This is a genomic window from Photobacterium sp. SKA34 (genome assembly GCF_000153325.1).
Taxonomy (GTDB): Bacteria; Pseudomonadota; Gammaproteobacteria; order Enterobacterales; family Vibrionaceae; genus Photobacterium.
Map to the genome: position 1 here is coordinate 157,836 of NZ_CH724146.1, position 90,833 is coordinate 248,668.

The 90,833-nt window shown below is 42.5% G+C and carries 84 protein-coding genes and 3 pseudogenes; 57 read left to right on the forward strand and 30 right to left on the reverse strand.

Annotation, left to right across the window (positions count from 1 at the left end):
- Nucleotides 1-190 precede the first annotated feature (190 nt).
- The 3 genes from hemG to SKA34_RS21570 are packed head-to-tail and all read right to left on the reverse strand — an operon-like array spanning nt 191 to nt 2,856.
- Nucleotides 191-727, reverse strand: coding sequence for a menaquinone-dependent protoporphyrinogen IX dehydrogenase (gene hemG / locus SKA34_RS21560; RefSeq protein ID WP_006647532.1), 537 nt, complete (start codon nt 725-727; stop codon nt 191-193).
- Between the two features lie 10 nt (nt 728-737).
- Nucleotides 738-2,195: a TrkH family potassium uptake protein gene (locus tag SKA34_RS21565; protein ID WP_006647533.1), complete on the reverse strand. Its 1,458-nt coding sequence runs from the start codon at nt 2,193-2,195 to the stop codon at nt 738-740.
- Nucleotides 2,196-2,229: 34 nt separating this feature from the next.
- Nucleotides 2,230-2,856, reverse strand: a complete 627-nt coding sequence (locus tag SKA34_RS21570) for a YigZ family protein (protein ID WP_006647534.1) — start codon at nt 2,854-2,856, stop codon at nt 2,230-2,232.
- Nucleotides 2,857-3,122: 266 nt separating this feature from the next.
- Here SKA34_RS21570 and fadB point away from each other — a divergent pair, with 266 nt between their 5' ends.
- The 3 genes from fadB to SKA34_RS21585 all read left to right on the forward strand — a co-directional run bounded on the left by fadB (nt 3,123) and on the right by SKA34_RS21585 (nt 7,697).
- On the forward strand, nt 3,123-5,291 hold the full coding sequence (fadB, locus tag SKA34_RS21575; protein ID WP_006647535.1) for a fatty acid oxidation complex subunit alpha FadB: 2,169 nt from the start codon (nt 3,123-3,125) through the stop codon (nt 5,289-5,291).
- A gap of 16 nt (nt 5,292-5,307) precedes the next feature.
- Nucleotides 5,308-6,474, forward strand: a complete 1,167-nt coding sequence (gene fadA / locus SKA34_RS21580) for an acetyl-CoA C-acyltransferase FadA (protein ID WP_006647536.1) — start codon at nt 5,308-5,310, stop codon at nt 6,472-6,474.
- Nucleotides 6,475-6,716: 242 nt separating this feature from the next.
- On the forward strand, nt 6,717-7,697 hold the full coding sequence (locus SKA34_RS21585; protein ID WP_006647537.1) for an MDR family oxidoreductase: 981 nt from the start codon (nt 6,717-6,719) through the stop codon (nt 7,695-7,697).
- A 56-nt stretch (nt 7,698-7,753) separates the two neighbouring features.
- On the opposite strand, the gene SKA34_RS21590 is transcribed toward SKA34_RS21585, so the two are convergent.
- Together SKA34_RS21590 and SKA34_RS21595 are read right to left on the reverse strand one after the other, a co-directional pair.
- On the reverse strand, nt 7,754-8,698 hold the full coding sequence (locus SKA34_RS21590) for a LysR family transcriptional regulator (protein WP_006647538.1): 945 nt from the start codon (nt 8,696-8,698) through the stop codon (nt 7,754-7,756).
- 117 nt (nt 8,699-8,815) lie between these two features.
- A complete protein-coding gene (locus SKA34_RS21595) occupies nt 8,816-8,995 on the reverse strand; it encodes a hypothetical protein (RefSeq protein WP_006647539.1) in 180 nt (59 codons plus the stop codon).
- A gap of 141 nt (nt 8,996-9,136) precedes the next feature.
- On the opposite strand from SKA34_RS21595, the gene tusA reads away from it, so the two are divergent.
- Entirely contained in the window at nt 9,137-9,385 is a 249-nt protein-coding gene (gene tusA / locus SKA34_RS21600; protein WP_005372237.1) for a sulfurtransferase TusA, read from the forward strand.
- Between the two features lie 96 nt (nt 9,386-9,481).
- Here tusA and SKA34_RS21605 read toward each other — a convergent pair whose 3' ends face one another.
- From SKA34_RS21605 to SKA34_RS21615, 3 genes are all read right to left on the reverse strand, one after another.
- Nucleotides 9,482-9,727, reverse strand: a complete 246-nt coding sequence (locus SKA34_RS21605; RefSeq protein WP_039861064.1) for a hypothetical protein — start codon at nt 9,725-9,727, stop codon at nt 9,482-9,484.
- Nucleotides 9,728-9,894: 167 nt separating this feature from the next.
- Nucleotides 9,895-10,452, reverse strand: coding sequence for a TMEM165/GDT1 family protein (locus SKA34_RS21610; RefSeq protein ID WP_006647541.1), 558 nt, complete (start codon nt 10,450-10,452; stop codon nt 9,895-9,897).
- Nucleotides 10,453-10,746: 294 nt separating this feature from the next.
- Complete coding sequence (locus SKA34_RS21615) at nt 10,747-11,436, reverse strand: OmpA family protein (RefSeq protein ID WP_006647542.1); 690 nt, start codon at nt 11,434-11,436, stop codon at nt 10,747-10,749.
- Between the two features lie 291 nt (nt 11,437-11,727).
- Here SKA34_RS21615 and glyQ point away from each other — a divergent pair, with 291 nt between their 5' ends.
- From glyQ to SKA34_RS21630, 3 genes are all read left to right on the forward strand, one after another.
- Nucleotides 11,728-12,639 (forward strand): glycine--tRNA ligase subunit alpha, encoded by a 912-nt coding sequence (glyQ, locus tag SKA34_RS21620; protein WP_006647543.1) that lies wholly within the window; start codon nt 11,728-11,730, stop codon nt 12,637-12,639.
- A 9-nt stretch (nt 12,640-12,648) separates the two neighbouring features.
- Complete coding sequence (gene glyS, locus SKA34_RS21625; RefSeq protein WP_006647544.1) at nt 12,649-14,718, forward strand: glycine--tRNA ligase subunit beta; 2,070 nt, start codon at nt 12,649-12,651, stop codon at nt 14,716-14,718.
- A 280-nt stretch (nt 14,719-14,998) separates the two neighbouring features.
- Complete coding sequence (locus SKA34_RS21630; protein ID WP_006647545.1) at nt 14,999-16,246, forward strand: valine--pyruvate transaminase; 1,248 nt, start codon at nt 14,999-15,001, stop codon at nt 16,244-16,246.
- Between the two features lie 89 nt (nt 16,247-16,335).
- Here SKA34_RS21630 and gyrB read toward each other — a convergent pair whose 3' ends face one another.
- Genes gyrB through dnaA form a run of 4 tightly spaced genes read right to left on the reverse strand, consistent with a single transcriptional unit; the run spans nt 16,336 to nt 22,360 of the window.
- Entirely contained in the window at nt 16,336-18,753 is a 2,418-nt protein-coding gene (gyrB, locus tag SKA34_RS21635; protein ID WP_006647546.1) for a DNA topoisomerase (ATP-hydrolyzing) subunit B, read from the reverse strand.
- A gap of 19 nt (nt 18,754-18,772) precedes the next feature.
- Nucleotides 18,773-19,855 carry a DNA replication/repair protein RecF gene (gene recF, locus SKA34_RS21640; protein ID WP_006647547.1) on the reverse strand — a complete coding sequence of 361 codons (1,083 nt, stop codon included), beginning with the start codon at nt 19,853-19,855 and terminating at the stop codon, nt 18,773-18,775.
- Between the two features lie 2 nt (nt 19,856-19,857).
- Nucleotides 19,858-20,958 carry a DNA polymerase III subunit beta gene (gene dnaN, locus SKA34_RS21645; protein WP_006647548.1) on the reverse strand — a complete coding sequence of 367 codons (1,101 nt, stop codon included), beginning with the start codon at nt 20,956-20,958 and terminating at the stop codon, nt 19,858-19,860.
- Between the two features lies 1 nt (nt 20,959).
- A complete protein-coding gene (gene dnaA / locus SKA34_RS21650; protein ID WP_006647549.1) occupies nt 20,960-22,360 on the reverse strand; it encodes a chromosomal replication initiator protein DnaA in 1,401 nt (466 codons plus the stop codon).
- A gap of 475 nt (nt 22,361-22,835) precedes the next feature.
- On the opposite strand from dnaA, the gene SKA34_RS21655 reads away from it, so the two are divergent.
- From SKA34_RS21655 to mnmE, 9 genes and pseudogenes are all read left to right on the forward strand, one after another.
- Complete coding sequence (locus SKA34_RS21655; protein ID WP_006647550.1) at nt 22,836-23,591, forward strand: amino acid ABC transporter substrate-binding protein; 756 nt, start codon at nt 22,836-22,838, stop codon at nt 23,589-23,591.
- 81 nt (nt 23,592-23,672) lie between these two features.
- Nucleotides 23,673-24,343: pseudogene (locus SKA34_RS21660) on the forward strand (amino acid ABC transporter permease).
- A pseudogene (locus SKA34_RS21665) lies at nt 24,340-25,076 on the forward strand (amino acid ABC transporter ATP-binding protein). The pseudogenes SKA34_RS21660 and SKA34_RS21665 overlap by 4 nt, the downstream one beginning before the upstream one ends.
- A 183-nt stretch (nt 25,077-25,259) precedes the next feature.
- Nucleotides 25,260-25,397 carry a 50S ribosomal protein L34 gene (rpmH, locus tag SKA34_RS21670; RefSeq protein WP_005372258.1) on the forward strand — a complete coding sequence of 46 codons (138 nt, stop codon included), beginning with the start codon at nt 25,260-25,262 and terminating at the stop codon, nt 25,395-25,397.
- A 15-nt stretch (nt 25,398-25,412) separates the two neighbouring features.
- A complete protein-coding gene (gene rnpA / locus SKA34_RS21675) occupies nt 25,413-25,769 on the forward strand; it encodes a ribonuclease P protein component (RefSeq protein WP_005372259.1) in 357 nt (118 codons plus the stop codon).
- Nucleotides 25,736-25,993: a membrane protein insertion efficiency factor YidD gene (gene yidD, locus SKA34_RS23050; protein ID WP_083784444.1), complete on the forward strand. Its 258-nt coding sequence runs from the start codon at nt 25,736-25,738 to the stop codon at nt 25,991-25,993. The genes rnpA and yidD overlap by 34 nt, the downstream gene beginning before the upstream one ends.
- 2 nt (nt 25,994-25,995) lie before the next feature.
- Complete coding sequence (gene yidC, locus SKA34_RS21680) at nt 25,996-27,630, forward strand: membrane protein insertase YidC (RefSeq protein ID WP_006647554.1); 1,635 nt, start codon at nt 25,996-25,998, stop codon at nt 27,628-27,630.
- A gap of 154 nt (nt 27,631-27,784) precedes the next feature.
- Nucleotides 27,785-28,444 (forward strand): annotated as a pseudogene (yidC, locus tag SKA34_RS21685) (membrane protein insertase YidC); the annotation flags it as partial.
- A 113-nt stretch (nt 28,445-28,557) separates the two neighbouring features.
- Nucleotides 28,558-29,925 carry a tRNA uridine-5-carboxymethylaminomethyl(34) synthesis GTPase MnmE gene (gene mnmE, locus SKA34_RS21690; RefSeq protein WP_006647556.1) on the forward strand — a complete coding sequence of 456 codons (1,368 nt, stop codon included), beginning with the start codon at nt 28,558-28,560 and terminating at the stop codon, nt 29,923-29,925.
- A gap of 75 nt (nt 29,926-30,000) precedes the next feature.
- Here mnmE and SKA34_RS21695 read toward each other — a convergent pair whose 3' ends face one another.
- A complete protein-coding gene (locus SKA34_RS21695) occupies nt 30,001-30,540 on the reverse strand; it encodes an adenosyltransferase (protein WP_006647557.1) in 540 nt (179 codons plus the stop codon).
- A 155-nt stretch (nt 30,541-30,695) separates the two neighbouring features.
- Between SKA34_RS21695 and SKA34_RS21700 the strand changes: the two genes are divergently transcribed.
- The 30 genes from SKA34_RS21700 to SKA34_RS21850 all read left to right on the forward strand — a co-directional run bounded on the left by SKA34_RS21700 (nt 30,696) and on the right by SKA34_RS21850 (nt 63,456).
- The gene (locus tag SKA34_RS21700) at nt 30,696-31,625 is read left to right on the forward strand and encodes an ABC transporter substrate-binding protein (RefSeq protein ID WP_069358476.1); all 930 of its coding nucleotides are present in this window, start codon (nt 30,696-30,698) and stop codon (nt 31,623-31,625) included.
- Complete coding sequence (locus tag SKA34_RS21705; RefSeq protein WP_006647559.1) at nt 31,618-32,652, forward strand: iron ABC transporter permease; 1,035 nt, start codon at nt 31,618-31,620, stop codon at nt 32,650-32,652. Before SKA34_RS21700 ends, SKA34_RS21705 begins: the two co-directional genes overlap by 8 nt.
- Nucleotides 32,649-33,410, forward strand: a complete 762-nt coding sequence (locus tag SKA34_RS21710; protein WP_006647560.1) for an ABC transporter ATP-binding protein — start codon at nt 32,649-32,651, stop codon at nt 33,408-33,410. Before SKA34_RS21705 ends, SKA34_RS21710 begins: the two co-directional genes overlap by 4 nt.
- A 373-nt stretch (nt 33,411-33,783) precedes the next feature.
- A complete protein-coding gene (gene mioC, locus SKA34_RS21715; RefSeq protein ID WP_006647561.1) occupies nt 33,784-34,230 on the forward strand; it encodes an FMN-binding protein MioC in 447 nt (148 codons plus the stop codon).
- Between the two features lie 426 nt (nt 34,231-34,656).
- Nucleotides 34,657-36,546 (forward strand): tRNA uridine-5-carboxymethylaminomethyl(34) synthesis enzyme MnmG, encoded by a 1,890-nt coding sequence (gene mnmG, locus SKA34_RS21720; protein ID WP_006647562.1) that lies wholly within the window; start codon nt 34,657-34,659, stop codon nt 36,544-36,546.
- Between the two features lie 10 nt (nt 36,547-36,556).
- Nucleotides 36,557-37,177: a 16S rRNA (guanine(527)-N(7))-methyltransferase RsmG gene (gene rsmG / locus SKA34_RS21725; RefSeq protein WP_006647563.1), complete on the forward strand. Its 621-nt coding sequence runs from the start codon at nt 36,557-36,559 to the stop codon at nt 37,175-37,177.
- Between the two features lie 16 nt (nt 37,178-37,193).
- Complete coding sequence (locus SKA34_RS21730) at nt 37,194-37,991, forward strand: ParA family protein (RefSeq protein WP_006647564.1); 798 nt, start codon at nt 37,194-37,196, stop codon at nt 37,989-37,991.
- Nucleotides 37,992-37,999: 8 nt separating this feature from the next.
- Nucleotides 38,000-38,899, forward strand: coding sequence for a ParB/RepB/Spo0J family partition protein (locus tag SKA34_RS21735; protein ID WP_006647565.1), 900 nt, complete (start codon nt 38,000-38,002; stop codon nt 38,897-38,899).
- Nucleotides 38,900-39,074: 175 nt separating this feature from the next.
- Nucleotides 39,075-39,464, forward strand: a complete 390-nt coding sequence (locus tag SKA34_RS21740; RefSeq protein ID WP_006647566.1) for a F0F1 ATP synthase subunit I — start codon at nt 39,075-39,077, stop codon at nt 39,462-39,464.
- A gap of 8 nt (nt 39,465-39,472) precedes the next feature.
- Nucleotides 39,473-40,276, forward strand: a complete 804-nt coding sequence (atpB, locus tag SKA34_RS21745) for a F0F1 ATP synthase subunit A (protein WP_006647567.1) — start codon at nt 39,473-39,475, stop codon at nt 40,274-40,276.
- Nucleotides 40,277-40,340: 64 nt separating this feature from the next.
- Complete coding sequence (atpE, locus tag SKA34_RS21750) at nt 40,341-40,598, forward strand: F0F1 ATP synthase subunit C (protein ID WP_005372317.1); 258 nt, start codon at nt 40,341-40,343, stop codon at nt 40,596-40,598.
- A gap of 79 nt (nt 40,599-40,677) precedes the next feature.
- Nucleotides 40,678-41,148 carry a F0F1 ATP synthase subunit B gene (gene atpF / locus SKA34_RS21755; protein WP_006647569.1) on the forward strand — a complete coding sequence of 157 codons (471 nt, stop codon included), beginning with the start codon at nt 40,678-40,680 and terminating at the stop codon, nt 41,146-41,148.
- Between the two features lie 16 nt (nt 41,149-41,164).
- Entirely contained in the window at nt 41,165-41,698 is a 534-nt protein-coding gene (atpH, locus tag SKA34_RS21760; RefSeq protein WP_006647570.1) for a F0F1 ATP synthase subunit delta, read from the forward strand.
- A gap of 16 nt (nt 41,699-41,714) precedes the next feature.
- Nucleotides 41,715-43,256: a F0F1 ATP synthase subunit alpha gene (gene atpA, locus SKA34_RS21765; protein ID WP_006647571.1), complete on the forward strand. Its 1,542-nt coding sequence runs from the start codon at nt 41,715-41,717 to the stop codon at nt 43,254-43,256.
- A gap of 44 nt (nt 43,257-43,300) precedes the next feature.
- Complete coding sequence (atpG, locus tag SKA34_RS21770; protein ID WP_006647573.1) at nt 43,301-44,167, forward strand: F0F1 ATP synthase subunit gamma; 867 nt, start codon at nt 43,301-43,303, stop codon at nt 44,165-44,167.
- A gap of 32 nt (nt 44,168-44,199) precedes the next feature.
- A complete protein-coding gene (gene atpD, locus SKA34_RS21775) occupies nt 44,200-45,606 on the forward strand; it encodes a F0F1 ATP synthase subunit beta (RefSeq protein WP_006647574.1) in 1,407 nt (468 codons plus the stop codon).
- 17 nt (nt 45,607-45,623) lie between these two features.
- Nucleotides 45,624-46,046, forward strand: coding sequence for a F0F1 ATP synthase subunit epsilon (locus SKA34_RS21780; protein WP_005372333.1), 423 nt, complete (start codon nt 45,624-45,626; stop codon nt 46,044-46,046).
- Between the two features lie 240 nt (nt 46,047-46,286).
- Nucleotides 46,287-47,645 carry a bifunctional UDP-N-acetylglucosamine diphosphorylase/glucosamine-1-phosphate N-acetyltransferase GlmU gene (glmU, locus tag SKA34_RS21785; RefSeq protein WP_006647575.1) on the forward strand — a complete coding sequence of 453 codons (1,359 nt, stop codon included), beginning with the start codon at nt 46,287-46,289 and terminating at the stop codon, nt 47,643-47,645.
- A 216-nt stretch (nt 47,646-47,861) separates the two neighbouring features.
- Nucleotides 47,862-48,644 (forward strand): DeoR/GlpR family DNA-binding transcription regulator, encoded by a 783-nt coding sequence (locus tag SKA34_RS21790; protein WP_006647576.1) that lies wholly within the window; start codon nt 47,862-47,864, stop codon nt 48,642-48,644.
- A gap of 12 nt (nt 48,645-48,656) precedes the next feature.
- On the forward strand, nt 48,657-50,492 hold the full coding sequence (gene glmS, locus SKA34_RS21795) for a glutamine--fructose-6-phosphate transaminase (isomerizing) (RefSeq protein ID WP_006647577.1): 1,836 nt from the start codon (nt 48,657-48,659) through the stop codon (nt 50,490-50,492).
- 138 nt (nt 50,493-50,630) lie between these two features.
- Nucleotides 50,631-51,461 carry a heteromeric transposase endonuclease subunit TnsA gene (locus tag SKA34_RS21800; protein ID WP_006647578.1) on the forward strand — a complete coding sequence of 277 codons (831 nt, stop codon included), beginning with the start codon at nt 50,631-50,633 and terminating at the stop codon, nt 51,459-51,461.
- Nucleotides 51,448-53,532 (forward strand): DDE-type integrase/transposase/recombinase, encoded by a 2,085-nt coding sequence (locus SKA34_RS21805; protein WP_006647579.1) that lies wholly within the window; start codon nt 51,448-51,450, stop codon nt 53,530-53,532. Before SKA34_RS21800 ends, SKA34_RS21805 begins: the two co-directional genes overlap by 14 nt.
- Nucleotides 53,532-55,190: an AAA family ATPase gene (locus SKA34_RS21810; RefSeq protein ID WP_006647580.1), complete on the forward strand. Its 1,659-nt coding sequence runs from the start codon at nt 53,532-53,534 to the stop codon at nt 55,188-55,190. The genes SKA34_RS21805 and SKA34_RS21810 overlap by 1 nt, the downstream gene beginning before the upstream one ends.
- 2 nt (nt 55,191-55,192) lie before the next feature.
- Nucleotides 55,193-56,326, forward strand: a complete 1,134-nt coding sequence (locus SKA34_RS21815) for a TniQ family protein (protein ID WP_006647581.1) — start codon at nt 55,193-55,195, stop codon at nt 56,324-56,326.
- Nucleotides 56,327-56,393: 67 nt separating this feature from the next.
- Nucleotides 56,394-57,571 (forward strand): IS3 family transposase gene (locus SKA34_RS21825; protein WP_086004105.1). Its coding sequence is split into 2 segments (ribosomal slippage): nt 56,394-56,652 and nt 56,652-57,571, totalling 1,179 coding nucleotides; the frame shifts between segments, so codons are not numbered across the junction.
- A complete protein-coding gene (locus SKA34_RS21830) occupies nt 57,561-58,916 on the forward strand; it encodes a type IIL restriction-modification enzyme MmeI (protein ID WP_369750696.1) in 1,356 nt (451 codons plus the stop codon). The genes SKA34_RS21825 and SKA34_RS21830 overlap by 11 nt, the downstream gene beginning before the upstream one ends.
- A complete protein-coding gene (locus SKA34_RS21835; protein WP_006647583.1) occupies nt 58,909-60,837 on the forward strand; it encodes a DEAD/DEAH box helicase in 1,929 nt (642 codons plus the stop codon). Before SKA34_RS21830 ends, SKA34_RS21835 begins: the two co-directional genes overlap by 8 nt.
- Nucleotides 60,837-62,111: a GIY-YIG nuclease family protein gene (locus SKA34_RS21840; RefSeq protein WP_006647584.1), complete on the forward strand. Its 1,275-nt coding sequence runs from the start codon at nt 60,837-60,839 to the stop codon at nt 62,109-62,111. The genes SKA34_RS21835 and SKA34_RS21840 overlap by 1 nt, the downstream gene beginning before the upstream one ends.
- Before the next feature lie 406 nt (nt 62,112-62,517).
- Nucleotides 62,518-62,895 carry a helix-turn-helix transcriptional regulator gene (locus SKA34_RS21845; protein ID WP_006647585.1) on the forward strand — a complete coding sequence of 126 codons (378 nt, stop codon included), beginning with the start codon at nt 62,518-62,520 and terminating at the stop codon, nt 62,893-62,895.
- Nucleotides 62,896-63,063: 168 nt separating this feature from the next.
- Nucleotides 63,064-63,456, forward strand: coding sequence for a helix-turn-helix transcriptional regulator (locus tag SKA34_RS21850; RefSeq protein ID WP_006647586.1), 393 nt, complete (start codon nt 63,064-63,066; stop codon nt 63,454-63,456).
- 59 nt (nt 63,457-63,515) lie between these two features.
- Here SKA34_RS21850 and ilvA read toward each other — a convergent pair whose 3' ends face one another.
- The 5 genes from ilvA to ilvG all read right to left on the reverse strand — a co-directional run bounded on the left by ilvA (nt 63,516) and on the right by ilvG (nt 69,845).
- A complete protein-coding gene (ilvA, locus tag SKA34_RS21855; protein ID WP_006647587.1) occupies nt 63,516-65,069 on the reverse strand; it encodes a threonine ammonia-lyase, biosynthetic in 1,554 nt (517 codons plus the stop codon).
- 5 nt (nt 65,070-65,074) lie between these two features.
- Nucleotides 65,075-66,916: a dihydroxy-acid dehydratase gene (gene ilvD, locus SKA34_RS21860; protein ID WP_006647588.1), complete on the reverse strand. Its 1,842-nt coding sequence runs from the start codon at nt 66,914-66,916 to the stop codon at nt 65,075-65,077.
- An 81-nt stretch (nt 66,917-66,997) separates the two neighbouring features.
- Entirely contained in the window at nt 66,998-67,930 is a 933-nt protein-coding gene (gene ilvE, locus SKA34_RS21865; RefSeq protein ID WP_006647589.1) for a branched-chain-amino-acid transaminase, read from the reverse strand.
- 20 nt (nt 67,931-67,950) lie between these two features.
- Nucleotides 67,951-68,199: an acetolactate synthase 2 small subunit gene (ilvM, locus tag SKA34_RS21870; protein WP_005372349.1), complete on the reverse strand. Its 249-nt coding sequence runs from the start codon at nt 68,197-68,199 to the stop codon at nt 67,951-67,953.
- Nucleotides 68,199-69,845 carry an acetolactate synthase 2 catalytic subunit gene (gene ilvG / locus SKA34_RS21875; protein WP_006647590.1) on the reverse strand — a complete coding sequence of 549 codons (1,647 nt, stop codon included), beginning with the start codon at nt 69,843-69,845 and terminating at the stop codon, nt 68,199-68,201. The genes ilvM and ilvG overlap by 1 nt, the downstream gene beginning before the upstream one ends.
- Nucleotides 69,846-70,236: 391 nt before the next feature.
- On the opposite strand from ilvG, the gene SKA34_RS21880 reads away from it, so the two are divergent.
- Entirely contained in the window at nt 70,237-71,763 is a 1,527-nt protein-coding gene (locus SKA34_RS21880) for a YifB family Mg chelatase-like AAA ATPase (RefSeq protein WP_006647591.1), read from the forward strand.
- A 65-nt stretch (nt 71,764-71,828) separates the two neighbouring features.
- On the opposite strand, the gene SKA34_RS21885 is transcribed toward SKA34_RS21880, so the two are convergent.
- The 4 genes from SKA34_RS21885 to SKA34_RS21900 form a co-directional block, all read right to left on the reverse strand.
- Nucleotides 71,829-72,431, reverse strand: coding sequence for a thiol:disulfide interchange protein DsbA/DsbL (locus SKA34_RS21885; protein ID WP_006647592.1), 603 nt, complete (start codon nt 72,429-72,431; stop codon nt 71,829-71,831).
- 74 nt (nt 72,432-72,505) lie between these two features.
- Entirely contained in the window at nt 72,506-73,492 is a 987-nt protein-coding gene (locus SKA34_RS21890) for a serine/threonine protein kinase (protein ID WP_006647593.1), read from the reverse strand.
- A 296-nt stretch (nt 73,493-73,788) separates the two neighbouring features.
- Nucleotides 73,789-74,055, reverse strand: coding sequence for a YihD family protein (locus tag SKA34_RS21895; protein WP_006647594.1), 267 nt, complete (start codon nt 74,053-74,055; stop codon nt 73,789-73,791).
- Between the two features lie 174 nt (nt 74,056-74,229).
- A complete protein-coding gene (locus SKA34_RS21900; RefSeq protein WP_006647595.1) occupies nt 74,230-74,430 on the reverse strand; it encodes a hypothetical protein in 201 nt (66 codons plus the stop codon).
- 348 nt (nt 74,431-74,778) lie between these two features.
- On the opposite strand from SKA34_RS21900, the gene SKA34_RS21905 reads away from it, so the two are divergent.
- Entirely contained in the window at nt 74,779-75,459 is a 681-nt protein-coding gene (locus tag SKA34_RS21905) for a FadR/GntR family transcriptional regulator (RefSeq protein WP_006647596.1), read from the forward strand.
- Between the two features lie 174 nt (nt 75,460-75,633).
- The gene (locus SKA34_RS21910) at nt 75,634-76,293 is read left to right on the forward strand and encodes a hemolysin III family protein (protein WP_006647597.1); all 660 of its coding nucleotides are present in this window, start codon (nt 75,634-75,636) and stop codon (nt 76,291-76,293) included.
- Between the two features lie 63 nt (nt 76,294-76,356).
- On the opposite strand, the gene SKA34_RS21915 is transcribed toward SKA34_RS21910, so the two are convergent.
- From SKA34_RS21915 to def, 5 genes are all read right to left on the reverse strand, one after another.
- On the reverse strand, nt 76,357-77,802 hold the full coding sequence (locus tag SKA34_RS21915) for a TrkH family potassium uptake protein (protein WP_006647598.1): 1,446 nt from the start codon (nt 77,800-77,802) through the stop codon (nt 76,357-76,359).
- Nucleotides 77,803-77,808: 6 nt separating this feature from the next.
- A complete protein-coding gene (gene trkA / locus SKA34_RS21920) occupies nt 77,809-79,185 on the reverse strand; it encodes a Trk system potassium transporter TrkA (protein WP_005372370.1) in 1,377 nt (458 codons plus the stop codon).
- 120 nt (nt 79,186-79,305) lie between these two features.
- Nucleotides 79,306-80,586, reverse strand: a complete 1,281-nt coding sequence (gene rsmB / locus SKA34_RS21925; protein ID WP_006647599.1) for a 16S rRNA (cytosine(967)-C(5))-methyltransferase RsmB — start codon at nt 80,584-80,586, stop codon at nt 79,306-79,308.
- An 88-nt stretch (nt 80,587-80,674) separates the two neighbouring features.
- The gene (fmt, locus tag SKA34_RS21930) at nt 80,675-81,619 is read right to left on the reverse strand and encodes a methionyl-tRNA formyltransferase (RefSeq protein ID WP_006647600.1); all 945 of its coding nucleotides are present in this window, start codon (nt 81,617-81,619) and stop codon (nt 80,675-80,677) included.
- 16 nt (nt 81,620-81,635) lie between these two features.
- Nucleotides 81,636-82,145, reverse strand: a complete 510-nt coding sequence (gene def / locus SKA34_RS21935) for a peptide deformylase (protein WP_006647601.1) — start codon at nt 82,143-82,145, stop codon at nt 81,636-81,638.
- Between the two features lie 356 nt (nt 82,146-82,501).
- Between def and SKA34_RS21940 the strand changes: the two genes are divergently transcribed.
- From SKA34_RS21940 to SKA34_RS21955, 4 genes are all read left to right on the forward strand, one after another.
- On the forward strand, nt 82,502-83,563 hold the full coding sequence (locus tag SKA34_RS21940; protein ID WP_006647602.1) for a LysM peptidoglycan-binding domain-containing protein: 1,062 nt from the start codon (nt 82,502-82,504) through the stop codon (nt 83,561-83,563).
- Between the two features lie 7 nt (nt 83,564-83,570).
- Nucleotides 83,571-84,668, forward strand: coding sequence for a DNA-processing protein DprA (gene dprA / locus SKA34_RS21945; protein WP_006647603.1), 1,098 nt, complete (start codon nt 83,571-83,573; stop codon nt 84,666-84,668).
- 2 nt (nt 84,669-84,670) lie between these two features.
- The gene (locus tag SKA34_RS21950) at nt 84,671-85,144 is read left to right on the forward strand and encodes a DUF494 family protein (protein WP_005372379.1); all 474 of its coding nucleotides are present in this window, start codon (nt 84,671-84,673) and stop codon (nt 85,142-85,144) included.
- 92 nt (nt 85,145-85,236) lie between these two features.
- Nucleotides 85,237-85,812 (forward strand): topoisomerase DNA-binding C4 zinc finger domain-containing protein, encoded by a 576-nt coding sequence (locus SKA34_RS21955; protein ID WP_006647604.1) that lies wholly within the window; start codon nt 85,237-85,239, stop codon nt 85,810-85,812.
- Between the two features lie 43 nt (nt 85,813-85,855).
- On the opposite strand, the gene SKA34_RS21960 is transcribed toward SKA34_RS21955, so the two are convergent.
- Together SKA34_RS21960 and purE are read right to left on the reverse strand one after the other, a co-directional pair.
- Nucleotides 85,856-86,974: a 5-(carboxyamino)imidazole ribonucleotide synthase gene (locus SKA34_RS21960; protein WP_006647605.1), complete on the reverse strand. Its 1,119-nt coding sequence runs from the start codon at nt 86,972-86,974 to the stop codon at nt 85,856-85,858.
- The gene (purE, locus tag SKA34_RS21965; RefSeq protein ID WP_006647606.1) at nt 86,974-87,462 is read right to left on the reverse strand and encodes a 5-(carboxyamino)imidazole ribonucleotide mutase; all 489 of its coding nucleotides are present in this window, start codon (nt 87,460-87,462) and stop codon (nt 86,974-86,976) included. The genes SKA34_RS21960 and purE overlap by 1 nt, the downstream gene beginning before the upstream one ends.
- A gap of 194 nt (nt 87,463-87,656) precedes the next feature.
- Between purE and SKA34_RS21970 the strand changes: the two genes are divergently transcribed.
- From SKA34_RS21970 to SKA34_RS21985, 4 genes are all read left to right on the forward strand, one after another.
- Nucleotides 87,657-88,214 carry an L-threonylcarbamoyladenylate synthase gene (locus SKA34_RS21970; RefSeq protein WP_006647607.1) on the forward strand — a complete coding sequence of 186 codons (558 nt, stop codon included), beginning with the start codon at nt 87,657-87,659 and terminating at the stop codon, nt 88,212-88,214.
- A 12-nt stretch (nt 88,215-88,226) separates the two neighbouring features.
- On the forward strand, nt 88,227-89,135 hold the full coding sequence (gene hemF / locus SKA34_RS21975) for an oxygen-dependent coproporphyrinogen oxidase (RefSeq protein ID WP_006647608.1): 909 nt from the start codon (nt 88,227-88,229) through the stop codon (nt 89,133-89,135).
- 63 nt (nt 89,136-89,198) lie between these two features.
- Nucleotides 89,199-90,020 (forward strand): shikimate dehydrogenase, encoded by an 822-nt coding sequence (aroE, locus tag SKA34_RS21980; RefSeq protein WP_006647609.1) that lies wholly within the window; start codon nt 89,199-89,201, stop codon nt 90,018-90,020.
- 5 nt (nt 90,021-90,025) lie between these two features.
- A complete protein-coding gene (locus SKA34_RS21985) occupies nt 90,026-90,289 on the forward strand; it encodes a DUF1488 domain-containing protein (RefSeq protein WP_006647610.1) in 264 nt (87 codons plus the stop codon).
- Between the two features lie 59 nt (nt 90,290-90,348).
- On the opposite strand, the gene SKA34_RS21990 is transcribed toward SKA34_RS21985, so the two are convergent.
- A partial coding sequence (locus SKA34_RS21990) for a gamma carbonic anhydrase family protein (protein WP_006647611.1) occupies nt 90,349-90,833 on the reverse strand: 485 nt, incomplete at its 5' end.

A 90,833-nucleotide genomic window follows, 5' to 3' on the forward strand; every position in this document is an offset into this window, starting at 1 on the left:
CTGTCGTGTCAAACACTTTTTTCAACTTATTTTATTAAATCTTTCATCCTATCGTCACTTCCCGAAATCCTTACTGGAAGCCGTTATCGTGTCGATGTGGCGGCATTATAGAGACAAAATGAGGCTTAGCAAGTAACAATTAACTTTTCTTTTAAAAAATAGCACTTTAGATCAAAAAGCAACCAACTCTCTATTTTTCATTCCTTTGCTGCTTAAATTGCGCAGCAAAATCGCTCACTTTATTCCAATCCGTGTACTCCACTTCTTTCGTCGTATCCGTTTCTCCACCTGTGATTTTCATAATCAACTTAATCATTGTGCGATCAAAGAAGTTATAACGAGGATATCTAAGTGCGCCAGCAAAAACGCCGATTAACACAGGGTGCCATGGTGACTTAATTAAGAACTTCTTAATATAAGCACTGCCCTCTGGCGTATCTTTACCTTCTTTACGCGCAGTGAGATTTACGCAGAAGAAAGCAACATTATGTTGTGACAGTTCTTGTTGGTATTTATTGATAAAGCGATACAGTTTCTTATTGAAGTGGCCATAACGAATAGAAGCACCAATAAGTACACGATCATACAAACTAAAATCAATATTAAGCTCACTATGAATGTCTACATAGTCGCAGTGATATTGCTCACCTAATTGTTGCTCAATATGATTTAAGATTTTCTTGGTTTGCCCTTCACAACTCGAATGCAGCAACAATACCTTTTCCATAAGTACTCCTTTAGTTACGCCAGAATGTCGGCGTAAATAAAACTAATAATGTAAAGACTTCTAATCGACCAAATAACATCGCAATTATTAATATCCATTTTGCGGAATCATTAACTTCACCAAAGTGGACTGCGACTTCTCCTAAACCGGGACCTAAATTATTAAGTGTGGCTGCAACAGCTGAGAATGCAGTCAGCTCATCAAGCCCTGTCGCAATTAATGCCAACATGCAAACCACAAACACTAAGGCGTAAGCCGAGAAGAAACCCCAAACAGCATCAACGACTCGCTGGGGTAATGCTTTATTACCCAACTTAATCGTATAAACCGCACGCGGGTGAACAAGGCGTTTTAATTCACGTACACCTTGCAAAGAAAGCAGCAAAATTCGGATTACTTTCATACCGCCCCCCGTTGATCCTGCACACCCACCAATAAATGAAGAGAATAAAAGTAGCACAGGTAAGAAAAGCGGCCAGTCAGAAAACCCTGTGGTAGTAAATCCTGCGGTAGTTGAGATAGATACGGTTTGAAATAACGCCTGATCAAATGCCGTAAAATAGGAATCGTAAGGACTATGTTTGAGTAACAAACCAAAACAGATACCAAATAAAATCACCTGCGCTCCAAGAAATGCTCGAAATTCAGGATCACGCCAGTAGGTTCTTAAATGCACGCCACCATTTCCGAAGGCAGCAAAGTGCAAAGAAAAATTGCACGCCGAAATTAAAAGAAACACAACTGTGATCATATTAATCGTGGGACTATTAAAATACCCGATACTGGCATCATGGGTAGAAAAACCACCAATCGCGATAGTTGAGAAGCTATGTGAGATAGCATCAAAACCTGACATCCCTGCTAACCAAAATGCGAGTGCGCAAGCCATGGTTAAAGCAAGATAGATATACCACAAAGTTTTTGCTGTCTCAGCAATACGCGGCGTCATCTTACTGTCTTTTACTGGTCCTGGAATTTCTGCTCGATACAGCTGCATACCACCGATACCAAGTACGGGTAAAATGGCGACGGCAAGTACGATAATCCCCATACCACCAAACCACTGTAATAACTGGCGATAAAACAAAATCGCTTTAGGCAGGTAGTCAAGACCGACAATAACGGTTGCTCCCGTGGTTGTCAGCGCGGAAAAAGATTCAAAAAAGGAGTCAGCAACAGACAGATCAGCCGTTTTAGATAATAAAAATGGGATTGCACCCGCACTACCAATAACCACCCAAAATAAGACAACAATAAGAAAACCGTCTCGAGCTTTGAGTTCATGGCGATGTCGTCGGTTTGGTAACCACAATAAGCCACCACCCGTAATAAGAATAAAGAACGTCACGACAAACGGGAAACCCGCACCATCACGATAGATCAATGCCACCAATGCTGGGATAAGCATGGTGACACTAAATAACGCGAGCAATAGCCCGACGATTCGAATAATTGAACGAAATTGCATGGCCTAAGCGGCTCTCACCTTTATATGAAAATGATTATATCTCTGAAGCCGAAGCTGCAATAATGCGCCCGCCACTACGATTGGTTAACTTGGCACAGAACTCTTCCACTATACGATTATCTAGCTCTATCTGCATAGTGACTTGATTACCATAATCAGCATGTAACTGAGTGCCATTGTATTCACTTAATAATGCTTCAACTAAAGACACTTGATTATATTCACAACTCAAATGCAATGTTGATGTGATCACTTTTTCTTTCGTTTCGAGTAATGTCAGGGCTTGCTGTACCCCGCCACCATAAGCTTTTACTAACCCACCGGTACCTAAACGAACACCACCATAGTAACGTGTTACAACAGCGGTGATTTCACCGACACCAGAGCCTGTTAGCTGAGCCAATATCGGCTTTCCAGCAGTGCCTGATGGTTCGCCATCATCACTAAAACCCCATTTCATTGAGTCACTAGAACGACCTGCGACAAATGCCCAGCAATTATGGCGCGCATCATGATGACGCTCTTTAATTTGCTGTACGAAATATTTCGCAGCCTCAATATTAGGGGTATGCGCTAAATAAGTAATAAAACGACTTTTCTTGATCTCTTCTTCAAATATCACTTCTGCAGTAGGAACAAGATAAGGTTCAGAATTCGACATTATTTACGCCTTAATGATAAAGGGGAGGCAGGATACCAGATTCCTCTCTATCTCAAAGTGCTGTCGTTAACACCCCGTTATTACGCTATGCGTAAACTCACACCTTGTCTTGAAGTTGAGTCATTCATCATAATTGTTAAACAAATGTTTAAATTAATGTTTGAATTTGTTTGTTTCAGGGTTCACACTAGATATATACCTACAACAGGTCAAACCAGTTAAATCAAACCTAATCCAGCGTAGACTGGAACATATGGAGATAGAACATGATTTACCAAGGTGAAACCCTATCCGTTAGCTATCTGGAAGATGGTATTGCGGAGATCAACCTTAATGCTCAAGGCCCAGTGAATAAATTCAATATTTCGACACTGGAAAGCTTCAACCAAGCACTTAATGCGTTGTATCAACAACCTGATTTAAAAGGGGTAATTATTACCTCTGCAAAAGACGCCTTTATAGTAGGTGCGGATATTACTGAGTTTCTCGGTTTATTTGCCAAGCCTGAACAAGAACTCTCACAATGGCTATCTCATGCCAATGAGATCTTTAATAAGCTTGAAGATCTCCCCGTACCGACGCTTTCAGCCATTAATGGTTATGCGTTAGGCGGCGGTTGTGAGTGTGTACTCGCTACAGATTTTCGTGTTGCTGATACCAAAGCGCGTATTGGTCTGCCTGAAACTAAATTGGGGATCATGCCGGGCTTTGGTGGCACAGTAAGACTGCCTCGTTTAATTGGTGCTGATTCAGCAATGGAAATCATTACCGCAGGTAAAGATAAAAAAGCACAAGACGCTTTAAAGTTGGGATTGGTTGATGCTGTTGTTGAAACTGACAACTTAAAATGTGCCGCACTGGCAATGATAAAAAGTGCGATTGCAGGAAAATTAGATTGGCAACAACGTCGAAAACAAAAACAAGCACCGCTATCGCTTAATAAAATAGAAGCCACTATGAGCTTCTCGACAGCCAAAGGTATGGTCGCCAAAGTTGCAGGTAAACATTACCCTGCACCTATGGCTGCAGTGACAACTATCGAACAAGCCGCACGATGTTCTCGAGATGAAGCATTAGTGATAGAAAACCAGCATTTTGTTCAATTAGCCAAAACCGATGTTGCTCAAGCATTAGTCAGCATTTTCTTAAACGATCAATATATTAAAAGCCAAGCCAAAAAAGCGGCAAAATCAGCAAAACCGACAGAACACGCCATGGTATTAGGCGCAGGTATTATGGGTGGTGGTATCGCCTATCAATCAGCACTAAAAGGCACGCCTGTTTTAATGAAAGACATTGCTGAAGCCTCGTTGAGTTTAGGCATGAATGAAGCGGCTAAACTGTTAAATAAACAACTTGAGCGTAAACGTATTGATGGTTTAAAAATGGCTTCCGTTTTGTCATCCATTACTCCGAGTTTGCATTACGCTGGCGCAGACAGTGTCAACATAGTAGTAGAAGCTGTCGTTGAAAATCCAAAAGTAAAAGCGGCGGTATTAGCTGATGTTGAAAACCAAGTTACCGACGATACCGTAATCGCTTCAAATACCTCAACGATTCCAATTAACCTTCTAGCCCAGTCACTAAAACGTCCTGAAAATTTCTGTGGTATGCACTTTTTCAACCCCGTTCATCGCATGCCATTAGTTGAGATCATTCGTGGTGAAAAAACATCGCAAGAGACCATTGATCGCGTTGTCGCTTATGCTGCGAAAATGGGTAAATCGCCAATTGTTGTTAATGACTGCCCTGGGTTCTTTGTGAACCGCGTGCTCTTCCCTTACTTTGCAGGCTTTAGTTTATTACTTAAAGATGGTGCTGATTACATTCAAATCGATAAAGTCATGGAAAAAGAGTTTGGTTGGCCAATGGGTCCTGCTTATCTGCTCGATGTTGTCGGCATTGATACAGCGCATCACGCGCAAGCAGTCATGGCCGAAGGTTTCCCTGAACGTATGGGGAAAAACGGCAAAGATGCCATCGATGTGATGTTTGAGGCACAGCGTTTCGGTCAGAAAAATGGCCATGGTTTCTTTAGCTACTCTATCGATCGTAAAGGTAAACCGAAAAAAGCAGTATCAGATAAGACAGAGGCACTTCTTGCCCCTGTTTGCCAACCAAATACAGCGTTTACTAGCGATGCCATTATCGCTCGCATGATGATCCCTATGATTAATGAAGTGGTACGTTGTTTAGAAGAAAACATTATCGCCACGCCAGCCGAAGCTGATATGGCGTTGGTGTACGGTTTAGGCTTCCCACCATTTAGAGGTGGTGTATTCCGTTACCTTGATAGCTTAGGGCTTGCCAATTATGTTGCTCTGGCCGATCAATATGCCAAATTAGGTGCATTGTACGAGGTGCCTAAAGGGCTAAGAGAAAAAGCCACTAAAGGCGAAACGTACTATAACCATACCACTAACCTGAACGCTTAAGGATGAGGACATCATTATGAATAACGTTGTAATTGTTGATTGTATCCGCACCCCGATGGGACGTTCAAAAGCTGGGGCTTATAGAAACGTTCGCGCCGAAGATCTTTCAGCCCACTTAATGAAAGGCTTGCTTGAGCGCAACCCACAACTTAATCCAAACAATATTGAAGATATTTACTGGGGCTGTGTGCAGCAAACCTTAGAGCAAGGTTTTAATGTCGCACGTAATGCCGCACTTTTAGCAGGCATTCCCCACTCTGTTGGTGCAACAACTGTTAATCGCTTATGTGGTTCATCAATGCAGGCGATACATGATGCAACCCGCGCAATCATGGTTGGTGACGCGAAAACATGCATTATAGGTGGCGTTGAGCACATGGGACATGTACCAATGAACCATGGTGTTGATTTCCATCCAGGGTTATCAAAATCCGTTGCAAAAGCGGCAGGTATGATGGGACTAACCGCTGAAATGTTAGGTCGAATGCATGGTATCAGTCGAGAAATGCAAGATGCCTTTGCTGCACGATCTCATCAGCGAGCTTACGCTGCCACAGTTGAAGGACGATTTAATAACGAGATATTCGCTACTGAAGGTCACGATAGCGATGGGATTTTAAAGCGCTTTGAAACCGATGAAGTTATTCGTCCTGAAACAACCGTCGAAACATTGAGTCAGCTTCGCCCTGTATTCGATCCCGTCAATGGCACCGTTACCGCAGGCACCTCTTCAGCCTTATCTGATGGCGCATCCGCTATGCTACTAATGGATGAGCAACACGCCCGTGATTTAGGGCTACGTATTCGTGCACGCGTAAAATCAATGGCTGTTGCAGGCTGCGATCCATCTATTATGGGATATGGCCCAGTACCTGCCACTCAAAAAGCACTCAAACGATCGGGCTTAACCATCGATGACATCGGAATGATAGAACTAAATGAAGCCTTTGCAGCGCAATCACTCCCTTGCGCTAAGGACTTAGGTCTACTCGATAAAATGGATGAAAAAGTCAATCTAAATGGTGGTGCGATTGCACTTGGGCATCCTCTTGGATGTTCTGGCTCACGTATTTCAACCACTTTAATAAATTTAATGGAAAGTCATGACGTTGAGTTTGGTTTAGCCACCATGTGTATTGGTTTAGGCCAAGGTATTGCTACCATTTTTGAACGCGTAGAATAATAGACACGCCATTGACACAAAAAGCTTACCCTCAAGGTAAGCTTTTTTTATTCTCGTTATTTATTTTTTATATTAGAGATATACTCAATGAGGCTATCTACCTAAAAGATAAAGACGATTTCAACGAATATATGCTAAGTGTACATACATGCCATGATTAAGTTTCATTTTATTCATAACCTAAAGTCGATATACACTTACCTTACATTCACTGTCGAACATGAATTTACCGGAGCATTGCTATGTTTAAAGCACTCGTACTAGAACAAGAAGATAAAAAAACAATTGCAGGTATTCGTCAGCTAGAGACATCTGAGCTTCCTGAAGGTGATGTATTAATTAATGTTGATTACTCTTCACTGAATTACAAAGATGGTTTAGCGATCACCGGTAAAGGTCGCATTGTTCGTCAATTCCCAATGGTGCCAGGTGTCGATTTAACGGGTACTGTCGCTGAATCGTCAGATGACCGTTACAAAGCAGGTGATAAAGTTGTCTTAACTGGCTGGGGTGTTGGTGAAGGCCACTGGGGTGGCATGGCAGAAAAAGCACGACTAAAAGCAGATTGGTTAGTACCGCTACCTACAAAATTCGATGGTAAACAAGCCATGATGATTGGTACTGCAGGCTTAACAGCAATGCTTTGTGTGCAAGCGCTTATTGATGCTGATGTAAAACCAGAAGACGGTGAAATTTTAGTTACAGGTGCAAGTGGCGGTGTTGGCTCTGTTGCTGTGACTTTACTTTCTCAACTAGGCTATAAAGTAGCAGCAGTGACAGGTCGTGCAGAAGTTAATGGCGACCTACTGAAAAAGCTTGGCGCAACGACAATTATTGAGCGTAGCGTATTTGAAGAGCCTGCTCGCCCATTAGATAAACAACTATGGGCTGGTGCTATTGATACTGTTGGTAGCAAAGTGTTGGCAAAAGTATTAAGCCAAATTAACTACAATGGTGCGGTTGCTATTTGTGGTCTTGCTGGCGGTTTCGATTTACCAACAACAGTAATGCCATTTATTCTTCGTAACGTTCGCCTACAAGGTGTAGATTCTGTAATGTGTCCGTTCGAGAAACGTCAACAAGCATGGCAACGTCTGTCTGAAATTCTACCAGCAAGCTACTTTGAACAAGCTTGTCGCGAAGTAGAGCTTGAAGAAGTTGCAGAATGTGCTGAAGCGATCACTAATGGCCAAATCACAGGTCGTGTCGTTATCAAGCTTTAATCGATAACCCTCACACCAACTAAGGTCAGCCATTGTGCTGGCCTTTTTGTTATCCGCTACTTTATTAAGCCCATATCAAGAATCCGCGAATCAATCAGTCGACTACACTCTTCTTTTATAATATTACGTAGCCATATTTGCGATGCTGAATGCTCACACCGCGAGTGCCAAATAAGAGAGTAATCAAACGGTTTAAACTGAAATGGCAGCGGTTTAACCACTAAGTCGTAACGTTCTGCGACTAAATACGCGAGATCGGCAGGTACGGTGATAATCAATGGCATGATCTTGAGAACCGCTAATGCAGCTTCTAAGTGGTAAGCCCGTAGCACCAATTTAAGTTCAGGGTGCCCGCGCAACTCATCATCAATTAAAGACTTTACCCCATCACTAATAGCGATCATGGCATGAGGGTACGCCAAGTAATCATCAAACGTTAATGGCTCATTGGCTAATGGATGATCGGACGCTATTAAGCAAAACACACTCACTAAGCCAAGTTGCTGATGGCACAGTGAATCAATATTTCCAACAGGGCGACAAATTGCCATATCACAACCGTCACTGGTTAATTGCTCCAATAAGTGATCATGTTGTAGTGGTGCAAATTCTAATGATATATGTGGCGCTTCTTTATAAATTCGCGGCAAAGCAAAAGGTAAAATGGTTTGCATCGCATAGTCTGTTGTTGCAATTTTAAACTGCTGATCACACAGGCTAGGTTGAAAGTCATTAGGCGTTAATAAAAGACGTAGCGACTCCAAAGGTTCATTTAACTGCTCATTGATCTCTAATGCACGTTGAGTCGGAATTAATGCCTGGCCCTGTCGGGTAAATAAGGGATCATGTAATAAATCACGTAATCGACCTAACACGCGACTCATGGCTGATTGACTTAAATTCAAACGAACAGCAGCACGACTAACGCTTCCTTCATCCAAAAGAACTTTCAATGCTACCAACAAATTTAAGTCACGACGATAAACTTCTTCTAGTTCCATCAGGCTCTCAAGGACTCGGAATTAATCAAATGTGGCAATATTATGAGGGGATAGATAAAAAAAATCCCGCTTTAATCGCGGGAAAACCCAAGATGATGGGTGTTAGTTATGAATAAATTAGTTTTCTTCTTCCAATTCAGCATCGCTAGCCAGTTCAAACCATAATCCAAGAGCCGCTGAAAACAGGCCGCCGATAGCAAAAATACCCATATCATTTGAACTGGATAACACGATGGTACAGAACGAGATAAAACACAGCACAGCATAAATTGTCAGTCTATCCATTGATGTCAGCATACTACTTCCCCCTAATCCTTCAGAAAGAAAAGTTAACAACTTGTTAATTAAGTTACACAGTATATCTTGATTTGCCAAGTGTTATTGATTAATTCTTGTCCATAAGTATGATCTAACACTTATTAATAAGATGTGTATGTTATGACTGCTATTTTTGATAATCCGACCCACAGCCTAGAAGCACAAGGACTACGCTGCCCTGAGCCTGTTATGATGGTTCGTAAAACGGTAAGGAAAATGGCCGAAGGTGAAACCCTATTGGTATTAGCTGACGATCCGTCAACTACCCGCGATATTCCTAGTTTTTGCCGCTTTATGGATCACACACTGCTTGCCGCAGAAACAGAAAGCGTTCCTTATCGCTTCTTGATCCAAAAAGGCACTAATTAAGCGGCGTTAAAAATACTAAGAAAAACAACAAAAAAGGCAGCTTTAATGAGGCTGCCTTTTTAATCACTTTTACATTCCTTCTAATGTGAAAGAACACTACACATCATTCATTTTCTGACGTAATACTGCCAACTCATGATGTAAATCACGTATTTCTTTTTTAAGCGGTAAGACATATCGCAATCGGACTAATGAATCCAACGCCAGATATAACGTAACAAGCGCCCCTACTACCATGGGAAGCCACATATCCGTTAAAACCATACCAAAGATATTCAGCACCAATGCCAAGTGAAATAACCAACATTGGCTTTTCAGCGATATCCCTAAAAACTGAGCCATACTCCCTCCTGCAATTGCAGCAAAACGAACAAATGACATAACTTCATTTACTCTAGCATGAGAAAATTAACGCTTCTTATAGAGCTATCACACTTCATCATAATGAAATAAAACACTTATTCTTGCAGGGTAATAAGTCATGTTTCACATGAAACGTTCAGTGATATCTACATACCAAACGCGGCACCAACAGCTAAGAAAACAAATAGCGCAGCAGTAATTTTGCGGATCAGTCCCAGCGGCATTTTTTCAGCTGATAACTTACCAATAAGAACCACGGGTACATTAGCCAACAACATCCCAATCGTCGTACCAAGCACAACCCACATTAGCGCATCATGGTATTTCGCCCCTAACATCGTGGTAGCGATTTGCGTTTTATCACCGATTTCCGCAATAAAGAACGCAATAAAACTGGCAATGAAAGGGCCTCGATTTGATAACTTTTCTTCATCATCGAGTTTATCGGGAATTAAGATCCAACCAGCCATTAAAATAAAACTCACCACTAACACCCACTTTAAAATATTCGGCGTTAAATAATCAGCAATAGCGACACCAAGCCATGCAGCTAATGCATGATTAACAATGGTCGCAAGAAAAATAGCACAGATAATAGGAATCGGTTTGCGGTATCGGCTGGCAAGCAGCAAAGATAAAAGTTGGGTCTTATCACCAATTTCAGCTAAGGCAACAGACGTAATAGAAACAGCTAAAACACTCACAACATACTCTCAGGGGCGGGAGTTATTGATACCAATAGCAAACATACACTCCCACCCCGGTTTGTGTTGTTTGCCGTTGGTCTTGCCAAATTTATCACGTTGGATAAATCATAATCACCACGAAGATTTTGCTTCGATTATGTTGATAATTATCTCGCAAGGCGCGAGAGGCTACTCCCCAAAGGAAAGATAAGTGTAACAAAGAAAAGCGGGGATTTTAACTATTAGTTATCATTCTATAGATACAAAAACGGTGAGCCAACGCTCACCGTTTAATTACACTAAATGTAATAATTAACCCAGTGGAGAAAGAATAATTTCTACACGACGGTTTTGCGCACGACCGTTCGAAGTACTGTTAGAGGCAATTGGGTTAGATTCACCACGACCTTGAGATACAACACGATTAGCATTCACACCTTGACGGATTAAGTAGTTAGCAACCGCATCAGCACGAACTTGAGATAGACGAAGATTGTATGATTCAGCACCTTTGCTATCAGTGAAACCTAATACATTTAATTGTGTTTTTTCGTATTCTTTAGCCACAATTGCAACGTTATGCAGAGCATTCATCGCACGGTCATTTAAGTTTGCCTGATCAAAACCAAACGTAATTTCGTTAGGCATATTCAATACAATGTTATCACCGTTACGAGTTACGGTAATACCTGATGAAGATAACTGCTTACGAAGTTTAGCTTCTTGTACATCCATGTAGTAACCAATACCACCGCCAAGCGCAGCACCAGAAGCAGCACCAATTAAGGCACCTTTACCGCGGTCATGCTTGCTTGATGACGCAACACCAATTGCAGCACCAGCAAGTGCACCAATGATAGAACCACTCGTACCTTTAGCCGTTTGAGATTCACCCGTGTAAGGATTTACAGTTGAACAGCCAGCCATAGTTACAGAAGCTACCACTGAAAGTACAGCAGCGCGCACCCACTTTTCAGATGCCATTGCTTGAATTTGAGTCATCTTTTTAATATCCGTATTCTTGATATAAAATCGAAAAGTTTAAAAATTAATACTACTGGATAATAAAACTCAGCAATACGTTCCACTTATTGTAATCAACAACAGTATATGAGGCATCAAAAGAATGTAAAAATTCCCTTTATACAAAATAAAAAAGGATAAAGCTGAAAGAATTTTGGTAAATCCCCCCACAGATGTGTAAAAAACACGCAATGCCCCTACTCGGCTCAGAGTTGGCGAGGTATACTGGATTATTACTCTTTTTAATCCACTAATCTCGCGAAGCTGACAATGCAGAAATACGATATTAAAACCTTTCAGGGCATGATCCTCGCGCTGCAGGATTACTGGGGCCAACAAGGTTGTACTATTGTGCAACCACTAGACATGGAAGTGGGCGCAGGTACTTCTCACCCAATGACATGTTTACGTGCTCTAGGTCCAGAACCAATTGCAGCAGCGTATGTACAACCATCTCGTCGACCAACTGACGGTCGTTACGGCGAAAACCCTAACCGCCTACAGCACTACTACCAGTTCCAAGTGATGTTAAAACCATCGCCAGACAATATTCAAGAACTGTACTTAGGCTCATTAGAAGTACTAGGTGTTGATACTAAAGTACACGACATCCGTTTTGTTGAAGACAACTGGGAAAACCCAACACTGGGTGCTTGGGGTCTAGGCTGGGAAGTTTGGCTAAACGGCATGGAAGTAACACAGTTTACTTACTTCCAGCAGGTTGGTGGCCTTGAGTGTAAACCTGTAACCGGTGAAATCACTTACGGTATCGAGCGTCTTGCGATGTACATTCAGAACGTTGATTCTGTGTACGACCTAGTATGGACAGACGGTCCTTTAGGCAAAGTAACGTATGGTGATATTTTCCACCAGAACGAAGTTGAGCAATCAACGTACAACTTTGAGCACGCTGATGTCGACTTCCTATTCACATTCTTCGATCAATGTGAAAAAGAATCAATCGAACTGCTAGAGCTAGAGCAACCGCTACCGTTGCCAGCTTACGAGCGTATTCTAAAAGCCGCTCATGCATTTAACCTATTAGATGCACGTAAAGCGATCTCTGTAACTGAACGTCAACGTTACATTTTGCGTATCCGCAACGTAACTAAACAAGTTGCTGAAGCTTACTACGCATCTCGTGAAGCACTTGGCTTCCCAATGTGTAAAAAAGACAAGTAAGGGATCGCCATGACACAGAAAAATTTCTTAATCGAACTCGGTACGGAAGACCTACCACCAACAGCACTACGTACTCTAGCAGAAGCTTTTGCTACTAACTTTGAAGCTGAATTAAAAGCCGCTGATCTACCTCATGATGGTATCAAGTGGTATGCCGCTCCTCGTCGCTTAGCCCTTAAGGTAACTGGTCTTGCTGAAAACCAGCCTGATAAAGTGGTTGAAAAACGTGGACCTGCAGTATCAGCAGCATTCGATGCTGACGGTAACCCAACGAAAGCTGCTCAAGGTTGGGCTCGCGGTAATGGTATTACGGTTGATCAAGCAGAACGCATGGTTACCGATAAAGGCGAATGGTTACTGTTCAAGCAAGAAGTCAAAGGCCAACCAGCCCAAGCACTACTGCCTGAACTGGCTGCTGCTGCACTGGCTAAACTACCCATCCCACGTCCAATGCGTTGGGGTGATAAAGAAACTCAGTTTATCCGTCCAGTGAAAACACTGACCATGCTATTGGGTGACGAGCTAATCGAAGGCACTATCTTAGGTGTTGCTTCTGCACGTACTATCCGTGGTCACCGTTTCATGGGTGAAGCAGAGTTCACTATCGACAATGCGGATCAATACCCTGCTATTTTAGAAGAGCGCGGTAAAGTAATGGCTGATTATGATGCGCGTAAAGCGATCATTTTGGCTGATGCGAAAAAAGCGGCTGAAGCCGTTGGCGGTATTGCAGATCTTGAAGATGATCTTGTTGAAGAAGTGACCTCTCTTGTTGAGTGGCCCGTTGTACTAACAGCATCATTTGAAGAGGAATTCTTAAAGGTTCCTTCTGAAGCGCTAGTTTACACCATGAAAGGTGATCAGAAGTACTTCCCTGTCTACGATGCGGAAGGCAAACTTGTACCTAAGTTTATCTTCGTATCAAACATCATCTCTAACGATCCAAGCCAAATCATCTCGGGTAACGAGAAAGTGGTTCGCCCTCGTCTAGCGGATGCTGAGTTCTTCTTTAATACTGACCTTAAGAGCAAATTGGTTGATCGTCTACCTCAACTAGAGACAGCTATCTTCCAAAAGCAATTAGGTACAATTAAAGACAAGACAGATCGTATTACTGAGCTTGCTGGCTACATTGCTGACAAGATCGGTGCAGACGTTGATAACGCGAAGCGTGCTGGTTTACTTGCTAAATGTGACCTAATGACATCTATGGTATTTGAGTTTACAGATACGCAAGGTGTAATGGGTATGCACTACGCACGTCACGACGGTGAACAAGAAGATGTAGCACTAGCCCTAAACGAGCAATACATGCCTCGTTTTGCGGGTGACCAACTACCAAGCACACCGGTATCATCAGCAGTAGCTATGGCTGATAAGCTAGATACGATTGTCGGTATCTTCGGTATCGGTCAAGCTCCAAAAGGTAGTGATCCATTCGCACTTCGTCGCGCATCTCTAGGTGTGTTACGTATCATCGTTGAAAATGGTTACGATCTAGACCTTGTTGATCTAATCGCGAAAGCGCACTCACTATTTGGCGACAAGCTAACAAACGACAACGTTGATTCAGATGTCATTGAATTCATGCTTGGCCGTTTCCGTGCATGGTACCAAGATGCAGGCTTTAGCATTGATGTTATCCAAGCCGTGCTTGCGATGCACCCTACTCAACCAGCTGACTTTGATAAGCGTGTTAAAGCGGTAAGCCACTTCCGTGAGCTTGATGCTGCGGAATCACTAGCAGCAGCGAACAAGCGTGTGGGTAACATCCTTGCGAAATTCGACGGTGAGCTACCAACTACGGTTGATAACAGCTTACTTGTAGAAGCGGCTGAAAAAGAACTAGCAGAGAAAGTAACCGCTGTTGTTGCTGCGCTTGAGTCAGTATTTGCTGCAGGTGACTACCAAACAGCACTATCAGAGCTTGCTTCATTACGTGAGCCTGTTGATGCTTTCTTTGATAACGTAATGGTAATGGCTGATGACGAGAAACTAAAAGTTAACCGTCTTGCACTGCTTAGCCTACTACGCAACCAATTCTTGAAAGTAGCAGATATCTCTCTACTGCAAAAATAAGGTTTGTTAACGTTATCTAAAACCACGCTCCGGCGTGGTTTTTTTTCGCCTGTCTTCTGTTGTGTCTTACGTATTGTTTCATGTGAAACACCTTTTCACTTTAAATAAATACACGTACAGCATCTTTGCCACACGAGGGAGTCCACAGCACCGACCACCACCAATCGATAATATTTCAACTTTCTCTGAACCTGACAATACGTTATGTTACGCTCAATAAGCCATCATATTGATAGCACTTACATCAAGACTAAATATCGACACTGAGGTTGTAAACGTAATGGACTTTTCGCGCTTTGGTAATAAGTTTGCAGGCGATTCTGGGATCACCTTATTAATGCAAGATCTCAATGATGGACTCACCAATCCCAATGCCATCATGCTCGGTGGTGGAAATCCAGCGCAAATCCCAGCCATGAACCACTACTTTACCGAGCTATTAAAAGACATGGCTACTAGTGGTGAACTTACCGCGTCGATGACTAACTATGATGGCCCACAAGGTAAAAATCGCTTTCTAGATTCGCTTGCGACACTGTTACAGCAACAATACGGTTGGGAAATTAGTGCTAAAAATATTGTCTTAACCAATGGCAGCCAAAGTGCGTTCTTTAGCTTATTTAACTTGTTAGCTGGAGAATTTGAAAATGGTAAAAAGAAGAAAATATTACTGCCGTTATCGCCAGAATATATTGGTTACGCTGATGCTGGTTTAAGCTCTGATATGTTTATCTCGTACCAACCTACAATCAGTATGTTGGAAGATGGCTTTTTTAAATACCATGTCGATTTTAGCAAATTAGTCATCGATGACAGCATCGCAGCAATTTGCGCCTCTCGCCCGACAAACCCGACAGGCAATATACTTACAGATAAAGAAATTGAACATTTAGCAGCGCTGGCTAAAGAACACCAGATACCATTAATTATTGATAATGCTTACGGCTTACCCTTCCCTGATATTATTTTTGAAGAGGTAACACCGTTTTGGGATGACAACACTATTCTGTGTATGAGTTTATCCAAGCTTGGGCTACCCGGTGTCCGCTGCGGTATCGTGATTGCAAATGAAGCGATGGTTACTGCTTTGTCTAACATCAATGGTATCGTCAATTTAGCGCCTGGTAGTATTGGCCCCGCGGTAGCAACGAAAATGATCCACCAGCAAGAACTATTACCACTTAGCCAAAACGTGATTAAGCCGTTTTATCACCAGAAGGTACAACGCGCTGTTGAATTATTGCGTCAAGCTATCCCAGATCCTCGATTTAAAATTCACAAACCTGAAGGTGCTATCTTCTTATGGCTATGGTTTGAAGATTTACCGATCACCACGAAGGTACTGTATCAACGCTTAAAACAACGTGGCGTAATGATAGTGCCTGGTGAATATTTCTTTATCGGATTACAAGATGAGTGGGCACATAGCCATGAATGCTTACGCATGAACTATGTCCAAGGTGATGAAGCAATGCAGCGAGGTATTGCTATTATTGCAGAAGAAGTCACTAAAGCTTATGCAGAATAACTGCCTTTATAGCAAATATGGATAAATAAAAAACGCCACTATCACTAGCGGCGTTTTTTTGAGCTTGAGAGACAAACTATTCGTTTGTGCTATACGTCAAGGTTAGCAACTTTCAATGCGTTATCTTCGATAAAGTTACGACGAGGTTCAACCTGATCACCCATTAGACAGGTAAACAGCTCATCCGCCGCAACGGCATCATTGATAGTTACTTGCATCATGCGACGGGATTCTGGATCCATCGTTGTTTCCCAAAGTTGCTCTGGGTTCATCTCGCCTAGACCTTTGTAACGCTGTAGAGAAAGACCACGACGTGATTCTTTGTTCAGCCACTCCAATGCAACTTTAAAGCTTGAAACCGCCTGCTTGCGCTCACCACGTTGAACAAACGCAGTATCATCAAGTAAACCGTTTAATGCTTCAGAAAGGTCTGCGATCTTCGCGTACTCTTTTGAGTTTAGTAAATCAAAGCTTAGTAAGTATTCGTGATCAACACCGTGAGTACGAACCACAACTTTAGGTAAGTACACATTGTTTTCTTCATCACGGATAATTTCAAAGCTGTACTGACTTTCACCTGATTGTTTAGCATTAAGTGCAGCAATCAATGGTGTTAACCATGCTTCTACTTGTGCTTCTTCAGCCATCATCTCTGTGCTTAAACGAGGTTGGTATACAAACTCATTTAACATCAATGATGGGTAGCGACGACTCATACGCTCAATTAACTTCATGCCCGCATTGTATTGAGTAACAAGACTTTCTAATGCTGTACCTGTCATTGCTGGTGCGCCATCATTGGCAAACAATGATGCGTTATCCAGTGCCAAAGTTGTTTGGTACTGGTTCATATCTTCATCATCTTTGATGTATTGCTCTTGCTTACCTTTCTTCACTTTGTAAAGTGGTGGCTGGGCAATATAAATGTGACCACGTTCGATAAGCTCTGGCATTTGACGGTAGAAGAAGGTCAATAGTAGCGTACGAATGTGCGAACCATCGACGTCGGCATCGGTCATGATGATGATGTTGTGGTAACGCAGTTTATCTGGGTTGTACTCGTCACGACCGATACCACAGCCCATTGCCGTGATAAGTGTTGCCACTTCTTGTGAAGACAGCATCTTGTCGAAACGGGCTTTTTCTACGTTAAGGATCTTACCTTTAAGCGGTAGGATTGCCTGATTTTTACGGTTACGCCCCTGCTTGGCTGAACCGCCAGCAGAGTCCCCTTCCACTATGTAAAGTTCAGATACAGCAGGATCTTTTTCCTGACAATCTGCAAGTTTACCAGGAAGACCTGCTAAATCTAATGCGCCTTTACGACGTGTCATTTCACGGGCTTTACGTGCTGCTTCACGCGCGCGTGATGCATCAATGATTTTGCTACATACGGTTTTCGCATCACTTGGGTTTTCTAATAAGAATTCCGCCAGCTTTTCATTCATTGCAGATTCAACAGCCGCTTTGACTTCACTTGAAACAAGCTTATCTTTGGTCTGGCTAGAGAATTTAGGATCCGGTACTTTAACAGAAACAACGGCTGTTAAACCTTCACGCGCGTCATCACCCGATGTCGCCGCTTTAGCTTTCTTCGAGTAGCCTTCTTTATCCATGAATGAGTTCAATGTACGTGTTAACGCACCACGGAAACCAGCTAAGTGCGTACCACCATCACGTTGAGGAATGTTGTTAGTAAAGCAGTAAATGTTTTCTTGGAAACCGTCGTTCCACTGCATTGCAACTTCAACCGAAATACCGTCATCACGCTCACTATCAAAGTGGAAAACCTTCGGGTGAATTGGCGTTTTGTTACGGTTTAAGTGCTCTACGAATGCACGAATACCACCTTCATACATGAAGTGATCTTCTTTACCTTCTTCACGCTCATCACTTAAATTGATTGATACGCCAGAGTTTAGGAATGAAAGCTCACGTAAACGCTTGGCTAAAATCTCATAATGGAATTCGATATTGGTAAAGGTGTCTTCACTTGGCCAAAAACGGATACGAGTACCGGTTTTTTCAGTATCACCGATCACAGCTAATGGCGCATCAGGTACACCGTGACGGTACACTTGTTGGTAAGTGTGGCCAGCACGTTGAATAGTTAGCTCTACTTTTTCAGATAAGGCGTTTACAACTGACACACCTACACCGTGTAGACCACCTGATACTTTGTAAGAGTTATCATCGAACTTACCACCAGCGTGAAGTACCGTCATGATAACTTCTGCTGCTGATACACCTTCTTCTTCGTGTATCTCGGTTGGAATACCACGACCGTCATCGCTTACCGATACCGAACCATCTTCATGGATAGTAACAATGATATCTTCACAGTGACCAGCAAGAGCTTCATCGATAGAGTTATCGACAACCTCAAAAACCATGTGGTGCAAGCCAGTACCATCATCGGTATCACCGATGTACATTCCTGGGCGCTTACGTACCGCATCGAGGCCTTTAAGCACCTTAATGCTTGATGAATCGTAATTATTGGACATTGAGTTACTCTCGCTTTAATTATCCTGCGGTTATTTTACCGTGTTCCACATGGAACAACTTGCCATTTTCATCAAGCATATCGGCAACTTGATCGTCACTAATAGCACTGATGAAGACTTGGGCGTTCGTTTCCTTTAATCGTTGCGCTAGCAACGCTCGCCTTTGGCTATCCAATTCGGAAGCAAAATCATCAATAAGGTAAATACATTGTTTGCCAGTCGCTTCTGTAAGATGTAAACCTTGCGCTAAGCGCAAAGCACACACCATCAATTTCAGTTGTCCACGAGACAACACGTCCTCAACAGGCGTACCGGCAACCTTTATCCGTAAATCAGCTTTATGTGGCCCACTTACGGTATAGCCAAGTTGGCAATCACGTTCAAAATTGCGCTGCAACAACTCAGCATAAGGTGTTTCTTTTTCCCAGCCTCGGTAAAAGCCGAGTTGAATATCAAATTCAGGGAGAAAAACCTGAAATATCTCTGCGGCTTTTTCTTTTACCGCAGAAATGTAATCTTTACGCCATACGCTTATTTCTTCTGCCAATAAGGCAAGTTCTTGATCCCAATAACTGAGCTCTCGATAACTGCGGGCAGTTTTTAATAAGGCATTACGTTGTTTGGTTAATCGCTTTAAGCGCGCCCATGCATGATAGAACTTAGGTTCAACATGAAACACACCCCAATCGATAAACGCTCGGCGATATTTAGGACCGCCGATTAATAAATCAAATCCTTCAGGGGTTATCAACTGTAATGGCAAAATCTGAGCAAGTTGTGCCAACTTTTGATTGGACTCCCCAGCTATTTTAACGTCAGTTGTCCCATCACGTTTTTTGTTGATCCCTATCGGTAGCATTAACTGAGTTTGGTTATCAACCACTCGACCATGAATAAACAGCTCGGCCTGTTCATGGCGGATCACTCTGCTTGTTAAGTGGCTACGGAACGAACGCCCATGACCTAAGTAATGGATCGCTTCCAATACACTGGTTTTGCCACTGCCGTTAGGGCCCACTAAAAAGTTAAAGCCAGCAGCTAATGCTAAATCACACGATGCAATATTACGAAAGTCGTGCACCATCAAACGAGTAAGTGCCATACCTATAGTCTGATAGGCATCACCACATACATGGCTTCATCGTTAGTGGCATCTTCAATTAACGACGGCGCATTTGCATCAGATAATGATAAACGGACTTGATCGCATTTAAGGGTATTTAATACATCCAACACATAGCTCACGTTAAAACCAATTTCTAAGCTATCGCCTTGGTAATCAACATCAAGAAACTCTTCCGCTTCTTCTTGCTCTGGGTTGTTCGCCGTAATACGCATTTCACCATTAGATAAGTTAACACGCACACCACGGAATTTTTCGTTTGATAAAATCGCCGCTCGAGCAAATGCATTACGCATCTCTTCACAGCCCGCTTCAACAAACTTAGTACTGTTTTGTGGCATAACACGACGATAATCAGGGAAGCGTCCATCAACTAATTTAGATGTGAAAACAAAGTTGTTCACTGTCGCGCGAATATTTGAATTACCAATTTGAATGTTAACTAACGATTCAGGGTTATCAAATAGACGAACCAACTCTAATACCCCTTTACGCGGTACGATAACTTGCTTCGTTGGTAATTCATGACCCGTATCAATCGCACACACCGCCATACGGTGGCCATCAGTTGCAACCGATCGTAAATGCTGGCCATCAGTTTCAAACAACATACCATTTAAGTAGTAACGAACATCTTGGTTAGCCATTGAAAACTGCGTGCTATCAATCAACTGACGCATACGACCTTGTTCAAGCGTAAATGCAACTTCACTTTGCCAATCTTCAATATTCGGGAAATCAGCAGCAGGCAGTGTGGTTAATGTATAACGGCTACGACTTGAACGAATAAGTACGCGATCACCTTCGTAACTCACCGAAATAGTGGCATTACTCGGTAAACCACGACAAATATCGAGGAACTTACGAGAAGGTACAGTAACCGTACCGGATTCATAATCCCCTTCAAGGACAACCTTGGCGATAAGTTCAACTTCAAGATCGGTACCTGTCATCGACAAGCAACCATCTTCTACTTTCAACAAGATATTGCCTAAAATCGGCAATGATGGGCGACCACCAAGAGCTGCTGCAACTTGTTGTAAAGGCTTTAATAAATATTCGCGTTCGACGGTAAATTTCATATCAAGACGACAATGTTCTAATTAGGTTTGAATAATCTTCTTTAATATCGTGGCTCTCTTCACGCAGTTGCTCGATCTTACGGCAAGCGTGAAGCACGGTAGTATGATCGCGACCACCAAAAGCATCGCCGATCTCAGGAAGACTGTGGTTGGTCAATTCTTTTGCCAGTGCCATTGCCATCTGACGAGGACGTGCAACACTGCGAGAACGACGTTTAGACAACATATCTGCCATCTTTATTTTATAGTATTCAGCAACAGTCTTCTGAATATTATCTATCGTAACCAGCTTTTCTTGAAGTGCTAATAAATCACGCAATGCTTCACGAACAAAATCAATCGTGATCGCACGACCAGTGAAGTTTGCATTGGCAATAACACGGTTCAATGCCCCTTCTAACTCACGAACATTTGAACGAAGACGCTTGGCAATAAAGAACGCCACTTCATCAGCAAGACGAATATTATGATCTTCCGCCTTCTTCATTAAAATAGCAACGCGTGTTTCAAGCTCCGGCGGCTCAATTGCCACCGTTAAGCCCCAACCAAAACGTGATTTTAATCGATCCTCAACCCCATTAATTTCACGAGGGTAACGATCTGAAGTCAGAATGATTTGCTGATTACCTTCTAATAACGCATTAAAGGTATGGAAGAACTCTTCTTGAGAACGCTCTTTATTAGCAAAAAATTGAATATCATCAATCAATAATGCATCAACGCTACGGTAATAACGTTTAAACTCTTCAATCGCATTATTTTGTAAGGCTTTGACCATATCCTGCACAAAACGTTCTGAATGCATGTAAACCACTTTGGCATTCGGTTTACGATTGGCTATCGCATTACCTACCGCATGCAATAGGTGCGTTTTACCTAACCCAGTACCGCCATATAAAAACAATGGATTATACGCCGCTCCCGGATTATCAGATACCTGACGACACGCCGCTAAACCTAACTGGTTCGATTTACCTTCAACAAAATTATTGAAATTATGTTTTGGGTTGACGTTAGAACGGTAACCACCAGGCGATTCATTTTGCACCGGAGAAGGCGCAGGCTCATGATGGACTGCTGGTTGAGGTTCTACCGCAGGTTTTGACTTTGGCAAAGTAAAGACGGGTGGCGCAACTGGCTGCGGCGGTGCTGCAACGGGTTTGCTCCCCACTTCAAAATGCAGGCTCGGTGCATCAGCACCACAAAACTCATTAAGTAGACGATTGATGTTATTAAGATATTTATCGCGAACCCAATCTAATACAAATCGATTAGGAGCAAATAATGTCAAAGTATGATCATTTAATTCAGCCTGAAGCGGACGAAGCCACATACTGAATTCTGTCGCAGGGAGTTCTTCTTGAAGGCGTTGAAGGCACTGCAACCATAGCGAAGATGACAAGGTAGACTCCACACTGAATAAACAAAACATAAAAGGAGGATAATTTTATACTCGCTGAACAAGGATCACCAGTAAAGAGATCGCAGATCCAGTGAATAAGATCGAACTTATGCACATAGATCGCACAACAACATGTAAGATCAGCACAAATTAACCCATCATTACCCACAGCTATATTAACACAGCTATCACAAAGATAAGTCTTTCATTCCCCGTTTAATACTATTTTTACTTAAGAATGACCATTTTATCATCGCCAATTATCATCCACAGGGAAAAGTTTTCATTGTGGGTAACCTTCTCTATCAATTTCCTCGCTCATACCATGCAGAAAAGACATGATGAAACACAGTAATATGCTCGTAATTAAACAAATAGTTATTTCAAATAACTGTAAATTATTATCTTTATCATTTAATGCCAAGGTAGGATTAATTACACACATAAAACACTACTAATAAAAGGTAAATGCCAAATGAAAAACTGGATAAAACCCGCAGTTGTTGCCACAACACTGCTTGCATGTTCTACCACCAGCGTTATGGCAGAAACTACGGTAAAAGTCGGCATGTCAGGACGTTATTTCCCTTTTACATTTGTTAGTAACGACAAACTACAGGGTTTTGAAGTCGACCTTTGGCATGAGATAGGTAAACGTAATGACTATAACGTTGAATTTGTCACCGCAAGTTTCTCTGGATTGTTTGGACAATTAGAGACAGGACGTATTGATACCATTTCAAACCAAATTACCATTACTCCAGAACGTAAAGCCAAATTCTTATTTAGCCAACCTTATGTCATTGATGGTGCGCAATTAGTAGTAAGAAAAGGCAATAATACGATCCACTCGACAGCTGATTTAAATAATAAAACCGTTGGCGTTAATCTCGGTTCAAACTACGAGCAATTATTACGAGATCTACCTAACGCTAAACAAATCAACATCAAGACATATGACAGTGGTATTGAACAAGATGTCGCACTAGGACGAACAGATGCCTTTGTTATGGATCGTTTATCTTCCGTTGCAATTATCAAAGATAAACCCCTACCGCTTCAGTTAGCAGGTCAGCCGTTTGCAACCATTGAGAATGCGTGGCCGTTTTTAAATACCGCCCACGGTAAATTGCTTCAACAGCAAGTTAATACGACATTAGCAGCAATGCGCAAAGACGGCACTTTAACGACTATCTCAACCAAATGGTTCGATAACGATATCACCCAATAACAATCACGATTCCACCATTGACCGTTTAGCCCAATGGTGGCCTCTCTAACTTTTATTCAATCAGTACAACGGATCATCATTATGGGTTTTGATTTTGATTACATGCTATCGTTGATGCCTATATTGTTGAAATACCTACCAACAACATTATTAATGGCAACCATTGGCGCAATATTTTCCCTCATAGTCGGCCTTATTCTCGCGTTAATACGGATTTACCAATTACCACTACTCAATATACTGACTCAGCTTTATATAAGTTTCTTTCGCGGTACCCCATTACTGGTACAGCTCTTTTTACTTTATTACGGCTTACCACAGATCATACCAAGCTTGGTCGGGCTAGATGCATTTAGCGCAGCCGTGATTGGTCTTAGTCTGCATTTTGCCGCTTACATGGCTGAAAGTATTCGTGCTGCAATTACAGGGGTTGATCGAAGCCAGCGTGAAGCTAGCTTGACGATAGGTATGACAGAATGGCAAACAATGCGGCGTATTATTTTACCGCAAGCCACCCGTATCGCCTTACCGTCATTGATGAATTATTTTATCGATATGATCAAATCCACGTCACTCGCGTTTACGCTTGGCGTACCAGAGATTATGGCGAAAGCACAAATGGAAGCCTCATCAAGCTTTAAATTTTTTGAAGCATTCCTTGCCGTTGCAATGATTTATTGGGCTGTTGTAGTAGTGCTTACTCGCTACAACAACTGGCAGAAACCCGTTTAGACAGGGCATATGTACGATGATAAAGATCAAACAACTTACCAAACAGTTTGGTGAACATACCGTCTTTAGTAACCTTGACTTGAACATAAAAAAGGCGAAATCGTAGCAATTATTGGCCCGTCAGGTACCGGGAAATCGACATTTTTACGCTGCCTTAATTACCTTGATAGCGCTAATAGCGGTTCGATCACTATCAATGCAACCACAATTGACTGCAGACAGCCGAAAAAAAGTGAGATTTTAGCCCTTCGCCGCCAAACCGGATTTGTGTTTCAAAACTATGCCTTATTTAATCATCTCACAGCGCAACAAAATATCAGTGAAGGATTAGAAGTCGTTAAAGGTCAGAATAAACAACAAGCGAAAGCGCGTGCTTTAGGCATTTTGAGCGATATTGGTTTATCTGATAAAGCCAACGCTTATCCAGCAGCTCTCTCAGGTGGTCAACAACAGCGCATTGGTATTGGTCGAGCAATGGCATTAGATGCTGAATTATTGTTGCTTGATGAGCCAACATCAGCCTTGGATCCCCTATGGGTAAATGAGGTATTAAGCTTGATCAAACAATTAGCGCAACAACAGCAAACTATGTTGATCGTTACTCATGAATTGCAGTTTGCCCGCGAAGTCGCCGATAGAGTGATCTTCATGGCTGACGGCGAGTTTGTCGAGCAAGGACCACCACAACAGATCTTCACTCAACCCAAGGATCCACGGTTACAGGCATTCTTAACGCAAATAGAGATCCAATAAGGATCCTTGAACTTCGTCTAATAAAAAGTATAATGCAGCGCCCGTTACCAGTTACACGTATATTTATTGACTCTTTGTTAGTCAGTGATTACAATTCCGCCTCTTTGTTAGAGGTATTTGACTAATTTAAGTCAAAGACTGGTAACAAACTTAAAAACTGATCAGTTAATTTAAGGTAACAAAATGTCTAAACGTACTTTCCAACCAACTGTTCTTAAGCGTAAGCGTACTCACGGTTTCCGTGCTCGCATGGCTACTAAGAACGGTCGTGCAACAATCAATGCACGTCGCGCTAAAGGCCGTAAGCGTCTTTCTAAGTAATCATCGACGATTATTTTGAAGAACTACGCTTTTTCTCGGGAGTTACGCTTGTTAACTCCCGAACATTATAAAACTGTCTTCCAGCAAGCTCATCGTGCTGGCTCTCCTCACTTAACTATTCTTGCCCGTTCTAACGAACTAAACTGCCCCCGTCTTGGTCTGGCTGTTCCCAAAAAACAGATTAAAACTGCTGTAGATAGAAATCGCTTTAAACGTATTGTGCGTGAAAGTTTTCGTCTAAAACAACATCAGCTTCCAGCAAAAGACTTCGTAGTGATTGCAAAGAAATCAGCTAACGAGTTGAGCAACGAAGAACTCTTCAAATTGTTAGATAAGTTATGGCATCGCCTGTCTCGCCCTTCGCGTGGCTAGTCGTAGGACTAGTCCGCTTTTACCAAATGGCAATCAGTCCTCTCCTTGGGCCACGATGTCGTTTCACTCCAACCTGCTCCCAATATGCGATCGAAGCTGTAAAAACGCATGGAGCGTTAAAAGGTTGTTGGTTAGCGGCGAAACGTCTATTAAAATGTCACCCTTTAAATGACGGTGGTTACGACCCCGTTCCGCCAACTAAGCATAACGACAGAGAACATTAACTATGGGTTCCCAACGTAATATTCTGTTAATTGCCCTACTTTTTGTCTCATTCTTATTATTTCAACAATGGAATGCTGACAAAACTCCTAAGCCTCAAAGCCAAGGTGTAGCGCAACAATCGACACAAAGCAGTGATATCCCGTCACATTCAGCTGAAGGTCAGCCTCTAACTGATCAAACTAGCTCACAAAACTTAATTACCATTAAAACGGATGTACTGGAATTAACAGTCGATACGCTTGGTGGTGATGTAGTTGATGCTAAGCTGCTAAAATACAACAACACACTAGATTCAAAAGACCCTTTTGTACTACTTAACGATACAGATGGTCATGACTACATTGCACAATCAGGTTTAATCGGCCCGAATGGTGCTGATTCTCAACAAGGTGGCCGTGCGCAATACAGCGTAACAGCAAAAGACTTTGTAATGGGTCCTGAGCAAAATGAATTACGTGTACCGATGACATTCACTAAAGATGGCATCAATTACACCAAAACATTTGTTCTTAAGCGTAATGATTACGCTGTTAACGTTGATTACACCGTTGCGAACAACACTGATAAAGCAGCAAGCGTGCAAATGTATGCTCAGCTTCGCCATAAGTTAAGTGATTCAGGCGGTAGCCTAACAATGCCTACTTACCTAGGTGGCGCATACTCAGCGAACGATACTAAGTACAAGAAATACAGCTTCGACGACATGAAGGATAAGAACCTTGATGTTGCTGCGAACGAAGGTTGGGTTGCTATCATGCAACACTACTTTGTTTCTGCTTGGATCCCACGTGATGGCGCAGATCAAACATCTCAAGTTTACTCGACCACAAGTAATGGTAACGGCTTCATTGGTGTTCGTATGCCAATCGAAACGGTAGCACCGGGTCAAAGTAAAGCAATCAAAGCAACGCTTTGGGTTGGTCCTAAACTTCAGAACGAAATGGCTGCAACGGCGAAGAACCTTAACCTAACAGTTGATTACGGTTGGCTATGGTTTATCGCAAACCCACTACACAAGCTATTGTCATTTATCCATGGCCTTGTGGGTAACTGGGGTATTGCAATCATCATCCTAACGTTCATTGTTCGTGGTGCAATGTACCCACTAACAAAAGCGCAATACACGTCAATGGCTAAAATGCGTATGCTACAGCCAAAGATCCAAGCGATGCGTGAGCGTTTAGGTGACGACCGTCAACGCCAAAGCCAAGAGATGATGGAACTGTACAAGAAAGAGAAAGTTAACCCACTGGGTGGCTGTCTTCCTATCTTGCTACAGATGCCAATCTTCATTGCACTATACTGGGCATTAATGGAATCAGTTGAATTGCGTCACGCGCCATTCTTCGGCTGGATCCATGACTTGTCAGCACAAGACCCGTACTACGTGCTACCTATCTTAATGGGTATCACTATGTTCTTTATCCAGAAGATGAGTCCGTCAACAGTGACAGACCCTATGCAGCAGAAGATCATGACCTTTATGCCGGTTATGTTTACTTTCTTCTTCCTGTTCTTCCCTTCAGGCCTAGTGCTTTACTGGTTAGTGTCAAACATCGTGACGTTAATCCAGCAGACTATTATTTTCCGTGCCCTTGAGAAAAAAGGCTTACACAGCAGTAAAAAAGCGAAGTAATCTTCTCTAGCACTAAAAAGGCGACCCTCGGGTCGCCTTTTTTATTTGCATTACTCGGACTTTAATACGATTATTGATGGTTAAAATTTAATCTTTATATGGTAGAGCTCGGCACAACATTATGAATCCAGATTTAAATACAGCAGCAATCCCTGATTACGGTTGGTCATCCTTTATCGCCAGTCCTTTACATGAGCTTCTTGCCTTTATTCATGGCATTGTAGGTAACTGGGGCATCGCTATCATTATTCTAACGTTGATTGTCCGTGGCTTAATGTATCCGCTGACTAAAGCGCAATACACATCAATGGCTAAGATGCGTATGCTCCAACCGAAAATCCAAGCGATGCGTGAGCGTTTCGGCGACGACCGTCAACGTCAAAGCCAAGAGATGATGGAGCTGTACAAAACAGAGAAAGTTAACCCATTGGGTGGTTGCTTGCCTTTGCTAATACAAATGCCCATTTTTATTGCGCTTTATACCGTATTGAATCTATCAACAGAACTACGTAATGCGCCCTTTTTTGGTTGGATCCAAAACTTATCAGCGCAAGACCCATACTACGTGCTACCGATTTTAATGGGGATCTCAATGTTCTTTATCCAGAAGAATAGCCCCTCTGCCGTCACCGATCCCATGCAACAGAAAATCATGACTTTCATGCCTGTAATATTCACGGTTTTCTTCTTGTACTTCCCTGCCGGACTTGTGTTGTATTGGTTAACCTCCAATATTGTCACCTTGATCCAGCAAACCATTATTTTCCGTAAATTAGAACAACAAGGCTTACATAGTAGAAAAAATACGAAGTAAGAGAATATTTGCACTGAGGTGGCTTTTTAGTCACCTTTTTTATTTGCCTAATTAGGTGTTACACGCAACACTAGTTTACAATTCTCCTGTTTTTATCAAGCAAAGCCAAGGTTATGAATCAACACATCGATACTATTGTCGCTCAAGCGACACCGCCGGGTCGTGGTGGCGTCGGCATCATCCGCGTTTCAGGCCCTAAAGCCAAAGAAGTTGCGCTTGCTGTTGCAGGTCGCGAACTAAAAACGCGTTACGCTGAATACCTTCCTTTTAAAAATGAAGATGGCACCGCACTGGATCAGGGCATCGCCCTCTTTTTTAAAGGCCCTAACTCATTTACTGGCGAAGATGTGTTGGAACTCCAAGGTCATGGTGGCCCAGTACTGATGGATATGATGATCCGTCGTATCTTAAAAATTGACGGGATCCGTGCAGCACGTCCTGGTGAGTTCTCTGAACGCGCCTTTATGAACGACAAGCTCGATTTAGCGCAAGCAGAAGCGATTGCCGACTTAATTGATGCAAGCTCTGAAGAAGCAGCCAAAAGTGCGTTTAAATCACTGCAAGGTGCATTCTCAACCAAAGTAAATGAACTGGTTGAAGCCTTGATTCATTTACGTATCTTTGTAGAAGCAGCAATTGACTTCCCTGAAGAAGAAATTGATTTTCTTTCTGACGGTAAAGTAGGTGGTGATTTAAATGGCATTATCGATCGCTTAAATGCGGTACGTAAAGAAGCCAACCAAGGCGCGATTATGCGTGAAGGTATGAAAGTAGTCATTGCTGGTCGCCCTAATGCAGGTAAATCTAGCCTGTTAAATGCTCTATCAGGTAAAGATAGCGCGATTGTGACAGATATTGCGGGTACGACTCGTGACGTACTACGTGAGCATATCCACATTGATGGCATGCCACTGCACATTATTGATACCGCAGGTTTGCGTGAAGCCTCTGACGAAGTAGAGCGCATTGGTATTGAGCGTGCGTGGGATGAAATTGCGCATGCTGATCGCGTTCTGTTTATGGTTGATGGCACCACGACAGATGCGACCGATCCCAAAGAGATCTGGCCTGACTTCATTGAGCGTCTGCCGGCTGATATGGGCTTAACCGTGATTCGTAACAAAGCAGAGCTTACCGGTGAACAAACTGGTATCTGTCATGCCAATAATCCAACCTTAATTCGATTATCAGCACGTACGGGTGATGGTGTAGATGCACTACGTGAACACCTAAAACAATGTATGGGGTTCTCTGGTACCACTGAAGGCGGCTTTATGGCACGCCGTCGTCACTTAGATGCACTAGAGCGTGCCGCTGAGCACCTTGCTATAGGCAAAGAGCAACTTGAAGGCTTTATGGCTGGTGAAATTCTTGCCGAAGAGTTACGTCTTGCTCAACAACACTTAAGTGAGATCACAGGTGAATTTACATCGGATGATTTACTCGGTCGTATCTTTACCTCGTTCTGTATTGGTAAGTAAATACTAACCATTGATAGCAGAAACAAGAAAGCGTCATATATATTTGATATATGACGCTTTTTATTATTTTTTATATTAACTTTTCGGCGATTTAGGATAATTAATACTGATATATTCTGGCTCTTCTATTCCCGCTTCTTGGTTCAAGACCCGCGTTAAGGCAAAGTAGTAGTTCACTAACAAATTAGCAAAGCGTGGTAAGGTTTCAGGTACCTTTTTCCCCGAAGCATCCACTAACACTAATTGACGTACCACTTTCTTCGCTAAACTTCGACACTGATGTAACAGCACAACCGAACCAACACCACGAGGTAAAACAAAGCGTTTATTGTTATCCGTCACCTGCGCTCGGAAATGGTGGTAATCAGATTTTAGTTTCTCGATATCAGTTTCAAAAATCCCACATTTTCCCCGAATAGAGCCATTGAGATGGAACAGGTGTGGCTGTAGCCATGCTAATGATTGGCGGATCTCCCCCTCTTCAAGTTGAGATAATGCCAGCCCTGTATAAGTGCATAACTCATCGGTTAGGATTTCAAAATCACACAAAGGGGAGTCTTCAAAGATAAAGGGATAAGCCAGCTCATCAATATTGCCTGAGAACTTTAATGTCATTGGTACCACCTAAAGATAACGAATACGGCGATATTAACAGAGTGATACACGACTGTAATTGACAGCATAATCAAAATCGCTAACTATGAGCGCCACCTTTTGTTTGCCCAAGGAAGAGCGACAAGCAGCCTTTATTATGCTTTTCGATGACTATTATGCGCCAATTTTTTCATGCTTTTTCACTGTGCACAGCTTTACTAGCCAGCAACCTAAGTTACGCTGAACAAGCAACAACCTATCCGCTTACAGTAATGGATGCGACCCAAAAAATGGTCTCTCTCGACCATCCGCCATTGCGCGTATCATCAAAAAGTATGTTCAGTGATCAGGTATTAATTGAACTATTGCCACCAGATCAAATAAGCAGCTTAAGTCGGTTAAGTAAAGATCCCACCTATTCCTTGATCGCCAATAAATTACCGACAACGATCCCACTGCTAGATCTCAATATTGAAAGTACTATTGCCAACCAACCAGATTTACTGATTGCAGCCAATTGGAGCGACCAACAAAAAGTGAATATCCTGCGTCAAGCAGGTATTCATGTTTTTGTATTTAATACCGTATATACATTAGCCGATATTAAAAATAACATTCTCATGTTAGGTAAATTGGTAAATCAAAACCAACGCGCTCAACAGTTAGTCGATACGATGGATCGTAAACTAAAACAACACGTCGTCATTTCCAAACATCGACTTACCGCCGTTGAATACACCCCATGGGGCGCATCAAGCAACCGCCAATCAACCATTAATACCATTTTTGAGCAGGCAGGATTAATCAATGCCATTGCAGCAACTCAAGGGGATAAATACGGTCAAGTACCACTGGCAAAAGAGCAGTTACTACTCCTCAACCCTGATGTCATTATTGTTCCTGGAACCTGTGGTAAAGATATCAATGATAGCAGTAACGCCTTTCGTCAGGAGCTATTAAACGATCCTTCACTGCAACAATTAAGCGCAATTAAACACCACAAAGTGATCTGTTTACCTCAAGCATTACGTTCAACGGATAGCCAATATATTGTTGATGCCATTATCTATTTAAACCATCATGTTTATGGCAAACCTCATGCATAAATTAGCAACGCCCTATCAGTGGCTACTGACGAGCGGTATCTTTATTGTTACCGTCATAGCGTATCTCAGCTTAGGCTCTGTCTCTATCCCAATAACAGATATCACAGGTCTACTACATACTTATCTCGTCCAAGGTAGCCACGCTGCAGTGGAGCAATATCCACTCGCCAATGCTATCGTGCTCCATATTCGCCTCCCTCGCGCTTGTGCCGCTATATTAGCTGGTGGTGCATTAGCCCTTGCTGGCGCTTGTAGCCAAGGATTATTTAAAAACCCCTTGGCCAGTCCTGATATTTTAGGGATCAGTGCCGGTAGCAGCTTTGCTGCTGTTATCGCCATCGTCACAGGGATCAGTGCCACAGCTATAGGTTGGCTACCTCTTTTCACTACCATTGGCGCACTTACTAGCGCTTTATTGGTGTATATGCTCGCGGCTAAATCTCAACAACAAGGGCTATTTATTATATTGGCAGGTCTCGCAGTATCAAGCTTGCTAGGAGGCTTGACCATGGGCGTATTGTTGACTGCGCAACAATATGAGATCAGCGAGTTTGTTTTCTGGACGATGGGAGGACTAGACTCTCGCATCTGGCAACAGTTGCTATGGCCCACGCCGATCATAGTTATTACAGCAATCGTGCTGTTACGCCACGGCCAAGTGTTAAATTTGCTGGCTCTAGGTGAACAAAATGCCCATGGTATGGGCGTTAATGTTAGGCGCAGCCGATTCACATTACTCGTATTAACCACCGTACTCACCGCAATGGCTATTGCTGTAGCAGGCCCAATTGGCTTTATCGGCTTAATCGTACCGCATTTAATCCGCCTTATTTTAGGGCCAGATAATCGACGTTTATTGCCTTTTTCAGCTATTTTCGGCGCCTTATTTTTATTACTGTGCGATCTTCTGGCGCGAACCGTGATCGCTCCCAATGAATTAAAAACAGGGATCATTACTGCCGTTATTGGTGGCATTTATTTTATTGCCCTATTGATCCGTAGTCAGTACAAAGGGATAGCCCAATGAATACGATCATTCAAGCCAAACACCTTTCTTTTCAGCAAGGAAACAAGCCGTTATTAACGGATATTAATTTCACAATTGGCGCAGGTGAACTGGTTGGGATTATTGGTCCAAATGGTGCAGGGAAAAGTACATTATTAAAGTGTTTAGCAGGCTATTTGACGCCATCATCTGGCGAGATATTTCTCAAAGAAAAACGACTTTCCAGTTATCGTCACCAACAACGTGCACAGCACATGAGTTATCTCCCCCAACATACAGAGCCAGCATTCGCTTTTTTAGTCAAAGATGTAATTGGTTACGGCCGCTATAGTCACAGCAACCCAATAAGTAACAAAGAATTTAATAGAATTATCCATCACTTAAACATTGAAAAACTATCAAATCAACCACTTAACCAACTATCGGGAGGAGAACAACAACGAGTACACTTTGCTCGTCTATTACTTCAAAACGCTGATTGTATGTTACTGGACGAACCCACAGCCAGCCTAGATATCGGCCATGAATCTGAGTTAATGAATATCCTCGCAGCTCAATGCCAACAAGGAAAGACGGCGCTAGTGGCAATTCATAACCTCAATACTGCACTTGAGTTCTGCGATCAGTTATTACTTTTACAGCAAGGTGAATTAATTGCCTTTGATACACCAGATAACGTATTGACCCCTTCTCGATTACATCAACTATACCAAGATAACATCACTATTTATCGCCATCCGGAATCAGATAAACTTTATCTAACGCCACGAAGAAAATAGATCCTTTTCTTTTATAACAAAACGACAGGATCAGCTTTTTTTATGATCATAAGCCTGTGGTTAAAATACCAAGATCATGTGAGTAAGATCATCAGTGCTATATTATCCACAACAACACGATCCCTAACCTAAGATCTTCTATCTACTTTATAACGCGACTTTTTCTTATAAAGTACCCACATATTTTCCTCTTAATTAAGAGTTAATTTGCTGGTGGATATCAGTTAGCCATAGATAAGTGAATAAAATGGCGATAACCTACAACAAAGAATATCTAATTGATGATAAAAATCATCGAAATTAGCGATCAACACTCGCTAGATCTTTACTAATTCAAAGGTTCTAGCTTTTTCTATCTATATAAAGGATAACTATGAGCTCACTTAGCCTTATTACCGGTAGTACTTTAGGTGGCGCAGAATATGTCGCCGATCATTTAGCAGAATTGCTCGAAGATAATGGCCACCAAGCTGAAGTCATCAATCAAGCAGAGTTTTCAGAGCTCGATCAAGACACTATCTGGCTAATCATTTGCTCAACTCACGGTGCAGGCGACTATCCTGATAACTTTTTGCCATTTGTAGAACAACTCACTCAACAACAACCCACACTTAGCGGTGTTAAATTTGCTGTCATAGGGCTTGGTGATAGTAATTACGATACCTTCTGCGCGGCAGGTAAGAAAATAGAAGGATTGTTACTTTCTTTAGGTGCAAACCAGCTCGGTGAACGTCTTGATATTGATGTTTCAGAGACACCAGTACCTGAAGAACCTGCTGAAGCATGGTTTAATAGCTGGAAAAACTTGATCGCTGATTAAAAAACAGTCAATAGTTACTCAATTCCCAGCTTATTTCGATCTTTTTTCTGTGGATAACTATAGATCTAAACGGTGATCAACCCATAGTTATCCATTTAATAACTTATATGGTCTCCTCCCCCTGTGTATAAGTGGCTTTTTTGATCCCAGCCTATCCCCGATCAGATCCAAGCTCCTGCACAAGAAATGATCCTCCTTAAACGCATGATCACTATGATCATTTATCGGTTATCCACACGATCATGCGATCTTAATAGTAGATCTAATAGAAGATCTCTTTAAAAAGATCTTATATATATTTAAAGAGCATCATTAAACAGATCAAATGATCTTGATGAAAGATTCTCTCTTGCACAGAAAAAGGATAGAATGTCCGCCCTTTGCTCGAGTTAACTCACTGGCTATTTAAATACCTGAGGAAGTTCCATGTTTTACCAGGAAAAATTTGATGTCATCGTTGTGGGTGGTGGTCATGCAGGCACAGAAGCCGCATTGGCAGCAGCCCGAATGGGACAAAAAACCTTACTGTTGACCCATAATATTGATACGTTGGGCCAAATGTCGTGCAACCCAGCTATTGGCGGGATCGGGAAAGGACACCTGGTTAAAGAAGTTGATGCCCTTGGTGGATTAATGGCGCAAGCCATTGATAAAGGTGGTATTCAATTCCGTACACTGAACTCATCGAAAGGTCCTGCAGTACGTGCGACTCGCGCCCAAGCTGATCGCGTATTATATAAAGCGGCTGTTCGTAACGTATTAGAAAACCAAGAAAATCTAATGATTTTCCAACAAGCAGTTACTGATTTAATTGTTGAAAATCACCGCGCAGTTGGTGTGGTAACGGAAATGGGCTTAAAGTTCCATGCCAAAGCCGTTGTGTTAACTGTTGGTACTTTCCTTGGTGGGAAGATCCACATTGGTATGGAAAACTACAGTGGCGGTCGTACTGGTGATCCAGCATCAAATGCGCTAGCGGATCGTCTTCGTGAATTACCATTACGTGTTGATCGTTTAAAAACGGGTACTCCGCCACGTATTGATGCGCGCAGTGTTGATTTTAGTGTGCTTGAAGAGCAACACGGTGATAACCCAACTCCAACATTTTCATTTATGGGTAAGTCGTCGGATCATCCACGTCAAATCCCATGTTTTATTACTTACACCAATGAACGCACACATGAAGTGATTCGTAATAATTTGGATCGTAGCCCAATGTATGCTGGTGTTATTGAAGGTATTGGTCCACGTTATTGCCCTTCAATTGAAGATAAAGTGATGCGTTTTGCGGATAAAAATAGCCACCAGATCTTCATTGAGCCAGAAGGCTTAACCACGAATGAATTATATCCAAACGGGATCTCCACCAGCTTACCGTTTGATGTGCAAATGCAAATTGTTCGTTCAATGCAAGGCTTTGAGAACGCAAGCATTATGCGTCCAGGCTATGCGATTGAATATGATTTCTTTGACCCTCGCGATCTAAAACAAACCTTCGAAAACAAATATATCGATGGTTTGTTTTTTGCTGGACAAATTAACGGTACGACAGGTTACGAAGAAGCGGCAGCACAAGGCCTAATGGCGGGTATGAACGCAGCGCTTCAAGTTCAGGATAAAGACGGCTGGAGTCCACGTCGTGATCAAGCGTACATGGGCGTATTGATTGATGACTTATCTACGATTGGTACTAAAGAACCATACCGTATGTTTACTTCTCGTGCGGAATACCGCTTATTGCTTCGTGAAGACAATGCTGATTTACGCTTAACCCCAATGGGTCGTGAGTTTGGCTTAGTTGATGATGCTCGCTGGTCTCGTTTCAATCAAAAAATTGAAAACATGGAACTTGAACGTCAACGTTTGAAAGATATTTGGATCAATCCGAAGTCGGATCATGTTGATGAATTAAACAAAATTCTTAAAGCACCGATCGCTCGTGAAGCCAGTGGTGAAGATCTTCTTCGTCGTCCTGAAGTGACTTATGAGCAACTGACAAGCATCGAAACATTTGCGCCTGCGCTTGATGATAGAGAAGCGCGTGAGCAAGTTGAGATCCAGGTGAAATACCAAGGTTATATTGATCGCCAGCGTGATGAAGTTGAAAAATCATTACGTCATGAAACCACTAAACTGCCATTTGATATTGATTACAGCAATGTAAAAGGGTTATCTAATGAAGTGGTCGCAAAGCTCAATGATGCAAAACCAGAATCTATAGGCATGGCATCACGAATCTCTGGTATTACCCCCGCAGCGATTTCACTGTTATTGGTTTACTTGAAAAAACACGGCTTATTAAAAAAAGGCGAATAAGGACTAAACAATGAAACAACGATTGGTACAACTTATCGCCCAAACTGAACTACAGGTCACAGAACAGCAACTTGACCAGTTGATCGGTTATGTAGAACTGCTGCACAAGTGGAATAAAGCGTATAATTTGACTTCAGTCCGTGATCCTAACGAAATGTTAGTTAAACATATTATGGATAGTATTGTCGTCAGCCAGTATTTAGATGGCGATAGTTATATTGATGTTGGTACGGGACCGGGACTGCCAGGTATTCCGTTGGCTATCATGTGCCCTGATAAATCATTTACCTTGTTAGATAGCTTAGGTAAACGCATACGTTTTATTCGCCAAGTGATCCATGAGCTAAAAATTACCAATGTGACACCGGTACAAAGTCGCGTTGAAGAATTTGAAGCTGGGGATGGCTTTGATGCAGTGTTAAGTCGTGCGTTTGCTTCAATGGCTGATATGGTTAACTGGTGTCACCATCTACCAAAATCAGGTGGTCAGTTCCTCGCATTGAAAGGCCAATATAACGAGCAAGAAGCGGTAGATCTGCCAGAATGGTGCTCAGTTATAGAAGTGAAATCTTTACAGGTTCCTGATTTAGAAGGTGAGCGTCATTTAGTAGTCTTGACGGCAAAGGATTAATTGTTGAGGTTTTCTTGTGGGAAGAATCATAGCGGTAGCAAATCAGAAAGGTGGTGTGGGTAAAACCACCACCTGTGTAAATTTAGCAGCATCCTTGGCAGCAACCCAACGTAAAGTGTTAGTGGTTGATCTTGATCCGCAAGGTAATGCAACCATGGCCAGTGGGGTTGATAAATACCAAGTTGATGCCACCGCTTATGATCTTTTGGTCGAGGAGACGCCATTTAATGACGTTGTTATAAAAGAAACGACGGGGGACTATCATTTGATAGCCGCCAATGGTGACGTAACCGCTGCTGAAATAAAATTAATGGAAGTGTTTGCACGTGAAGTACGTCTACGTACTGCACTTGCAAAGGTTCGTGATGACTACGACTATATTTTTATCGATTGTCCCCCTTCGCTAAACTTACTCACCATTAATGCGATGACAGCAGCTGATTCCGTATTAGTTCCGATGCAGTGTGAGTATTTTGCTCTTGAAGGCTTAACGGCATTAATGGACACCATTAGCAAGTTAACTGCGGTGGTGAATAGTGAACTGAAAATTGAGGGTTTACTGCGCACCATGTTCGATCCTCGCAACAGATTAGCTAACGAAGTCTCTCAACAGCTGAAAAAACACTTTGGCGACAAAGTGTATCGTACAGTTATTCCACGTAATGTCCGTTTAGCAGAAGCGCCAAGCCATGGTCGTCCTGCGATGTATTACGATAAGTATTCTAGTGGTGCGAAAGCCTATTTAGCGCTGGCGGGTGAAATGATCCGTCGTGATGAATTAGCATTACAAACGGTGACTTCTGAGGACACATAAGGCTTTTCATGAATTTTAATAAACGTGGTCTAGGCAAAGGTCTTGATGCTTTGCTTTCTACCAGTGCTGTTGCACAAGCCAAGCAACAAACCCAACAACAAACATCACTTTCGACTTCAAACATCGACAGTGAATTACGTGAACTTGAGATCGAACTGCTGCAATCGGGTCAGTTCCAGCCGCGCAAATCGATGACTGATGATACTCTTGCGGAGCTTGCAGAATCGATTCTAGCCCAAGGGATCATCCAACCTATTGTTGTTCGTCGTTTAGCCGATAAAAGTTTTGAAATTATTGCCGGTGAGCGTCGTTGGCAAGCAGCTAAAATCGCAGGATTAACGACGGTGCCTTGTTTGATTAAAAGCGTTGATGATCGCGCGACAATTGCCATTGCATTGATTGAAAATATTCAACGTGAAGATCTCAATGTAATAGAAGAGGCGGTTGCTTTAGCACGATTACAGCAAGAGTTTTCGCTCACTCATCAGCAAATTGCTGAAGCTGTGGGTAAATCACGTGCTGCAGTCTCTAACTTATTGCGATTAAACCAGTTAAGCGATCCGATTAAACAATTAGTTGAACAAAAAAAGCTCGAAATGGGTCATGCAAGGGCTTTATTATCCTTGGATGAATCGCAACAGTTAGCTGCAGCACAAAAAATTATCACTAATTTGTTAACTGTACGCGAAGCTGAAAAACTGGTTAAAACACTCTTAAATCCAACAGAACCTAAAAAGCCTGCACCACAAAGTGAGCAAGTTACTCAGCTACAAAATAGGCTTACTGAGCAATTGGGCACTAAAGTGGCGATTAATCAAACTAAAAGTGGCAAAGGAAAAATTGTTATAAGTTTCGAACAGCAAGATAAGTTAGATCAAATACTCCAAATGTTGGAGCAAAAACTGTGATTCTAACGATGTAAACGATGAAAAAATACAATATCTGAGTGATCAAGTTAGAGTGTTGTAAAATCTGCAGACTTTTTTACTTTTATTTGATTGCAATCAATTTTATGAGCCGTATAATTTTCGCTGTTTTCCCAAGCACGGATCGTGTAAAGGAATGGACTCGAGGAACGAATACATGGTATCGACGCTAGCTAAACCGGGACGCCAATTGGCAAAACGGTTGTTGTTACTACAATCTGGCGTCGTGATAGCAACGGCATTAACGGCAGTTTTTGCTGTCAATGTTGACTGGGGGATCTCTGCATTAATTGGTGGCGGTATCTTTGTGATAGCCAATACCGTCTTTGCAATATTTGCCTTCATGTTTAGCGGTGCGAGGAATGCACGGCTAGTCATGGCGTCATTTTATGGCGGAGAAGTGCTTAAAATTCTAATCACAGTCATCCTTTTTGCCATTGCTTACCTGTATATGGGAGTGGAACTTGTTCCCCTCAAACTAACCTATTTGCTGGCCCTTGGTATTAATATTTTTGGACCGGTTTTATTCATTAACAACAACAAATAGGATGAGTTATGGCTGCGCCAGGTGAAGCGCTAACGTCTGCAAGTTATATCACTCACCACTTGACCAACTTATCGACTGATAAATTGGGCTTGGCGAGTGAAGGTAGCTTCTGGGCGGTAAACATAGATAGCCTTATATTCTCTGTTTTGACCGGTTTAGCTTTTCTATGGCTATTTCGTTCAGTAGCGAAAAAGGCATCATCAGGAGTTCCAAGTAAAGTTCAATGTTTTGTTGAAATGGTGGTTGAATTCGTTGATACCAACGTAAAAGATACTTTCCATGGACGCAATCCACTTGTAGCTCCATTAGCACTAACTATTTTCTGCTGGATTTTACTGATGAATATCATGGACCTTGTGCCAATTGATTTCATTCCGTATGCCGCACAAAGCGTGGGTATCCCTTATATGAAAGTGGTACCAAGTGCTGACGTTAACATCACCATGGCAATGGCGCTGGGCGTATTCGCATTAATGATTTACTACAGCATTAAAGTGAAAGGTCTTGGCGGTTTTGCGAAAGAACTGGCTCTTCACCCGTTCAATCATCCGATCATGATTCCGTTTAACCTACTTCTTGAAGTGGTATCGCTACTAGCGAAGCCTATCTCACTAGGTATGCGTCTATTCGGTAACATGTTTGCAGGTGAGGTGGTGTTTATCCTAATCGCGGCGTTAATGCCGTGGTGGGCTCAATGGCTAGGCTCGGTACCGTGGGCAATTTTCCACATCCTAGTCATTACAATTCAAGCATTCGTATTCATGATGTTAACTATCGTGTACCTATCTCAGGCACATGAAGACAATCATTAACGATTATTTGTAACATTTTTATTATTTTGGCACTTTAGCCGACAACTATAAACTGGAGATAGTGATGGAAACTTTACTAAGCTTTTCTGCAATTGCCGTGGGCATTATTGTAGGTCTTGCTTCCCTTGGTACAGCGATCGGCTTCGCACTTCTAGGTGGTAAGTTCCTTGAAGGTGCTGCACGTCAACCTGAAATGGCTCCAATGCTTCAAGTTAAGATGTTCATCATCGCTGGTCTACTTGATGCGGTACCAATGATCGGTATCGTAATCGCGCTGCTATTCACATTCGCAAACCCATTTGTTGGTCAGCTAGCTGGTTAATAAATCGTAATGTCAGCTTGTTTCAAGCTGACATTAAGTAGCAAATGGACTCTAGCAACCCTTTTAAAGGAGATGCGTTGTGAATATGAATGCAACTTTGCTGGGTCAAGCTATCGCTTTTTTCTTCTTCGTGATGTTCTGCATGAAATATGTATGGCCACCGATTATGGAAGCGATTGAAGAACGTCAGAAAAAAATTGCTGACGGCTTGGCTGCCGCAGATCGCGCAGCTAAAGACCTTGACCTTGCACAAGCGAATGCTTCTGATCAACTAAAAGAAGCGAAACGCGCTGCAAGCGAATTGATCGAGCAAGCAAACAAGCGTAAAGCTCAAATTATCGATGAAGCGAAAACGGAAGCACAAACTGAGCGTGAGAAAATCCTTTCGCAAGGTATGGCTGAAATTGAAGCGGAACGTAATCGTGCTCGTGATGAGTTAAGAAAACAAGTTGCAACTCTAGCTGTGATTGGTGCTGAGAAGATCATTGAGCGCTCCATTGATGTGGATGCTCAAACCGATATTCTTAACAAAGTCACTGCAGAACTGTAATTAAAGGGGCAAGCATATGTCACAAATGACTACAATCGCACGCCCCTACGCTAAAGCAGCTTTTGACTTTGCGGTCGAGACGAACCAACTAGCGCAGTGGGCAGAAATGCTGAACTTTGCTAGTGAAGTAGCAAAAAATGACACTATGCAGGATGTACTGGATAGCGGATTTGCTGCGGATAAGCTAACTGAAATTTTTGTTTCAGTATGTGGTGAGCAACTCGATGAATTCGGTCAAAACCTTCTTAAGGTGATGGCTGAAAATGGACGCCTTAAGGCGCTACCTGATGTCTGTATTGAATTCATGATTATGAAAAATGAACATGAGCACACGATTGAAGCAACAGTGATTTCTGCTACTGCTTTAGATAAGGTGCAATTAGATGCCATCAGCGAGAAACTTAAGCAGCGTTTAGATCGTAAAGTGATGCTGACTTGCAGTGTAGACGAGACCCTGATTGCCGGGGTTGTAATTAGAGCTGGAGACCTTGTTATCGATAACTCTGTACGGGGCAAATTGAACCGTCTGAGCGATACTTTGCAGTCTTGATTTGGGGAATTGGAGCATGCAACTTAATTCCACGGAAATTAGCGCACTGATCAAACAACGTATTGAAAACTTCAACGTTGTAAGTGAAGCGCGTAACGAAGGTACTATCGTTTCTGTAAGCGACGGTATTATTCGTATCCATGGCCTTGCTGACGTAATGCAAGGTGAAATGATTGAACTACCAGGCGGACTATTCGCACTAGCACTTAACCTTGAGCGTGACTCGGTAGGTGCAGTTGTAATGGGCCCTTATGCTTCTCTACAGGAAGGCATGAAGGTAACCGGTACTGGTCGTATTCTTGAAGTACCTGTAGGTCCTGCGCTACTTGGTCGTGTTGTGAACACACTAGGTCAGCCTATCGATGGTAAAGGTCCAATTGAAACAGAGACATTCTCTCCTGTTGAAGTAATTGCACCGGGTGTAATCGATCGTAAATCTGTTGATCAACCAGTACAAACTGGTTACAAAGCAGTTGACTCAATGATCCCTATCGGCCGTGGTCAGCGTGAGCTTATCATCGGTGACCGTCAGACTGGTAAAACAGCGATGGCTATCGATGCCATCATCAACCAGAAAAACTCTGGTATCTACTCTGTGTATGTGGCTATTGGCCAGAAAGCTTCAACGATCGCTAACGTAGTTCGTAAGCTTGAAGAGCACGGCGCACTGGAAAACACTATCGTAGTTGTAGCATCAGCATCAGAAGCTGCTGCGCTACAATACCTCGCACCATACTCTGGTTGTGCGATGGGCGAATACTTCCGTGACCGCGGCGAAGATGCACTGATCGTATACGATGACCTGTCTAAGCAGGCTGTTGCTTACCGTCAAATCTCACTATTGCTTAAGCGTCCACCTGGCCGTGAAGCATTCCCTGGTGATGTTTTCTACCTTCACTCACGTCTTCTAGAGCGTGCTTCTCGTGTAAGCGAGCACTACGTTGAGAAATTCACTAATGGTGAAGTGAAAGGTCAAACAGGATCGCTAACGGCACTACCGATTATCGAAACCCAAGCGGGTGACGTATCGGCATTCGTACCGACTAACGTTATCTCTATCACCGATGGTCAGATCTTCCTACAAACAGAGCTATTCAATGCTGGTATTCGTCCTGCTGTTGACCCAGGTATCTCTGTATCGCGTGTAGGTGGTGCTGCCCAAACTAAGATCATCAAGAAACTGTCGGGTGGTATTCGTACCGCACTTGCACAGTACCGTGAACTTGCAGCGTTTGCACAGTTCTCGTCTGACCTTGATGACGCAACGAAGAAGCAGCTTGATCATGGTCAGAAAGTAACTGAACTGATGAAGCAGAAACAATACGCGCCAATGTCTGTATTTGAGCAAGCGATTGTTATCTTTGCCGCTGAAAAAGGTTACCTAAACGATGTTGAAATCGTTAAGTTAGCTGATTTTGAAGCTGCGTTGCTTTCTTACGCGAAAGGTCAGTTTGCTGAGCTTGTAGCTCAGATAGATGAAACGGGTGCTTACAACGATGAAATCGCTGCGCAGCTTGCAAAACTGCTAGAAGATTTTAAAGCTACCCAGACTTGGTAATTGGTTGGTGATCGCTTGCGATCACCTTCTAACGGAGAGTAACGATGGCCGGCGCAAAAGAGATTCGTAACAAGATCGGTAGTGTTAAAAACACTCAGAAGATCACTAAAGCGATGGAAATGGTGGCTGCTTCTAAAATGCGTAAAACGCAGGAAGCAATGGAGTCATCACGTCCATACGCACAAACTATGCGCAAAGTGATCGGTCATATCGCCCTTGGTAGCCTCGAGTATAAGCATCCTTATCTTGAAGAGCGTGAAGCCAAGCGCGTTGGTTACATCATTGTTTCAACTGACCGTGGTTTGTGTGGTGGCTTGAACATTAACTTGTTCAAAAAAGCGATCACCGATATTCAAACATGGTCAGATAAAGGTGCCGACGTTGATTTAGCGCTAATTGGCGCTAAAGCAACGGCATTTTTTAATAGCTACGGCGGTAACGTAGCAGCTCAAGTATCAGGCCTTGGTGACACACCAAGTGTTGATGAGCTGATCGGTACTGTTGGCGTAATGCTGAAGAAATATGATGAAGGCCAACTGGATCGTCTGTATGTGGTTTACAACCAGTTTGTAAATACCATGGTACAGCAACCAGTGATTGATCAATTGTTGCCTTTGCCTAAGTCAGAAGACGAAGAAATGCAGCGCAACCATTCTTGGGATTATATTTATGAGCCTGAGCCTAAACCACTACTAGATACTCTACTGGTTCGCTATGCCGAATCACAAGTATACCAAGGTGTGGTTGAGAACCTTGCAAGTGAGCAAGCGGCACGAATGGTAGCGATGAAAGCTGCAACAGATAATGCAGGGGATCTGATTGATGAACTGCAACTTGTGTACAACAAAGCCCGTCAGGCTGCGATCACGCAAGAACTGTCAGAAATCGTTTCTGGCGCATCTGCTGTTTAAGGCAAAGAATTAATAAGTTTAGAGGATTAACGATGGCTACAGGTAAGATCGTACAGATCATCGGTGCGGTAGTCGACGTAGAGTTTCCACAGGACTCTGTACCACAGGTATACGATGCCCTTCATGTTGATGTGAAAGAGAACGGTACATTAGTACTGGAAGTTCAGCAGCAACTTGGTGGTGGCGTTGTTCGTGGTATCGCTATGGGTACTTCTGATGGCTTACGTCGTGGTTTGTCTGTTGAGAATACAGGCCGCCCAATTGAAGTACCAGTAGGTACAGCGACTCTAGGACGTATCATGAACGTTCTTGGTCAACCTATTGATGAGTGTGGTGAGATCGGTGAGCAAGAGCGTTATGCTATTCACCGTGAAGCACCAAGCTATGAAGATCAGTCAAATGTAACTGAACTCCTAGAAACAGGTGTTAAGGTTATCGACCTAATCTGTCCATTCGCTAAGGGTGGTAAGATCGGTCTGTTTGGTGGTGCTGGTGTTGGTAAAACCGTTAACATGATGGAACTTATCAACAACATCGCCCTAAAACACTCAGGTTTATCTGTGTTTGCAGGTGTTGGTGAGCGTACTCGTGAAGGTAACGATTTCTACTACGAGATGCAGGAAGCAGGTGTTGTTAACATCGAAAATCCTGAAGAGTCTAAAGTAGCAATGGTTTACGGCCAGATGAACGAGCCACCAGGTAACCGTCTACGTGTTGCTCTAACTGGCCTTACAATGGCTGAGCGCTTCCGTGACGAAGGTCGTGACGTACTGTTATTTATCGATAACATCTACCGTTATACCCTTGCAGGTACTGAAGTATCAGCACTGCTTGGTCGTATGCCTTCTGCGGTAGGTTACCAGCCTACGCTTGCAGAAGAAATGGGTGTCCTTCAGGAACGTATCACGTCAACGAAGTCTGGCTCTATCACGTCTGTTCAGGCGGTATACGTACCTGCCGATGACTTGACTGACCCATCACCAGCAACAACCTTTGCTCACTTAGATGCAACGGTTGTACTTTCGCGTCAGATCGCATCGCTAGGTCTATACCCTGCGATCGACCCATTGGATTCAACATCACGTATGCTTGATCCATTGGTAGTAGGTCAAGAGCACTACGACATTGCACGTGGCGTTCAGAGTCTACTTCAACGTTATAAAGAACTAAAAGACATCATCGCTATTCTTGGTATGGATGAGCTATCTGAAGAAGATAAGCAAGCTGTATCACGTGCACGTAAGATTGAACGTTTCCTAACTCAACCTTACCACGTAGCAGAAGTCTTTACTGGTGACCCAGGTATCTACGTAACGTTGAAAGACACACTACGTAGCTTCAAAGGCTTATTAGCGGGTGAATACGACGATATCCCTGAGCAGGCATTTATGTACTGTGGTGCGGTTGAAGACGTATTAGAAAACGCGAAGAAGCTGTAAGCTAATTAGGAGGCGACATGGCAGCGATAACTTTCCATTTGGAAGTAGTCAGTGCTGAGAAACGTCTGTTCTCTGGTCGTGCTGAAAACATTCAGGTTACGGGTAGTGAAGGTGAGCTAGGTATTCATGCCGGTCACACGCCACTACTCACAGCTATCACTCCTGGCATGGTACGCATTACCAAGCAAGGTGGTGAGGAAGATGTAATTTATCTTTCTGGCGGTATGCTTGAAGTTCAGCCTTCTGCAGTGACGGTATTAGCCGATACAGCTATTCGTGGTGTTGATTTAGACGCCGCGAAAGCAGAAGAAGCTAAACGTCAAGCTGAGGAGCGTATCCATAATCAGCATGGCGATATTGACTTCGCACAGGCAGCCAGTGATTTAGCGAAAGCTATTGCTCAGCTTCGAGTGATTGAACTAACTAAACGCGCACGCTAGTCTGACGTTAAAGAAATATAAAAAGCGACCATTAAGGTCGCTTTTTTATTGCTAAAAATTTTACTGATTGATGTTGTTAGGGGATATTTATTTTTACAACATGATTTTCTCTTAATACTTTTGCGAGGTATACCTGTTATTTCTTGGTGAGAATTAAATAATTATGCTTAAATCCAGTAAAACTTGACGGTACAATACCAATCAAATAACAAATTTATGCATCAAGAGGGACATCCCATCATGAGCTTCAGTGCTGTGATTTTAGCTGCGGGAAAAGGCACCCGCATGTATTCAAACTTGCCAAAAGTGCTTCATACTTTAGCAGGTAAGCCGATGGTCAAACATGTGATCGACACATGTAATGATCTTGGTGCGAAAAATATTAATTTAGTTTATGGCCATGGTGGTGACACCATGCAACAAGTATTGGCTCAAGAATCAGTCAACTGGGTACTACAAGCCGAGCAATTAGGAACTGGACACGCGGTTAATCAAGCGACTCCGAACCTTGCTGATGATGAAAAAGCATTGATTTTATACGGTGATGTGCCACTGATAAGTGCGCAAACATTAGAAAATCTGCTTGATGCTCAGCCTGATGGTGGCATTGCCCTACTGACTGTTGTTCTTGATGACCCAAGTGGTTACGGTCGTATTGTACGTCGTAATGGGCCCGTTGTTGCGATCGTAGAGCAAAAAGATGCCACTGAAGAGCAAAAGCTCATTAAAGAAATTAACACTGGTGTAATGGTTGCTAATGGTGGCGATCTTAAGCGTTGGCTAGCGTCGCTTAAAAACGATAATGCGCAAGGTGAATATTACCTGACTGATATTATTGAGATTGCCCATGATGAGGGCCGTGCGGTTGAAGCGGTGCACCCGGTTAGTCCAATTGAAGTTGAAGGGGTGAATAACCGTATTCAACTTGCTCGTCTGGAGCGTGCATTCCAAGCTATGCAGGCGGAGCGTTTATTAGAGCAAGGCGTAATGCTGCGCGATCCTGCTCGCTTCGATTTACGTGGTTCACTACAGTGTGGCACCGATGTTGAAATTGATGTTAACGTGGTGATTGAAGGTAGCGTGAGCATTGGTGATAACGTCGTGATTGGTGCAGGTTGTGTGCTTAAAGACTGTGAGATTGATGATAATTCTATTATCAGTCCATACAGTGTGATTGATGGCGCTACGGTTGGTGAAGCTTGTACGGTCGGTCCATTTGCTCGTTTACGTCCAGGTACGGAGCTTCAAACTCAAGCGCATGTGGGTAACTTTGTTGAAATCAAGCAAACGCGTTTAGGTGAAGGCTCTAAAGCGGGTCATTTGACTTACCTTGGTGATGCTGAGATTGGTGCTAACGTCAATATCGGTGCAGGTACTATTACTTGTAACTACGATGGCGCGAACAAATTTAAAACTGAAATTGGCGATGATGTGTTTGTTGGCTCTGATACTCAACTTATCGCTCCTGTTAAAGTAGCAAGTGGTGCAACCATTGGTGCTGGTGCAACGATAAATCGTAATGTCGGTGAAGGTGAGTTAGTGATCACTCGCGCACCCGCACGAACGATCCAAGGCTGGAAACGCCCAACCAAGAAGTAATTTTCAATTACGTTATCATTTTTAAAGCAGGATTTTCTCCTGCTTTTTTATTTTTCATCTTCTAACCCCACCGCGATATTCCTCTAGCTTTTTCCATTCCAGTAGTTATTTCGAGATAAAAATTATACCGAATCTGCATATTTGTTATTGATCGATTAATTTTTAAAACGCTATAATAAGTTTCAAATCGAAACTTAATCTGTCATTTCAAAACTTATGTCTAAACGTAATACGCAACAACGACGCCATGCTATTGCTGCTATGGTTGGTATTGAAGGCGAAGTTAGTGTGGATACACTTGCTAATCACTTCTCGACCTCTGAGGTCACAATTCGTAAAGATCTCGCAGCGTTAGAAAGTTCTGGTTTATTACTGCGCAGATATGGTGGCGCTATTGCTATGCCGAGTGAAATAGTTGCAACTGACTTAGAAGAAAAGGTTTCAGAACGAAAGTTAGCGATTGCGATTGCTGCAGCTGATCAGATCCGCGATCACAATCGCATTATCGTTGATTGTGGCAGTACAACTGCTGCATTAATTAACCTACTCAGTACCAAGCAAGGCTTAGTCGTAATGACTAATTCCTTGCAAGTCGCGAATGTACTGAATGCGCTTGAGAATGAACCGACCTTATTAATGACTGGCGGTACATGGGATCCGCATTCGGAATCCTTCCAAGGCAAAGTTGCAGAATCCGTATTGCGTTCATACGACTTTGATCAGTTATTTATTGGTGCTGATGGTATTGATATCACGCGTGGCACAACCACCTTTAATGAGCTGACTGGGTTAAGTCGAGTGATGGCGGAAGTCTCTCGTGAAGTGGTGGTAATGATTGAGTCTTGTAAGGTTGGACGAAAAATTCCGAATTTAGAGTTAGCGTGGCAAGGGATCGATACTTTAATTACCGATGATGGCATGAGTGATGCTGATACTGTCGCGATAGAACAACAGGGTGTGCGAGTGATTCGTGCCTTAGTGAACAATAATAAGTTGTAAAGGATAGCAGTTATGTGTGGGATTGTAGGTGCGGTAGCACAACGTGATGTAGCAGAAATCTTAGTAGAAGGCTTACGTCGATTAGAATATCGAGGGTATGACTCAGCAGGTCTTGCGGTTGTTGATGAACAATTTCAATTACAGCGCTTACGACGTATGGGCAAAGTTCAAACCTTAGCTGATGCCGTTAATGAAACGCAAGTTATTGGCGGAACGGGGATCGCGCATACACGTTGGGCAACACATGGCGAGCCCTCAGAAGCTAACGCCCACCCTCATGTTTCTGGTGAACATATTGCGATTGTTCACAACGGCATTATCGAGAATCACCAAGCATTACGTGAGCTATTACAACAACGAGGTTATATTTTTCATTCTCAAACTGATACTGAAGTGATCGCACATTTAGTTGAGTGGGAGCTGCGAACTACCGATTCTTTATTAGCAGCAGTGAAGCAAGCTGTTGCTCAACTTGAAGGTGCTTATGGTACCGTAGTGATGGATAGTCGTGATCCTGAACGTTTGGTTGTTGCGCGCTCTGGTAGCCCGTTGGTGATCGGGTTAGGTGTAGGTGAAAACTTTATTGCGTCTGATCAATTGGCTTTGCTGAATGTGACTCGTCGCTTTATGTTTTTAGAGGAAGGTGATGTTGCCGAAGTCACCCGTCGTAATATTCGGGTATTTAGTCATCAAGGTGAGTTGGTTGAACGTGAAGTCACCGAATCAAATATTCAACATGATGATACAGATAAAGGTCATTATCGTCACTATATGCAAAAAGAGATCTTTGAGCAGCCAAGTGCTTTGATTAATACTATGGAAGGTAGGATCCGCAATAATAGTGTGATCTTGGAAAGTTTTGGTAATGAGGCGAAAACGATCTTTGATCATGTTGAGCATATTCAAATTATTGCTTGTGGGACCTCCTATAATGCAGGCATGGTAGCACGTTACTGGTTTGAATCTATTGCTGGAATTAGCTGTGATGTTGAAATCGCCTCTGAGTTTCGCTACCGCAAATTTGTTACCCGACCAAATAGCTTATTGATCACCCTCTCTCAATCAGGTGAAACGGCAGATACCTTAGCAGCGCTGCGTTTAGCAAAAGAAAAAGGCTATATGGCTGCGATGACAATTTGTAATGTTGCTGGTTCATCTTTGGTACGTGAATCAGATTTAGCTTTTATGACCCGCGCGGGTGCTGAAATTGGGGTTGCATCAACTAAAGCGTTTACTACACAGTTAGTCGCGTTATTAATGCTTGTAACGGCGTTAGGTAAGCAGCAAGGTACGATTGATAATGAGCAAGAAGAAAAGATCGTTCATTCACTACTACAATTACCTAGCTTTATAGAGAAAGCATTAACACTTGATAAGCCAATTGAGTTATTGGCTGAAGAATTCAGCGATAAACAGCACGCATTATTTTTAGGTCGTGGTGAGTTCTACCCTATTGCAGTTGAAGCTTCACTTAAATTAAAAGAGATCTCGTATATTCATGCTGAAGCTTATGCGGCGGGTGAATTAAAACATGGCCCACTTGCATTAGTTGATGCTGAGATGCCAGTGATCGTGGTGGCACCTACTAATGATTTATTAGAAAAACTCAAATCCAATATTGAAGAAGTACGTGCTCGCGGCGGCTTATTGTATGTTTTTGCCGATAGTGAAGCAGGGTTTGAAGAAACAGACGGCATGAAAATTATGACCATGCCGAGTGTGGATGAAATCATTGCACCTATTTTTTATACCATTCCGATGCAGTTGTTGTCGTATCACGTGGCTTTAATTAAAGGAACTGATGTTGATCAGCCTCGTAATCTAGCCAAAGCCGTGACTGTTGAGTAATGTTAAATGAGAAAAGACGCAACTTGTCGGTAGACATTAAAGTCTGAAACTGTGACACTAAAGTTTGAAACTGTACCATTAAAGTTGAAAACTTTTTAAACCCGGTTAAACTGATTAAAAGTTGACCGGGTTTTTGTTATGGCAAAATCAAAGTACGTTTTAACTGAAAAGCAAATCATCAAGCGGATAAATGAAGGTCGAGGTGCAGGAAGACTTTCTGACTATAAGCCGTGGCTGTATGTTAATGAGGTCCCTTCGGAAGGCCGATCTCAGAGAGTCTACTCCCACCTAACGGGCCGGATTCATCATGTACTATCGGACCTTGAGTTCGCAGTCTTTCTCCTTCTAGACCATAACCCTGCCGTAACAGACATTCGTGAGCAGTTTCCACTCAACAGAGATGACACTCTCAATATTTCCAAGGAAGGTCAACTTTGGCACCCTTCGCAAGGAGGGGTAAATCTTGTCATATCCTCTGACTTTTTGGTTAACACCGCTTCTAAAAATCAGCCCAAGTTCGCTATTCAAGCAAAATATTCCAAAGACTTAAAAGATCCGAGAACTATTGAGAAGCTAGAAATAGAACGCCGTTATTGGCAGCTAAAAAGAATCCCCTGGTTCCTCGTAACAGATAAAGAGATAGACAAAACAGTCGTATCGAATATTGAGTGGTTATACGGGGTTAAGGGGTACTTTGATGAAGTAATAACGGATGAGCTATCGCTTACTTTTGAGCATATCAGTGCTTATTTTGTTCAACACCCAGAAAGAAAAGTCGTTGATCTGTGTAAAGAGTATGACATGGCATACCAGCAAGATCTTGGTCAGTCGCTTTATGATATTCGTTTAATGTGTGCAGCAAGGCTTATAACGTTCGATATTCGTTTACCATTTCATAGATTGAAAGCGAAAGAAATTGCGTTTAGAAGCGTTTCTTTGTTCGGGGGGCATCGTAATGTGGCCAGTTAACGAAACTCTAGCGTTTGACGGTAAGGCTTACCGCGTGCTTTTTACCGAGACAAATTACTTCTATTGGATTGTTATTGATGAGGATAAAGGTTTACCGGAAAGAGTCTATTTTGATGAATGCCGTAACTGGGTTGATGAAGGGCGTATAGAAAAAATTCCGGACCCTTATTCATATCTTCAAGGAGAGTCTTGGACCAAAGAGTCAAATGCATATCAGAAAAGGCAGAACGACTTTGATTTGATTAAGCCTATCGTAGATGGTGAAGGAGCATTTGACAAAAGGGTTCGAGCAAAAAGGGTTACTCATGCGGTTGCCAATTCAAATAAAACCAAATCGACCATCTATCGTTTAGTTCGGAGATATTGGCAGCGTGGACAAATAAAAAATGCCCTAATACCAGACTACAAAAACTCAGGCGCTGCCGGAAAGAGAAGAAACTTCACAACAAATAAAGCTGGTAAGTCTAGGGTTTACGGTGTCGGTGATGGCAAACAAGTCACTGAAGAAATCAGAAAACAGTTCCGAATTATTTGTGATAAATATTTGATGAATGATAAAGGGAACTCCGTTGCTTATGCACATAGAAAGTTTTCAAAAGCATATAAGTTAAAGAACCCAGGTGTTGAAGAGCATGAAATCCCAACACTCCGCCAATTTAGATACTTCTACAAAACCGAGTATAACAAGGTCGAAAAGATTACCGTTCAAACGCCTAAAGGTAATTACAATAAAGATGTTAGGCCACTCCATGGAACAGCTACAGAACAAGCGTTAGGCCCAGGCAGTCGATATGAGATTGATGCCACCATTGCCGATATTTACTTAGTAGATGATGCAGATGCAGACAAGGTTATCGGTAGACCGACGATTTATATGGTGATTGATGTCTTTAGCCGTATGGTTGCAGGGTTTTATATTGGTTTCGATAACCCATCTTTCCCCGTTGCAATGAAAGCACTGATATGCAGCTTTAGCAGCAAAGTAGAAACTTGCGCAAAGTATGGTATCGATATTTCAGAAGAACAGTGGCCATGTATAGGTATTCCCGATGTGTTGCTGGCTGATCGCGGTGAATTGATGAGCCACCAAGCAAATTATTTGGTTGATGCTATTGGTGTTCGTCTTGAAAGCGCTCCACCTAGAAGGGGCGATGCTAAAGGCATTGTTGAGAGATCATTTGGCACGTTACAAGCTAAGTTTAAGCCCTATATGCCAGGTGTCGTAACTGGTAACAAGGTCAAGAAGCACGGTGAAAAAGATTATAGAGTTGAAGCTGCTGTGGCGAGATCTGACTTTGTTGAGATATTGCTATATTCAATACTTGCTCACAACTTGAATAAGCCTTTAGAGAAGTACGATCGTGCTCCTGATATGCCAGAAAGCCTTCCATCGCTCCCTATTGAGCTTTGGAGGTGGGGCCTACAGAATCGTACTGGGCGTTTACGAGCTATTGATACGGATATTGCAAAAATACTGCTGTTACCTCGTCAAAAAGTCACTGTGTCTGAATTGGGCATAAAGTTATGGGGATTAACCTACACAGGAAAAGAAATTATTCAGACCGGTTGGATGCACCGTTCTTCAGAAGTATCTAGACCTAAAAAACTATTTGCAGCCTATGAGCTTGGTTCTGCTAATCACATATATCTGTTTCCTGAAGAAGGAAAAAATACATTTTGGGTTTGTGATCTTTCTAGTCGAAGTAGAGAGTTCCGTGATCTAACTTGGTATCAAGTATGGGAACGTCAAGCAGCTCAAAAGCAGATTTTAGCTGAAGCTAAGTATGAATTTGCACCCGTAGAACGAGATTTTGATGATCTTCTTGAAAAGAAACTGAAGAAAGCTACAAAGAATCGTAAAACCAGTGCATTGAGTAATGCACAAAAGATAAACGAGATTAAAGACAACAAACGGAATGTTCGAGAGCAAGAAAGAAAAGAGTTAGCAATACAGCCCCCCAGGACTAAACAAGAAGAAGTCGCGTCGGTGATACCAATAAAGGGAGAGGAGGAAAGTTATCAACTGCCTGACTTCATACCGGAGCTATTTGATGATGAGGATGATAACTGATGAAGAAAAGCCAAGATCATCGTGTAGTAGCCGTCTATCAAAGTGCTACGCTCTCAGCTTATCGAAATAACCCGCTGATAGAGGCATTACCACCGATAAATAGTTTCCTAGACGACTCGATTGCTCTGAAGGGCTCGTTAAGGTGTACCGCAGAAGATATCCATCGAAATGGCATCGAAAGAGCGCATAGTATCTGTCGTGTTATTGATGATTTTTTCCAGCCCCTCAGTCAGCACATACAGTTGCATGAACGACTTTCATTGATGATACGGCGTGGCTATGTTGGAAGAAATCCCGAAACAGGTGATTGGGCAAGACATATACAAAATGGTTACGAGCGTGTTTTATCTGGTGATTTGAAGGCGATAAAGTTCACGGAAGTTAGTTCTACAGCCCAAAGCATGACATTGATTGGATGTAGCGGAAATGGCAAAACAACGGCGATCAAGCAGCTTTTGTCGTTATACCCTCAAGTTATTTACCACCCTGACAGAAATCTTGAGCAAGTCGTTTATCTAAAAATTGACTGCTCCCATGATGGATCACTGAAAGAGCTGTGCTTGAACTTTTTTCGTGCGATGGATAGAGCATTAGGGACATCCAACTACGAAAGACAATACTCGATGAGCAAAAGACCGAGTATTGAAACACTTTTAGCTGCAATGGCTCAGGTTGCAAACGCTCATGCAGTTGGTGTTCTTATTATTGATGAAATACAGCACCTTAGCCGTTCTCGCTCTGGTGGCTCTGAGAAAATGCTTAATTTCTTTGTGACATTAGTAAATACCATTGGCCTTCCTGTTATTTTGGTTGGAACACCACGAGCCCGCGAGATATTTGAGGCTGATATGAGATCTGCAAGGCGAGGCTCTGGTCTTGGAGCGATTTTTTGGGATCCAATGGAAGAAGGAAGAGAATGGAAAGCGCTCACGGATAAGTTATGGACTCTTCAATGGCTACAAAAACGTGATGAGGTGTTGTCGGATGACATTCGTTCTCTATGGTATGACCTAAGCCAAGGTGTCTTGGATATTGTGGTTAAGCTATATGTCTTGTGTCAGCTGAGAGCAATCGCGACAAAAGTAGAAAGGATCACACCTAAATTAATGCAACAGGTTTACGAGGATGAATTAAAACCTGTTCACCCAATGCTAGCTGCTCTTCGCTCGGGTGATGTCGAAGAAATGATTAAGTTTTCAGACCTTAAACTAAGCAACACTGATAAACGGTTACTTGAGTTGCAAAAACAGGTAGCAACAACTGTTCAGCAGACACCAGAGGAGTTTGCATATCAACAGCTCAGAACCGATGAAGAGCGACGTGTATATATGGCCATAAAAGATGAGTTTGACTCAACGCTTTTAGCTCCTGTAATACGACAGCTATTTGATCAACATCCTGATTTGACATGGATAAGCTTACTCCCATTGGTACATGAGCAACTTGCCAATCCTGAGCTGTTAAAATCTAAAAAAGAGGCTAAGCCAAGTAAGGGCAAGAGGGCATCCGCAATCAAACAGACTCAGTGGCATACCCTTGATAGTGAGGATTTGAGGTTTGTTCACTCTCAATCTGATTCTGATAATGAAATGTACACAGCAATGTCAAAGTCGGGTTTGATTCTAGACATTCAGTCACTGTTAGAAAAGGCGGTTTAATATTGCACTGCTTCCCTGTCCCTTATCCAGATGAATTAATCTATAGCTTGGTGGCTAGAGCTGGAATTCGCAGTGCGATTACAAGTTCTAAACAGCTACTAGATGAAGTGTATGGTGACAGAAAAGTGATTGCGACAATTGACCTGCCTAGTCATTTGTCTTCGATATCAGAGCAGCTAGTTAACACGGGACGATTTGACGTCCAACAGCTTATTTATGAACATACAATGTTCCCGATTTACGCTCCTTTTGTTGATGAAAGCATTAGGATTAGAGCGATGGAGCGAATGGAATATTGTGCTAAGGGCTCTGTTCATCTAATGCTAGGAGCCCCAGCCTCTATTGTAAAAACGTCGGATAACTTTTGTGTTTGCCCAGCTTGTGTCGCGGAACAAAAGCAAAAATATGGGGAAAGTTATTGGTCTAGATTGTGGTTTTTGCCATCTTTACCTTACTGCCCTAAGCATGGACTTCTTAGTCAATCGAGAACCTCTTACCATGATAGTAGGCACACGTACCATGCATGTGGCCAAATACAATGTCAGCCCTTTCTAAGTAATACCACGGATAAAGCGGAGCAGCAGGTTGCTTATTTGGCCAACAAAGCTAAAGAGGTAATGTGCTTACCAGCCCAAGACTCTCCGACTCAGCGTCAATGGAGTCTTTTCTACAATCATCTGGCGCATGACTTTGGCTGTGGAAAAGGCACTAAACAGATTGCACACGATAAGATAGCTGACTTAGTTGTAAGTAAAATCGTTACCCCTGAGTTAACTATCAATTCTGATAGAGATACTAACTGGCTTCGAACGATATTTCGCCGCCATCGTAAAGCTTTTAGCTATCTACAGCACTTAACGGTTTGGTCTGCTTTTATTCCTGAAATGTCGGCTAGTGAAATCATTAAAGAAGTTAAATCAAAAGATAAAGTGACGATATCCTTCTCTAAGGACAATGCTCACCTTATGCCAAATTCAAATGAGAAAAAACGTAAGCAGTGGCGTTACTTAATAGACAAGACTCCGATTAAGAAAGCACGCAAACTTCAGGGCGGTGGTGCACTGTATGCTTGGCTGTACCGAAATGATAGAGATTGGCTATTAGATTTCAATCGAGTCCATCAATCCCAATTGTAGTGGCATAGTGAATTTGGTCACTTAGTTAGAGGTGATATCATCACTTCATACGTTAACAGGTGACACTATGACAAATCGTACAAGACGACTATTCAGCGCAGAATTCAAGCTCGAGGCTTCACAGTTAGTGATTGATCAAAATTACTCAGTGGCAGAAGCCGCCCAAGCCATGAATGTGGGTAAATCCACGATGGATAAATGGGTTCGTCAGCTTAAACAAGAACGACAAGGCAAAACGCCAAAAGCTTCGCCTATGACCCCTGAGCAAATAGAAATTCGGGAATTAAAAAAGAAGTTAGCTCGTCTTGAAGAGCATAATGAAATATTAAAAAAAGCCACGGCTCTGTTGATGTCGGACTCACTGAACAATTCTTGATGATCAAGAAACTCAAGCAGAGCTATAGCGTAAAAACATTATGCGAAGTCTTCAATGTTCATCGAAGTAGTTATAACTATTGGCTAAAGCGTCCAACAGCGATTAGGGCGGAAACAGTCAAACTTCGCAGCTTAGTTAGTGAGGCCCACGCAGCAAGCAACGCCTCTGCGGGAGCGAGGACTATTGCAGATATAGTCACAAATCAGGGTTTAAAACTGAGCCGATACCGAGCAACAAAACTCATGAGAGAGCTTGGTTTAGTCAGTTGCCAACAGCCAAAGCATCGATACAGAAAGGCTTCTCAAGAACATGTTGAGGTTCCAAATCACTTGGGCCGACAGTTTGCTGTTACCGCCCCAAATGAAGTTTGGGTTGGTGATGTTACGTATATTTGGACAGGAAATCGCTGGATGTATTTAGCCGTTGTTATTGATCTTTTTGCCCGCAAAGTGATTGGTTGGTCGATGTCTTTATCACCTGATTCCAGTCTGACAGGCAAAGCTCTTTCAATGGCTTATGAGTCGCGTGGTAAGCCGAAAGGCGTCATGTTCCACAGCGATCAAGGTAGCCACTATACAAGTCGAAAGTACCGTCAATTACTGTGGCGTTTTAAGATAAAACAGAGTTTATCTCGCCGAGGAAATTGCTGGGATAATGCACCAATGGAGCGTTTCTTTAGAAGCTTAAAGACCGAATGGGTGCCAACAGTGGGTTATCGTAGTTTTGCTGAAGCTCAACAAGAGATCATCCGCTACATTATCGGGTATTACTGTCAACTCAGGCCGCATCAATATAATGGCGGCCTAACTCCCAACGAATCAGAACGATTATATTGGGAAAACTCTAAAACCGTGGCCAATTTTAGTTGACCACTACAACGATAATGCAGTTACATGTGATTGGAATAAGATATGTAACCCTAAATCAGGTGAAACATACTTAATTGGAAACCCACCATATCTAGGCTCTAAAGTACAAAATAAAGAGCAAAAAGGTGAAGTTGTAGACTTATTTACTTTTGATAAAAAATGCAAAACTTATGACTATATTCTTTGTTGGTTTTACAAAGCAGGAATATTCATTCAGAAAAATAATGGAAAGTATTCTTTTGTTTCGACTAATTCAATTACGCAGGGTGAGCAAGTTAGTTTTTGGAAAAATTTATATCAAAAAGGACTAGAGATTAATTTCGCACACACCACATTTTTATGGAAAAACAATGCAAAATCTAATGCTGCTGTAATGTGTGTGATTATAGGAGTTAGGAATATAAGTGCACAAGCTAAGTACCTATATAGCAATAATATTCGCACTAAAGTTAATAATATTAATTCTTATCTCATAGATGCGGCAGAATCGAACCTAGAGAGAAGACCTTCTCCAATATCTAATATACCTTTGATGTTGTTTGGGAGTATTGCATACGATGGTGGTCATTTATTTCTTGACGATGATGAGAGACAACAACTAATCGGTAGTTACCCAGATGTATTAAATTATATTAGACCTGCAATTGGAGCTGTTGAAATGCTTCGAGGATTAAAAAGGTGGTGTATTTGGGTCGAAGATGATGAATATAAAAAGGCATCTCAAATACCTCCTTTACTTGAAAGGTTTAAACAGGTTAGTAACTTCAGAATTTCTAGTAAAACAAAATCGACGCAGGACTTTGCTGATCGCCCCTATCGATTTAAACAAAACACATATAAAAGTGGCGCTGAGAATATAATTATAATACCGAGAGTTTCTTCAGAAAGGCGAGAATATATACCTGTAGGTATATTTTCAGGTGAAACAATTACTGTGGATGCTCAAGTTGTATATGACGCATCTTTATTCTTATTTGGTCTCCTATCTTCTAGAATTCACGTAGCTTGGGTAAAACTAACATCAGGAAGAATGAAAAGCGATATTAGGTACTCATCCGCAGTGTCATATAATAACTTTCCTATTCCTGAGTATACAGAAGAAGAATATCAGGCTATTGAAAGCGCAGCTCTAAGTATTCTTGAAGCTAGAGAGCTTTATCCAAATTTAACACTTAGTAAGTTATATGACCCGTTAAAAATGCCAATAGAGTTAAGAACAGCTCATGAAAATCTAGATAAATCAGTTGAATCCTTATATGAAACAAAACCACTGCTTGATGAGCAGCAGCTTTTGAAAACTTTGTTCTCAACTTATAACAAAATGACAGGAGGCAACGATGCGTAATTTAATGGAATTCCAATATGCTCAAAGTGGCGCTAGTTCCAATACTAATGATATGGGTATGCGTGCTATGCAATCTCGAGCGTATGAAGGGAGAAGCAGTCAATATCTGCTATTAAAAGCCCCCCCTGCTTCAGGTAAGTCTCGTGCATTAATGTTTTTAGCACTAGACAAGTTGCACAATCAAAGTATTAAAAAAGCGATTGTTGCTGTGCCAGAGCGTTCTATCGGTGGCTCATTTGATACGACTGAATTAAGTAAATATGGTTTCTTCTGTGATTGGGAAGTCGATAACGATAACAACCTTTGTACGCCTGGTGGTGAAACCAGCAAAACTAAAGCCTTTAAACGCTTTATGGCAGGTAACGATAAAGTGCTTATTTGTACGCACGCTACGCTGCGTTTTGCCTTTCAAGAAATAGAAGATACTGCTTTTAATGATTGCTTAATCGCGATTGATGAGTTCCACCACGTTTCGGCTGATGGTGAAAATGTATTAGGTGATGTTTTACGTTCAATAATGGCAAACAGTAATGCACATATTGTTGCAATGACAGGCTCATACTTCCGTGGTTATAGCGTTCCTGTTTTAACGCCTGAGCTTGAAGCACAATTTGATAAAATCTCATTTAATTATTACGAGCAGCTTAACGGTTACAATTACTTGAAGTCACTCGGTATCGGTTATCACTTCTATCAAGGTAGATACACTGACGTTATTCATGAGGTGCTTAATTCCGAAGAAAACTACGGAAAAAAAACCATTATTCATATCCCTAATGTTAACTCAGGTGAATCAACCAAAGAAAAATACGATGAAGTTGATGCCATTTTGGAAGTATTAGGTGAAGCAGGTAAACGTGACCCTGACACTGGTGTTATTCCTGTAACACGACCTGATGGTACAGTAATTAAGGTAGCTGATTTGGTTGAAGAAAATGACCGTGATGTTATTCAAAACTATCTACGTAACATTAAAAATGTAGATGATATGGACGTGATCATCGCATTAGGTATGGCAAAAGAAGGCTTTGACTGGGAGTACTGCGAACATGCATTGACTGTGGGTTACAGAAGTTCGCTGACAGAAATCATTCAGATTATTGGTCGCTGTACTCGTGATAGTTCAAACAAAACACATGCGCAATTCACTAACCTCATCGCCCAACCTGATGCGGAAAATGATCAAGTAACGATTGCCGTGAATAACATGCTTAAAGCAATTACTTGTTCATTGCTAATGGAGCAAGTATTGGCACCAAACTTTAAGTTTAAAGCCAAAAAAGACGATGATTTTGAGCCAACACCACCGGGGACGATGAAAATTGGCGGCTTTAAAGAGCCAAGTACTAAGCGTACTAAAGACATTATTGAATCAGATTTAGCTGATTTAAAAGCGGCTATATTGCAAGATGACAAGGTGATTGCTGCATCAGCGGGTAAAGTTGATCCAGAAGTAGTTAATAAAATACTTATCCCTAAGATAATCCAACGCAAATATCCTGATTTAACTGAAGCAGAAGTTGAAGAAGTTCGTCAGCAAGTAGTTGTTGATTCAGCGGTAAGTACAGCGGAAGTAAGTGAACAAGGCGGGAAAAAGTTTGTTCGCTTAGCCGATAAGTTTATCAATATTGATGAACTGAGTATCGATTTAATTGACGAGATTAACCCGTTCCAAAAAGCATTTGAGATACTGTCGAAATCAGTAACAACTGACGTACTCAAGCTTATTCAAGAGTCGATTGAAACGACACGTATTCAAATGGACTTTGATGAAGCTAAATTGCTATGGCCTAAAGTTAAACAGTTTGTTCATGAGCAAGGCCGAGAACCTGACTTAAATGCCTCTGATTTTACCGAAAAGCGTTTGGCTGAGTGCTTAATTTACATCAAACAAGAAAAGCGCAAAAGGATGCAAGCGTAATGAAAAATGAAGAATGGCAAAAATTAAAGTCGATGGAGATGGATGACTGGTTAAGCTTCATTAATGATGATGACGAATTAGGGCTTACTGCGGTTAAAGTAAAGTCAAAAGCGCCAACGGCAGATGAGCACTTGGTTGCTAAGTTTCAGGAGATAAATGACTTCTATAAAGCGAATGGTCGGTTGCCTGAAAACAATATGGCGAACATTAGTGAACTAATGCTATTTAAACGTTTAGATTCAATAAGAAGTAATGACACCCAGTGCCAGGCGTTGGTTGATTTTGATGAATTCAATTTGTTGCCATTAACGCATGAAGTGGCAGAACCAGCGGCAGAATATAAAGCAGAACCGAAACCAGAACCAAAGCCTGTGGTAAAAGAAATTAACTCAGTTGAAGACATATTCGCTGATGATGACTTTGGTTTACTGGGTGATTCTGACGATAGTATTTTTAACATCAAGCACGTAAAAACCGACAAACGAGCTGAAAGCGATTTTGTGGCAAGGCGTAAGGCGTGTAAAGATTTTGCTAAATATAAAGACCTTTTTCCTGTTGTTCAGCAAGAGCTAAATAGTGGTCAGCGTAAAATTATTGAGTTTGATGATAAAGGTGAAAAACTTCAAGCAGGTGAATATTATGTGTTAAGTGGGGTGCTGATGTACCTTGAACATATAGATATCACTAGTGAAGCAAAAACTGTGGATGGAAAGCGTTTCAGAAAGGATGGGAGAACTCGGTGTATTTTTGAGAATGGTACAGAGTCGAACATGCTTTATCGCTCTATTGCTAAGTCACTATATGCTGATGGAAAAATGGTTTCACCAAAAGGCGAACACTTCTCTGATATTAAAAATGTTGGTGAAGATGATGAGTCGGCAGGCTTTATTTATATATTATCAAGCCAAAGCGAAGATCCTCGAATTAATTCAATTTCTAACTTATACAAAATTGGCTACGCAACTACACCTGTTGCCAAACGTATCGCCAATGCAGCAAATGAACCAACTTACTTAATGGCCCCCGTGAATGTTGTTGCTGAATATGAGTGTTACAACATGAATACACAGAAGTTTGAAAACCTAATTCATACTGTATTTAAAGATGTTTGCATTGATGTGGAAATAGCCGATTTACAGGGCACTATGTGCAAACCGAGAGAGTGGTTCAGCGTACCGTTAGGGCAGATTAATACAGCTATTGAGCTTATTGTTAATGGGCAGATTGTAAACTATCGATATAATTCAACATCACAACAGTTAGAATTGAGATGAGGTCGATAAGTAAGGAACCATAGTCGTAGTTATAAAAGTTTCGATCTTTGCTGTTACAAAATCGATGTATATAACAGTGAGACTGCATTAGTTTCAAACTTTACTGTTACCTTACTCTCTATAGCGTTACGTAACAACAAGCCCTATACGCGAGAAAAGTTTCAAACTTTAATGCCTACCGACACAACTTGCGTCTTTTTTATCGGCATTCTTGATAAGGTTTACTGTGTTGCGAAATAAAAAAATGCCTGATTATCCATACGATGTGCGATTCAAATTAAGAATAAAAGTCTGCTTTGATTTTATCTTATTGAATATTAAGGATTAAAAAAAATGAAAAATTGGCTCATCATCTGCACTGCAACAAATAGTGAAGCGTTCTTCACTATCTGATTGGAGAAGGTGTATGACAGAGCCAAAGACAAAGATTGCCGCTAGGATCAAGGATGCTCGTGAATGGAAAGGATTAACCCAAGTACATATGGCCCAGCAGTTGAAAGTTGCTCGCCAAACGTATCTTGATCTTGAAACCGGAAAAACAGAGCCTAAAGTACGATTATTGTCTGAGATCTCGGAGATCACTGAGCGGCCACTAACTTGGTTTGTTTATGGTGATGAAGGAATAGAAATTTTAGAAAGTGAGTACAAGGAAGAAATTGATCGCTTATTGCAATTTTTTAGTCGCTTGCCACATTCTGCTCGTCACGTTATTTTGCAGCAATGCATCAACTTAGCGAGTTTCATGGCGGAATACACCCGTGCCTTAACACATAAAAATAAGTAGCCGAATCACGATAATCTTTAGTGCCTACTTAGTTGTTCATTTTGGTATTTTTACTGTCTAGCTTTGGTTACAGTGAATATGACGCATCACAAATTTGTATTACTACCCATAGACATCTATTTTTGCGAAGAATAGTTTAAGCAAAGTTTTGTGTTTAGTGCGGTTTAAATGTCGATGATGAGTGAACATAGTGTTGAGCGTGAGATTAATAACGCAATGACAGAAATAGCGCATATTGCACAAAAGATTCGAGAAGCGAGAGAATGGAAAGGGATCACTCAAGTAAGTATGGCTAAGCAGCTAGGTGTTGCTCGTCAAACTTACCTTGATTTGGAGTCGGGGAAAACAGAGCCTAGAGTATTAATGCTAATGAACATAGCGAAGATAACAGGGCGTTCTCTGCATTGGTTTATTTCAGACGACAATACACCCGAATATGGTGATATCAATCGATTATCGGTAATGTATGCGCAGGTACCTTCTCCTTTACGCCAAAAAATGATTGAACAAAATATTAATTTGATTTCCAGTTGCCTTGAATATGTTTCGGACAGCCATTAATCATATTGATTGTTATAAAAAAGCAGCGATTACGCTGCTTTTTTTGTTATGGGCGATCATTACTGAGCAAGAAAAAACTTATAGGCTGGATTTTCTGTTTCGTCTTTCCATTGATAACCAAGTTCGCGTAAGTGGCTTGTAAATGACAGTAAATCTTTGTCTTCAAGTTCAAAGCCACATAAGACACGACCATAATCTGCCCCATGATTACGATAATTAAATAAGCTAATATTCCAATGACAACCAAGGGTGTTTAAAAAGCGAATAAGTGCACCTGGGTATTCAGGAAACTCAAAGCTATATAAACGTTCTTTAAGCGGTTTTGATGGTCTACCACCAATCATATAACGAACATGGACTTTCGCCATTTCGTCATCAGATAAATCGACCACCGGATATCCGCCTTTTCGCAGATCTTTTATGATGCCATCAAGCTCTTCTTGGCCTTGAATTAAACGCACACCAACAAAAACATTGGCCAGAGCATCATCGTTATATCGGTAGTTAAACTCGGTTACTGCTCGACCACCAATCAAATGGCAGAAATCAAGAAAAGCACCTGGGCGTTCAGGGATCGTAACGGCTAATAACCCTTCACGTTTTTCACCTAACTCGCAACGCTCTGAGACATAGCGTAGACCATGAAAATTCAAGTTTGCGCCTGATAAAATAGCGGCAAGTTGCTGATCGCGGATTTGGTGCTGCTCGACGTATTTTTTTAGTCCTGCCAGAGAAAGTGCCCCTGAAGGCTCAGCAATCGCCCGCGTATCTTCAAAAATATCTTTTACAGCCGAGCAAATTTCATCACTGCTGACCGTGATAACATCATCAAGGTATTGCTGACATAAACGGAAAGTCTCGCTGCCTATTTGCTTAACTGCAACTCCATCGGCAAACATACCTACTTGATCTAACGAGACTGGTTTACCCGCATCAAGGGCTGCTTTTAAGCAGGCAGAATCTTCAGCTTCAACACCAACTACCTTAATTTCAGGTAATAATTGCTTTAGTAATACCGCAACACCTGCGGCTAAACCACCACCGCCAACGGGCACAAAAACACAATCCAAATGGCCGTTTTGTTGTACTAATTCAATACCGATAGTCCCTTGTCCTGCGATCACCGAAGGGTGATCGAAAGGAGGAATAAAAGTATAGCCATGTTGTTGCGCTAATTGTTCAGCGTAGCCTTTTGCTTCATCAAAGTTATTGCCATGCAGTACTACAATCCCGCCAAAACTACGTACCGCATCAACCTTAATATCCGGTGTGGTACGTGGCATGACAATCGTGGCTTTAACACCGAGTTTTTGGCTTGATAAGGCAAGACCTTGCGCATGATTACCAGCAGAGGCTGCTATCACCCCAGCAGCTTTCTGAGGCTCAGTCAGTTGCGACATCATGTTGTAAGCGCCGCGTAACTTAAATGAGTGAACGGGTTGGCGGTCTTCCCGTTTTAGTTGGATCTGATTTGCTATCCTTGCACTCAGACGGTCCATATTTTGTAATGGGGTGACTTGCGCCACCTCATAAACGGGTGCTCGAAGGATATTGCGAAGATAGTCAGCTCCGCTAAGTAGCTTTTCATCCGTGGCCTGTTTCACTTCGCTCATGGTGATTATCCTTCTAGTTTTGACTTATCGCGTACTGCGCCTTTATCTGCACTGGTCGCTAGATTGGCATAGGCTTTTAGGGCAAAAGAAACCTGACGTTCACGATCAACTGGCTTCCAACCGCGTTGGTTCGTTGCTTCACGACGTGCAGCAAGTGTTGTCTCATCAACATTCAGTTCAATACTACGGTTTGGAATATCAATCGCGATAATATCGCCATTTTCGATAAGACCAATCGTGCCACCGTTTGCCGCTTCAGGCGAAACATGACCAATAGATAGGCCACTAGTACCGCCAGAGAATCGACCGTCAGTGATCAACGCACATTCTTTACCGAGGCCCATAGATTTAAGGTAAGTGGTTGGATACAACATTTCTTGCATCCCAGGGCCACCTTTTGGTCCTTCATAACGAATAACCACGACATCGCCCGCTTTTACTTTGCCAGCAAGAATTGCTTCAACTGCGGTATCTTGGCTTTCAAACACGACAGCCGGTCCTGTAAAGGTTAAGCAACTTTCATCAACACCTGCGGTTTTAACAATACAACCATCGAGTGCCATATTGCCAGACAGTACAGCTAGACCACCATCTTGACTAAAGGCAAACTCTTTCTTACGAATACAACCATTTTCTCGATCATCATCAAGGGTGTCCCAACGACAATTTTGTGAAAATGCTTGCGTGGTACGAATACCTGCAGGACCTGCGCGGAAGAACGTTTTGATGTCTTCTGAGTCTGTTAAGGTGATGTCGTAGTGGCGGAAACTTTCAGCAAAGGTTTCACCTAAAATATTGTGGCAATCGTTGTGGAAAAGGCCTGCACGATCCAGTTCACCTAAAATACTGTAAACGCCACCCGCTCGGTGAACATCTTCCATATGATATTTCGGTGTTGACGGCGCAACTTTACATAGGTGAGGAACAATACGAGACATGCGATCAATATCGGTCATGGTGAAATCAATTTCACCTTCTTGCGCTGCGGCTAAAAGGTGTAAAACGGTATTGGTTGATCCCCCCATCGCAATATCTAATGCCATCGCATTTTCAAAGGCTTTTTTATTGGCAATGTTACGAGGCAGTGCAGATTCATCATCTTGCTCATAGTAGCGTTTCGTCAATGCCACAATGCGTTTACCCGCATTAATAAATAGTTGCTCGCGATCTGCGTGCGTCGCTAGCATTGAACCATTACCTGGCTGACTTAAACCTAATGCTTCGGTTAAACAGTTCATTGAGTTTGCTGTGAACATACCAGAGCACGAACCACAGGTAGGGCACGCTGAACGTTCGATCTGCTCGCTTTGCTCATCTGACACTTTAGGATCGGCACCTTGGATCATCGCATCGACTAAATCGAGTTTGATCACTTGCTCTGAAAGCTTGGTTTTACCCGCTTCCATTGGTCCGCCAGAAACAAAAATAACCGGAATATTTAGGCGAAGTGATGCCATCAACATTCCAGGGGTGATTTTGTCGCAGTTTGAGATACATACCATCGCATCGGCACAGTGGGCGTTCACCATGTACTCAACAGAATCTGAAATGAGCTCACGTGACGGTAGTGAATACAACATCCCACCGTGACCCATCGCGATACCATCATCAACGGCAATAGTATTAAACTCTTTGGCAATACCGCCCGCTTCTTCGATTTGCTTAGCGACTAATTGACCGAGGTCTTTTAAGTGTACGTGACCGGGAACAAATTGGGTAAACGAGTTCACAACGGCAATAATCGGCTTACCGAAATCTTCATCTTTAACGCCAGTTGCGCGCCATAAGGCACGAGCGCCAGCCATATTTCGGCCATGGGTAGTGGTTGCTGAACGGTATTTAGGCATAACAGAAAATCCTTTTTAGAGCACTGTCGCTAATGCATTAGCGACAGTTTTGGTATGTGTCGGTTTGATTGTGAAGGGCAATTACTTTTGTGGATAAACGAAATCTAACCAGCCCCATTTATCTTCTGTTTCACCATTGAACAGACCGAAGTAAGCGGCTTGTAGCTCTTTGGTGATAGGACCTCGCTTGCCTTCACCAACGGTAATTTGATCAACGCTACGCACTGGCACAATCTCAGCAGCGGTACCTGTCATGAAGATCTCATCGGCAAGGTAAAGCGCCTCACGGGCAATGTTTTCTTCACGTACTTCGTAACCCCGTTCTTTGGCTAGGATCATGATAGTGTCACGGGTGATGCCTGGTAAAATTGCGCTAGTCGTTGGTGGCGTTGAAAGAACGCCGTTACGAATAACAAAGATATTTTCGCCAGCACCTTCAGATAGATAACCATCCACACTTAATGCGATCCCTTCTGCGTAACCATGGCGACGTGCTTCGCTACCAACCAGTAGTGATGATAGGTAGTTACCGCCTGCTTTTGCAGCTGTTGGAATGGTATTTGGCGCTGCACGGTTCCAACTAGAGATCATTGCATCGACACCGTTTTCTAGCGCTTCTTCACCTAAGTAAGAACCCCAAGGGAAAGCAGCAACAATCAAATCCATTTTTGTATCAACGGGAGGGCAAACGCCTAGGCCAACATTACCTACATAACCCAATGGACGAATGTAAGCAGAATCGAGTTTATTTACTCGGATCGTTTCACGGCAAATTTCCATTAGCTCATCGCAGCTGTATGGGATCGGGAAGCGATAAATTTTTGCCGAATTTTTTAGTCGTACCATGTGTTCTTCATGACGAAAAACGGCTGGGCCTTTTGGCGTGTTGTAGCAACGGATCCCTTCAAATACTGAGGTGCCATAGTGCATTGCGTGAGTTAAAACGTGAACATTAGCATCAGCCCAAGGCACTATCTCACCGTTAAACCAAATGTAATCTGCTGTATTTGCCATGTTGAATTCCTTTCTAAAATTTAATCCAGTAACTGTAGGGGGGAAGTCTCTACACTGATGATGTCCCACAGTTTTTCAATTTGGTTGATAAGCGTCGATATAGGACGAGTACTATCTACGATAATTTCGATTCTGGCTATCTTGCTATGATGATTTTGTGTTGCATCGACTTTTTTTATGATGAAGCCACGATGGCGGATCACACGTAAAATTCGCTCAAGTAATACAGGCTTATCATTAGCGGTAATGTTGAGTAAATATCTCTCCATTAGGTGTTCTCCAGCATATCTTGGTTTGCAGCACCCGGTGGAACCAGTGGCCATACATTTTGTTCTTCATCAATCAATACATGCAACAAGTAAGCGGTTTTACTGGCGAGCATTTCTTCTAGTGCAGGAGCCACTTCTTCTTTACGAGTAATGGTTTTTCCTGGGATATCAAACGCCTTAGCTAACATCACAAAATCAGGATTATCATCTAGGATGGTTTCACTGTGGCGACCATCAAAAAACAGCGACTGCCATTGGCGTACCATACCTAAGCGTTGGTTATTGATAAGTACCATTTTGACAGGAATACTACGGCGCTTTAAAGTTCCCAATTCTTGTACATTCATCATAAACGAGCCATCACCAGAGATCAGAATAGATTGATCATCAGGACGGGCAACACTGGCTCCCATTGCTGCAGGTAAACCAAAGCCCATCGTGCCAAGGCCTGCTGATGTAATGTAGTTTTGTGGCTCACGAGGTTGAATATGCTGTGCGGCCCACATTTGGTGCTGACCAACATCGGTCGATACCATGCTGCTATCTGGCATCATATCTGACAATTGCTTAAGCAGTAATGGTGCGTAAATCAGATCGCCTGGATGGTCATAGCGCCATTTGCCAATTTTACGAATATGTTCGCTGTGAGTGAGCCAACGGCTGATATCTTGGCTAAGCTCTAACTGAGGCAAAATAGTATTAATATCGCCACGTAATGGCGCATCAGCATGACGTAATTTACTAAATTCAGCTGCATCAATATCAATATGAATCACTTTCGCGTGTGGCGCAAAGGTATCCAATTTTCCGGTTACGCGATCATCAAAACGGGCACCAACCACAATTAATAAATCCGCTTCTTGTACCACTAAGTTGGCCGCTTTTGTACCGTGCATACCTAGCATACCAAGATAATGTGGGTCATGGCGCTCGATAGAGCCTAATCCTTTTAAGGTACTGACCGAAGGCATCGGATTAAGGCTTAAAAACTGACGTAAGGTATCGGTTGCATTGGCAATTTGTACCCCACCACCGACATACATTACTGGACGATGACTTTTATCTAATAATTCTTGAGCTGCAGTGATTACTTCACTATTAACCGTTGGAACTGCTGGTGGCTTAATAGGAGGTAGTAATTCGGTTGGCGCTTGTGCAAGCTGCACATCTTTGGCTATATCAACAATAACAGGGCCTGGACGACCGGCTTTAGCGACCACAAATGCTTCAGCAAGGGTTGGCGCAAGATCATTGACATCTGTTACCAGGTAGCTGTGTTTGGTACATGATAAAGACATCCCAATCACATCCATTTCTTGGAAGGCATCGGTTCCAATATGGGTGCTGGCAACTTGTCCAGTAATCGCAACCAAGGGGACTGAATCCATAAAGGCGTCAGCAAGTCCTGTGACGAGATTCGTGGCACCAGGACCTGATGTTGCCATACAGACAGCTACATCTTGGGTGGATCGAGCCATACCAATAGCAGCCATTGCTGCTCCTTGTTCGTGACGGCAGAGGATATGTTCTACTCCACCATCATATAAAGCGTCATAAATTGGCATGATGGCACCGCCAGGGTAACCAAATATGGTTTTGATACCCTGCTGATGCAGCGCTTTTACGACTAATTCTGCCCCTGTCATCGCAGCTCCTTGCTTACTTTGCGAGATCTATTTGAGATGATTACGATTACTCAAATCCATTTGTTGAAAAAAGCCCCCGAACTTCTCAGTGCGGGGGCTTTTTATTTGCGTCTCTTGCGCTACTTTGCGCCAGCAAATCCCCGCTGCGGTGACATAATCACCACAATGACATTAATAATGAGTACGAGAGATGTTGTTAAGCGCATGTATATTTGTCCAACTTTTGTTGTCTAGTTGTTGCTATATGTTAGTGGTAACACAGACGTCTATCGCATGACAAGCAAAAACTGTGGTTTTTTTAGCAAACGAGCTGCATTTACAGGCATCTTATGAAACTAAAAATAAATAATTCATTAACGAATGTTTTCGTATCTCAGTGAGGTGATGGTTCATGACGCTTGCGATTGTTCATAGTCGAGCTTGTGTGGGTGTACATGCCCCACCAGTGACAGTAGAAGTCCACTTAAGTAACGGGTTGCCAAGTTTTACATTAGTTGGGTTACCTGAAACTACTGTAAAAGAGGCTAAAGATCGGGTTCGAAGTGCAATTATTAATGCGAATTTTGAGTTCCCATCACGACGTATCACTGTCAACTTGGCTCCTGCTGATTTACCTAAAGAAGGAGGGCGGTTTGATTTACCTATTGCGTTAGGTATTTTGGCTGCATCAGGCCAGATCCCTATAGATAAATTAGCAGAGCATGAGTTTATCGGTGAATTAGCATTATCGGGAGAGTTACGACAAGTAAAGGGAGCCCTTCCTGCTGCTTTAGCAGCGTTAAAGGCGAAACGTTGCTTTGTGGTGCCTGATAGTAATAGCGATCAAGTGGCTCTCGTCGGTAAAGAAGTTCATAAATCAGCCTCCAGTCTATTAGCTGTCTGTGGCTATTTATGTGGCCAACAACAATTGGCATTAAATTTTAGTGAGCAGCCGCAAGAAACAGCGGTTCCTTTAGATCGAGATATGCAAGATATTATCGGTCAGCAACAAGGTAAACGTGCGTTAGAAATTGCCGCAGCTGGCGGCCACAATGTCTTGTTCCTTGGGCCTCCGGGAACGGGTAAAACCATGCTTGCATCAAGGTTGTGCGACTTATTACCGCCGATGAACCATGAAGAAGCGTTAGAAACAGCGGCCGTTACCTCACTCACACCACAATCGTTACACCAAGGAAACTGGTTAAAAAGACCTTTTCGCACGCCACACCATTCGAGCTCTATGGCGGCATTAGTGGGTGGAGGTTCAGTACCTAAACCGGGAGAAATATCTTTGGCACACAATGGGTTATTATTTCTTGATGAGATGCCTGAATTTGAACGTAAAGTTTTAGACTCTTTGCGCGAACCATTAGAGTCTGGCCATATTGTGATTTCTCGTGCGACCAGTAAAACAACGTTTCCAGCCCGCTTTCAATTGATTTGTGCGCTGAATCCAAGTCCTTCTGGATATTATGATGGCAATCAAACACGTACCAACCCACAGGCGATATTACGTTATTTAAGCCGGCTGAGTGGCCCATTACTTGATAGGTTTGATATGTCGATTGAGATCCCTGCTCTACCCCGAGGCACGTTAGCCAAGGGTGGAGATCGAGGTGATTCAACAGTAACGATTAAAGCGCGGGTTGATCATGCTCGTCATCAAATGTTGACTCGAAGTGGTAAGGTGAATGCCCTGTTATCGACGCGAGAGCTTGAACAGTATTGCCCTCTACAACAAGCTGATGCAGCATTTTTAGAAAATGCGCTTCATCAGTTAGGTTTATCGGTACGGGCTTACCATCGGATAATTAAAGTAGCGCGTACGATAGCTGATTTGGCGGGAGAGCCTGATATTTCTCGAGGGCACTTAGCGGAAGCGTTAGGTTATCGCTCAATGGATAGGCTGCTTAAGCAGATTAATAGCCAAGTTATATAACAAAAAGTGTCGGTTATTTGGATAATAAAAAAGGGCATCACTGCCCTTTTTTATTTTAGATGAGATTACTTTTTCAGTAAGTAGTTTACTAACTCAAAGTATTCGTCTGCCGATTTGATTTTACCTGTTTGCACAAGGTACTTGTTGTTAACCACAACAGCTGGCACACCTGTTAGGCCTGCATCTTCAAAGGACTTATCAAAACGACTTACCATTGAATTTACCGCAAAGCTATTAAATGCGCCGTCAAATTCTGCGGCTGGCACCCCTTCATCGATGAAGGTTTGACGCACTTCTTCTTCATTACGTGGTGGCTTGTTCATGGTGTGGATACGGTTAAAGAACACCGGTACCATTTGATCTTGAACACCTAGTACTACAGAGGTAGCGAAGGCTTTACTCATCACTTTACCCATAGAGCCACCCATGAATGAAACATGCATTTTTTGTAGTTTTGCATTTTCAGGTAGCTTTGTTTTTAGCTGTTTGATCATAGGCTCAAACTGGTAGCAATGCGGGCAGTATAAAGAGAAGTACTCAGTCACAATGGGGGTTTCAGATTTTGGTAGATCGAGAACTTTGTAGTAATCACCTTCAGTAAATTTTGCAGCGTGCACTGAAAATGATAGTAACGCTGCACTAGCTAGCGTGAGTAACTTCTTGAACATTAATATAACTCCCTGATTATCCTTATCACGGTTATAAATATAACCTGAATTTTTATGTTAATACGTTTTTGTGTTTACCACTGTGGCATGAGTTGTAATGGTGCATCATGCAGTGAGGCAATTTGTTCTTTAAATGCAAGCACTTGCCCTTCCCAATATTTTGCATCAGCAAACCATGGGAATGCACGGGGAAATGCAGGATCTTCCCAGCGTTTTGCTAGCCATGCCATATAATGCACCATTCTAAGACCGCGTAAAGGCTCGATTAGTTGCAATTGACGTTGATCAAAATCTGCAAATTCACCATAAGCTTCAAGTAAAGTATCCAGTTGGGCTAATTGATCGGCACGCTCACCGTTTAATAGCATCCATAAATCTTGGACGGCAGGACCATTACGGGCATCATCAAGATCGACAAACATCGGGCCATCACGCCATAAAATATTACCTGGGTGACAGTCGCCATGAAGACGAATCGCTTGCCAATTAGTTGACCAATGCTGTTCGAGGTTTTTAATCAGTAGATCAAGATCGGCAAAAAAGACGTTCTTAAGGTGATCGGGAATAAACTGACTGTGCTCTAATAATTTTCGAGGCTGATAGACGTATTCATCTAGCCCCATGGTTGGACGATGTTGAAAAGGCTGGCGTTGTCCCACTAGATGAATACGACCTAAATAACGACCGACCCATTCTAATTGGTCAAAATTATCGACTTCAAATTGCCGACCGCCGACACTTGGGAATAAAGCAAAACGATGACCATTAAAGGTATGTAGTGTTTTCCCATTGATGTTTAGAGGTGCGGCAACAGGAATTTCATTGTCAGCCAATTCTTGTGTGAATTGGTGCTCTTCTTCAATTTGCTCATCACGCCAACGTTCTGAGCGATAGAATTTGGTGACATAGCGAGCCCCATCTTCCGCTTTAAACTGATAGACCCGATTTTCATAACTATTGAGAGCCAGTAATCCTGACTCTGCTCGAACATTAATGCTATCTAAGGCATCAAGCAGCAAATCAGGCGTGAGAGTTGAAAAACAAAAGTCGTTTTTTTCCATGGAACAGCCTTAAAGACGGAAATTAAGGCAGCAGTTTACCTTAATCTTGAGATAACAAGAATTAAGGGGCTGATTTATCCCCCTAAGCTAACATGTGTTGTCATTAGTTTAGCGAAGGCTACTAATAAATCGACTTTTGGCGCTGAGTGTTAATTATTAATATTTATCAGTTCTGTTAATAACATAATTGTAATGTAAGGCGGTGGTTAGGCCTAAAATCAGAGCTGAAAGTGGTCGTTTGGACACAAAAAAGCCAGTGAATATTCACTGGCTTTAAACGTTAAATTATAGCGAGATTATTTAATAATACCGCGAGCGCGTAAGATTGCGGTTTTGAAGTCATCTTCACAGTCTTTTGCAAGTCCTGGGATCATCTCGTCTTTGCCACTATTACGCATCTTCAAGTGATAAATCAGTACATCATCAGTGAGTGATTCTAATGGGCCGTTATACTTTGCTTCTTCAGCCAGTTTTAATAAAAACTCCACTAAATTTAGATCAGGATCTTTTTGCCATTCAGGGTGAAGCAGTTCGATGAGCTCATTGACGCGATGCGTTTTCATAGTGACTCCGTAGTTGAGGCTGAGTGATCGTTGCTACGATCAAATTGTCATATTTCTAATAGGGATAAATTATAACAAAGCACACGGGGTTACAATCTGTTGTATGGGGCTGTAATGACAAAACAAAGTAAAAAAAGCAGCTGAAGCTGCTTTATCCCAATCGTTTTATTATCATTACGCGATATTTTGGTTGGCAATTGATTGCAGTATTTGGGTGTCTAACTCATCATGCTTTAATTTTATATCGTTATTCGTTAATGAAATCTCAACAACAGCTTTTTGTTTCGTTTTAAAATATGGAGCATGAGCCGTTGCACGAAGGCGTGAAGGGCTACGAGGGGTACTTACATACCTGACGGGAGATGCTGGTCGCATAAATCACCTGTTGTCAGGCTCGTCCATGGCCGGAAGTTATCAAGCTGATCGCTGAAGGGAAAATTCCCTACTGGGTTTACCCCATCCATCAGTATATCGCTTGGTTGTTAATCAGTTTGCGCTGAGAATAACAATAGCAATTTTAAAAGTCGAGTAAAAAGTAGCCGCTAAAATGCTAAGATTGAAGCATTAAGATGGGGATGATTCAGCATGCTGCAAAAAAAGGGCTGTAAGAGCGCTTTAGCTTGGTGTATTTAGATCCGTTTATGTTGTAATACGATGTTTGTGTTATACAGCACATATCTTATGGAATAACTACATTATAAAAGAAGCCTTTGGAGAGGATGTATGGAGCAAGAGCAGCAACGCATTGTTGCCAACCGAAATTTATCTTATCGATTAGCTGAGTCTATTGGCCGTCGTATTTTGGCGGGAGAAACAGCGCCAGGTGATATTTTACCGGGTGAAGTCGAATTAGGTGACATGTATGGTGTAAGCCGTACAGCTGTTCGTGAGGCAATCAAAATGTTGGCTGCCAAAGGAATGGTGTTGCCTCGGCCACGTATTGGTACACGTGTGATGCCGAAAAAGAATTGGAACTATCTTGATCAAGATTTACTGGCTTGGTTAGATTTTGATGCCGATTCTGAATTATTAGAGGAATATCAACAAGCGCGTTTAATGTTAGAGCCAGAAGCGGCAGCATTAGCTGCTATTCATGCAACAGATGAAGAGCGTAAAGAGCTACAAGAGCTGTTGGCTGAAATGCATGAAATGGGCGATAACTTCGATCAAGAACGTTGGGTTGAAGTCGATACTCGTTTCCATCAACTGATTTATTTTTCCTCAGGAAATCATTTTATTAGTCCGTTTGGTAACTTGTTTAAAGCGGTATTTGAAAACTACTTCCGAGTTGTTACGCGTGAACGTATTTTAAAACTTGATGCTCACCAACAGATCGTTGATGGCATTGTTGCTCGCGATCCAGATGCTGCTCGACAAGCCACCTTGTCACTACTGCAAAAATAATAATTAGCGGGGTATCGTTTATCTATCACGAGCGCTCCGTTTTTATTACACATATTTTTATCTCATCATTATAAATATTACGATTCCTGACTTGCTTATTTTCAGCTTACAAGTGTAAGCTGAGTGGTGTGGTTATAGTAGTATAATGTCATGTTAGCGTGAGGTAGTTGAGTGATGAGTAAATCAGTGGCAACTGAACAAGGGTACTCAGTCGCAGAAGAAGTTGCGAACAGTATAAGCCATGGGATCGGGCTGGTATTTGGCTTGTTTGGGTTATATTTACTACTTGAGAAAGCATTCTATGTTAATGCTGATACGTTAAGTATTATCAGCTATACCGTGTATTCGGTGAGTATGATATTGCTTTATTTAGCTTCTACTCTCTACCATTCTATTTCATCCCCCAAAGCGAAACGCGCGTTAAAAACTTTCGATCATTGCGCTATTTATCTTCTTATTGCTGGTACTTATACGCCTTTTTTATTGATTTCTTTGCGTACGCCATTAGCTATTGGTTTGATGAGCGTGATTTGGGGACTTGCGATAATCGGTATTATTGCCAAAATTGCATTTGTTTATCGATTTGAGAAATTATCACTGATCACTTATTTAACCATGGGTTGGTTATCGTTAATTATGATTTATCAATTAGCACTTATTTTATCGACTGGTGGTTTAGTGTTTCTTGCTTTAGGCGGTGTGATCTATTCACTTGGGGTGATTTTCTACGTTAATAAACGTATTCCGTATAACCATGCAATTTGGCATTTATTTGTATTAGGTGGCTCTATTTGCCACTTTTGTGCGATTTATTTCTATGTAAAACCTGTGTAGAGCATCGCGATGTAATGGATAAAAAAGGGAGCGCAATACGCTCCCTTTTTGTTTCTAGTGTTATTAGTCTCGCCAAAATGCAGGTGAAAAAACCACTAACACCGTCAAAATTTCTAAACGTCCCATCAACATACCTAAGCTTAAGGTCCACTTTGATAAATCAGGCAAACTCGCGAAGTTACCTGTTGGACCGATAATGCTCCCCATCCCCGGCCCTACGTTAGCAACAGCGGTGACAGCACCTGTAATGCTGGTGATGGGATCAAGCCCTTGCAGACCTAATATCGCAGCAATGAAGATAATGGTCATGATAAAGGTCAATACCAATGCAACAACCGAGCGCACAATATCGTCAGTGACAGGTCTGTCATTATAGCGTTGGACAAATAGCGCCGATGGGTGGATAGATTGCATAATTTGCTTACGTAGTAAGGCAAAGGCAATCTGGAATCGAAAGATTTTTATTCCGCCACTGGTAGACCCTGAGCAAGCTCCTACTAATAAAGTGAAGGCGAAAATAATACTAGGCAACGGTCCCCATGAGGTGAAATCGCCCAAGCCAAACCCTGTGGTTGTCACAACAGAAATGATGTTGAAAAATGATAATCGCAGCGAATCCATCAACGAATAATCTTTATTGAAGAACAAGCATGCCGCCACAATTAAACTGGCAACGGTCACAAACAAGGCATAGCCTTTTACTTGGGCGTCACCAAATAAGGTTTTTGGATGGCGTTTTTTCAAGGCTTGTACAAACAGTAAAAATGGCAAACCACCTGAAAACATAAAGAAAGTAGCAACCCACTGTGCACTGTGCGAGAAGTGATTCATTGAACCATCAGAGGTGGAGTAACCGCCGGTCGAAATCGTAGTGAAAGCATGGTTAATGGCATCAAATGTATTCATCCCTGCAAACATAAACGAGATAATGCAAAGCAAGGTTAACGTGAGATAAACATTAACGATATTCTTTGCAACATTCTTGGTTCTTGGCGAGCTTTTATCTGACCAATCTGATGATTCAGTTTGGAATAAACGCATACCACCGACGTTCAGCATCGGGAGGATCGCTACTGCCATCACAATGAAGCCAACCCCACCTAGCCATTGCAGTGTTGATCGCCACAGCAAAATACTGGGAGCCATATCATCTAAACCACTTAAGACGGTAGAGCCTGTTGTTGTGATCCCTGACATGGTTTCAAAGTAAGCATCGGTAAAACTAATGTGATTAATAAATACAAAAGGTAAGGCCGCAAAAGCACTGGCGACAGTCCAAACTAAGGTGGTGATCAAGAACATGTCTCGCACGCTAAGTTTAAACTCTGGGGTTTTACCTAAAGTTAAAAATAAAAAGGCAACAGAATGGGTGATCAATACCGCGGTGGCGAAATCAATAAATCCTTCTGTACCAGTAAAAAAGGCGACTAATGTCGGCACGTACATGAATAGGGCTAGCTTAGACAGCACTAACCCTAGTACAAACAATATGGGACGATAATTAACCATGATCAGTTACAAGAAGAAAGGACTAGGTTGGAAGAGACGTTCAACATCAGGGATGTACTTCTTATCAACAAGGAACATCACCACGTGATCGTTTTGCTCGATGACGGTACGGTCATGGGCGATTAACACTTCTTCACCACGGACAACTGCACCAATTGTGGTACCTGGTGGTAATTTAATATCGCTGATTGCACGACCAACGACTTTAGAGGTACTGGAATCACCATGAGCAATCGCTTCAATGGCTTCTGCAGCGCCACGACGTAGTGATGATACATTAACTATATCGGCTTTTCGCACGTGCGTTAATAATGCTGAAATTGTCGCTTGTTGCGGTGAAATTGCGATATCAATTGTTCCGCCTTGCACCAAATCAACGTAAGCGCCGCGCTGGATAAGCACCATCACTTTCTTTGCTCCCATGCGCTTAGCAAGCATGGCTGACATGATGTTGGCTTCATCATCGTTAGTAACCGCAATAAAGACATCGATCTGCTCGATATGCTCTTCACTGAGCAACTCTTGATCTGAGGCATCACCACAAAATACGATGGTATTTTGTAGCATTTCAGACAAGTTCTCAGCACGCTCTTGATTACGTTCAATCAGTTTGATGCTGTAGCTTTGCTCTAAACGACGAGCTAAACCAGCACCCACGTTACCACCACCAACAATCATCAAACGCTTATAAGGTTTCTCTAGGCGCTGAAGTTCACTCATTACTGAACGAATATGGTTACTTGCGGCGACAAAGAAGACTTCATCATCAGCTTCAATTATCGTTGTACCTTGTGGACGAATCGGTTTACCTTGACGGAAAATCGCCGCTACGCGGGTATCGATATGTGGCATGTGTTCACGTAATGCAGATAAGGCATTACCAACTAGCGGACCGCCATAGTAAGCTTTTACCGCAACAAGGCCGACTTTCTCTTCTGCAAAGCTAACAACCTGTAATGCGCCTGGGTATTCAATCAATTTTTCAATGTAATCGGTCACCAATTCTTCTGGGGCGATTAAGTGATCAACAGGAACAGCATCAGATTGAAACAGTTGTTCTTTCTCTCGTAAATATTCAGGCGAACGAATACGAGCGACACGGTTAGGTGTATTGAAAAGAGAGAATGCAATTTGACATGCGATCATGTTAGTTTCATCGGAGTTCGTGACAGATACCAACATATCAGCATCTTGTGCCCCTGCTTCTCGTAACGTACGAGGGTGACTGGCAAAGCCTTGTACAACCCGAAGGTCGTATTTGTCTTGCAGCTCACGAAGACGCTCGGGATCCTTATCAACGATAGTGATATCGTTATTCTCACCAACCAAGTTTTCAGCAAGGGTGCCGCCAACTTGTCCGGCACCGAGAATAATAATTTTCATAGTCTATGCCTGATGTAAATGCCTATAGAGATCAGATGTAAGTACAATGTTCTGATCGGCGTTATAAAATATGAAAAAGCGGAATCTTGACAGCAAGTTCCGCTTTTATCTAAACAATGATTACTCTGCTTTTGTCAGCACAGCGTAGTAAAAACCATCCATCGACTCTTCACCTGGCAGAATTTGGCGACCAGGTTTAGCAGGATCGCTACCAATTAAGGTTACATTTGGCGTTCGTGCTAAAAAGGCTTTCACTTGGTCACAGTTCTCTTGTGGCGTAATAGAGCATGTAGCGTACACCAACGTACCGCCAGGCTTTAATTGTAGCCACATTGCGTCAAAGATCTCTGCTTGAAGTGTTGCCAGTGCAGCAATATCTTCGCCACGACGTAGCCATTTAATATCTGGGTGACGACGAATAACCCCCGTCGCAGAACATGGCGCATCGAGCAAAATACGATCAAATTTATCACCTTGCCACCATTGTTCTGGGTAACGGGCATCAGCGCACAATACGGTTGCATCAAGGTTCAAACGTGCCAAGTTTTCGTGTACACGTTTAAGACGATTTTCATCACAGTCAATCGCAACCACTTTGGTTGATGGCACATGTTCCATGATGTGGGCTGTTTTACCACCTGGGGCTGCGCAGCAATCAAGAATTAACTCATCTGCTTTAGGTTGTAAATAATCCACCGCTAACTGAGCTGCTGCATCTTGCACCGAGACCCAGCCATCACTAAAGCCTGGAAGTTGAGTTACATCACATGGCGAAACTAAACGTAAAGCATCTGCGGCCTGTGGGTGTAACTCGGTTGCAATGTCTTCGGCATCTAATAAAGCGCGGTAGGCATCTCGAGTATTGTGTTGGCGATTAACACGTAGCCACATCGGTGCTTTGGTGTTATTGGCTTCACAAATATCAGCAAATTGTTCGGGGTAGCTTTCTTTTAATAACTTTAATAGCCAGCTTGGATGCCCATATTTACCCGCATCATGACTGATAGCCTGAGCATCTAAGGTTTCTTGTTGACGTTGATAATTACGTAAGATAGCGTTAATAAGCCCGCGAAGTTGTGGTTTTTTAAGTGTTTTCGTTGCATTTACCGTTTCGGCTACTGCAGCATGTGCTGGAATTCGCATGTAACCGAGTTGATATAAGCCCACTAAAATTAAATGGTGGAATACACGTTGCTTACCTTTTAACGGCTTATCCATTAGCGCTTGGGTAATAGATTCTAAGCGAGGAAGCCAGCGAAGTACGCCATAGCAGATCTCTTGCAATAAAGCATGGTCACGCTCTCTGATATCTTGTTGCGCAGCAGGAAGTGCGGCGGATAATGACTGCCCTTGATCGACGACCTGATAAATAACTTTGGCCGCAGTGGCTCTTACATTCATAGCTGTTTCCTGAACTCGCCGTTAGTGCTGGCGATAACAATGTGGAACTTAAAAAGAAAAGCCAGTGACTAAACACTGGCCTTGATATTTATAGCTGAGCGCCAGATTCAAACCATTCTCGACGAGAATTAAGCAGATCTGCCGCTGTCATCGCTTTCTTACCTGGCGGTTGAAGTGATAATAAGCGCAATGCGCCATTACCTGTCGCAACTAGGATACCTTGCTTATCAGCAGATAAAATTGTACCAGGTACTTTACCTTGATTGTCATCTTCAACAGTCGCTTGCCAAACTTTGATATTTTGCTCAGCAACGGTGAAGTAACTCATTGGCCACGGGTTAAACGCACGAACACAGCGTTCAATCGCAGCGGCATCCATTGTCCAATCAATTAACGCTTCTTCTTTACTCAGCTTCTTAGCGTAGTTTGCTAGCTCATCGTCTTGCTTAACGGCTACGGCAGTGCTATTAGCAATATCAGATAAACAATCAATTAAGGCATCAGGGCCAAGATCCGCTAATTTTTCGTACATGGTAGCGCTAGTATCTGTTGCTTCAATTGGCAAGGTTGCCACTTTTAGCATGTCACCAGTATCAAGGCCGATATCCATCTGCATGATAGTTACGCCAGTTTCTGTATCTCCCGCCCAAATAGATCGTTGGATCGGCGCAGCACCACGCCAACGTGGGAGAATAGAACCGTGTACATTAATACAACCTAAACGTGGTGTATCTAATACTTCTTGCGGCAACAATAAGCCGTATGCCACCACAACCATAATATCAGCCTTAATGGCTGCTAACTCTTGTTGTGCTTCTTCATTACGTAATGAAGCGGGTTGATAAACCGGAATATCATGTTCAAGCGCGATATTTTTAACTGGGCTTGATGTTAGTTTCTTACCACGACCTGCTGGGCGATCAGGTTGAGTGTAAACAGCAACAACTTGGTGCTGTGAAGACAACAACGCCGCCAAATGACGGGCGGCGAAGTCAGGAGTACCAGCAAAAACGATGCGTAATGGTTTGCTCAAGGTAACCTCTAAATAATTAGTTTTTTGCGTTATGGCGTTTAATTTTCTCTAGTTTCTGTTTAATGCGTTGACGTTTTAAAGGTGATAAATAGTCAACAAATAGCTTGCCAGCTAAGTGATCTAATTCATGTTGTACACAAATAGCCAATAAACCATCAGCTTTGAAGCTGTATTCTTTACCGTTACGATCCAGCGCGGTGACACTTACGCCTGCTGCTCGTGGTACAAAACCTCGAGCGGTAGGAACCGATAAACAGCCTTCTTCGATACCATCTTCACCGTGTTCTTCAGTGATTTTAGGGTTCACTAGTACCATAGGTTGGTTACGTTCTTCTGATACGTCAATCACCACAATACGTTGGTGAATATCAACTTGAGTTGCTGCGAGGCCAATACCTTCTTCGTCGTACATGGTCTCCAACATATCATCGATAATTGTTTGGATTTCAGGTGTTATCGCCTCGACTGGTTTAGCTACAGTACGTAGGCGTTCATCAGGAAAGGTTAGAACGTGTAATACAGACATAAGGACTCGAATTCGTTAACGGAAACTAAAAAATAAAACGCTGTTGGTCTAATTCTAGTCATTTTAAAGATCAAATAACAGTACCGAATTTTTTGTCATAGGTGAAAGACAAAGAATGAAAAAGCGTTCATCAGTATTTTATTGGCAAAGGGGTTAGTGATAGCTGTAAGCAAACTTGACGCTATTGAGTTGCAACAGTTATCTATAAATAGTGACGTGAACCGAAAAGCGCTTTTTGCTCTTTGTTAAAAAGTCGACATATCAATAGGCTAATGCCAATCTGAGGAAATAAACGTATTTTATCTGTTGCAAGGCGGAGCCTTGTGATGTGTTGTGTTATCCAAGGAAGTGATCTCATGAAGCCATTGGGCATTATTCTAAGCTTTATGCTTTTTATCCCCTCACTTTTTGCCCCGCCAGCTCCATTACTGCGAAATAATGTGCCTGATGTTTATATCGTTAAAAAAGGTGACACGTTATGGGATATCTCTGGCGTGTTTCTCGAAAATCCATGGTCTTGGCCTCAATTATGGGAAAAGAACAGTTACATTAAAAACCCACACCTGATTTACCCCGGCGATCGTCTTCACCTTATTTGGGTCAACGGACAGCCGAAGTTAAGTTTGAAAAAACACGTAAAACTATCTCCAAAAGCTCGCGTGATCCGTGATCCTATTACGACGTTACTAGGCTATCTTATGCTTGAATATGTTGCTGAAAATAAATTGATCAGCCAAAAGTCAGCCAAGACACAACCGCAAGTATTAGGCTCTAGCGATGAGCGTGGTTACTTGTCTGTCGGTGATATTGTATGGGCCGATCAACCTTTAGCACCGACAACACAATGGCGTGTTTACCGTATTGAAGAAACGTTTACACGTAATGATTCAGCAACGGATACAAGTGCTGAAGTTTATGCAAAGGTAATGACATTAAAGGAAATTGCCGATTTAACCGTCACTGCAGCCGATGATAAAACCAGTCAATTACGGGTTGATACCTATCGTCAGGAAATCAGTCAAAACGATATTTTATTACCATTATTAGTGAGCGGAGAGCCTAACTTATCGTTTTCACCTTCAACACCGCCAGAGTCGATGATAGCAAATGTGATTGGGCAACTTGAAGGGCGTAGCTACATTTCTAACTTTGATGTTGTGGTATTAGATCGCGGGCATTTAGATGGTGTGGAATCAGGCTTTGTCTTTGATTTATTTAAACAAGGTGCGAAAGTGCAACGTAAAAAAGGTAGTTACCATTACAAAGATAATCCATTGGTAGGCTCTACCCCGTTGGGTGACATCTCTGTGGGTAAATTAATGGTGCTTCGTCCTTATGAGTACTTTAGTTTAGCGGTGGTGATGCAAAGTTTAGAACCATTCAAGCCGGGTGTTACTGCTGTTCCACCAACGCGTTAAGATAGTAATGAGTGAATCACTGTACCCTTGGTTAGTATTGGCGATGACCCCGCATTTAGGTGGTCATCGTATCAATAAACTCTTGCGTCATGTCTCGGCGCAACAATGTGTTGGCTCTTCATTTGAACACTTGTGTCAGCTAGGTTTAACTCAACAACAAGCCACAGCGATTACTTCACCCAATCAACAACGTATCGATCTAGCGTTGCTTTGGCAGCAACATCCGGATCAACATATTTTGTCCCTAGATTCTCCTGCTTACCCTTATTTACTTAAACAAATATCATCTCCACCGCCACTGTTATTTGTCCGTGGTGAGGTAGATTATTTAGCCCAACCACAAGTGGCGATTATTGGTAGCCGCGCCGCTTCCATTGATGGTCGAGAGGCGGCATTTAATCTTGCTTATGCACTAGGGCAAGCGGAGTATGTGGTTACAAGTGGACTTGCTTTAGGAGTTGATGGACAAGCCCATTTAGGAGCGTTGAAGTCCGGCGGTGCTACCGTTGCGGTGTTAGGCTCTGGTTTAGATCAGGTTTACCCTGCCCGTCATCGTCAGTTAGCTAATGAAATTGTAGAGCAAGGTGCATTGGTTTCAGAGTTTTGGCCTGATGAAAAACCGCGTCCACAAAACTTTCCGCGTCGCAATCGAGTGATCAGTGGTTTGTCGACAGGCGTATTGGTAGTTGAAGCGGCAGAAAAAAGCGGTTCACTCATTACTGCGCGTTATGCGTTAGAACAAGGGCGAGAAGTTTTTGCCCTTCCCGGGTCTATCTATAATGCGCAAAGTCGAGGCTGTAACGCATTGATAAAATCTGGTGCTAAACTGGTAGAAAGCCCCGCAGATATCTTTAATGAAGTCGGAACTTTAACTGAGTGCGCAATAAATAATCAAATAAGCTTGCCTTTGCCACAACCTGAAAATGAAGAATTGCCATTTCCAGCGCTGTTGGCTAACGTAGGCACCGAAGCAACACCCGTAGATGTAGTTGCTGAACGCTGTGAACAACCTGTCCATGAAGTATTAACCCAACTTTTAGAGTTGGAATTACTGGGCTTGGTCAGTGCAGTACCAGGTGGTTATGTCAGAACGAGGAGGAGCTAGTCATGATGGACATTCTTATGTACCTGTTTGAAACTTATATCCAAAGTGATGCTGAGTTGATGTTTGATCAAGATGAACTTTCCGAAGAGTTAATTCGTGCTGGGTTCCATCAAGATGATATTTATAAAGCGCTTAATTGGTTGGAACAACTCGCAGCGTTACAAGAAACTGAACATACTCCTTATGTAAATAACTGCGCAGCAACATCAATGCGTGTGTATACCGAGCAAGAGATGATACGTATGGATGTCACTTGTCGCGGTTTCTTGATGTATCTTGAGCAAATCCATGTGCTAAATGCCGATACCCGTGAAATGGTGATTGATCGGATCATGGAGCTCGATACCAATGAATTTTCATTAGATGATTTGAAGTGGATTATCTTAATGGTGCTCTTTAATGCCCCCGGTAATGAAACAGCGTATAGCCAGATGGAAGAGTTGCTATACGGTGCGGAAGACGGCGCAGTGCATTAAAATTAGCGGGCCTTAAAGTGGCCCGTTATTGTATCTATCTTATTTGTCGCGATAGCGTGTAAAACGCGATATTCCTTTTTAAGCGAGTAGTAATGACAACCAATAATCCACCTTTATTCTCTGCCCATGAGCAGGCGTTATCACACACACCGTGCCCACAATGTGGTGGCGAATTAGTGATGCGATTTGGTAAGCGTGGCCCTTTTCTTGGTTGCGATCATTATCCGAGTTGTGACTATATTCAGCCATTAAATCACAACGATGGACATGTAGTGAAAGAGCTCGATATGCCTTGTCCTGAATGTGAGAGCCCATTGGTATTACGTCAAGGTCGCTATGGGATGTTTATTGGGTGTTCAGCATATCCTACTTGTCACTATTTAGCTTCAACAGAGAAGAAAGCAGAGAATACCGATGTTGGATGTCCTGAATGTCACAAAGGCCATTTAACTGAGCGTAAGTCCCGTTATGGTAAGGTGTTTTATGCGTGTGATCAGTATCCAAGCTGTCGATTTGCTGTGAATAACAAACCTGTTGTCGGTACGTGTCAACAATGTGGTTTTGGTTTGTTAATTGAAAAAAAATTAGCCAGTGGTGTGAAACTGCAATGTGCAGATAGAAAATGCCACGCTTATCAAGATCCTGATAGCGCTGATAAAACAGCATAAAAAAAGCCTGCTCAGACGCAGGCTTTTTTAAATGGAGTAAATATTAACGAGGCAGTGCGGGGAAATCCTTCTCATCCAGAAAGCTTGATAACATGATCAAACGATACTGCAATTGCTCTGGTGTATCTGCACACACGTTGATGTGACCCATTTTACGTCCCGCTCGTTTTTCTTTACCGTACCAGTGTATATGGCAACCTTCTTGGGCATAAACCGCATCAGGAACGCTATCTAAACCTAAGATATTGATCATCGCACTAGGACGAGTTATTTGAGTGCTGCCAAGTGGAAAATCACAAACGGCACGTAAGTGGTTCTCGAACTGACATGTTTCTGCACCTTGCTGTGTCCAGTGGCCTGAATTATGAACCCGCGGCGCGATTTCGTTTACCAGTAGTTCGCCATCGAGATCGAAAAATTCGATAGCTAACACGCCGACATAATCAAGGCTATTAGCGATGGCACGGAACATGTTATCTGCTTGCGCTTGCAGTGGTGAGTCACCCACAATCGCAGTTGATAAACTCAGTACGCCATCAGTATGGACATTTTCAGTTAAGTTAAATACCTGAATATCACCACGGCGATTACGGGCACCAATCAATGATACTTCGCGTTGAAAAGGAATAAATTGCTCAGCAACAATAGTCTGATTAGGAGAATCAGCAATACATTGCGCCATTTCAGGCCAAATATCATCAATCTGTACGCTTTCTTTTAAGCGCCACTGCCCTTTACCGTCGTAGCCACCTAATGCACTTTTTAAAACCAGCGGTAACCCGATTTTTTCAATTGCAGTAAGAAGATCTGCACGTTCAGTGATTTCATGGTATTTAGCATTGCGCACGCCAGCATGATCCAATAACGCTTTTTCTAGACGACGATCGCCACCGGCTTTGATTGCTTCTGGCGTTGGGAAGAACTTCTCGCTGGCAGCACAAATATCTAAAATATCGTGAGGAATATGTTCAAACTCGGCAGTGATCGCATCAACGTCATTAATCGCTTCAACGAGCGAGTTCGACATTGCTTGTTGGGTAAGAGGATGAACCACTTTATCACTCTCTACATCATAAGCGAGCACATTGATGTTAAGAGGAGCGCCAGCCAGTGCCATCATACGGGCAAGTTGGCCAGCACCAAGGACTAGCACATTATTCATTATGCATCCTCTGCTGGATTTGGGTTGCTTAATACCGTTTCTGTTTGCTCTTTTCGGAAAGTATCAATAGCGGCCAGTACTTGCTCATCTTGAGTGCCGATAATTTGTGCGGCTAAGAGACCTGCATTGGCAGCCCCTGCATCACCAATTGCTAAGGTACCAACAGCTATACCTTTAGGCATTTGAACAATAGAAAGCAATGAATCCATCCCTTTTAGTGCACGTGATTGAACTGGTACGCCTAATACAGGCACGCTAGTAAAAGCCGCTGTCATCCCCGGTAAGTGAGCAGCACCGCCAGCACCTGCGATGATCACTTTAATGCCACGCTCTTGTGCACTTTCAGCGTATTCGGCTAATAAATGTGGTGTGCGGTGAGCCGAAACGACCTTTGTCTCATAAGGAACATTGAAACGATCAAGCATCTCAGCCGCATGTTGCATGGTTGGCCAATCAGATTTTGAACCCATGATAATTCCAACTTTCATCTCATTCTCCTTCAGGTCATAACTTAACATCGTGTTGATGGCTGCATTATACGGTGATTTAGCTCAAAGGAAAACGTTTGCGTCATGAATATTGACTGTCTTATAACCTAGCATGGAGTTGTGACTAAGGAGTAGGTAGAATGAAATTGAGAAAGTAAAACAACAATATTTGCTGAACAAATAATGAGGATACTGTGGAGAATTTTGCTCAAGTCGTTGCAGCCTTAAAGCAAGGTGAAGTGATCGGGTACCCAACCGAAGCGGTGTTTGGTGTAGGCTGTGATCCGGATAATCAAGACGCGGTTGAAAAACTATTAGCGATCAAACAACGCCCAGTTGAAAAGGGCTTAATTTTGATCGCGGCGAATTACGATCAGCTGCTGTCATACATTGATGAAAGCCAATTGACCGAACAACAAAAACAAACCGTGATGGCAACATGGCCAGGGCCTGTGACTTGGGTAATGCCGACTAAGCCTAATGTTCCCTCGTTTTTGACTGGGCAATTTACCACAATTGCGGTACGTGTGAGTGATCATCCACTCGTGCAACGCTTATGTTTGGAGTTTGGTAAACCTATCACCTCAACCAGCGCAAATTTAACAGGCCAAGAGCCTGGCCGAACAGCGCAAGAAGTTGAACAACAGTTAGGGCATTGTTTAGCTGCAATCCTGCAAGGTGAAACAGGCGGACGCACCAATCCTTCCGAGATACGTGATGCGCTTAATGGCAATATCTTCCGTCAAGGGTAAAGGATAAATAGTATGGATAGCCAAGTAGATAAAAGTGCAGTTAAAGCTTTTTTGTTGGATTTACAAGATCGTATTTGCCAAGCATTAGAGCAACAAGAAACAACCGTCGCGTTTGAACAAGACCAATGGCAGCGTGAAGAAGGTGGCGGTGGTCGTAGTCGTGTATTACGTGATGGCGAAATCTTCGAACAAGCGGGTGTGAATTTTTCTCATGTTTATGGTGCTGAAATGCCAGCTTCTGCAACAGCACATCGCCCAGAATTAGCAGGTCGTCGTTTTGAAGCAATGGGCGTGTCATTGGTTATTCACCCTCGCAACCCTTATGTGCCAACCTCTCATGCCAATGTTCGCTTCTTCATCGCAGAAAAAGACGGTGAAGCTCCGGTTTGGTGGTTTGGTGGTGGCTTTGATCTTACCCCTTTCTATCCTTTCGAAGAAGATTGCCAACACTGGCATGATACAGCTAAACAGTTGTGTGCGCCGTTTGGTGATGATGTTTATCAAGAACACAAAGCATGGTGTGATAAATATTTCTTCTTACCGCATCGTAATGAAACCCGCGGTGTGGGTGGTTTATTCTTTGATGATCTCAATCAATGGGGATTTGATAAGAGCTTTGCTTATATGCAAGCGGTCGGTAATGGTTTTATCAATGCCTACATGCCGATAGTAAAACAGCGTTATCATCTATCCTATGGTGAACGTGAGCGGGAGTTTCAGTTATACCGTCGTGGACGTTATGTCGAATTTAATTTGGTTTATGATCGTGGCACCTTGTTTGGCTTACAGAGTGGCGGAAGAACAGAGTCTATTTTAATGTCGATGCCACCATTAGTGCGTTGGGAGTATTGCTATGAACCAGAACCTAATTCAGCAGAAGCGCGATTGTATCAAGATTATTTAAAGCCACGAGAGTGGTAATCAGTTATTGAGCTCAGATCACGGAGTGATAGAGCCTTCTTAATATAAAGAGAGAGTTCGTATATGGATAAGTACGTCGTATTTGGTAACCCGATCGGACAAAGTAAATCTCCATTCATTCATACCTTATTTGCCCGTCAAACGAGTCAACAGATGACATATACAAGTCAACTTGTTGCAATTGATGGTTTTGTGCAAGCGGCAGATACGTTTTTTAATGATGGTGGTAAAGGCTGTAACATTACGGTGCCATTTAAAGAGCAAGCTTATCAATATGCGACCAGGCTGACTGAACGTGCTCGCTTAGCAGGTGCTGTAAATACACTTAAGAGATTGGATGACGGCGGTGTATTAGGTGACAACACTGATGGTGAAGGCCTTGTTCAAGATCTGATAAATCAACAGGTCGAATTAAAAGATCAATGTATCTTATTGTTAGGCGCCGGTGGTGCTGCTCGTGGTGTGATTTTGCCATTATTAGCACAGCAACCTAAAAAATTGGTTATAGCCAACCGTACAGTAAGCAAAGCACAACAATTGGCTGAGCTATTTTCTTCTTACGGTAATGTTATTGCACTAGAGCAAGCCGAACTTGAAAACCAAACCTTTGATGTGATCATCAATTCAACCTCAGCCAGCCTATCTGGGGATGTGCCAGCGATATCACCAACGGTGATTGGTACGAATACCACGTGCTATGACATGGTTTATGGTTCAGTGATAACCTCTTTTAATAGATGGGCGAAAGAGCATGGCGCAGTTAAAGTATTAGATGGGTTAGGAATGCTCGTTGGACAAGCTGCGGAAAGCTTCATGTTATGGCGCGGGCTTCGTCCGGGAGCTAAACAAGTACAACGTGAGTTACGCCGAACTTTACAAGAGTAAAAATAATGAACCAAGATATTCTATTTTCAGATATTCAATCATGGGATGCTGTTCGACAAGCCGTTAATTTCCCTGCTCAGCAAGGCGGCGCACTGATCATCTGTTGGGTTACCTTAAACTGGCTACAACAGCACAGTGGTAAAGCCTTAAATAACGAAGCTGATATCCTCGCTGAATTTTCTTCAATGCGTTTTGATCTTGAAGAGTTGGCTGAAGTGGTGATCGAAGACGAATCATTTGATGATGACGGTGATATTGTTATCGAGTAACAGTACGTAATAAAAGTAAGCCCTATCATAAGATGAGGCTTACCTTTCTCTTCTCTATTCTATAGGTCGCAGAGATATTCATTCTTTAAAATGACATAGTTATTGGCAGAGCGAGGTAAGAATGCTTTTTCTTTTTCTGTTAATGGGCGTGTTTGTTTGACAGGGCTACCAACATATAAAAAGCCCGACACTAAACATTTATTTGGTGGAACTAAACTTCCTGCACCAATGATGACATCATCTTCAACAACAGCTCCATCTAAAATAATCGCGCCCATTCCCACCAAAACACGATGGCCTATTTGGCAACCATGTAACATTGCTTTATGTCCCACCGTTACATCATCGCCAATGATAAGAGGAAACCCCTTAGGGTTATCTTCACTTATACGGCTGACATGAAGCACTGTACCATCTTGGATATTGGTGCGTTTACCGATAGTGATGTAGTTCACATCGCCACGCGCAGCGACTAAAGGCCAAATACTACTGTCATCATCACAGCGAATATCTCCGACTAAAACACAAGATGGATCAATATAAA

Excerpts from the sequence above, each read along its gene's own strand:
- hemG (WP_006647532.1), bottom strand. The coding sequence starts at position 727 with ATGGAAAAGGTATTGTTGCTGCATTCGAGTTGTGAAGGGCAAACCAAG.
- SKA34_RS21565 (WP_006647533.1), bottom strand. The coding sequence starts at position 2,195 with ATGCAATTTCGTTCAATTATTCGAATCGTCGGGCTATTGCTCGCGTTA.
- SKA34_RS21570 (WP_006647534.1), bottom strand. The coding sequence starts at position 2,856 with ATGTCGAATTCTGAACCTTATCTTGTTCCTACTGCAGAAGTGATATTT.
- fadB (WP_006647535.1), top strand. The coding sequence starts at position 3,123 with ATGATTTACCAAGGTGAAACCCTATCCGTTAGCTATCTGGAAGATGGT.
- fadA (WP_006647536.1), top strand. The coding sequence starts at position 5,308 with ATGAATAACGTTGTAATTGTTGATTGTATCCGCACCCCGATGGGACGT.
- SKA34_RS21585 (WP_006647537.1), top strand. The coding sequence starts at position 6,717 with ATGTTTAAAGCACTCGTACTAGAACAAGAAGATAAAAAAACAATTGCA.
- SKA34_RS21590 (WP_006647538.1), bottom strand. The coding sequence starts at position 8,698 with ATGGAACTAGAAGAAGTTTATCGTCGTGACTTAAATTTGTTGGTAGCA.
- SKA34_RS21595 (WP_006647539.1), bottom strand. The coding sequence starts at position 8,995 with ATGCTGACATCAATGGATAGACTGACAATTTATGCTGTGCTGTGTTTT.
- tusA (WP_005372237.1), top strand. The coding sequence starts at position 9,137 with ATGACTGCTATTTTTGATAATCCGACCCACAGCCTAGAAGCACAAGGA.
- SKA34_RS21605 (WP_039861064.1), bottom strand. The coding sequence starts at position 9,727 with ATGGCTCAGTTTTTAGGGATATCGCTGAAAAGCCAATGTTGGTTATTT.
- SKA34_RS21615 (WP_006647542.1), bottom strand. The coding sequence starts at position 11,436 with ATGACTCAAATTCAAGCAATGGCATCTGAAAAGTGGGTGCGCGCTGCT.
- glyQ (WP_006647543.1), top strand. The coding sequence starts at position 11,728 with ATGCAGAAATACGATATTAAAACCTTTCAGGGCATGATCCTCGCGCTG.
- glyS (WP_006647544.1), top strand. The coding sequence starts at position 12,649 with ATGACACAGAAAAATTTCTTAATCGAACTCGGTACGGAAGACCTACCA.
- SKA34_RS21630 (WP_006647545.1), top strand. The coding sequence starts at position 14,999 with ATGGACTTTTCGCGCTTTGGTAATAAGTTTGCAGGCGATTCTGGGATC.
- gyrB (WP_006647546.1), bottom strand. The coding sequence starts at position 18,753 with ATGTCCAATAATTACGATTCATCAAGCATTAAGGTGCTTAAAGGCCTC.
- recF (WP_006647547.1), bottom strand. The coding sequence starts at position 19,855 with ATGGCACTTACTCGTTTGATGGTGCACGACTTTCGTAATATTGCATCG.
- dnaN (WP_006647548.1), bottom strand. The coding sequence starts at position 20,958 with ATGAAATTTACCGTCGAACGCGAATATTTATTAAAGCCTTTACAACAA.
- SKA34_RS21655 (WP_006647550.1), top strand. The coding sequence starts at position 22,836 with ATGAAAAACTGGATAAAACCCGCAGTTGTTGCCACAACACTGCTTGCA.
- rpmH (WP_005372258.1), top strand. The coding sequence starts at position 25,260 with ATGTCTAAACGTACTTTCCAACCAACTGTTCTTAAGCGTAAGCGTACT.
- yidD (WP_083784444.1), top strand. The coding sequence starts at position 25,736 with ATGGCATCGCCTGTCTCGCCCTTCGCGTGGCTAGTCGTAGGACTAGTC.
- yidC (WP_006647554.1), top strand. The coding sequence starts at position 25,996 with ATGGGTTCCCAACGTAATATTCTGTTAATTGCCCTACTTTTTGTCTCA.
- mnmE (WP_006647556.1), top strand. The coding sequence starts at position 28,558 with ATGAATCAACACATCGATACTATTGTCGCTCAAGCGACACCGCCGGGT.
- SKA34_RS21695 (WP_006647557.1), bottom strand. The coding sequence starts at position 30,540 with ATGACATTAAAGTTCTCAGGCAATATTGATGAGCTGGCTTATCCCTTT.
- SKA34_RS21700 (WP_069358476.1), top strand. The coding sequence starts at position 30,696 with ATGCGCCAATTTTTTCATGCTTTTTCACTGTGCACAGCTTTACTAGCC.
- SKA34_RS21705 (WP_006647559.1), top strand. The coding sequence starts at position 31,618 with ATGCATAAATTAGCAACGCCCTATCAGTGGCTACTGACGAGCGGTATC.
- SKA34_RS21710 (WP_006647560.1), top strand. The coding sequence starts at position 32,649 with ATGAATACGATCATTCAAGCCAAACACCTTTCTTTTCAGCAAGGAAAC.
- mioC (WP_006647561.1), top strand. The coding sequence starts at position 33,784 with ATGAGCTCACTTAGCCTTATTACCGGTAGTACTTTAGGTGGCGCAGAA.
- mnmG (WP_006647562.1), top strand. The coding sequence starts at position 34,657 with ATGTTTTACCAGGAAAAATTTGATGTCATCGTTGTGGGTGGTGGTCAT.
- rsmG (WP_006647563.1), top strand. The coding sequence starts at position 36,557 with ATGAAACAACGATTGGTACAACTTATCGCCCAAACTGAACTACAGGTC.
- SKA34_RS21735 (WP_006647565.1), top strand. The coding sequence starts at position 38,000 with ATGAATTTTAATAAACGTGGTCTAGGCAAAGGTCTTGATGCTTTGCTT.
- SKA34_RS21740 (WP_006647566.1), top strand. The coding sequence starts at position 39,075 with ATGGTATCGACGCTAGCTAAACCGGGACGCCAATTGGCAAAACGGTTG.
- atpB (WP_006647567.1), top strand. The coding sequence starts at position 39,473 with ATGGCTGCGCCAGGTGAAGCGCTAACGTCTGCAAGTTATATCACTCAC.
- atpE (WP_005372317.1), top strand. The coding sequence starts at position 40,341 with ATGGAAACTTTACTAAGCTTTTCTGCAATTGCCGTGGGCATTATTGTA.
- atpH (WP_006647570.1), top strand. The coding sequence starts at position 41,165 with ATGTCACAAATGACTACAATCGCACGCCCCTACGCTAAAGCAGCTTTT.
- atpA (WP_006647571.1), top strand. The coding sequence starts at position 41,715 with ATGCAACTTAATTCCACGGAAATTAGCGCACTGATCAAACAACGTATT.
- atpG (WP_006647573.1), top strand. The coding sequence starts at position 43,301 with ATGGCCGGCGCAAAAGAGATTCGTAACAAGATCGGTAGTGTTAAAAAC.
- atpD (WP_006647574.1), top strand. The coding sequence starts at position 44,200 with ATGGCTACAGGTAAGATCGTACAGATCATCGGTGCGGTAGTCGACGTA.
- SKA34_RS21780 (WP_005372333.1), top strand. The coding sequence starts at position 45,624 with ATGGCAGCGATAACTTTCCATTTGGAAGTAGTCAGTGCTGAGAAACGT.
- glmU (WP_006647575.1), top strand. The coding sequence starts at position 46,287 with ATGAGCTTCAGTGCTGTGATTTTAGCTGCGGGAAAAGGCACCCGCATG.
- SKA34_RS21790 (WP_006647576.1), top strand. The coding sequence starts at position 47,862 with ATGTCTAAACGTAATACGCAACAACGACGCCATGCTATTGCTGCTATG.
- glmS (WP_006647577.1), top strand. The coding sequence starts at position 48,657 with ATGTGTGGGATTGTAGGTGCGGTAGCACAACGTGATGTAGCAGAAATC.
- SKA34_RS21800 (WP_006647578.1), top strand. The coding sequence starts at position 50,631 with ATGGCAAAATCAAAGTACGTTTTAACTGAAAAGCAAATCATCAAGCGG.
- SKA34_RS21805 (WP_006647579.1), top strand. The coding sequence starts at position 51,448 with ATGTGGCCAGTTAACGAAACTCTAGCGTTTGACGGTAAGGCTTACCGC.
- SKA34_RS21810 (WP_006647580.1), top strand. The coding sequence starts at position 53,532 with ATGAAGAAAAGCCAAGATCATCGTGTAGTAGCCGTCTATCAAAGTGCT.
- SKA34_RS21835 (WP_006647583.1), top strand. The coding sequence starts at position 58,909 with ATGCGTAATTTAATGGAATTCCAATATGCTCAAAGTGGCGCTAGTTCC.
- SKA34_RS21840 (WP_006647584.1), top strand. The coding sequence starts at position 60,837 with ATGAAAAATGAAGAATGGCAAAAATTAAAGTCGATGGAGATGGATGAC.
- SKA34_RS21845 (WP_006647585.1), top strand. The coding sequence starts at position 62,518 with ATGACAGAGCCAAAGACAAAGATTGCCGCTAGGATCAAGGATGCTCGT.
- SKA34_RS21850 (WP_006647586.1), top strand. The coding sequence starts at position 63,064 with ATGTCGATGATGAGTGAACATAGTGTTGAGCGTGAGATTAATAACGCA.
- ilvA (WP_006647587.1), bottom strand. The coding sequence starts at position 65,069 with ATGAGCGAAGTGAAACAGGCCACGGATGAAAAGCTACTTAGCGGAGCT.
- ilvD (WP_006647588.1), bottom strand. The coding sequence starts at position 66,916 with ATGCCTAAATACCGTTCAGCAACCACTACCCATGGCCGAAATATGGCT.
- ilvE (WP_006647589.1), bottom strand. The coding sequence starts at position 67,930 with ATGGCAAATACAGCAGATTACATTTGGTTTAACGGTGAGATAGTGCCT.
- ilvM (WP_005372349.1), bottom strand. The coding sequence starts at position 68,199 with ATGGAGAGATATTTACTCAACATTACCGCTAATGATAAGCCTGTATTA.
- ilvG (WP_006647590.1), bottom strand. The coding sequence starts at position 69,845 with ATGACAGGGGCAGAATTAGTCGTAAAAGCGCTGCATCAGCAGGGTATC.
- SKA34_RS21880 (WP_006647591.1), top strand. The coding sequence starts at position 70,237 with ATGACGCTTGCGATTGTTCATAGTCGAGCTTGTGTGGGTGTACATGCC.
- SKA34_RS21885 (WP_006647592.1), bottom strand. The coding sequence starts at position 72,431 with ATGTTCAAGAAGTTACTCACGCTAGCTAGTGCAGCGTTACTATCATTT.
- SKA34_RS21890 (WP_006647593.1), bottom strand. The coding sequence starts at position 73,492 with ATGGAAAAAAACGACTTTTGTTTTTCAACTCTCACGCCTGATTTGCTG.
- SKA34_RS21895 (WP_006647594.1), bottom strand. The coding sequence starts at position 74,055 with ATGAAAACGCATCGCGTCAATGAGCTCATCGAACTGCTTCACCCTGAA.
- SKA34_RS21900 (WP_006647595.1), bottom strand. The coding sequence starts at position 74,430 with ATGCGACCAGCATCTCCCGTCAGGTATGTAAGTACCCCTCGTAGCCCT.
- SKA34_RS21905 (WP_006647596.1), top strand. The coding sequence starts at position 74,779 with ATGGAGCAAGAGCAGCAACGCATTGTTGCCAACCGAAATTTATCTTAT.
- SKA34_RS21910 (WP_006647597.1), top strand. The coding sequence starts at position 75,634 with ATGAGTAAATCAGTGGCAACTGAACAAGGGTACTCAGTCGCAGAAGAA.
- SKA34_RS21915 (WP_006647598.1), bottom strand. The coding sequence starts at position 77,802 with ATGGTTAATTATCGTCCCATATTGTTTGTACTAGGGTTAGTGCTGTCT.
- trkA (WP_005372370.1), bottom strand. The coding sequence starts at position 79,185 with ATGAAAATTATTATTCTCGGTGCCGGACAAGTTGGCGGCACCCTTGCT.
- rsmB (WP_006647599.1), bottom strand. The coding sequence starts at position 80,586 with ATGAATGTAAGAGCCACTGCGGCCAAAGTTATTTATCAGGTCGTCGAT.
- def (WP_006647601.1), bottom strand. The coding sequence starts at position 82,145 with ATGTCTGTATTACACGTTCTAACCTTTCCTGATGAACGCCTACGTACT.
- SKA34_RS21940 (WP_006647602.1), top strand. The coding sequence starts at position 82,502 with ATGAAGCCATTGGGCATTATTCTAAGCTTTATGCTTTTTATCCCCTCA.
- dprA (WP_006647603.1), top strand. The coding sequence starts at position 83,571 with ATGAGTGAATCACTGTACCCTTGGTTAGTATTGGCGATGACCCCGCAT.
- SKA34_RS21950 (WP_005372379.1), top strand. The coding sequence starts at position 84,671 with ATGATGGACATTCTTATGTACCTGTTTGAAACTTATATCCAAAGTGAT.
- SKA34_RS21955 (WP_006647604.1), top strand. The coding sequence starts at position 85,237 with ATGACAACCAATAATCCACCTTTATTCTCTGCCCATGAGCAGGCGTTA.
- SKA34_RS21960 (WP_006647605.1), bottom strand. The coding sequence starts at position 86,974 with ATGAATAATGTGCTAGTCCTTGGTGCTGGCCAACTTGCCCGTATGATG.
- purE (WP_006647606.1), bottom strand. The coding sequence starts at position 87,462 with ATGAAAGTTGGAATTATCATGGGTTCAAAATCTGATTGGCCAACCATG.
- hemF (WP_006647608.1), top strand. The coding sequence starts at position 88,227 with ATGGATAGCCAAGTAGATAAAAGTGCAGTTAAAGCTTTTTTGTTGGAT.
- aroE (WP_006647609.1), top strand. The coding sequence starts at position 89,199 with ATGGATAAGTACGTCGTATTTGGTAACCCGATCGGACAAAGTAAATCT.
- SKA34_RS21985 (WP_006647610.1), top strand. The coding sequence starts at position 90,026 with ATGAACCAAGATATTCTATTTTCAGATATTCAATCATGGGATGCTGTT.